This is a genomic window from Leptolyngbya sp. FACHB-60 (assembly GCF_014695775.1).
Taxonomy (GTDB): domain Bacteria; phylum Cyanobacteriota; class Cyanobacteriia; order Phormidesmidales; family Phormidesmidaceae; genus Nodosilinea.
The window spans coordinates 56983-168879 of the sequence record NZ_JACJOX010000049.1; the positions used below are offsets into that span (position 1 = coordinate 56983).

Genomic DNA, 111897 nt, shown 5'->3' on the forward strand with positions numbered 1-111897 from the left:
AGCTGGGTCATCTGGCCCGTTCTGGCAGCGCTCCTTTGCGTCACTTAAAGGAATATCGGGTTGATGCTGCCGATGGTTTTGAGTTGGGGCAGGCTGTAACCGCTGAAACCTTTAGCGAAGGCCAGCTGGTGGATGTCACCGGCAAGAGCATGGGTCGTGGCTTTGCGGGCTATCAAAAGCGCCACAACTTCCGTCGTGGCCCCATGGCCCACGGTTCTAAGAACCACCGCGCTCCGGGCTCTACCGGTGCTGGTACGACACCTGGACGAGTTTACCCTGGTAAGCGCATGGCTGGTCAGATGGGCAACACCCGAGTGACTATTCGCAAGCTAGAAGTGGTGCGGGTAGATAACGACCGCAACCTTCTATTGATCAAGGGTGCTATTCCTGGTAAGCCCGGTGGGTTGCTAAGTATTGCTCCAGCCCAATGGGTTAAGGCTTAGTTTTTCAGGGTTACAGTGAGCGGTTTAAATCTTTGACTTTCGGGCATCCAAAGCTTTTTAAGAGATAGGTTCAGACAATGGTTGAGTGCGTCGTAAAAAACTGGGAGGGCCAAGAGGCGGGTACAGCATCCCTAGATCTTCAGGTTGCTAAAGAAGAATCTGCCTCTCACATTGTTCACCGCGCTCTAGTGCGTCAGATGAACAACGCCCGTCAAGGCACGGTTTCTACTAAGACCCGTGCTGAAGTCAGAGGTGGTGGCCGCAAGCCCTGGCGTCAAAAAGGTACCGGCCGAGCCCGAGCTGGTTCTAATCGTTCTCCTCTCTGGCGTGGCGGTGGTGTCATCTTTGGCCCCAAGCCTCGCGACTACAGCGTCAAGATGAACCGCAAAGAGCGGCGTCTGGCCCTGCGCACTGCCCTCCAGGGTCGAATTGATGATTTGGTTGTGGTTGAAGGGTTTGAGGATAAGTTTTCTCGGCCCAAAACCCGTGAGCTGCTCGATGCGATCGCTCGATGGGGCATTGATCCTAACGCCAAGATCCTGTTAGTCATTCCCGAGCGGCAAGAGTTGGTCTATCTCTCAGCTCGTAATCTTGAGAACGTCAAGCTCATTACTGCAGTCAATCTCAACATCCACGATCTGTTAAATGCCGACCATCTTGTTATTACATCCCCTGCCCTAGAGGCTATTCAGGAGGTTTACAGTGATTAATGCCGCCAATACTCCGTCTTTGGCTGATCTCATCCGTCGGCCCCTGATCACCGAGAAGGCTACCCTTCTGCTGGAAAACAATCAATACGTCTTCGAAGTTGACCCTCGCGCCAGCAAGCTGCAGATCAAGGCCGCGATCGAAGAATTGTTTGAAGTCAGGGTTGTATCGGTCAATACCTACAACCCTCCTAAGAAAAAGCGCCGAATGGGGCGTTTTGCTGGGCATCGACCCCACTACAAGCGTTCGGTGGTCACCCTGGCTCCTGGAAACTCCATTCCTCTCTTCCCTGACCTCTAGAATTCAGGGTTTCACTGTTCCAACCTTTAGCCGTGTAGCCAGCAAGTACTCCCATGGGCATCCGTTCCTATCGACCTTATACCCCTGGTACTCGTGAGCGAACCGTTTCCGAGTTTGCCGAGATTACCCGCAGCGAGCCTGAAAAGTCCTTAACTCGCTCCACCCACCGTCCCAAGGGACGTAACAACCGGGGGGTAATTACCTGTCGCCACCGGGGCGGCGGCCACAAGCGTTTATATCGCGTGATCGACTTTCACCGCAACAAACTCGGCATAACTGCCAAGGTCGCATCCATCGAATACGACCCTAACCGCAATGCGCGTATTTCCCTGCTTCATTACGAAGATGGAGAAAAGCGGTATATTCTCTGTCCTGCAGGGTTAGCGGTAGGTTCAACAGTAGTTGCTGGCCCCGATGCGCCTCTTGAAGTTGGTAATGCTTTACCGCTGTACAAGATTCCGCTTGGTACAACGGTGCACAACGTCGAAATGCAGGTCGGAAAGGGCGGGCAAATGGTGCGCTCTGCCGGTACTGGTGCCCAGGTTGTGGCCAAGGAAGGTGACTATGTCACCCTAAAACTGCCTTCTACGGAAGTTCGTATGGTGCGCCGCGAGTGCTACGCCACCATTGGCCAAGTCGGCAATGCTGACATCCGTAACGTTAGCCTTGGTAAAGCTGGCCGTAAACGCTGGCTGGGCCGTCGTCCTGAGGTGCGCGGTAGCGTGATGAACCCGGTCGATCACCCCCATGGTGGTGGTGAGGGGCGGGCTCCCATTGGCCGCTCTGGTCCGGTAACTCCCTGGGGTAAGCCGGCTTTAGGTTACAAAACTCGCAAGAAGAACAAGGATAGCGACAAGTACGTTGTGCGTCGTCGCCGTCGCGTATCGAAGCGGGGTCGTGGCGGTCGTAACGCTTAGTTAGTAATTCGTCGGCTGTTTCTTGATTGTTGTTAGGGCTGAAGCATCATGTCTCGCTCATTAAAAAAAGGGCCGTTTGTGGCCGACCACCTTCTCTCTAAAATCGAAGCCCTGAACACCAAGGGTGACAAGCAGGTCATTAAAACCTGGTCACGGGCATCGACGATCTTGCCTCAGATGATCGGTCACACAATTGCGGTGCACAATGGCCGCCAGCACGTGCCGGTCTACGTTACTGAGCAGATGGTGGGCCATAAGCTGGGTGAATTTGCCCCCACGCGAACCTTTCGCGGCCACGCTAAGACCGATAAAAAAGCTCGTCGTTAGGTATTAGGTAGAGGAACTGGAGAAATGGCTGTGGATACCTCAGAGCAGGTTAAGGCGGTAGCCCGCTATGTACGCATGTCACCCCGTAAGGTGCGTCGAGTGCTTGACCAAATTCGTGGTAAGAGTTACCGGGATGCGCTAATCATCCTAGAGTTCATGCCTTACAAAGCGTGCGAACCCATTATCAAAGTGTTGCGTTCTGCTGTAGCTAACGCTGAGCACAACAACGGTCTTGACCCGGCGGGTTTGATGGTAAGCGAGGCGTTTGCTGATGCGGGGCCAGCTCTGAAGCGATTTCGCCCTCGAGCCCAGGGTCGGGCTTACCAAATTCGCAAGCCGACTTGTCACATTACTATTGCCGTGGCTCCGGCTGCCGAGTAGCTTTCGTACTGCTTCCATCGTCCAAACACCAGTTGTTCAAAAACCATTTTCCAGAGGGTTAGTTCGTGGGACACAAGATTCATCCAACCGGGTTTCGCCTTGGCATAGTTCAAGAGCACCGCTCTCGCTGGTTTGCGGAGGGCACTCGCTACCCTGATTTGCTTCAGGAAGACTATCGCATTCGCGAGTACGTTCAAAAGACTTTGAACAATGCCGGCATTGCCGATATTCGTATTGAGCGCAAGGCTGACCAAATTGATCTTGAGTTGCGAACGGCTCGCCCTGGCGTTGTTGTCGGTCGTGGTGGAGCGGGTATTGAGTCCCTGAGAATGGGTGTGCAAAAGCTACTTAAGGACTCCAACCGTCAAATTCGCGTCAACGTGGTGGAAGTGAACCGCGTGGATGCGGATGCTGCCCTGGTGGCTGAATACATTATTCAGCAGCTAGAGCGTCGGGTCTCTTTCCGTCGGGTGGTGCGCCAGGCTATTCAACGTGCTCAGCGTGCTGGGGTGGAAGGTATCAAAATTCAGGTGAGCGGCCGTTTGAACGGTGCAGAAATTGCCCGGACTGAGTGGACTCGGGAAGGTCGGGTACCTCTCCACACTCTGCGAGCTGATGTTGACTACGCCTACACCACTGCGCAAACGACCTATGGCATTTTGGGTGTGAAGGTTTGGATCTTTAAGGGCGAGATTATTCCTGGCCAAGAGGAAGCTCCGACTGCTGCTCCCAATGCTCAACCCCGCCGTCGTCAGCCCCGTCGTCGCCAGCAGTTTGAAGACCGCTCTAACGAAGATTAGGCTATCCTCGTGTTTCTTTGATTGATTTTACCTGTGACTTCAAGAGTGCCGATCCATGCTAAGTCCAAAACGAACTAAATTTCGCAAGCAGCACCGCGGGCGTATGCGCGGCATGGCTCAGCGGGGCAGCGACATCAACTTTGGTGATTTTGCCCTTCAAGCAACCGAGCCCTGCTGGCTAACTGCTCGTCAGATTGAGGCAGCCCGTCGAGCCATGACCCGCTATGTACGGCGAGGCGGCAAAATCTGGATTCGCGTCTTTCCTGACAAGCCTGTGACTATGCGTCCCGCAGAAACCCGAATGGGTTCTGGTAAGGGTAATCCTGAGTTTTGGGTAGCTGTGGTGAAACCCGGTCGGATCGTTTTTGAGATTGCTGGGGTGCCTGAAGCCACTGCGCGGGAAGCAATGCGGCTAGCCGCTTTCAAGCTGCCGTTTAAGACTAAGTTCATCGCCCGCGAAAGCAAGGAGGCGTAGGCCAATGGCATTAACCAAGATTCAAGAGGCGCGCAGCCTGAGCGATGAAGAACTGCTAACTGCGATTGCTGAAACCAAGCGCGAGCTATTTCAACTGCGGTTTCAGAAAGCTACTCGCCAACTCGACAAGCAGGTGCATCAGTTTAAGCATCTCCGTCATCGTCTGTCTCAGCTTATGACGGTTCAGCGGGAGCGCCAGCTAATTGCCCTAGAGGCAGAGCCAGAGGCCCAAGCCACTGCCGTGGCAGCAGCCGCAACAGAATCGGTACCAGCATAGGGAATAGGTGAATTAGATGGCGGTTAAAGAACGAGTGGGAATGGTCGTTAGCAACAAGATGGATAAAACCGTCGTGGTTGCTGTGGAAAGTCGCACCTCCCATCCTAAGTACGGCAAGATTGTGGTGCGAACAAAGCGCTATAAGGCCCATGACGAAGAGAATACGTGCGAGGAAGGAGATCAGGTGCGAATTCTTGAAACTCGTCCCCTGAGCCGAACCAAGCGTTGGATGGTAGCTGACATTGTTAATCGTGCGGCAGACGCATAGGGGGGAATTGTGATTCAGCAGGAATCGTACTTAAATGTGGCCGATAACAGCGGTGCCCGGAAGCTCATGTGCATTCGTGTGCTGGGTGGTAATCGCCGCTATGCCGGAGTGGGCGATGTAATCATTGCTGTGGTCAAAGATGCGCTGCCAAACATGGCTGTGAAAAAGTCGGATGTAGTCCGGGCTGTAGTGGTTCGTACTAAGAAGGGCTTGCGTCGTAGCAGTGGTATGAGTATTCGTTTTGACGACAACGCTGCCGTGATTATCAACCAAGACGGCAATCCCAAAGGCACTCGCGTATTTGGGCCAGTAGCCCGTGAGCTGCGCGACAAAAACTTTACCAAGATTGTGTCGCTGGCACCGGAGGTTCTCTAATGGCAACAACAGCAAAGCAGGCCGTGCGCCATAAGGTGCATGTGCGGAAAGGCGATACTGTTCAGGTAATTGCTGGACGCGATCGTGGCAAGGTGGGTGAAGTGCTTACCGTTATTCCTAAAACCAGTCAGGTGTTGGTGCAGGGCGTAAATATCCGTACCAAACACGTTAAACCTCAGCAAGAGGGCGAATCGGGCCAGATCGTGACCCAGGAAGCCCCCATCCACAGCTCTAACGTCATGCTTTACTCCGAGAAAGAGAAGGTGGCCAGTCGAGTTGCTTACACCTTTACCGACGACGGTCGCAAGGTGCGGATGCTGAAAAAGACCGGTGAAATCATTGATTAAGGCTCTTAGTCTTACGCTCATCCTCTAGTCCTGACCAAGCCCAGGAAAGCGATAGAAACGACCCATGACCGACCAGTTAAAGACCATATATAAAGACACCGTTGTACCTAAACTGATGGAACAGTTTAAGTACGACAACATTCACCAAGTCCCCAAGGTGGTCAAGGTGACCGTCAACCGTGGCCTGGGTGAAGCGTCTCAGAATGCCAAAGCGCTGGAGTCCTCTCTGAGCGAACTGGCTTTAATCACCGGTCAGCGTCCGGTGGTAACCCGCGCCAAAAAGGCGATCGCAGGGTTCAAAATTCGTCAAGGCATGCCCGTAGGGATTATGGTCACCCTGCGCTCTGACCGCATGTACGCCTTTCTAAATCGCCTTATCAACCTGACCCTGCCCCGCATTCGCGACTTTCGCGGCATTAGCCCCAAGAGCTTCGATGGACGTGGCAACTACACTCTGGGTTTGCGAGAGCAGTTGATCTTTCCTGAAATTGACTACGACAGCATCGATCAAATTCGCGGTATGGATATCACCATTGTGACTACCGCCAGCACCGATGAAGAAGGCCGAGCGCTACTCAAGGAATTGGGTATGCCGTTCCGTGACAACTAACACAGGTTTATACGCGTACTAGAACTATGGCTGCTAACGACACAATTGCGGATATGTTGACTCGCATCAGAAATGCGAATCTGGCGCGGCACCAAACTGTAGGTATTCCTTCTACCCGGATGACCCGGAGTATTGCAAAGGTGCTCAAGGAAGAAGGGTTTATCACGGACTACTCGGAAACTACTGTCGAAGAGCGTCCTCAATTAGTGGTCGCCCTCAAGTACAAGGGCAAGACTCGTCAGCCCATCATTCGCAACCTTACTCGCGTTAGCAAGCCCGGTTTGCGCGTGTATTCCAACCGAAAAGAGCTACCTCGGGTGCTGGGGGGCATTGGCATTGCGATTGTTTCCACCTCTAGCGGAATCATGACTGACCGCGATGCCCGTCGCCAGGGTATTGGTGGCGAAGTGCTTTGTTATGTCTGGTAGGTAGCTAAATAGCGATGTTGTTAGCTGACGGCTAGTCATCAAGGGCGTTATCGAGTGCTAAGGATTTAGGAGTTTTGCATCATGTCACGTATTGGCAAACGGCCAATCCCAGTCCCGGCTAAAGTGTCAATTGTAATTGACGGTCAGGACATTCAGGTTAAAGGGCCTAAGGGCGAGTTGTCTCGTACCCTGCCCAGCGGAGTAATGGTGGTTCAGGATGGGGAAACCGTTCTGGTCAACCGCAAAGATGATTCTCGTCTGGCCCGCGAGCGCCACGGTCTCTGCCGCACCCTAGTGGCTAATATGGTTGAGGGAGTTTCGAACGGCTACCAAAAGCGCCTAGAAATCCAGGGTATTGGTTATCGGGCACAGGTGCAGGGTCGTAACTTGAACCTCAGCCTAGGGTACAGCCACCCTGTTATATTTGAACCCCCTGCCGGTATTGAGTTCGTAGTCGAAAACAACACCAATGTCATCATCAGCGGTATCGACAAAGAATTAGTTGGTAACATTGCCGCTAGCATTCGGGCGAGCCGACCCCCGGAACCCTACAAGGGTAAAGGTGTGCGCTATGCCGGTGAGCAGGTCAGACGTAAGGCCGGTAAGTCAGGGAAGAAATAAGTCATGAAAGCAAGTCGTAAAGAATTAACCCGTCGCCGTCACGTCCGCATTCGCCGCCGCGTGTTTGGCACCTCTGAACGGCCTCGGTTAGCCGTGTTTCGTTCAAACCAGCATATTTATGCCCAGATTATTGACGATACGGCTCACCATACCCTAGTGGCTGCATCAACAGTTGAGCCTGACGTTTTGAAGGATGAGTCAGGAGCTACTCAGGACTCAGCTGCTGTAGTCGGCAAATTGTTGGCTGAGCGCGCGCTAGAGGCTGGCATTACTCAAGTTGTCTTTGACCGAGGCGGTAAGTTATATCACGGGCGAGTAGCGGCTCTGGCTCAGGCCGCCCGTGAAGCAGGCTTGAGCCTTTAGGCCGAGCGTGATTGTCGGATGAAAAGCACCTAATTTTGCTTGATGTAAACAAGGCTGGGGAAAGGTATGGCAAACCGTCGCAAAGAAGCGCGTACTAAAGAAAAGAAGACCGATTGGCAGGAGCGCGTCGTTCAAATTCGTCGTGTGACTAAGGTGGTAAAGGGAGGTAAAAAACTTAGCTTCCGTGCCATTGTGGTTGTCGGCAATGAGAAAGGCCAGGTCGGCGTTGGCGTTGGTAAGGCCGGTGACGTCATTGGCGCTGTTAAGAAAGGCGTAGCCGATGGCAAAAAGCATTTGGTAGATGTGCCTCTAACTCGTTCTTATTCCATTCCCCATCCCTCTAACGGGATTGGCGGTGGTGCTAAGGTATTTATGCGCCCTGCTGCCCCTGGTACTGGGGTAATCGCTGGTGGTGCTGTACGCACGGTGCTCGAACTGGCTGGGGTGCGGAATGTCCTAGCTAAGCAGTTAGGTTCTAACAACCCCCTCAACAATGCTCGGGCTGCCGCAGATGCCCTAGCTTCACTGCGCACTTTTGCTGACGTAGCTGAAGAGCGGGATATCCCGGTTGAAAGCCTCTACATTTAATTCATTTCGGTATCGCTGTTTTTATTTTCCTCAGCCATGAGAATCAACGACGCACAACCACAAGTCGGCTCTAAGCGCCGCCGTCGCCGCGTCGGTCGCGGTATTTCTGCCGGCCAGGGCGCGAGCTGTGGCTTTGGCATGCGAGGTCAAAAGTCTCGTTCGGGTAGCGGTACTCGACCCGGCTTTGAGGGTGGCCAAATGCCCCTCTATCGGCGCATTCCTAAGCTCAAGCACTTTCCTCTGGTCAATCAGAAAGAGTACACCATTATCAACGTTAAAGGGCTAGCTGATCTGGCCGCAGGAACTGACGTATCGCTTGAGTCGCTGCTCGAAGCAGGCATATTGACCACCAATGACGGTCCTTTGAAGGTGCTGGGCCATGGTGAAGTCAGTGTGGCCCTGAATGTCAAAGCGGCGGCGTTTACTCAGTCTGCTAAAGAGAAAATTGAGCAAGCTGGCGGTACATGGGAAGTCGTCGCATAGCAAGATGACTCGCTCATCCCTTAGACTAGATCTAGGGACTGTAACCATAGATTCTGTGGTTATTTACTACCGTCAATGTATTGCTAAATGTAGGCCTGAGGTACTGTTGCATGGTCGTAAGTCGGGGTAAAAATCCAAGCGCGCAGGAAACATTTATGCAAATGGCTCAGGCTGCTGGCCTGCGCAGTCGTTTGCTGGTGACCCTAGGGCTGCTGGTACTAGTTAGATTAGGGATTTTTATTCCGGTACCGGGTATTGATCGCCAAGCTTTTGCTGCATCCATTCAATCGGGCAGTCTAGCTGGCTTTGTAGGCTTTTTAGATATCTTTGTGGGGGGCGGTCTGTCCGCCCTGGGTATCTTTGCCTTAGGGATTTTGCCCTTTATCAACGCTTCGATCATTATGCAGCTGCTGACGGCGGCTCTGCCTCAGTTAGAAGATCTGCAAAAGAATGAAGGGGAGGCTGGACGGCGCAAGATTTCCCAAATTACTCGCTATGTAGCCTTAGGCTGGGCAATTTTGCAGAGTACGTTGCTGTCGTCCTTCTTGCTGTATCAGTTTGCAGAAGTCCCCGGCCCTGCGTTTGTGGCCCAGACGGTGATTGCTCTGACGGCTGGCTCGATGTTTGTGATGTGGGTGGGTGAGTTAATCACCGAGCGTGGTATTGGTAACGGTGCTTCGCTGCTGATTTTCTTGAACATTGTGTCTACTCTCCCTCGATCTTTAGGGCAGACTATTGAGTTGGCACAGAGCGGCGATCGCGGCCTGGTGGGCGGCATTATTATTTTGATGCTTGCCTTTCTGGCGATGATTGTAGGAATTGTCTTTGTGCAGGAGGGAACTCGCCGCATTCCCATTATTTCTGCTCGTCGCCAAGTGGGCCGCAAGCTCTATTTAGAGCAAAGCAATTATCTGCCTCTGCGCCTCAACCAAGGCGGCGTTATGCCAATTATTTTTGCCTCTGCGGTGCTGGTGCTGCCGATTTCGTTGACCCAGTACATCACCAACCCTGGATTCAGTCAGTTTGTGAATAACTACCTGAATCCAACTTCTCTGTTCTATGTTTCGCTTTACCTGGTTCTGATTCTCTTCTTTAGCTATTTCTATTCGTCTTTGGTGATGAATCCAGACGATGTATCTCGCAACTTGAAGAAGATGGGGGCTAGCATTCCCGGCATTCGTCCGGGCAAAGCGACCACTGAGTACATTAGCCGTATTTTGAACCGGTTGACTTTCCTGGGCGCTGTTTTTCTGGGTATGGTTGCGGTTGTCCCCAGTGCTGTGGAGAGTTTGACTCGAGTGCAAACCTTTAGGGGCTTTGGAGCTACTTCTCTACTGATTCTGGTAGGTGTTGCAATTGACACTGCTAAGCAGATTCAGACCTACGTAATCTCCCAACGCTACGAAGGGATGGTGAAGCAGTAGTGACTCGACTTATTTTTCTGGGTCCGCCGGGGGCGGGCAAGGGCACCCAGGCTTTGCTGCTTGCTAAGGACTGCGAGGTTCCTCACATTTCTACTGGGGATATTCTACGGTCGGCGGTGGCGGTGGGTAGTGAGCTAGGCCAAAAAGCAGAGCAGTATATGAGTGCCGGTGAACTGGTGCCTGACGAGCTGATCTTGAACTTAATCCAGGAGCGGTTGGGGCAGGACGATACCCAAGCAGGTTGGCTGCTGGACGGTTTTCCTCGCAATGTGCCCCAGGCTGAATTTTTGCAGAAGCTGCTGGAGCAGATTGAACAGCCTGTTGACTTTGTGGTGAACCTGGATGTTGAGGACGACGTGATTGTTGCCCGCCTGCTGCAGCGGGGGCGTGACGACGATGAAGAGTCGGTGATTCTCAATCGGCTTCAGGTATACCGTGAGCAGACGGAACCGCTAATTGACTTTTATCGAAGCCGCCAGCAGTTGGTGTCGGTGGATGGTAATCAAACTATGGACGTAGTTCATGCTGACCTAAAGCGCCTAGTGATCGAGTAGTTACTGGGGTTATGCTAGAGTTCAGCCTGTTGATTGTGTACTGAGGGAGAGTTCAGCTTGTCTAAGCAAGACCTAATTGAAATGGAGGGTACCATTACTGAATCGTTGCCGAACGCGATGTTTCGGGTTGATTTGGATAATGGGTTTAACGTATTAGCCCACATTTCTGGGAAGATTCGTCGTAATTACATCAAGATTTTGCCAGGCGATCGCGTCAAGGTAGAGCTTACCCCCTACGACCTTACCAAGGGTCGCATTACCTATCGTCTCCGCAAGAAGTAGCCTGATCAAGCCAAGATGGGTGTCAATAGTTTGTTGGCCCCTGTGCGGAAGATGTCTGCACAGGGAAGTTTTGTTTGGGCTTCGACCGACTGAATGGCCTCCTCGGCAGCTGCTGCGGTTAGGTGACCAGTGTTGAGGGCGATCGCGACTACCTTCGCCGGGTAAAACGCCCCTGCTGCCGTCGTTACCTGTTCATACAGTGCTATTACGCTGGGCAGGTCGGGGATTTTGACGGTGGGGAAATTCTGAATATGGGTTTGCCCAGCTCGGTGTACTAGTACCAGATGGGTGGGTTGGGTACCCCGCAGCAGAGGCAGCGTAGCGGTCGAGGCCGGGTTAAGTAGCGATCCCTGACCTTCCACAAAGACGAAGTCGTGATAAGGGCCATGGTGCATGAGCTGCTGTTCGACGGCTCCTGACGCGTAATCAACCCGGATAGCATCTAGCGGCACGCCGTCATCCCCCAACATGAGGTTGGTTTGACCCGTGGCAATTACCTTAGATCGCAATCCTCGCTGGAGGCAGGCGCGGTGCAACTCTAAAGTTGCCGACATTTTGCCCACAGACATATCGGTACCTACGGTCAGAATGCGCTTGCAGTTTAGCTGACTGGCTTGCCCGCTCCCCACAGTCAGGCCTTCCGGTTCCTGGCGTACGTCCCAAATCCACTGGTAGTCTCTTATCCAGGGCTGGAGTGCCGGGTGTTTGGCCATTGGGGTATGGAGGCCGTTGACGATACTCAGCCCTGCCTTGACCGCCTGCTCAATTTCTTGAAACCAGGCATCGGGCAGCTTGCCACCGGAGGGAGCGATGCCGATCGCTAGCACATCTGGGGTGTAAGTCAGGGCCTTGGTGAGCGATTCAACCACGGGGATCGGCTTGTCGATACCAGTGAGGTCATGGAGCGATCGCCCCGCCGCCTGGTAATCAATTACTGCCACAATCCGCGATTGGCTAAAGCGCAGCAGGGCCTGGCCCGTCTTACCCATGGTGCTCTGGGTGCCCTCGTGCATAAGTAGGGCAATGCGACTATCGGGCGTGAGGTGCATAGCTAAGTCCAAGTCCAGGATGGGTGGAGGGGAGTAGGTGTCCGTCAGCTAGGGTAAGGCCACTGAAGGGGTCGTCCAGTAGATTTAGGTGGCTATCGAGGTCGAGATAGTCGGCTAAGGGTGAGAGCTGAGCCATGGCCCCATTCGCCAGGCTGCTGTCTGAATAGCAGCCAAACATGACCTGAAGGCCGCAGGCCCGCGCAGTGTGAATTATCCGCAGGGCCTCGGTCAGTCCTCCGGCTTTCATCAACTTAATGTTAATGCCATCGACTAAATCTGCTAGGCGAGGAATATCCGAACTGTTGAAGCAGCTCTCATCTACAAAAATTGGCAGTGGCGAGTCCTGCTTGAGCTTGGCTAAATCGGCATCCTGGCTTACGGGTAGGGGTTGCTCTAGATGAGTGACGCGGCGATCGCTCAGCCAATCCGCCATTTGCCTGGCTTCCTCTAGTTTCCAGCCGCCGTTGGCATCGACGCTAAGGCTGACGGTGGTGGGGATATGGTCATAGATGGCTTGAAACATAGCTTGGTCAGCTTCAATTCCGTGGGGACTACCAAGCTTCACCTTAAGGGCGCGGGCGGAGGTTTGCTGTAGCCAATCCTGCGATCGCTGCTGCGCGGCCTCGGGTGATGAAATGCCAACGGTAACTGACGTCGGCTGAATGCGCCCTAAATCTAGTCCCAGCAGCCGCCAAATGGGCTGCCCGACTAACTTACCGCACCAGTCCCACAGCGCTACGTCGAGTGCGGCGCGGGTAGCCGAGTGGAGAGATAACGCAGCAATAACGGCCTCAATGGCCTGGCGTTCTAACGGATGGTAAGGCGATACGGCCGTCTGCAAGCGAACAATGTCTGCTTGCAAGGTGTCCAACGTTTGTCGGTGAGTGCCGATGGAAAAAGGAGCCGCTTCCCCCCAGCCTTCTATGCCCTCAGCGCTGAGCTTGAGCCAGAGATTGGTCGATTGGGCCGTGGTGCCGCGACTGATAGTGAGCGGTACACGTTTGTGAACAGTAAACGGCTGACAGGTAATTTCCATACAGGTGGTAGCTAGCTTGGGGGCGGTACTTGACAGCACCGTAGGTCAACGCTGAAGCAGCGCAATTGGCTTACGGAGCTGCCCTCAGTTCAGCAGTTATGCCGCTGATGGTTGGGCTGGCTGAGTTTTGATGCCATGCTACTGCATCCAACTTGCAGAGGGCTGCGTACCGGGTATGAGTCTTCACCAAAGAGACTTTTAGCCGTTTGTTAAATGGAATGAAGCGTTATGTTGAGAGAACGAAAGCATCTGCGCAATAGCTTAATTGCCCTAGCGACCTGTCTGTTTGTAACAGTACTGTACTCCCCTATGCTGGGCCGGGTGATGGCTCAGTCGCCGCTGGTAACCCCCGCGACTGTGGCAACAACTTCCTGGTCTGGCGCCCCCAGTGACACCTTTGCCCTAGGAGAACAGATTGATGCAAACCTCGCGGCGGCAACGGCTCCCCTGCTCGCTCAGGGCTTGAATGAGCCCATCGTTACCTATATAGCCATGCTCAGCGGTCAGAATGTTGTACCCAAAGCGGCTAAAACCGATTCTCGTGGAGTGGTTGGGGCTGCCTTATCTGGCAATCGCTTGGTGGTGCGCGGCAGCTTTCGGGAGCTGAGCAGTGTCCCGCGCGACTATGCCACCGATCCGCTCGATCCGCCCAACCCCAGCATTACCTCGGCATTTCACGTCCACCGAGGTAGCTCTAGCGAAAACGGGCCATTTCAGTACGCTCTAAATGTCACCATGAATGCCAACGGCCGCGGGGGCAGCGCCATGGGCGACTACACCCTCACGCCTGAACAGCTTCAGGCGCTGCAAAACGGCATGCTGTATATCGATTTCCACACTACTCGCTACCGGGCTGGCGAACTGCGGGGCATTTTAATGCCTGCCTAGGCAAACGTCAGGCGCTCTATTCCTGTTGAGTTGTGGCTGGGCATCAGCCACAACTCAACAGGACAGCAGCAGACCCAAATCATGGCATTGTAATAGAACAACGACTGCGGTACGATGCGCCCTCCAGCCGCGATGCCGGGTCTAGTTCTGAGCATCCTGTGGATATGGATTTTGATCGATTGACCTTGCCTGAAGCTGGAGTGCCCACGGATGCAGACCTTTGGTTAGCTTTAAAGTCGGGGCAAACTAACGCCCTTGGCCCTGTGTACGATCGCCACGGTGGATTGGTCTACGGCATTGCTCTCAAGGTGCTAGGCCACACCCAGGAAGCCGAAGACCTGACCCAAGATATTTTTGTCAAGCTACAGTCAACGGCCTATGATCCCCAGCGAGGCTCGTTGCGCACGTTCTTGGCCATACTGACGCGATCGCGCGCCATTGATCGCCTGCGATCGCGTCAAGTGGCTCGGGCTGCGGTGGAACGCCTTCAGTCTATCCAGACAATGCCCTTAGCCCATACACCAGATGAAGCTCTAGTCCGGACCGAGCGTGCCCAAGATATCCAGACTGCTCTGGCCGAACTCTCTGAGAGTCAGCAAAAGATTTTGCGCCTAGCCTACTACGAAGGGCTATCCCAGTCGACCATTGCCGAACAGCTCGATACCCCCTTGGGCACTGTCAAAACTCATTCTCGTCGAGGTCTGCTGAGGCTACGACAAATTCTCCAAGAGCGTTGGGGTAACTAGCACCATGACTGGGTCGATTTCATCAGAACAATTGCAGCATCTGCTGGCGGGCTATGTCCTCTACGACCTTAGCCCCGAAGAGTCAGCTACCCTGGCAGATCTGCTGGCAGCCAACCCCAATCTACAGCAGGATATCGACCAGCTTCAGCAGGCACTGGAGATAGCCTACGACGGTGATCCTGTCAGCCCGCCTGCCCATTTGAGGATGGCCCTGCTACAGACCGCTGCCCATCCGGTTGCGTCTGAGGCTGAAGCGGTGAGTGCTCCGGTTGTGCCTCTAGGGCTGCGCCCTCATCGCTGGGGGCAAATTTGGGTAGCAGCAGCAGCGGCGCTGATTGCAGGCCTTAGTCTGAGCAACCTAATGCTTTGGCGCACGCTACAGCTTGAGCGGGCCAGCCAGCCAGAGGACGAAATCTTGACCATTGCCCTGGGTTCTCCTGAGGATGGTGCGTCGTCGGGGCAGGCTCAGGTGGTGATTAACCCCAGTACCCTGGCGGGTTCCCTCACGGTGGAGAACCTACCTCCCCTAGAGCCCGGCGCTGTTTACGTGCTGTGGACGGTGGTAGACCCCAGTGCTACAACCACCGTGGATCAAAAAAACGCTATTCTCACCACCGTATTTACCGTAGATGAGCAGGGTCAGGTGTCGCAACCTATTGATCTGCCGCCCGTGTACCGCCGCGATCGCGATCTGGTGCGGGCCGTAGCCATTACTAAAGAGAGCGCCGCTGCCCCCCAAGAGCATCTCTCGCCCCCTCTGCTAATTCAGCCTCTGTAGAAACCCTCGGTTTCTCTGGCATGGGATAGAGCATTGGCGAGATAATTGAGCCATAGATCCCATGAGAGGTGTGTGTTGGCTCCATCGGTTTTGCCTGCTACCGCGTTTATTGATCCCCAGGGCCACAATCGAGCGGCCATCGCAGCGATTTTGCAGACGGTGGTCGAGCAAATTCTTGACTACTCCACAGGGGCAGGTAGCCACGACCCTCTGCCCTCAATCAAGGATATTGAGTTTAGCGGTATTCCAGTTCAGCCAACGGCGATCGCCCCCCTGCTGTCGTCCCTGGGCGACCTGATGGCCCAGTCGATGAACCCGGCCCACCCTGGCTATATGGGCCACATGGACCCCTTACCCAGCACTGCTTCTATCGTGGGCGACTGGGCGGCGGCAGCCCTGAACAACAACATGCTGAGCGTGGAGATGTCGCCGGTTTTGTCGCGACTAGAGCCGCTGCTGCTGGCCGAATTGGCCCAGATGTTTGGGCTGGGTGAGCGGGCGGGGGGGCTGCTGGCCAGCGGTGGCAGCCTGGCCAACTTGCAGGCGCTCACCGTAGCTCGCAACGTGAAACTGGACTGTTTGCGACAGGGATTGGCTGGGGGGCCGCCGCCGGTGATTTTGGCCTCGGAGATGGCCCACACCTCGATTCAAAAGGCGGCAATGGTACTGGGGCTAGGGCTGGAGGGGGTGGTGCTGGTGCCCGCAAACGCTAATGCTCAGATGGACGCGAATGCCCTAGAAGAGAAAATTCATGGTGCGATCGCCCAGGGGCAGCGGCCTTTTGCGGTGGTAGGCACGGCGGGCACCACTGTCACCGGCAACATTGACCCACTGCCCGAGATTGCCCGCATTGCCCAAACCCACGGGCTCTGGTTCCATGTCGATGCGGCCTACGGTGGGGCGATCGCCTTTTCGCCCCAGCACCGGCAGCGACTGACGGGTATTGAACAAGCTGATTCAGTGACCTTCAACCCCCAAAAATGGCTGTATGTCACTAAGACCTGTGCCTCGGTGTTATTTCGCGATCTGGGGTTGTTGCACAGTCACTTTCGAGTGTCGGCACCCTACATGAATACTGAGCCTGACTGGGTCAACCTGGGGGAATTGACGGTGCAGGGAACTCGCCATGCTGACGTGCTCAAGCTGTGGCTCACGCTCCAACATTTAGGCCAAGCGGGCTGCGCCGAACTGATTGAGGCCAGCTATGCCCTGAGCAATCACTTTGTCAGCCAGGTGCGCCAGCGGCCCTATCTGGAACTAGCCAGTGAGCCAGAGATGAACTTGATCTGCTTTCGCGGCTGCCCCCCCACGCTGCCCCCATCTCAGTGGGATGCCTGGAACGCTAGCTTGCAAGACTACTTGCTGAAGCAGCACCAGATTTTCTTGTCGGTGCCTAACTTTCGGGGGCAGCGATGGTTGAAGGCGGTGCTGCTCAACCCATTTACTACGGCGGCTGAAGTGAGCCAGCTATTTGAGGCTGTTGATCAGTATACTGGTAGCGCTGCCGGTTAAGGGGCGCGATCGCCCACTCATTGCATCCAAAACAAGTTATCCACAGACAGCTAAAAAACTGTGGATAACCTAAAACTTTTGCAATTTAATAATAACGAGTAATCTAAAAAGCCCTGACTGTGCAGGCTTTTTAGCGGATGCCTTAAAATCCAGGCTCACTATCGGCCTGTGGAAAACTATAGCTAAGTTGAGCTTCTAGAAACCGAGCTGCCTAGAAAAATTGCGCCAGCACAGACCTAAGTTTGAATTATGGGCCTTTCATTATAAAGAGGTGATCCCGTTAGCGCTGTAAACCACACTATATTAATACATTTCTTTGCAATTGACGGTTGACCTCGCCTACCACTTTCAGCCCAGGCCAAGCCCAGGGGAGTCTAGAATCGCTATGCTAGAGAAGCTCCAGCACAGCGGCAGGGCGCTGTTTGTGCACCAAACATGAATCGGGAGAATTTTTAATGGTTGGAACTCAGCTTGCAGCACGGGACTTGTTTCGCGCTGCCTACGAAAATCGCTACACCTGGGATGCAGCCTTCCCTGGTTATACCGCCGATGTGACGTTTACCCACAACGGCCAGGCCCACAGTGGCCAGGTCAAGGTCAGCGCCGACCTCAAACTTGAAGTTAGCGGCATTGCCGATGAGGCCGCCCAAAAAATGGTGCATGGTCAGCTGTTTGAGGTCTCGATTCACCGGGTGCGGCGCGAGTTTGAAGACAGCCACGGCAACAACACCTTTCGCTATGGTGATACCCTGGCCGACGGCTCAGTGGAGATTTTGATGGGTGGCAAGGCCGAGGGCGATCGCTACCAGCTCAAAGACAACGAAGTGTCGATGGTACACCGCTACATTCATGGCGTCGTGGTGACCATTCACACCTATAGCAGCCATGACACTGGGTTAGGCTACCTGTCGCACCGCTATGACTCGGTTTACCACGATCCCAAAACTGGCGATCAAAAGGGCGGCCTCAGCGATTTTGAAGACGAATACACCGAAGTTGGCGGCTACTACATTCTTTCTAGCCGCACCATCGAAACCGGTGTTGACGACGATACTGATAAGCAAGAGTTTGTATTTTCTAACATTGCTCTGATCTCGGCCTAAGGGCTGCACCCATCTAGTTAACGATGGCACCTCACCCGTCCTGCCTAAGCAGGACGGGTTTTCTATTTATCTTGTTATCTTGGCGCGATCGCATCGTCACTATGGCGAAAGAGCGAGAGAAGAGAACGCATGGTGCTGGTGTTAGGACGCGAGCTGAGCGGCATTCCCTCAGCGGTGGCGGCCGCCTGCAACCTACGGGGTAGTGCAGTCGCTCAATGTGCAGACGGCAGCGGCCTTAGCAATCTGCGCCTACATTGGCCAATGGGGAATGCCTCCCCCGCCTTTAGCACCCACACCTTTAGAATGAAGGGTGTAGCGTAATTGTGATGTTTGGCCTATGCCACCCCGTTGGCCCCGTAAACCCACCCGAGAAGACCCTGCCTACCGCAAGTTAGAAGACCGCATTAATTTTGCGGTGCATGTGGCGGCGTTTACTGCCGTTAACTCTGGGCTGTGGTTTTTTAATACCCTTAACCCTGAGTGGGTGCCTTGGGCGAATAGGGTAACCCTGACTTGGTTGCCGATTTTAGTAGCTAATGCTGTCTATATTTTTGCGATCGCAGACTACTCCTCTGTGCCCCTAGCGTCCAGTGCTGATTCTGACCCCAACACAGAGCCCTAGATGGAGAACCCAAGTTATGTCTGATGCCTCTACTGCCCGCGCCATTGAGTCTTTAGCCGCCACCATTGGCGACAAAGTGTATCTCGATGTGGCCAAGTGGCACCTATATCTGGGCGATGCCAAACTGCACACGCCCCTGGCCGAAAAGCTCTATCCCCTGGTCGCTGGCGATAAGGTGACCGAATCTGCCGTAGCGGATATTTTGACCAGCACGTCGGTAGCCATTGGCGGCGGGCAGAAAACCGTCACCCTGGCCGATTTAATCCCGGCAGCAGGCAAGGCCGATCTGCTAGAGGCGATCGCCGATTACCAGCGCGACCTATAGCTAACGCCTGTCGGGGCGATAGGCAGGGTGCTCTGGGGGAAGATCGTCCTCAGGCCATAGCTCCATGGCATCCACATCGATGGTGGGCACCTTGTCATCGCGCAGGTTGGGGCCGGAGGGTAGCCCAGCAGTAGCGTCGGTGACGGCCTCGCGCAGCTGGTTGCGCAAGCCACGCGTGCGCTTTTTAACGCTGCCCAGCAGGCCGCCCAGCTTGTCTTGGGCCTCGGCCTGGAGCTTTTGGCCGCGATCTTGGGCTTCGGCCCCCAGCTTGTGGCGACCTTCCTGAAACTGTTCATTCACCTGGTCGCGCATGGTTTGGGTGCCCTTAACGGCAGCATCCCAGCTGCGGCGGGGGTCGGGCATTTTGTCTAGGGAAATGCGATCGAAGGGCGACTGGGCTGGGGCTGGCTGCCGAGGCGGCTGCACTCCTGCCTGAACCAAAGTTGGAGCGCCCAGGGCGGTGTCTTCCGCCATCATGCGACGACGACCGGTGCTGATCACGGCCACTGGGGCCAGGGCGTAGAGGCTAGCTGGCAACGGGCTAGTTTCTGCCGGGACGAACAGGTATTGCAGGATGTTGCCGGTAGCGGGGTCAAAGCGGTAGTCGGTGAGCTGGCCAATGCGATCGCCGTGGTCTGACCACAGCTCGATCTCTCCCAGGGGTAGGCAGTCTTGCAGGTGCTCGTCAATCGCCTCGACCCGCGCGCCAGCTTTCACCACTACTCCATCGCGCCCGACAGAGCCAATCTGGGACCACAGAAACCGACGACTTTGGCGGTTCAATAGGCCGCCAGCGCTACAGCCGATGCCCTTGACCTGATGAGTCCGCCCGTTGACCCAAATTTCGGCAATGGGGCCAAACTCTTCGGCGGTGTCGAGGTTGATGGCTAGGCGGTTGAGCAACTCGCTCTTCAGCATGCCCTGGGGAAATGACCCGTCCATAATCAGCACTCCTATGATCGCTAGCCCAAGCCCAAACGCGTCTTTGACCTGGATGGGATCTTTACTCAATGGTAGTCGATCAAAATTTGCGCTTGGAAACTCCCCAGGGAGTTGAGAGCGATCTGGTACTGATTACTTCGTCTCTTGGGGAACTGTCTGTAGGGTTTGTCGAGAGGTCATAAAAACAGTCAGCAGGTACAGCAGCCCCAACGCGCCGCCGCCGTAGATCAATCCTTGGGAGAGAGCAGAGTCGAAGGTATAGAGAGAACTGTGCTCAAGCCGTTTGTGCAGCCCGGCATGGATGGCGAGAAAGAGCGCCACGACAATGCGCGACCAGTGGCGAACAGCAGGAGCTTCGTTATTGGTCAGCCACAGCAGCCCCGCCACCAGGGGAATGTGAACCAGCACAAAGGCCACCTCAGCGATCGCATCGGGCAAGCGGCTGAGAATAAACAGGAGTCGCCACTCGGCTTGGGCCATGGCGTCGAGTTCGTGGGCCATGAGTATGGCAAAGCTTAGGTGAAACAGCAGGTTTTTCATTTTGCGTTACCGTCTGGTTAGGTCAACGATTCAAGAAGTGGGCTCCCCGTCTCGGCTTTCTAGGGTCAGGCATTCTGCCTAGCCGCCAAGGAATCAGGATTTGATCAAATCCTGATTCCTTGGCGGCTCGTTGTCTTCTCGGGCGTGAACTGATTCTGCCCTGACAATTCCGAGTTAGAGTGAGCAGTGATAGGTCATCTGGGGCGATGTTATGTCTGAGCAAACCGGGAATATCTTACTGGTAGACGATGAGCCAGGTCTGCGCGAGGCGGTGCAAGCCTATTTAGAAGACAGCGGCTTCACGGTGCGACCGGCTAGCAATGCTAAGGAAGGCTGGGAGCTGCTGCAACAAGAGACGCCGGATGTCCTAATCTCGGACATTATGATGCCCCAGGTCGATGGCTACGCCTTTTTGGCCCAGGTGCGCGACGACATTCGCTTTAAGGGGCTACCGGTGCTGTTCTTGACGGCACGGGGCATGACTACCGATCGCATTCAAGGCTACAACGCAGGCTGCGACGCCTATCTCTCTAAGCCCTTCGACCCCGAAGAACTGGTAGCGGTAGTCAGCAACCTGATGGGCCGCCGCGCTGCCCAAACCCTTGACGCGGGCGACGTGCCCGATATCGCCGTCATGGCTCGCCAGATCGAAGAGATCAAGGCCATGCTGACCCAGAAGGGGGGGATTGCCAAGGTGACCTCCGACATTCGCATTGACCTCACCCCCCGCGAACAGAGCGTGCTCGATCTGGTGGCTGAGGGGCTGATGAACAAAGAAATTGCCAGCCGCCTAGAAACCAGTGTGCGCAACGTTGAGAAGTACGTCAGCCGCCTGTTTAGCAAAACCGGCACCAACAGCCGTACAGAGCTGGTGCGCTTTGCCCTAGAACACGGCATGGTGACAACCTAGGAGCGAGAGTAGGCGCTTTCCTTAAGTTAGAGCCCCTGCAATTAAGCCGATCAACGCCCCGGCGGGCACCAGTTGCCAGGTCGGGCGGCGGAAGCGCACCAGGGCTATCAGGGCAGCAAGGCCCACGGCGATCGCAACAACCGTTTTAGGCATGGTGTCTTGCAGCAGGGCAGCGGCGGCGAGAGGGATGGCGGCAGCGGCGATCGCCCCCAATACCGCTGGCATTACCCCCTTGAGAAAGCTTTTGGCCCAAGGGTTTTGCCGCAGCCGCACCAAAAACGGTGAGGCAAACATGATGAATAAAAACGACGGGGTAAATATTGCGATTGTGGCGACCAGCGCCCCCAGTGCCCCGGCAACTTTATAGCCCACAAAGGCAGCGGTGATCACCACTGGGCCGGGGGTGAGTTCTCCCAGGGCAACACCGTCAATGAACTGGTTGCGGGTCATCCAGCCAAAGTCATCTACCACTGCCGTCTCTAGCAGCGGAATAATCACCAGGCCACCGCCAAAGATAAAGGCCCCGGTCTTGAGAAAGAAGGTTGAGAGGGGGACAAAGTAGTCTTGGATGCGATCGAGGCCCCAGAAGCTGGAAACCGCGATGGGGTCGACGGGAAGGTTCCCTAGCAGGTTGGGAATGCCCTGGGTGATGGGCAGTAAGGGGGCAAACCATGCACTAGCGCTGGGGGATGGCCCAGCAGGCGGCGGAGTGGTAGGGCGATAGATTGCGAGTCCAGCCAAGCCCGCCAGTAGAAAGAGCAGCAGGATGTTGACGCGGAAGATGAGGGAGAGCAGAAGGACGGTGAGAGCGATCGCCACCCCCTGCCAGTCTTTAATTGCCTTTTTGCCCAGCTTCCAGCAGAAGCCAAAAATGATGGCGATCACCACCGGCGAAATGCCCAAAAACAAGTCCTCGATTTGGGGCACCCCCTGGAACTTGAAGTAGGCCCAAGACAGGGTCAACACAATCAAAAACGCCGGCAAAATAAAGCAAACGCCCGCCACCAGCGCCCCCAAATGCCCCGCTCGCAAATAGCCGGTGTAAATGCCTGTTTGGGTTGAGGCGGGACCAGGCAGCATTTCGCAGATCGCCACCCCTTCAAGAAACTGCTCTTCTTTGAGCCAGCCGCGCCGCACCACCGCCTCATCGTGAATCATGGCAATGTGGGCCTGGGGACCGCCAAAGCCAATAGCGCCTAGCTTTAGAAATAGTCGGGCTAGCTCGTTTAACCGAGCCGATAAGTTTGCCTGAACCGGTTCTATGGCTGGGGAATCCAATTCTGGCGGCTGGCTCATGGGGCAAAACAATAATGCTGAAGCCACTGTATCGAAATTCGATCGTGAAGCCCTATATCAGGCGCTACATTGGTCTGAGTCTGTGGGTACCGCCGAGGGATAGGGGGCGTAGTGGGGACGACATCCTTCGATGCTTTTAGGGTTGAGCACTAGCCTAGTGATGGCATTGACTATTCAAAAAATCCTCAAGCTGAGAAAAGCACCATGAAACCCTATCAGGCCATTCCGATCTGCGATCGCGGTGAACCGCTGGTGCCCATACCCCACGATCGCTTTGCCCTGGTAGAGCCCCATGCCTACCAAACGCTGGGGGCCCCCTACGGGAACCAGTCGCCCTATTCCCTAAGAGCAGGTGTGCTCGCCGCCCTGACCGAAGCTCAGGATCAGCTTCAGCAGCAGCGCCCTGGCTGGCACATACAAATTTTTGACGCCTTTCGCCCTGTGGCGGTGCAGCGGTTTATGGTAGAGCACACTCTCGCAGAACAAGCACGAGCGCGGGGCTGGGTTGCCGAAGCGCTCACCGCGGCACAGCGCGACGAGGTGATGGCAGAGGTCGTGCAGTTTTGGGCTATGCCCAGCGACGACCCAGCTACACCGCCGCCCCACAGCACTGGGGCCGCGCTCGATGTGACGCTGCTCGATGCTACCGGAAGTGTGGTCGATATGGGATCGCCCATCGATGAGGTGTCGCCGCGATCGCATCCCGACCATTTTGCCAACCGCACAACCCCTGCCGAACAAGCCTTCCATGCCCACCGCACCTTGCTTAACCAGGTGATGGTGGCAGCGGGGTTTCGCCGCCATCCCAGCGAGTGGTGGCACTTTTCGTTGGGCGATCAGCTCTGGGCCTGGCTGCGACGGCAAGAAACCGGCAGCGACAAGTTTTTGGCCCACTATGGGCGCGCCTCGGTAGACTTGTGGGTACAGTGAGACCAGCGGATTGGGCAGTACCTAGAGGAGTCAGCGGCGATGAGGGCGACAAAAGTTAGGTCTTGGTTATGCCGGTCAACGATTGTCTTGCTAGCGACATTTGCTGCCGCCCCAGCCCACGGCCAATCTACCGTCATTTTGCAGGATGCTTTGCGGCTAGCGGTCTGCTTGAACGACTGGGATAATGCGATCGCTTATGCCAGCCAGCTCGAACAAGTTTCTGACCTGCCCACCAAAACTCTCGCCCAGCTGGTGACATTTCGCCGCCAAATGCAGCTATTTCGCCAAAATCAAACGGTGGTGAGACCTATTGATGGTTGTGAACCCGTGCTCGCTGGGTTTGGCCTGCCGGGCTACACCGGTCGGCCCCTGGATTTTGACCGAGGAGTTTACTCCAGCGTGGGCCGTGGCACCCCCGTTGTTGCCGCCGACCAGACCCTGCGGCAGTACGAGGCGCTTTGGCAGGCCGGACTGGGCGTCACCGCCGACACTCCCCTTGGCCCCCTAGCCGAGGCCCAGCGCGTCAACACCCGCAGCGGCAGCGGCGTGACTACCGGAGCCGTGAGCCGTCGGGTTGACATTTACGCCTTTCTGGGTGCCCAGGGAGACAGTGCCAACCTTGATTTGACCGTTATTCAGCAGCGCCGTGGGCTGCTCTACACCGACGATGCCGCCCAGTTGTTTTTGTTTGACGCCGCAGGCCGACTGCTGTCTGCCGGTCGCACCACCGCTGGTCAGCAGCCTTACTTAGCTGTCACACCCCTGCCCGCTACTGGGGTTTACTATGCTGCCGTCACCACTCCTCAACATCATCCCGTTCTCGACGAGGGTGGATTTATCATTGGCTGGCAGGGCATTGGCACCAGCGCCATTACTTACACAATAACCATCGACGGCCTGACCCCTTCTCCAGCTCTGGGCTTGCGGTAGAGGTGGAGGTGGAGGAGATAGGGAAGATAAGGGAGATGGGACGGCTGGGAAGTGTTGTTCCTCTTCGTCTCCCCCACCTCCTCATCTTCCTCACTTCCTCATCCCCCGCCTTCTCCCCGCCCCCTACGGCTGCCGACAAATGCCAAACACCGATGTAAACCCGTGCAGAAACGTCGTCTGCCCAACGGGGCCGATCTCGCCGCCGCAGAAAAAGCCTCCTATAGGGAGCCCGGGCAAATATTGGGCAAACAGACCGGAGTCAAAGTTGGCCTGGTTATAGAGCCCCGCACCGCGTCCCATGCAGGCAAACATTAGCGCTCCGGCGGGGGCGATCGCGACAGGAGCCTGCTGCTGGTAGCGCTGCAATAGGGTTTCGAGATCGGTGGCGGAGGTGTGGGCATCGCGCAGATGAAACTGCACGCGTTGCCCAGGGCGCAGCCGATCGCCCACCGCGATCGCGCCCATTTTGGGGTCAACCCCCAGCAGCGTGCGAATCAAAAAGTCACCTGGGCTGAGGCTAAGCTTAAAGCTGTCCTGAGCCATACCGATGAAGAGGGAACTCTGGGCGAGCTGGCGATCGCCTTCGGGCAGAGTTTCAAACAGCTCTTGCAGCAGCTCTAGGGGCGGGCGCGCCGAGTCGCTGTCCTCTGGGTCACTCAAAGACAGCAAAATGTTGCGCTCGGCCTTATCAACCCGATAGACCGGGCCGATGGGGCGACAGCCCTGGGCCACAATGGTGTCGAGCACGATCGGCCCGGTTAGGGCTACCCCGACCGCGCCTTCGGTATGTAGGGTGCGATCGCAAAACAGCCCACTGTGGCGATTAAACCCATCGACGCTGGCCAAACCGCCAATCTTCACGCCGCTGGGGTAGGCAAAATCAAGCCCTTGGAGCAGGTCGGTCACCTTGGATGAAAACGGGTCAGCCATCAAAATAAACTGGGGGTTGGCCTCTGGTGCGACCCCCATCAGCTCAGACCAGGCGTCGGGTGGGCTATCTAAATCGGGGAGGTCATCGCTCGACAGATGAAAGCTCTGTACCGTGACCCCTGGTAGCCGAGCCAGCGTCAGACTAAGGGCTGGGGCGTCCTCTAGTTCTTGGGGGTGGCCCTGGTCATCCATGCCCACAATGCCGCCACCGCTGCACCCCACCAACGCCGGTATGGGCAAGAGGTCGTGGAGCAGGGGCAGCAGGCGAGCAAACTCGCTGGTAAACGACGACGAGATGAACACAATGCCCAGATCAGGGGCTCCCGTCAATCGATCCTTAAGCTGCTCTACCACGTCCTTCACCGCTCCCTCTAGAGAGGGACGGGTCGACACCGCATTAGCCCACTCCATGGGCAGGTGGTCGAGTTGGGGAATGTCGGTCATTGGGTAGCCCCCTCCTTGGGTGGTTCCAGTCTAGATCGGATTGCTCCTCCCCCTAAGTAAATTCACTTGGGGCCAGAATGTTCAGCGGTTACCCCGGCCATTGTGGAGATGTGTACAATGGGTGATGAGTACTTATACTGACCTCATCTAGGTCAACCGGGGGGTCTGTCAAGGGCGTAACCTTGCCTCTATGGGGTAGAGTTTTCACCGCCGAACCCTCTGAATCGGTGCAGTATACTGAGCCTGGAGTCGGGATCTGACAATCTAAATCAATAGTTTGCCCTGCCGCCTAGGCCACAGGCCCCCGCTAGTTGTTTACAAACGGTAAGAAAGGATATGAGCGAGAACATCAAAGAGCGCATTGAAAAAGAAATTGAAGGTGCTCGGGCCGCCTGTGATGCCACTGGTGGCAGCTCCCAGGAGTGTGCTGCCGCTTGGGATGCCGTAGAAGAGCTTCAGGCAGAAGCCTCTCACCAGCGCGACAAAGGCACCGATAAAACCTCTTTAGAAACCTACTGCGACAACAACCCCGAAGCTGACGAGTGCCGAGTGTACGACACCTAAGCTAATAGGCCACCTCACGAGAGGTTAAAGTGCTGCAAAAACGTCTCGATCGCCGGGGCGTTTTTGGCATTTTAATCCCCGTTCTTTGTGTGTTGTACTTGAACCTATTCATCAACCGATCGCCGCTATGACGCTAACAGTCTATGGCATTCCTACCTGTAGCACCTGCAAAAAAGCCCTGCAATGGTTAGATGGCCGCGCCCTTGCCTACGACTTTATCAATACCAGAGAACACCCTCCCAGCCGCGCCATGATCACGGCTTGGGTAGACAGCCTAGGCAGCAAGCCCATGCGCAATACCTCCGGGCAATCCTACCGGGCTTTGGGAGATGAGAAGCAGACTTGGGATGATCCTGAGTGGGTCAACGCTTTCACCAACGATGCCATGCTGCTGAAGCGCCCCCTGTTTGTCAAAGACGGCCAGGCTGTGCTGGTTGGGTTTCGGGCGACCGAGGCCGAGCTGAACAGCATTCTAGCTGGCTAGATGTATCGGGCTGCGATCGCCAGTCGGAAGCCAGTGCGTAGGACTGTGATGATACAAAACGCGCCATGGTGCCGCTAGCTAGCGCCGCTATCCTTAGCAATTAAAAGCTCCGACCCTCTTCAGATCGGAGCTTTTAAGATTAGACACCCTTGAGAGAGCTGCTTAAAGCATTAGTCAATGGCGCGCTTGACGTTATCTTTTGCGTCTTCTACACCGTGGCGCACATCGGACTCAGCTTGCTTGGCCTTGCCTTTGGCTTGAGCTTCGTCATCGCCTGTCAGCTTGCCAGCGCCTTCTTGAAGCTTGCCTTCAACATCTTTGGCAGCGGCCTTAGCTCTATCTTCAATAGACATAATGTAATCATCTCCTAAGAGGTTACCTCTATAGCTTAGAGCGAGATAAAGGCAGGCCCCTCTGTAGATAGATAGAAAGAAGGCTCTCTCAAAATGTAGGCATTGCTACGATTTGGGCCTGAATGTTTGCTGGGGTAACAGTACAGGTTTGCCTCTAGGGAGTATCCTGAATCATCATGGGTGGCTTGTCTCCCAAAACAGACTTTAAACTCAGGACTTAAACTGGGGCTTTGATTATGGAGTATTGGGAATTTCTGCTGCAAAAGGAGGGTGACCAGAGCTGGTTGCCCCTCGACACCTCCCAGGTAGAAATTTTAGAGGGCCGCTACCGTGTGATGGCCCACACGAGCCACACCAATACCCCGGTATATATTGAGATTGGCCAGCTCCTGCACGATTCGCAAAGCGATCCGTCCCGGAATCGCCAGCGCTCTGAGGGCGATTCCGGGACGGATACTCGTTCTGAGTCGGTTCCCGAACGCTTCACGAATCGCGTGCCGCCTCAACGCCGTACCCTGCGTCGCCAGGGCGAAATCAATGAAAACGGCCTGATGGTTGTCATGCCCTTTACCCGCTTAGGTGAGGGAACATGGGATATCCAATGCGCTAGTGCGATCGCCCCAGAGGCAAACCCAGAAGATGCCGATGCTCCCTCACCCTGGCGCTATGCGGTGCAACTGCAGGTGGTGGCCCAAGACTCCGCCGACGAGGGCGACTGGTTTGCCGATGACGGCAGTGCTGGTTTAGGCGCGATCGCCGCCTCTCGCCTACCCCTAGCTGCTGAAGCCGCCTCGGTTCCGATCATAGAGCTCCAGGCCGCAGCGGCTGCTATGGACGCGTTTCAGAGTCAGCTGGCCGCCTCAGCTCAGGCTCCCTGGGCCTACGGGCTGACCCTGCCCCATGCGGCGCTCTTGGGCAGCGCTGGTGAAAGCCTGGGGCTAACGGCGACGGTGACTGGCCCCTCTGACGGCGCTTGCCCGCCTCTGACCCTGGTGCTACGGCTATCGGACCCCCAAACAGCGGTTACTGTGGCGATGGCTCCGGTGCCGCTGGCGGTGGCGATGCTGCCTAGCACCATGACGCTGACCGTAACCGTGCCCACTCAGCTATCGACCCGGCTGCTACTAGGGGAAGTAGGGCTCTTTGTTGGGACTGAGATAGCAGCCCTACAGCGATTTACGGTCACGGTGGATGTGGCCTCGCTGTTTGATGCGATCGCCAACCAGGCTGAAACCGAATCAGGTCTAGACGTTGTCTTCCCAGCCGAAGACTTGGAGGAAGGCCCGGCCTCTCCCCTGCCCCCTGCCCCCGATCTCAAAACCTGGGACATTGTCGGTCGGTCGGCACCGCCTCGGCAGATGCCCATTCTTACTCTGCCCCGCAACAGTTCTGAGTTGCCGCCCAAAATTTACTATCCCTCTCCCCACGAGGCGGCCGCCCGTCAACCGTCGCTGCCCCTGGTAGGTCGCTCTCGCCCCGTTCCGCCGCCCTCCGGCGATCGCAGCCCTGACAGTCTGAGCGATCCCGCTACGCCCCGCCCAGAGCCAGTCCGGGGGCTTAGCTTGCCGCCGATTGCCTCGCCGCCCCAGGCCGATGATTCCATTGCCATCTTGACTGGGCAGGCATCTCCTAGTGCCATTTCTAAACCCCGTGATGCGGTACCCCAGCTGATGTCCCACGAGGCCATGGGGTTCAGAGACCTCAAGCTGCAAGACCGCTTTTGGAATCGACTCAACGATCTAGCCATCAACCTTCAGCAGGAGGCGATCGAGCAGCGCAGCGAGGTCGCCGCTGCCCCGCTGGAAACTCTGGTAGGAGCTCCGGTTGAGCCGCCGCCGTTTATCCCGTTTGTCGGCGAGGTGGTGATCTATGAAGACGAGGACCCCACCCTGCGCGACTTAGAAGCGGCGGCGGTGCCTGTCCCCCAGACCGACGAGCCACCTGAGATGGTGACCCCGCCCATGCCCCTCCTGGAGCTACCAGAGGGTGACCTGATTGCGGGTGAGCCAGTAGTCGTGACTCTGCGGGTGCCTTTTCACCCCAACCGCCTGTACCTCAAAGTGTGGATTACTGACCCCCAAACCCGCACCCTGGCCGACGAGCCTCGCCAGGTGCTCAACTTGCTTCCCAACGGCCAGGGGCAGCTTGAGGGCAATCTCCAGCTAACGGCTCCCTTTGGTTGTTTAGAGGCGTGGTTTGAGGCCATTGCTGTAGACATGGTCACCCAGCAGGAGAGCTATAAGGTCTCGGTCAGTCGTGCGATCGCCCCTGCCGGACTATCCCCAACGTCCTTAGACGAATTTCAAATTTAGAGATGCCCTTGAGGAAATCACAGGAAAACGCAAAGCCATGAGGATGAGGTTTTGCAACGAATCCTAAGTAATTCCCGCAAAAATTAGGGTTCTATAGTGGTGATACCCCTACAATGATGGCGGCTTTTCTAAACTAAATCGTGAGTTGGTTTGCTGACTTAATACGTTTGGATTGAGCTTAGAAGAGTTTGTTTGGTCGTGACCGTTGGCCGTGGCTGGCTTAGGTCTGGGCTTGGGGCCAGCGACCCAGGTTTTAGGTCTGGGTAACTGAGATTCAGCTGTTGATATTGGGTTGTCAGCTTGACTATCAGACGGTCTGATAAGTGGTTGAGCTCAAAGGTTTGCCCCCAATTACCAGGGCTAAGGTAAAGAAACTATTCCCCCTATCACAAATCGCTATCTACTAGGACGGGTGACCATGAATTTTATGTCAATTTTGAAAGCGGCTGCGCTGACTGCGGCTACCCTCGGGGTAGTGGGCGGAGCAGGGCATGCCGTTGCCCCCAACCCCACCTCAGTTCAGCCAGCAGTGCGCGAGACAGGCACGCTGCTGGCCCAGACCTTTGGCAATATCGCTATCAATGAGGCCAATTTTTTGGTGGTGGCGGTGCCGGGTAGCACCTCCCAACCCTACCGACTCTATATTGTGGAGCAGCTCCAGCCCAACCCTCCCTGCTGGACGATTGCCAACCCTGGCGGCGAACCCACTCAAGTAAACGCCCTGTGGAATACCTTTGACTTTACGGGGGTCTGTCGCCTCCAACGCGATACCAATGGCTATGCTATCCGGTTGGCGGGCCAAGACCTGTCGGGGGTTCGATTTGAGGTCAACCAGCGCGACGGTGACTTGCTGCTGCAATTTGCGCCTAGCACCGTCTCTCGCGAGCGCATCACCATCGGTCGCGCCAATGGCATTAGCCCCACGGGCTTTACGCAGCTTGATCTCAACCCTGGCTGGTCACTGACTAAGCGCACCTTTAATGGGGCGATCGTCAGCTCGCACCTGGTGTATTTCACCAACGAACTGACCCTGGCCCAGATTCAGGGAGGGCAAACCGGTGGCACGCCACCAGTGACGCCGCCCGTGACGCCGCCCGTGACGCCACCCGCCGTGGCCTTCAACGATATTCGGGGCAACCGCTATGCTGCCGAGATCACCCGTGCGTCTAGCCTAGGGGTAATTTCTGGCTTCCCTGAAGATGGCACCTTCCGGCCCACCGCGCCGCTCACCCGCGAGCAGGCAGTTTCCGTAATGATGGAAACTGCTAGGAAAGTTCTACCGACCTCGGCGTTGGCTAACCTGCCCCAGTCAGTCTTTAGTGCTCCCTTCTCTGATGTAGCCGCCAACCGCTGGAGCGCGGTCAAAATTCAGCAGGCTAAGCAGTTGGGCATCGTGGCGGGTGACGCTGGCAGCGGCAACTTCCGACCGACCGACAACGTCTCTCGGGCCGAACTGATGGCGATGACCTACAAGCTAGCCCTCGTTCGAGCTAATGCTGGCGCGGGCGATGCCACCAGCACCAGCCCGGTGCCGGGCATCGACCAGACCACTCGGGGAATTATTCCCAACATTAGCAACCCGCCTACCTTTACTGATATCAGCGGTCACTGGGGCGAGTCCACGATTAGGCAGATGGCGGCCTTCTGCGCGATCGCAACCCCCCTCAACGAAACCGGGACCAACTTTGCGCCCAACTCCAACGCGCTGCGCGACTATACCGCCGCCGCTGCCGTGCGGGCGATTGACTGCCCAGCTGCACGACCTCAGTAGGTCAGCCAAGGCACAACTAAGCACTAACTCCAGGGTGAGTTCCATACGGAACTCACCCTTTTTTGTCGAGTTACCTGGCTTAGCGCACCGCGCACAGCAGCCCGTAGCGAATTAGGCCGCTGTACAACCCCTGGCGCATTGGCCCCAGCGCCAGTGCGCCCTGGAGGGTGCCAGGCCCCGCCTTCAGCAACCCCGCCAGGCCTTCAAGGCTGAGGGCCGAGGCAATCACCTCATCCCAAAAAGGGGCCACCGCCAGCGACCAGTCGGCAGCTTTTAGCTGGCTAAAGCCACAGTTTTGGGCGATCGCCTCATAGTCAGGCAGAGAAATCACGTAGGGCAGGCCATAGACGCGATAGATCCAGTCGAGCTGCCGCTGCTCTAGCCAGGTTAATGCTCCTCCCAGCGAATTCGTAGGGCGGTGGCACCAGGTGGCCATCAGCAGTTTGCCCCCTGGCTTCAGCACCCGGTAGCACTCCTGCAAAAAGGCCACCTTGTCGGGCATGTGCTCCCCGCTCTCCATCGACCACACTAGGTCAAAGCTGTGGTCGGCAAAGGGGGTGTTTAAAGCATCTGCAACCTGAAACGTTGCGGAGGGCGCGGCATCGCCTGCTAGGTTTGCTGCTGTCGCCCGCTCTGTAGCTCGCTGGGCCTGCACTGGGCTGAGGGTAATGCCTGTCACTTTGGCCCCAAACCGGTTTGCTAATTCAAGGGCGCTGCCGCCAATACCGCAGCCGCAGTCGAGAATAGTCTCCGCTTGGGTAATGCCCCCCCAGGTCAAACACTCGTCAATCAGATCAATCTGGGCCTGGCGGCGATTTTTGCGCTGGCGGCCATCGGCACCGTAGTAGCCGTGGTGCATGTGCTCACCCCAGATTTGCTCCCACAGCCCAGAGGAGTCGTCATAGAAAGTTTGAATCTTTTTGTACAGGGCATTGGTCATGACAACTCGAAACCTAGAGAACAGCGTGGCTAGCCGGTTAAATCTTGCGGCATAGTGGTCGAGAGCGTCAACTCGTGGAAATATAGGGTTGCCTCTCTAATCCGTGTTTTGCGGAATGCCCAACTTATGCAGATGACGGTTCCGCGCACCATATGCCTTGGTTTTTTAGTGTTAAGTGCCGTTGGCACTCTTTTATTGGCGCTGCCCATGTCTAGCACTCAGCAAGGCTGGGGCGATCCCCGGGTAGCCCTGTTTACGGCTACCTCCGCTGTCTGCGTAACTGGGCTAATTGTCGTCGACACAGGTACCTACTTCTCTGGCTTTGGCGAAGCAATAATTCTCACTCTGATTCAGGTGGGCGGTTTAGGCTACATGACCGTCAACACCTTCCTGCTGCTGCTGGTGGGGCGACGGTTGGGGCTACGAGAACGACTCGCCATTCAACAGTCTATGGATAATTCAGTGCTAGCGGGTGGTAAGCCTTTAATCCTCTCTATCATTGCCATGACGCTGGTCATTGAGCTGACGGGCCTATTTTGCCTTTATCCGATCTTCAGTCGAGACTACGGGCCTAGCTATGGGCTATGGCTCTCTATGTTCCACAGTGTCAGCGCTTTCAACAATGCAGGTTTTAGCCTGTTTGAAGACAATATTATTGGCTATGCTCTTAACCCCTGGGTCAATGCGGTGATCACCACCCTAGTCATCCTCGGTGGCATTGGCTACCAAGTAATTATGGAGTTCCTGGCATGGCTCCGACATCGCTTTAGCGGCAACCGCTGCCGCAACCCGTTTTCTCTTCACTTTAAAGTTGTTACCAGCACTACCGCCGTGCTGTTAGTACTAGGCACCCTAGCATTCTTGCTAATTGAGTACCAAAACCCAGATACTTTAGGGCCGGTGGCTCCCCAGCACAAGCTGCTGCTAGCTTGGTTTCAGTCTGTTATCGCCCGCACCGCCGGATTTAACAGCATTGACATTGGCGCCATGGGCAACGCCTCACTGTTCATCATGATTGCCCTTATGTTTGTCGGGGCTAGCCCCGGCAGCACTGGCGGCGGCATTAAAACTACTACCCTCAGCATTCTGCTGGCCTGCACTCGCATGGCGCTTCAAGGCAAAGAGCAGGTTCTTGTGTTTCGGCGGCAGATTGCTACGATTCGGGTGCTGAAAGCAATCTCCGTAGTCGTAGGGTCAGGCCTTGCGGTTGTCATCGCCACGGCCTTAGTCTCTCTTACCAACCCAACGGTGAGCTTTATTGATATTTTTTTTGAGGCCGTGTCTGCATTTGCCACAGTAGGACTTTCCACGGGCATTAGCGCCGACCTCTCTGACGTTGGTAAGTACGTAATCGTTTTTACCATGTACCTAGGACGGGTGGGCGTACTGCTGTTTATGGCGGCCTTGCTGGGTGATCCTAAACCGTCTTCCATTCAGTATCCCGAAGAAGAACTGCTGATTGGCTAATCTCTCAGGTAGGACGAGGATAGATATCAAAAAGGGGGAGCCATTGACTCCCCCTTTTTGCTGTTGCCTGGCTCAGACGGCGATCGCCTCTCAAGGTGCTTACGCAAAGTTTGCTGTCGTTTTTGCAGCTGGCGTTGGCGGGCGGTGCCGCCTCGACCTTTGTCATTGCGGCCCAGCTTACGGGGCGTCTCCCACCGTTTCAGGTATTGCGCCATAACTAGCCTCTACTCAACTGGCTATCTAATCTTAACCTTGCAGACCAGGACTAGGTAGCCAGAGGTCCGCTGTCCAGAGTGGGGAAGACCAACCCAGCCATAGAAAAAGCTCCCCGTGAAACCACGGGGAGGTGTCAAACGTCATTGCCTTAACGGCAAAGCGTTAGGTTACTTGATAGAGACCTTGCCGCCAGCTTCTTCGATCTGCTTCTTGGCATCTTCGGCGTCGTCTTTGGTGGTGGCTTCCTTGACGGCCTTGGGAGCGGCTTCCACCAGATCCTTGGCTTCCTTCAGACCCAGACCGGTCAGGCTGCGCACAACCTTAAGAACGGCGATCTTCTTGTCGGCGGGCACTTCTTCGAGCACGACGTCAAATTCAGTCTTCTCTTCTTCGGGCTCGGCAGCAGCGGCGGCACCGCCACCCATCATGCCAGGGGCCATCATCATCATGCCGCCGCCAGCGGAGGCAGAGGCGTCAACACCAAAGGCTTCCTCAATTTGCTTGACCAGCTCGGAAGCTTCTAGCAGAGAAAGGGACTTTAGCTGTTCGAGAATTTCGTCAGTTTTAGCAGACATAGTTACCGGTTAACTCCTGGTTGAAAATAATTAAACACAGACAAAATCGTGCGAGATGAGCCTAAGCTGCATCTTTTTCGGAGACTGCCTTGAGAGCACGGGCCAGAGATGCAGGCACCTCTTTGACGCCCACCGCCAGTTTGGTCGGTACGGCGTTGACGCCCACGGCTACCCGAGTCGGCATCGCCTTGATCGCACCAGCCAGACGAGCCATAAGCTCTTCTTTGGTAGGCAGTTCGGTGATGGCCTTAATCTGATCTTCGTTCAGGGCCTGACCTTCCATGACACCGCCCCGCAGGGTGGTTTTTTTGGTGTCTTTTTGGAACGCCTGGTATTCCTTGATCGCTCCGCCAAAGTCTTCTTTAACCAGCACAAAAGCTGAAGAATCTTTGAGAAACTCGGTGATTGGTTGCCAGTTTTCGTTGCCGTCAACAGCGATCCGCATCAGCGTGTTCTTGGCAATCTTGCACTCAGCACCCTTAGGGCGCAGCCGGTTGCGTAGGTCGCTGATTTCCGATACCGTCAGACCTTTGTAATCAATCACAAAGGCTAGTTGGGTATCGTCTAGCAGTGCCTGAATTTCGGCTACCAGCTCTTTCTTATTCGCTAGGGTTCTCCCCATATCGATCTCACCTCCTTTAAGTTGGGGATTGGGAACTTAATTACCCGATCCAGGTTTGGACTCAGCCCTTAATAAAAACAAAACCCCGACAGCTCTGCCGGGGTAGACCAACAACCAGAAGTGCTCAGCTTGGGCAAGAGCACCGTAGTCATTTACGTCAACCTCGGCAGGGTTTATGCAGCGCTGGGCGGCTACCTGCTGTCTCCGGTCGTCTATGCAGTTGTGAGGGGTTGTGTCAGTTGGCGTAACTCCTGGTTGGCTGGGTAAAACTTGTTGGCCTAGGCCGCGTCGCCCATCTTGAAGTCGCGCAATGCGTTCACATCGAGGCGAATGGATGGACCCATTGTGGAGGCGATCGCTACGGTTCTCCAATAGCGGCCCTTGGCTCCAGACGGACGATTGCGATCGACAGTCTCTTGCAGCGCCTTGAGGTTGACTAGCAAATCCTCAGCGCTAAAGTCGGCCTTGCCAAACATAACATGGACGATGCCCGTTTTATCGGCGCGAAACTCTAACTTACCTGCTTTAAACTCATCAATTGCTTTGGCCAAGTCAAAGGTTACGGTGCCGCCCTTGGGGGAGGGCATCAAGCCACGGGGGCCGAGTTGACGACCGAGCTTGGCTACCTGAGGCATCACGTCGGGGGTAGCAATCAGAACGTCGAAGTCCATCATGCCTTTCTGAATTTCGTCGATGAGTTCTTCAGATCCCGCCAAATCAGCTCCAGCAGCGGTGGCCTCAGCCACTTTTTCGCCCTTAGCAATGACGGCAACTCGAATAGTTTGCCCCGTCCCCTTGGGCAAAATGACCGTGGTACGCAGCTGCTGGTCGGTGTACTTAGGGTCAATACCTAGGCGAATGTGGGCCTCAGCCGACTCAATAAACTTGGCAGTAGCGGTTTCCTTTAGCAGTTCTAGAGCCTCTAGGGGCTCATAGAGACGGTCTGCTTCTACTTTGGCCTGGGCTTCGCGCAGGCGCTTGGATAATTTAGGCATGGTGATCTCCTTGGGGTCAAACGAAGCAACTGCCTCTTCCCCGTAATGTGAATAAGTGAAACTTGGGTTACAGCCAATGGGCTAGGGCAATGACCTAGCCAGAAATGGTAACACCCATGTTGCGGGCGGTACCCTCAACAATGTTCATGGCTGCCTCAATGTCGTTGGCGTTGAGGTCAGGCATTTTGGTCTCGGCAATCTCTTTGAGCTGAGATCGAGTAATGGAACCCACTTTCTTGGTGCGGGGCTCGCCCGAACCACTCTCGATGCCTGCCGCTTTTTTAATCAGTACTGAGGCTGGCGGCGTCTTAAGAATAAAGGTAAAGCTGCGATCTTCAAAGACCGAGATCTCAACCGGTATCACCAGACCCACTTTCTCCTGGGTACGGGCGTTGTACTCTTTGCAGAACGCCATGATGTTTACCCCGTGCTGACCCAGGGCTGGGCCGACGGGGGGAGCTGGGTTAGCCTTGCCAGCAGGAAGTGCCAGCTTAATTAGCGCTACAACTTTCTTAGCCATTAATTAACTCTCTTTTTCCACTTGGTTAAATTCCAGCTCGACTGGCGTGTCGCGCCCAAAAATCGACAGCAAAGCCTTCAGCTTGCTGCGCTCGGGGCTTACTTCCACCACCTCGCCCTCAAAGTCTTTGAAGGGACCCGAGAGCACGGTAATTTTGTCTCCCGGAGCCATGTCGACCTTGATCACTGGCTTTTGCTCTTCGGTGCGCTTGAAAATGCGCTTCACCTCGCTCATGCCCAAGGGCATGGGTTTAACGTGGCCACGACCGCGACCGTAGGCCCGACGCTGCTCAGCCCCGACAAAATTGATCACGTGGGGGGTGTTCTTAACCACCGACCAAACTTCGTCATCCATATACATGCGCACCAGCACGTAGCCAGGAAAGACTTTCTCGTCAATACTTTGACGACTGCCATCTTTGCGGAGCTTAACCGCTGGCGTTTGAGGAATCTCAACCTGAAAAATGCGGTTGATTACATCTAGAGTGCCAATGCGCTGCTCAAGATTGAGCTTGACGCGCTTTTCACAGCCAGATGCTACCTGCACGGCATACCACCGAGCTTTGCGCTGGTAGAATCGGGCTGCTTCACCCTCGTTGCCTTCTTCTGTAGATGGCCCAGCCCCTTCATCAGAAGGCTCAGCTTCCAGATCGCTGTCTAAGGACTCGTCGAGGGGAGCGTCGTCGTAGTTAAAGTCTTCTTCAGTTACCGCCATTAGAATACTTGCCCCGAAATCCACCCAAACAGCCGGTCAACCAGATAGATCAGCGTTGCGGACAGGCTAACCATAAGAATGACGGCGGCAGACTCACTGATGAGCTGCTGTCGACTGGGCCAAACAACTTTTCCCAGTTCTTCCTTAGTGCCCTGCAAGAAGGTCATTACACTAAAGCCTTGCTCAGCAACCTGAGGGTCTGCGGTCTTACCCTTAGACTCTATTGCGGCGTCTTTTTTAACCACTGGCTTGGCTCCTGTTGGCGCTTATCCACACTGAAATAACGGGAAAACACAGACCGGAAAACCGGCTTAGCTAACCTGAGAAAACGTTAGGCCGAAGAGCTAATAACTCCTGGTTTAGTTACGAGTTGAAGGCAGTGACAAATCCCGTTGCTCTAGCTGACCCTAGGGCTATAGAGTTTGGGGAAATGTCGCTGCCGTTACTCAGCGCGCCCTGGAGGACTCGAACCCCCGACATCGGGTTTTGGAGACCCGCGTTCTACCAACTGAACTAAGGACGCATGAAACCAGGTGCTACTTTAGCACCACTACCCAACTTTACTCAATTCTAGTTGATTGGGCGATCAAAACGCTGCTTCAGACGGGTAGCTTTACCGACGCGATCGCGCAGGTAGTAAAGCTTGGCCCGGCGGGCTTTACCCCGACGCAGCACAGCAATGCTGGCCACCTTGGGAGCATGGACGAGAAAAACTCGCTCAACGCCGACCCCCTGAAAAATCTTTCGCACTGTGATGGAGCGATTGATGCCGCCATTGCGCATGGCGATAACGGTGCCCTCGTAGGGCTGAATCCGCTCTTTGCCACCCTCTTGAATGCGCACGCCAACACGGATAGTGTCGCCGACGTAGATGGTGGGAAGGTCGGTCTTTAGCTGCTCCGCCTCAATCGAGCGGATGATTTCCTCTGCGTTCATAGGGCCTGCAAATGTGCACGGTCTACGATTATAGACCATGGGTGGCGCTAAGCAAATAGCTTAGGGCAATGTTTTTCGGCAATGGGTTTTTGCAGGGTCGAGCTGGGTATTTTCAAGCGGCTCTGGGCATAGTGTTCATAGAGCATGCGCTCCTCTTTGCCAAGGTTGTTGTCACCTAAATTTTCCTGAACCCCCACGGATATGTCTACTCTGCCCCTCGACTCCTCATTTCAGGGAGAGTGGCCTCAACCTGAGGCCGCCGCCACCCTTGGAGAGGTGCTCAATGCGATCGCGACGCCACTTTGGATAACGGATGCTCGCGATCGCTGGCACTTTTGCAACCAAGCCTGTGCGACTCTGCTGGGGGGCGATCGCTGGGCTAGCGGTGAACCCCAATGGGGCGCGGACGTGCTGCCACCGGAGGTTGGTCAGCTATTACTGGCGGCGGGACAGCGGGCCTTGGCCAGTGGCGACGAGCAAACCGCTGTGGTGGAGATTGCTGAGGTAGCCGGGGAGCGGCGTCGACTGCTGGCGACAGTGCGACGATTTGGGGCTGCTAGCCGTGAACCTCAGCTGATGGTGAGTCTACAGGACATGACCCCCCTTCATGAGGTGGAGCAGACCCTACAGCGGCAGTCGGAGCGTGAGCGGCTGCTGGGGGCGATCGCCCAGCACTTACTGCAATCGCTCAATTCTGAAGACTTGCTGCAAACGACGGTGAACGAGGTGCGTCGCTTTTTGCGCATCGACCGGGTACTGTTTTACAGCTTTGACCCTGACTACAACGGGGTGGTGGCCGAGTCGGCCAGTGGCGCTATGGCCAACGCGGTCACAGCTCAGACCGACCTCAGCTTTACTCCTGCGGACTTGATGCGCTACCGCCAGGGCGAGATGGAGGTGATCGACGACATGGCCACGGCTCACCTGCCACCGGCCTATCTGGCTAAGTTTGCTCAGGCCCAGGTCAAGGCCTGCCTAGTGATGCCGATTGTGCAGGGGGACGCTCTCTACGGCTTGGTGTGTGCTCTCAACTGCAGCGGCCCCCGCCCCTGGGCCGCCTGGGAAATCGAGACCTTGCGGGAGGTGGCCACCCAAGTAGGCGGTGCCATCAAGCAGGCTCGCCTCTACAACCAAGTGCAGCGGTTGAATACTGACCTGGAGCAGCAGGTGGCCCAGCGAACCGAGGAGTTGCAGACTGCCCTTGAGTTTGAGGCGACCCTCAAACGGATTACCGACCGGGTACGCGACAGTCTCGATGTCAATCAGATTATGCTGACGGCGGTGAAGGAGCTGACCGAGGCCCTGGAGGTGAAGGGATCGAATACATCGCTCTATGATTTGGAACAGGGCACCTCGACCATCTATTACGAGTACAACAGCTCTAGCCCGTCGTACCAGGGCCGAGTCGCTCAGATGGAGGCCTTTCCGGAGGTGTACCACCAGCTGCTGGATGGTCAGTATTTTCAGTTCTGCTCGGTGGAGCCGAATCCGGTGCGGGGCTATGTCGCCATGCTGGCCTGCCCTGTGGTGGATGATCGGGGGGTGCTAGGCGATCTTTGGTTGATCAACGATCGCGACTACGGCTTTAACGATATTGAGATTCGCCTAGTGCAGCAGGTGGCTAACCAATGTGCGATCGCCATTCGCCAGGCGCGGCTGTACCAGGCGGCCCAGTCGCAGGTCGCCGAGCTAGAGCGGCTCAACACCCTCAAAGACGATTTCCTTAGCACTGTTTCCCACGAGCTGCGCACTCCGGTGACCAGCATGCGTGTGGCACTGCAACTGCTGGGTGTCACCCTTAATCAAGAATTTGACCTCACTGCCGATCTGCAAAAGCCCAAGACTGAGCGGACCCGCATTGGCCGCTACTACGGCATCCTGCAAGAGGAGTGCGAGCGTGAAATCAGCCTGATCAACGATCTGCTCGATCTCCAGCGACTGGACGTGGGCAATCATCCCATTCAGCCGGAACCCATTTTGCTAGAACCCTGGCTCGCAGGCTGGATTGACAGCTTTGTAACCCGCGCTAAAAGTCGCAATCAAACGCTGAAGTTAGTAGCAACTTCGACCCTGCCAGTGCTGCACACTGACGTGGCCAGCCTGGAGCGGGTGCTAGCTGAACTGTTAAACAATGCTTGCAAATACACTCCGCCGGGGGGAGACATCACCTTGGCGGTTTTGCCCAGCCCAGCTGCCCCTAGCGAACAAGTATGCCTCGCCCTCACCAACACTGGAGTGACAATTCCGGCAGAGGAGATGACCCGGATTTTTGACAAGTTTTATCGAGTGCCCAGCGCCGACCCTTGGAAGCAGGGGGGGACAGGGCTGGGGTTGGCTTTGGTGAAAAAGCTGATCGCCTACCTGGGGGGCGATATAACCGTTACTAGTGATACTCAGCAGACCTGTTTTGCCATCACCCTGCCTACACAACCGGCGCTCACTCGATAGGCCTTAACTCGATAAGATAGGGACACGGGTCAACCGTAGTCTCTACTGGACAAATGCCAATGGACAGCGCTATAAACGAAACCCCTTTGTCGGCTCCGGCAGTCTACACCGGGCAATTCGGCGACTACACCATTACCCAGGACGATCGCCGAGGGGTCGTGCTCTACCGCACGGGTCTGATGGTGGCGGCTCTAGCCTTTGGCCTGGGTACGGTTCTGGCCCTGGGATTCAACCAAAACTCTACCCTGGTGCAGTCTATCAGCCTGCTCTACACGCTATTTTGGCTGGGCTTGGGGTTGAGCTTAGCTACAATTCACATCTACTTGGTGCCGCTGCACCGAGTGCTCCAAGGAGTTTGGCTTTTGGGCGGACTGGCGTCGCTGGTGCTTTCCCACGGAATTGATGGCCCTTTAGCTCAAACGGTGGTAGAAACTCCTGCGGTACTTTGGGGTTTAGGTTTTACTTTCGTAGCGCTGGCCGGTATTTTCTTTAAGGAAGCCTTTTGCTTCGACCGTATAGAGACTAAGCTGCTAACGCCTTTGGTGCCGCTGCTGCTGCTGGGCCACTTGTTTGGTGTGCTGCCGCTGGAGGCTAAGCAAACCCTGCTAGCGGTCTGGGCAATGTTGTTTTTGGTATTTGCGCTGCGCAAGGCTGTACAGCCGATTGTGCCTGATATTGGCGATAAATCGGTTTTTGCCTACCTAAAGCAGCAGCGCTCCAATGCCTAAGCCTTAAAGCCTACAGCCCTGTTTGTAACGCTGGCTTAGGGGTAGAGTGATGACTTCGCCTCGGCATTTACACTGAAGGTATGCCTGTGCGGCCCAGTAGCTCTACGACCTGTTAAGGATATTGCGCCTCGGCTGCGAGTAGAGCCGCGTAAAGCATGCGGCATTTTAGAAACAGGAGCCGTCTTGAAATCGCGTCGTTGCCAGCTGGAGCCGACGGTTGATGAGACTACAGCGGCGCTCTATTCACTGGCAGACTTGGCTTCTCAATTGGCGAACCCGCTGGCTCCGCTTGGCGATCGCGATCGCCAAGCGCTGACAGAGATTTTTGATCATGAGCACATGGTCGCCGTTGAAGCCGACATTCTGACTCGCCTTAGCTACCTAGTGCCCGAACCGCCATGGGATATAGAACCTCACGAGTTCCTACGCGAGTTCTTATAACTTCGGTCTAAGTACTAATAGTCATTATGCTGTAGCAAAATGCTGATACAGTTGTACCGGTAAACGTGCGGTTTAAAGCATCTCATCTGTGCTGGTGAAACCTGGCGTATAGCGATACTGAGACCGCTACAGCACAAAAAAGTACGTAACCAACAAACTCGTTAGGGCCACGCTTCAAAATGGAATGTGACCTAATTAACAAAAACATTATAAATTTGCAATGGCTTCACATACCTGTGAACTAATTTGCTTTCTTTGCCTTTAAATACCTTTAAATAAGTTTATACTTTTGAAGTTTATCTAAAGCTTTCTTAGATCTCGCCTTCCTTTAAAACAGAAGCAGTTGGCTGTAGATAGACTATGTCTGTGAGTTAGTGTCTTCCGCCTAACTTACTGCGGTGGACAGCTAAGACTTAGCTTCTACCTTTGTGCTTTCTTAATCAGCTCAGAATTCCGATGCTCTGGCTTGCAAGGTTTTACCTCTGAATAAATGTCTAAAAAAACTAATAGCTGCAAGAAACGAATTCCAGTCTGCTAGCTTTGAAAGGGAACTATTGGATTTTTAAAAGGGAACTATTAGGTTTTTGACGCCGTCCTTATTCTTTGATTCAAGAGTTTAAGAGCTGGCTTAATATCTGCTTGCTGGAGGATGTACTCCTTCTGCACAGACTAGTTGGCTTGAGTAATTATCTGTTATTTCGAAGATTCTAAAATTGTACGCACAGCGTTTTGTGTGTCTGACCAATTAAAAGTATGGTTGTAACTCTAGCGGATTGAGTAATTATGTCTGTCCTAACCCAAGTCCGTTTAGTGATTCTTCAGTATGCTGGTGATTTTCGAGAGGCTTATCACCTACTTACTCAGTCAGGTAAACAGGAATATTTCAGCCATCGATACACTATAGAAAGCTCTATTGGAATAGGTAGCCAGATTGACGAGGTTATTCATGTCTGCTGTCAAACCAGTTCTGAATATAGCGAACTTTTAGCGCCTGGCCTTAGAGCTGTAGGTGGTAACCTTGATCCCTATAAAGAGCCAAAACGGCTGTTGGATTTGCTTCAACGGCAAAAACCTACCCATCTTGTGGTTCACTTCCCGTTGGCCGCTGCGTTTAAGTGGGCTAAGCAAAATAACGTAAGAGTAATGGGCTTGTTTGCCGATTCCTTTCAAGGCAGCGGGCTATCGACAAAGCTTCGCAACTTTCGCCTGTCAACCACGTTGAATAACGAAGCTGTTGACTTAGTGGCTAACCATGGTTTGAGCGCGTGTCATTCCCTAAAACATATCGGCGTTAAGCCCAGCAAAATTATTCCATGGGATTTTCCTTACGAAATTACTCCTAAAGATTTTGCGCCAAAAAAACTGGGGAAATCAACTATCGACAATAAAAATATTGTCTATGTCGGCCGCATCGCTCAGGTGAAGGGAGTGAGCGACGCTTTAAACGCCCTAGTGGAGTTAAAGCAGTCTGGTATTACTCCTAACCTGACCTTAATTGGTAAGGGAGAACTTGATTGGTTTAGAGCTGAAATTAGTCGTCTAGAGTTAGACGAGCAGGTGACGCTGGTAGGTGGCTTATCTCACGATCAGGTGTTGGCAAAAATGCGTTGGGCTGATGTTGTGCTGGTTCCTAGCCGCCATGCCTATCCTGAGGGTTTGCCGCTGACCATTTACGAAGCTTTAACCGTTAGAACGCCGCTGATTCTTTCTGACCACCCGATGTTTTTGGGTAAATTCGAACTGGGACGAGATGTGTTGATGTTCCCCGAAAAAGATGTTGCTGCGCTGGCCTACTGCATCAAAACTCTGCTGACCAATGCAGAGCTGTACCAGACGCTGTCTCTAAGCTCTGCTGCTGCTTGGTCTAGGTTGCAGCTGCCGGTTAAGTGGCATCAGCTGATCGAACAGTGGATCACCGATACGCCCGAGAGCCGCCGATGGTTGTTTCAGCACAGCCTGGAGCAGTGCTCGTATCAACAGCAGCAGCTTAGCTCTAGTCGTTTACAGCCCGCTCTGACTAGTTTTTAGCGAGAGCAAATCGACTCCTGTGATGGTGGGGCAGGTATGCCTTTGAGATGGTCTAGCATTGAAGTGGCTGAATGAATGCTTGCTGCTTCAATGCTCTGTACATCTTTTTAGCATGCCTACTCTTCCTGGCTCTAATACTCCCTTTTGGCAGCGCGCACCCAGGCTCATTCTGCGGCCGCTAGATTATTTTGAAGACAACTACCGGCGCTACGGGCCGGTGTTTCAGGTGGGGAAGGGACCGCCGCCGTCAGTCTATGTGGCTGACCCGGCGGTGATTCAGGGTATTTTTCAGGCCGATGCGGCTCAGTTTCACATTCCCTCCCAAAGCGCGGGGAGTGGGCTGACCTTTTTGCTGGGCGAGCAGTCGTTGCTGCTGCTGGATGGAGAGCGTCACCGCCGTCACCGTCGTTTGCTGATGCCACCATTCCACGGCGATCGCATGCGTGCCTACGGTGACGTCATCTGCACTCTGACAAAGCAGGCGATCGCCGCCTGGCAGCCGGGTACGGCCTTCAATGTGCGAGCCGCCATGCAGGACATTACCCTGAGGGTGATCTTAAAAGCCGTGTTTGGTCTGGGTGACGGCGATCGCTACGATCGCCTGCGACAGCTGCTCAGTACATTGCTAGAGGGGTTGGGCACTCCCTTTAGCGCTTTTTTTATTTTCTTTCCAAGGCTGCAGAAAGATTGGGGGCCAATGAGCCCCTGGGGAAAGTTTGTGCGAATCAAAGCTGAGATTGATGCCCTGATCTACGCCGAGATTAGCGATCGCCGCCAGCAGCCCTATTCCAACAGCACTGACATTCTCTCGCTGATGATCAGCGCTCGCGATGCCCAGGGCGAACCCCTCAGCGACGGCGAACTGCATGACGAGCTGATGACGCTGCTGGTGGCGGGCCATGAAACCACGGCTTCTGCTCTGGCCTGGGCTCTGTACTGGGTGCACTGGGTGCCCGAGGTGAATGAGCGTCTACACCAAGAGCTAGATGCTGTAGGTCCATCCCCCGACCCTCTGGCTGATGCCAGCCTGTCCTACCTTACCGCCGTCTGCCAGGAGACCCTGCGCATTTACCCTGTCGCGCCTACCACGGGCATTCGCATCGTCAGTCGGCCGATGACGGTGGCGGGTTACGAATTTCCGGCTGGGTCGGTGCTGTTTCTCAATGTTTACCTGGTGCACCATCGGGACGATCTTTACCCTGAACCCGATACCTTCAGGCCCGAGCGTTTCTTAGAACGGCAGTATTCGCCCGCCGAGTATCTTCCCTTTGGGGGCGGCCACCGCAGCTGCATTGGCTCGGCCTTTGCGCTGATGGAAATGAAGCTAGTGCTGGCAACAATTCTGCGCCACTGGCAGATGGAGTTACCCAAGGAGCTGCGGCGTCCGCTCAAACCCGTGCGCCGTGGCCTCACCCTGGCTCCGCCGGGAAATTTGCAGCTGGTGCCCGTGGCCCAGCGTGTGGCTCAGCGCCAGGCGCTACCGCTCGGCTAAGGCCGCATCGACTGGAGCTACCCCCCCCTGGTCGAGGATTTGGGGAATTAAATCTTCGCGGCGCACGGCCATGAGATGCACTCCCTGGCATATCTGGCGGGCGGCCTGCACCTGCTCGGCGGCAATCTGTACTCCTTCCTGTAGGGGGTCGGAGGCAGCAGCCAGGCGATCGACAATAGTCTGGGGAATGTTGACCCCAGGCACGTTGCGGTTGATGAAATTGGCGTTTTTGGCCGACTTAAGCAGGAAAATTCCGGCGAGCACGGGGCGATTATAGCCAGACGCCACCTGATCCATAAACTTGGCCAGGCGATCGAAATCCGTGATTAGCTGGCTTTGAAAGAACTGCGCCCCCGCCTTGACCTTCGTTTCAAAACGGCGCTGCAACCCCGACCAGCTGGTCGATTGCGGATCGATCGCAGCTCCGGCAAACAGATCTAGCGCGCCATCGGTGAGGGGCTTGTCGTGGCTGTCTACACCAAAGTTGAGTTTTGCCAGCAGTTTGAGCAGCCGCACTGACTCTAGGTCAAACACCGATCGCGCTTCGGGGTGGTCGCCGGCTTTGACCGGGTCGCCGGTGAGGGCAAGAACGTTGCGCAGCCCAAGGGCGTGGGCTCCCATCAGGTCGGCCTGGAGGGCAATGCGGTTGCGATCGCGGCAGGCCATTTGGCATACCGCTTCGATCCCCTGCTGCTGGAGCAGCAGCGCCGCGGCCCACGACGACATGCGCATTACCGCTCGGCTGCCGTCGGTGACATTGACGGCATGCACTCGACCCTTGAGCATTTGGCCCATGGCCAGCATGTGCTCTGGGTTGCCTCCCTTGGGCGGCATGACCTCTGCCGTCACCAAAAACTGGTCGGCTTGGGCCGCCGTGCGCAGTCGATAACCCAGGGGTGCAGAAGCCAAGCCATCCTCCTTTGGATCTGTACGAATAGGGGTGATTGAATTGATTAGTATATCTTGCCAGCTACAGCGGTTTAGAGTAGCCTAGGGCGTCTTTTACCCGAGCCAGGGTAGCGTTGGCGACGTCGCCCGCCTTTTCGCGCCCGGTTCTGAGAATGCTTTCCAGGTAGGGGCGATCGCCCATCAGCTCGTTAAACCGGGTCTGAATTGGCTCGAGGGCGGCCACCGCCGTGTCGGCTAGCAGTGGCTTGAACTGGCCCCAGCCCATCTCTTTGCACTCTGCCGCCACCGCCTCTTTGGTCTGGTTCGATAGCAGCATATACAGGGTCAGCAGGTTGTTGCACTCGGGCCGGGCTGGGTCATCGAACCACAGCCCCCGCTCGGGGTCGGTTTTAGCCCGCTTAATCTTTTTGACGATCGCATCGGTGGGGTCAGTCAGATCAATGCGGCTCTGGTCAGAGGGGTCTGACTTCGACATTTTTTTGCTGCCGTCGGTTAGGCTCATCACCCGCGCCCCCTCAGCGCGAATCATCGGTTCGGGCACCTTGAGCACCGGGTTTTCTTCGCTGCCAAACTGAAAATTGAGCCGGGCTGCAATGTCGCGGGTGAGTTCTAGGTGCTGCTTTTGGTCTTCGCCCACGGGCACTAAGTCAGGCTCGTAGAGCAAAATGTCGGCGGCTTGCAGCACCGGGTAATCGAGCAGGCCAATGCTGACGTTTTCCCCCTGCTTAATCGCCTTTTCTTTGAACTGAATCATGCGCTCTAGCCAGTTGAGCGGGGTGATGCAGTTAAATAACCAGGCTAGTTCTGAGTGGGCCGACAGGTGCGACTGCACAAAGATAGTGGCCTTGTTGGGGTCAATGCCGCAGGCAATGTAGGTGGCCGCCACTTTATAGGTATCTTCTGCCAACCGTTTGGGGTCGTGGGGCACCGTAATGGCGTGGAGGTCGGCCATAAACAAAAAGGCGTCGTATTCTTCTTGCAGGTCAACCCAGTTGCGAATTGCCCCTAGATAGTTGCCCAGGTGTAGGTTGCCCGTTGGCTGAATGCCCGAAAGAATGCGCTGTTTGGCCATAGGTCTAGGGAGTGTAGCTAACGTAAATGGAATTGGCGTAACGCCAGCGGGCGAACCCCCTATGAATCTACCCCAATCTCTGCCCGCCGCAGTAGCCAGAAATGAACCAATAGTCAGGCTTTCCTTGTCGAGAAAGGTCAGGTTGCTTAGATTTGTAACAGGCAATCATAAAACCATTACTCCTATGACTCTCCCCACCGACCTATCGGCTCGCCTGCAAACCGCCATTGGCCTGGCCAAAGAAGTGCAGCAGCATCCTGAAGCTCATCAGGCTTTTCAGGAGGTAGTCGGGGACCTCAAAACTGAAAGCCCAGTTGCCGCTGAATTGCTAGAGCAGCTTTGGCAAGAGTATATTGGCACCAAGCGCTCTTCGCTATTTTGGGAACAGCTGTCGGATGTAGAAAAGAATTTGTCCGATCGCCTCAGCCAGAGCCACATTCAGCTCAAGCAAAACTACCTGAGGCTAATTCAAGAGCAGTAGAGGCAGAGGGGATTTTTGGTGGAACTAACCGCTCTCGCCCCGGCTGATGCACTCCATGCAGAGGCGGAACAGGACAATTACCAAAGCTACCTCAACGACAGCTTGTAGTCCGTCGGGAGCTGCAATTAGACCGACCAGCACTAACCCTGAGCCAACCAGCATCGTCACGATGAGTATTACTTCATCGTCAAACAGCTTTAGCCCTGCCCAGAGGGTGCCAAAGCCAAGAATCCAAAAGATAAGGTAGGTGTTCATTCAAGCTGCATTGCCAACCGCAACATTGAGGCAGAGGAGCAACCCCCATCGTACGTCTTTCAAGGGCGATACCCTTGGTCACAGTATGGGTCAACTGCGATCGCAGCCCTCGTTTATAGCGTGAGCAGGCCCCAAACTTTTGGGCAACTTTAGGGTGGTAAACCATTAAGGAGCACTACCCAAATGTCGATAAACCGAATTAGCTCTAACCTGTCTGTGACCGACCAGCATGAGGTGATGGATTTGATCGCTCAGATCAACCAGAAGCTGTCGTTTTTGATTGATGTGGGGCCGCAGGAGCGGCGATCGATGACGAAGTTAGGAGACCGCAACCGGGCCTTTACGCGCAAGGCGCTGGAGATTGCGACACAGACGCCAGACTTTTTGCCGCGATCGTTTGATATTACTGAAATGCGCCGCGATTTGGAGCTGTTTGAGGCGCTACAGCCGATGCTGCTGGCGCTGACGCGACTGCGTGAGCTGGTGGATGATACGGCGGTGGCTGCGGGGGATGAGGCCTATCGGGCGGCGCTGGAGGTTTATCGCTATGCGAAGGCGAATGGCAGCGTGGCGGGGTTAGATGACTTGATTGATGAGATGGGGCGGCGATTTGCGCAGCAGGGTAGCCGGGCGAAAGCGCAGGCGACGGAGTCTGCGAAGGCGGGGTAGCGATCGAGCACTCTTGAGATGAAACTACTGCATAGGCTGGCTTCGTTAAAACCGAAGCCAGCCTATTTTTTTGATGCCAACCTACCGTTCTGAGTTCTTAGCCCTGTTTTGCCCCACCTTGCCCTGCGCGCACCCCTGTGAGGAGAGAATGAGGGCGTCTTAAAGTGAGGTTGGCTTTGACTCAGTTGCACCCGACCTACCTGGTGCAGGGAGCTGGGCAAAGTGGTCTAGCAACTCGCGGTGCAAGAAGCGATAGCGACCGCCGACCCGTTGCAGCAGCCGACGCTCAACACAGTAGTTGAGGAACCGGGCCAGGTTGCGCGGGGCAACGCTGCTCTGCCAGAGCACAAACCGTAGGCAAACATGGTCAACGCAGGCTATCCCTCCACCTGCCCCAAGTCCAAAGAACATCGCGCCAAAAATACCTAGCACTAAAGCTTGGGGAAACACTTCCCTAAGAGAATTGACTATCACTCCCATGCTTTCTCCCTTGCCAATGCCTTGAACCACAATGTTAGGCAGTTCTGTTATCCCAAATACCAAGATGACACCAAGGGGATAGCTTAAGAGAGTTGTCCACCCAAAGCTTTGAAGCGAGTTCCAGATGCCTTGGTTTGGGCGCGATCGCAGTTGTAGGTCTTGCTTTAGCCCAACAATCAGTCCGACAATCAGCCCACTAATCAGTCCGACAATCAGCCCACTAATCAGCCCACCAATCAGGCCACTAATCAGGCTACTAATCAGCCCGCTAATTAGGCCATTAACCAGCCCGCCAATTAGCCCGAAAGTTAGCCCGATAATCAGCCCACTGATCACCCACCCTCTCACCGTGTTTAAAATTTCTCGTCGCACATCGTGCGACATCGCAATTCTAAACGCTTCAACAGGTTTAATATCATCCAGCCCAACAATCAGTCCGATTATCGGCCCGCTAATTAGTCCGACAATCAGCCCACTAATCAGCCCGAAAGTTGGCCCAACAGCCAGCCCGCCAATCAGTCCGAAAGTTGGCCCAACAGTCAGCCCAACAATCAGCCCGCCAATCAGCCCACCAATCAGTTGATATCGTCGGCGTGATTGCTTTGTCTCTAACCACCTTGGCTGAATCTGCTCAATGAGAATTTCTACCGTATTGGTTTGCTGCAATTGTCGCGCTAGCCAAGCCAGTGTCCGTTCGGTTTGTCGCCAGTCTGGTTCTAGCTCTGGTGTTTTATAAGCCCAGCTTCGTTTTTCAACAGCATTTCGGCGATCGCTCTCTCGCACTTCTGGTAACAATTGGCGATCAATGTACTGATTCAGCAATTCTGCCTTGGTGCGAAACGAACGCTGAGAGTCGTATACGTTAGCCGCTAGGGTGACAAACAGCGGAATTCTCAGCAGCCCCGGCTCGCCCTCAGTCGTTGGTTCCAAAAGGGTTTGCAGCGTAGGGCTAGCCTCAATCACCGACCACAGCGGCGACTGTTGCATCTCCAAATAGGTTTGAATTTGCTCGTTTGACAGGGGTTCCAAACAGATGGCCCCATTCATCGTGTTGAGTTTAATGTTGGCTTGAGCAAATTCCTTCACCCGGCAACAAACCACCAGCTTTGGATACTGCCGCGCAAACTCGTTTAGCTTTTGTGTACATTTCTGCTGCCGGTCAAACCCTAGCTCATCCAAACCATCCAGCAGCGGCAGCAACACCTGCTGATCGAGCCACTGCTCATAGAGTTTAGCTTTGCGGTTGCCGCCGTGCTGCTCATATAGCTGCTCAATTAGCCAGTCGCGAATGCTCTGGTTATCTTTGCGCCAGGTCGAGAGTTCAAATAAAACGGGGATTACGGTTTTTGGCTTGGCCAGTGCGCCCAAGACCAGCTGCTCGGCCAAGCTCAGCAGGGCGGTAGTTTTGCCTGCCCCTGGCGTGCCTAAAATAAGCAGCTTGCCAGCAATGTCGTCGCGGCCAAAAGTTTCAATTAGCAGCTGGCACGGGTCAAGGCTACCCTGGTCTTTTCCTTGTACCTGTAAAGTCCGTTCAGTTTCTAGCGGAGATCGCCCCACCCAACCCAACTGCTCTTGCAGCCCAACTGCCATTAGCTGGCGCTCTCTGCCCAAGGTGTCGATCAACCGTTTGCGAATTTCTGGGAGCTGTTTTTGCTCCAGCAGCCGCGTTGCCCAATCCCAATCCGCTGTAGAGGAAATAGTCTGACCAGATAACCGCACGATTGTATTGTTGATCGTGACTTGGTTGTCGTGGCTATTTTGAAAGCTAACCGCATCCCGCTCAGCCTGAGTAAGTTGGACTTGGCTATCTTCGATTTGGCTGCCGTCAACGCGCTGCTCTTGCGATGTCATTATTCAGGTTCATCCGGCACACCATCCCTGTATTTAACCCAAATTTTTTGGTTAAACACCAAAAAATGCTGCTGCTACCCCAACCCAAGGCGCGACCGTTCTAAAGATTTCTGCGCCGGTTTGCCACAGGCTTTTGCCAGCTTCGGTGGTTTCTTCCAAGGTTTTAAGAGTTTCGCTCACCTGCTTCAGGTTTTGCCCCACCAGCTCTTTACTCGGTTTTTCCTTCGCGGCTTCCCGCTTTGCCGGACGCAGATAGTCGAGCAATTCTTCTTGCAAAGCCGGGTCAATTGCTGCCCCTTTAACCGCTGTTTCTAACTGCTCCACCAATGTCACCACTTCCGCACCAGTAATACCCTGCTGCTGGGTTTGCAGGTCGCCCGTTTGGTTTTGCTGTTGGTCGCGACCCGCCTGACCCATCTGCACCATGCCCCCATTTAGGGTCACGTTGCTGAGGCTTTGCGACTGGTCGGGCTTGCCAGACTTAGCGGGCTCAGGCGGAGGCTGCTTTCTAAACATGATGTTAATTGCGAATTTATTTCGTCCATCATATTCGACCACTCTGGCAGAGGCCAAAGAACACACGCAGCGCCCCCACAAAATAGAGACGTTCAGGTCAGCTCGCGGATGAGTCCGCTAGATCCTCAGTCAGCTGTCCTTTTTGTGAACCCAATTTCGTGAATGGCGAACCCAGCTTCGTCGTCGGTGAGGCCAGCTCCATAGGGGAGAGGCTAGCTTCATGGTGAGCGAAGCCAGTTTCGTGAATGATGAACCCAGTTTCGTGGGTGGTGAACCCAACCTCACCAGTCGTGGGGTTGGGTCCGCTGTCGAGGTACCCAGCCCTAGCGCGAGTTAGGCGTGGTTCGGTTGCAGCAGAGAGAGACATGCCTGGGCGATCGCCCATTCCTCCTGGGTATGCACCACTAGCACCCGCACCGCCGAATCTGCCGCTGCAATATCCTGATCTGCCTCATCTCGGCTCAGCTCATCCTTTAGCCGCAGCCCCAAAAACTCAAACGGCTCGCAGGCCTGCTGCCACACCAGCGGGCTGTTTTCGCCCACGCCAGCGGTAAACACCACCCCATCTAGCCCCCCCAGGCTGGCGATCATCCCCCCCATCTCGCGCCGCAGCCGGTGGATAAACACCTCAATGGCCAGCTTAGCCTTGGCATCGCCCTGCTCCATCGCCTCCGCCACGGCGCGCATGTCGTTAGAGCGGCCCGACAGCCCCGACAGCCCAGATTCTTTGTTCAGCAGCCTATCGAGCTGGTCGGCGGTGTAGCCCTCTTGCCGCATCAAATAGATCAAAATGCCAGGGTCAACACTGCCCGAGCGACTGCCCATCATCAGGCCATCCAGCGGCGTAAAGCCCATCGTCGTATCAACGCAGACACCGTTTTTGACCGCCGCCAGCGAGCAGCCGTTGCCCAGGTGGCAGGTGAGCAGCTTCAGGCTGGTGAGATCTTGCCCCATCATGGCCGCTGCCCGCTGGGCAACGTACTGGTGGCTGATGCCGTGGAACCCATAGCGACGAATGCCCTGCTCAACCCAGGCATAGGGGCCAGGGTAAGTAGCCGCCGCCTCGGGCATGTGGCTGTGAAAAGCCGTGTCAAACACCGCCACCTGGGGGATGGTGCCTAGACTCTGGGCGATCGCCTCAATGCCCTGCAAATTCGCCGGGTTGTGGGCTGGCGCTAGAGGAATCAGACTCTGAATCGTGGCCTTCACCTCGTCATCCACCACCACAGGCTGCTGATAGTGGCGACCGCCGTGGACAATTCGGTGCCCAACGGCGGCAATCTCTGCCAGCTCGCCCAACACCTGCGTTGGCCCATCCACCAGGGTCTTGACCATAGCCGCAATGCCCTCAGCTTCGTCGGTAATCGACAGCACCTGCTGAATAGATTCTCCCGCACCGCTGGCGGAGAGTTCTACCTTGCCCTGCTGGTGAGTCCAGTCGAGGGCAGCGCGCCAGAGGGGGTGAGGCGCTGCGCCCTCGGCACCCTGACTGAGGTCAAACAGGCAGCTTTTGTGGCTACTCGACCCGGCATTGAGAACCAGAATTTTCATGCCATCTCCCCCATCTTCCCCACCTCCCTCGTCTTCCCCATCCCCTAGGTGCCCGGTCGCGACTCTAGCTCCTCGGGCAAATGGGAGCGATCGCCGTGTTTGGCCAGCATCGGCCCATGTTGGTCGAACCGGATCAGACTAAGCGAAGCGACGGGCAGCTCAATGCGATCGCGGTACCGACCGCTATCGATACCCAAAAGATTACAGAGCACCAGTCGAATCGTGGTTTTGTGCGACACAATCAGCACATTGCCGGCACTGTGGTTGGCCTCAATCTCGGCCATCACTAGGGCGGCACGGCTGGCCACCTGTACGCCCGTTTCGCCTCCTGTGGGCGGGTTCCAGGCGGGTTCGGCGAGCCAGCGCATGTAGTCTTGGGTGTACTCTGCCTGCACCTCGTCGTGGGTCTTGCCCTCCCACTCGCCAAAGAACATCTCCTTCAGCCCGTCGCGCAGCTGCATGGTCTGGCCCGTGGCCTCACAAAAAGGCGTGGCAGTTGCCACCGTACGCCGCAGCGGGCTGGCATATACCGCCTGCCAGTCTAGGCGCTGGTATTTGTCAGCAAAGGCCTGGGCCATCGCGGCACCTGAGGCGGTCAGCTCTGGGTTAGATAAGCCGCAGTAGGTGTCGCTCTGGCTCGATTCGGTTTCGCCGTGGCGGAGCAAGTAGAGGTTGAGAGTCATGGGGGAACGTTCAAGAGATCGAAGGAACTAGCGTAGGAGAGCCTTTATAGGCGCGACTCTCCTATCGTCTTAGTCTGCTCGATCGCTGGCATCCCCCCTAGGTGCCTGGTCTGGTCTCCAGCTCGGGGGGCAGGTGGGCGCGATCGCCGTGCTTCATCAACATGGGGCCGTTGTTACTAAATTGCACGTGGGTAACGGAGGCGACCGGCAGACTGATGCGATTGCGATAACGCCCCACATCCATCCCCATCAAGTTGCACAAAATAATTCGAATAGTGGCCTTGTGAGACACCACCAGCACGTTACCTTCGGTAAAGTTTTCTTCAATTTCGGCCATTACTAGCGAGGCCCGGCTGGCGATTTGCACCGAGCTTTCGCCCCCAGTAGGCGGGTTCCAGGCCGGTTCGGTGAGCCAGTGCAGGTAGTCGTCGGCAAAGTGCTCGCGCACATACTCGGCGGTTAGCCCCTCCCACTGGCCGTAGTTAATTTCCTTTAGCCCATTGCGCAGCTGCACATTCACGCCCACGGCTTTGCTCAGGGGCATGGCCGTCGCGATCGTGCGCTTCATCGGGCTGGCAAAGATGGCCTGCCAGGGCATGGCCCGATACTGGGCCGCGAAGGCATCGGCCATGGCCATGCCTTCGGGGGTGAGCTCGGGGTCTAGCTCGCCACAGAAGCCGCCAGTTTGACTAAACTCGGTTTCGCCGTGGCGCAGGAGGTAGAGGTTGAGGGGCATGGGGGAGGTGGGGGGTGGATGGGTGGGCGAGTAAGCGGGTGGATGGGTGGGCGAGTGAGTTTAAGGCTTGGAGTCACCCATCTACCCATCTACCCCCTACCCATCCACCCATCTACACATTCAGTCCGGCCTGAGCCTGAACGTATTCCTTCAGCTCAATCTGCATGGGCTTGACGTGCCAAATCTGCTCACAGTATTCGCGGATGGAGCGATCGCTCGAAAATTTGCCCATGCGCACGGCGTTGATGATTGACCGGCGCGACCAGTCTTCCTGGTTTTGGTAGGCGGCGCTGGCTCGGTCTTGGGCATCGATATAGGATTGGTAGTCGGCCAGCAGTAGGTAAGGGTCGTGGTGGAGCAGGTCATCGATCAGGGGTTTGAACAGCTCGCTGTCGCCCTTAGCAAAGTAGCCGCAGTTGACGAGATCAATCACGGCCTTCAGCTGGGGGTTGCTGTGGTAATAGTCCCAAGGGTTGTAGCCGCTGGCTTTAAGGGCCATGACTTCTTGGGTAACCAGGCCAAAGAGAAAGAAGTTTTCGTCACCGACTAGCTCGCGGATCTCGACGTTGGCCCCATCCAGTGTTCCGATAGTGAGGGCACCGTTCATGGAAAACTTCATGTTGCCGGTACCGGAGGCTTCTTTGCCGGCGGTGGAAATTTGCTCAGATAAGTCTGCGGCGGGGTAGACCCGCTGGCCTAGGGTGACGTTGTAATCGGGCAAAAAGACGACCTTGAGGCGCTCGCCGATCGCGGCGTCATGGTTCACTACGTCGCCGACGGCGGTGATGAACTTGATCATTAGCTTGGCCATGCGGTAGCCGGGAGCTGCCTTGCCGCCAAAAATAAAGGTGCGGGGGGTGATATCCAAGTTTGGATTTTGCCGCAGCCGTTCGTAGAGGGTGATGATGTGCAGCACATTCAGGTGCTGGCGCTTGTACTCGTGGATGCGCTTCACCTGCACGTCGAACAGCGAATCAGGACTCACCGTAATGCCGGTGCGGGTCTGGATGTAGGCGGCCAGATCCTGCTTGATGTCGCGCTTGATCTGCCGCCAGTGCTGGCGAAAGCTGGGGTCGTCGGCGCAGCCTTCTAGCGATCGCAGCTTTTCCATATCCTGTAGCCAGCCGTCGCCCACTTTCTCGGTATAGAGGGCCGCCAGACGGGGATTGGCCAGGGCAAGCCAGCGGCGGGGGGTAACGCCGTTGGTGATGTTGCGAATCTTGCCCGGAAACAGCTCGTGAAAGTCTTTGAGAATAGTCTGCTTGACTAGCTGGCTGTGCAGCTCGGCCACGCCGTTGATGGCATGGCTGCCCAAGCTGGCCAGGTTGGCCATGCGCACGTAGCGCTCCCCCGACTCATCAATCAGCGACAGGCTAGAGAGTTTGGCCGAGTCGTTGAGGTATTGCACCCGCACCTGATTCATAAATCTGTGGTTGATTTCAAACACAATCTCCATGTGCCGGGGCAGCAGGCCACCAAAGAGAGACAGTGACCACCGCTCCAGGGCTTCGGGCAACAGGGTGTGGTTGGTGTAGGCAAAGGTGTTTTGGGTGATTTCCCAAGCCATTTCCCACTCGATGCCGTGCTCGTCAATTAGCAGGCGCATCAGCTCGGCGACGCCGACGGCGGGGTGGGTGTCGTTGAGCTGGGCGGCAAACTTCTTGTGGAAGCTGTCGAGCGGTTGGCCCGAGGTGAGATGGATGCGAATCATATCCTGCAGGGCGCAGGAGACAAAGAAAAACTGCTGCTCTAGGCGCAGCTGTTTGCCTTCGATTTGCTCGTCGTTGGGGTAGAGCACCTTAGAGATATTCTCGGAGGTGACTTTGCTGTTGACCGCGCCGTAGTAGTTGCCGACGTTGAACGACTGAAAATCGAAGGATTCTACCGCTTCGGCCTTCCACAGGCGCAGGGTGTTGACGGTGTTGACCCGATAGCCGGGAATCGGCGTGTCGTAGGGAATGCCCTTCACCTGCTTAGCCGGAATCCAGCGCTTGCGGAAGCGGCCATCGGAGTCGGTATAGCCCTCGGTGCGGCCGCCAAACCCCACGGTAACGGCCTCTTGGGGATGGGCAAGCTCCCAGGGGTTGCCGTGCTGAAGCCATTTGTCGGTGATTTCGACCTGCCAGCCATCGCGAATTTCTTGGTCAAAAATGCCGAACTCGTAGCGAATACCGTAGCCGATCGCCGGGATTTCCAGGCTGGAGAGGGATTCCATATAGCAGGCGGCGAGGCGACCCAGGCCGCCGTTGCCCAGGCCGGGCTCTTCTTCCTGGGCCATCAGCTCGTTGAGGTCAAGGCCCGATTCTTGCAGCGCCTGCCTGACGGGTGCTTCGAGGTTTAGGTTGAGCAGGTTGCGGCCCAGGTGCGGCCCGAGGAGAAATTCCGCTGACAGGTAGCTGACCAGCCGCACCTCAGAGCGCAGGTAGTTGCGGGTGGAGTTGAGCCAGCGCTGCATCATGCGATCGCGCACCATGTAGGCCAGTGCCAGGTAAAAGTCGTTCTTGCTGGCCACCTCGGGCCACTTGCCCTGAATGTAGAACAAGTGGTCGGCCAGGGCCCGGCGCAGGGTTTCAACGCTAATGCCAGTGCGATCGTCTTCGACATCGACTGTGGGGCAATTTATGAAGGCTGTCATCGCGGAGACTCCTTGAACAACAGAAAGGGGAAAGGTGCGGGAGGAGTTTTGAGTTCTTAGTTTTGAGTTTTGAATTTAGGCCGCAATTCAAAACTCAAAACTCAACATTCAAAACTCTCCAGTCTCCTAGGTGATCACCGTGGGCTGGTCGCGCCCAGTGAGGGTCTTGATCTGAGCGATCTCGTCGGCCAGGGTAATCAAGTCGGCCAAAGCCTCTTGAGTATCTTGGTTGTGCTTGGCGGCATCCGGTTCGTAGCGCTCCACATAGAGCCGCAGGGTAGCGCCCGAGGTGCCGGTGCCTGACAGCCGGTAAACAATCCGCGAGCCGTCGGTAAAGCCGATGCGCACGCCCTGGTTTTTGGCCACGCTGCCGTCGACTGGGTCGGTGTAGGCAAAGTCGTCGGCGTAGTCGACGGTGTAGGGGCCGAAGGTTTGGCCGGGCATGGTGCTTAAGGCCGATCGCAGGTTGCTAATCAGGGTGTTGGCGCGATCGCTCTCTACCCCCTCATAATCGTGGCGCGAGTAGTAGTTGCGGCCGTAGGTGCTCCAGTGCTCTTTGACAATGTCTTCAACCGACTGGCCCTTGACGGCGAGAATATTTAGCCAAAACAGCACCGCCCACAGCCCGTCTTTCTCGCGGATGTGGTTAGAGCCGGTGCCAAAGCTCTCTTCGCCGCAGAGGGTGGCCTTGCCGGCATCCAGCAAATTGCCAAAAAACTTCCAGCCGGTGGGGGTCTCAAAGCAGTCGATGCCCAGCTTTTCGGCGACGCGATCGGGAGCCTGGCTGGTGGGCATGGAGCGGGCAATCCCCGCTAGCCCGTTGCGGTAGCCCGGCACCAGCGTGGCGTTGGCAGCCAGAATGGCGAGGCTGTCGCTGGGGGTGACAAAGAAGTTGCTGCCGAGCACCATGTTGCGATCGCCGTCCCCATCCGACGCGGCCCCAAAGTCAGGAGCGTTGTTGCCAAACATCACCTCCACCAGGTCGTGGGCGTAGACCAGGTTGGGGTCGGGGTGGCCACCGCCAAAGTCCTCCAGCGGTTCGCCGTTGACTACGGTGCCCGCTGGGGCATTCAGCCGGAGCTCAAACAGGGCCTTGGCGTAGGGACCAGTCACCGCGTGCAGCGAATCCATGCAGAAGCGGAACTTGCCGCTAGAAAGCAGCTGCTTGATCTGGCCAAAGTCAAACAGGGTTTCCATCAGCGCGCCGTAGTCGCTGACGGAGTCGATCACTTCTACGGTGGTGTGGCCCAGGCTGTGGGTGGCGATGCGATCGAGGTCGATGTCGGCCGCGTCGAGAATCTTGTATTCGGTGATAGTCTGGCTGCGGGCATAGATCGCATCGGTCACGCCTTCGGGGGCAGGGCCGCCGTTGCCGGTGTTGTACTTAATGCCAAAGTCTTCGTCGGGGCCACCGGGGTTATGGCTGGCCGAGAGAATGATGCCGCCAAAGGCGTTGTTCTTGCGGATCACGCAGGAGGCTGCCGGGGTGGAGAGAATGCCGCCCTGCCCCACTAGTACGCGACCAAAGCCATTGGCCGCCGCCATTTTAAGAATGATTTGGATGGCCTGGCGGTTGTAGTAGCGTCCGTCGCCGCCCACCACCAGGGTTTGGTTTTGATAGCCCTCCAGGCTGTCAAAGATCGACTGAACAAAGTTTTCTAGATAGTTTGACTGCTGAAAAACCTTAACTTTTTTCCGCAAGCCCGAGGTACCGGGCTTTTGGTCGCTATAGGGCTGTGTGGATACGGTTTGAATACTCATAGGGTCAAAATTTGCTCCAAGGTCAACCAGGTGCAACCTCAGGATAAATCCCCGACTAACTCTGAAGGATAAATCCCTCTCTAACTTATGGCGTAAATCGTAAGCCTTGGTTAAGGGACGCCTGCATCAGGAATTGGCGGTTCGCCAGGTGTAGCCGTTCTAAAGCCCCAATCTCCTGCATCTATGACTCATCAACTGCTGAGTTCGACGCAATCGCGCCCCAGCATTGGCCACGCCGATTTACCTGCGATCGCCGCCTTTTATGAGATCTGCGAGCAAGTTGACCAGCTCAACAACACCCCTACCCTCGCCGATCTCCAGCGCCACCTCGACCACCCGCCCCCCGGCGGCACCCACCACCGCCAGCTGTGGGAAACCCCCGAGGGTGCCTTGGTGGGCCTGGTTGCCCTGTGGATCGACGACCCTACCGATGTGCCCACCGATGCGTTAGAGGGCTGGGTGGGCGTCTTTGTGCATCCTGACTGGCGCGGTGCTTACCTAGAAACCGAACTGCTGAGCTGGGCCGAGCAGCAGGTGCGGGAGCAGGCCACCGTCGCCCAGCGTCCCGCTCAGCTCTATGCCGGAGCCAGAGCCGATGCCACCTACTACCGAGCCATCTACGAGACTGCGAACTACGAGATGATTCGCCGGTTTCACACCATGGCGCGATCGCTGGCTGAACCCATCCCCCAACCGCAACTCCCGTCGGGTTTTACCAACCGTCCCACGCATGCCGATGAGGCCGCTGCCTGGGTAGAGCTGTTCAACGAAAGCTTTGTCGACCACTGGCACTTTACGCCGATGACCCTGGAGGACCGCCAGTTTCGCCTCACCTATCCCACCTACCGACCCGAATTGGACTGGGTCGCCGCGACCACTGACGGCACGCTAACCGGATTTTGCCGTGGCGACATTAACCACGAGGAGAATGTCCTAAAAAACCGCCAAGAAGGGTGGATCTCGCTATTAGGCACGCGGCGGGGCTATCGCCGTCAGGGATTGGCGCGGGCGATGCTGCTGCAAGGGCTGCATCAGCTCCGGGCAGCGGGTATAGAAACGGCTCTGCTAGGAGTAGATATCCAAAACCCTAACCAGGCCATGGGGCTATACGAATCTGTGGGATTCGCTATCAAAGAAACTCATCTAACTTACCAAAAGTCCCTCGCCGAAACCCCCGATTCCCGCCCTTAACCCCCACGGCTCAGGCTGTCCCTAAGCTCGGCCCTAGGCCAGGACTAACCCCAGGATAGATTTCAGTTGGCTTTGGCAGCCTCAACCTAAGGGTGGTACTGAACCCATTGACCTAGAGCCTCTAGCGCACTTGCTACAGCTTCAGACTCAGCGACTTACGGCCCTCCCATGGGCTGGTTAGGTGCTCTAGCCGGGTGATTTAGGGGGATTTAAACCGATGCGTATTTTCTTGATTTTGGCGTTGCTGTGCAGCCTGCTGCTGTCAAGCTGCGAGTTTTTTACCCCCGATACCAGTAGAGCCCTGTCTCAAACCCGGCAAATAGAAGAGATGCAAAAGCAAACCCAGCAATTAGAGCGCCAAGCTGACGCTCTAGAGCACCTAGTCGATCGATCGAGTGGAGCGGGTGGAGCAAGTGGAGCGGGTAGAGCGAGTGGAGCGGGGATAACAATTCCGATATCGCCCTAGCCCGAGGGCGTGCCCTAGGCGATCGCTACCGCTTCGACTAGGTGATCCGGACAGTGATGCACCGTAAATTTTGCCGTCAAATATGGCGAAACTTTTCAGGCCGGAAAACACTTGCCAAACGCTTGAAGAAGCTTGAGAGAGCCCTTAACACGAATCTTGCGGCGCAGCAGTGCCCAAATTATGTTTTGTTCCTTACTCAGAAAACCTAACCAGGTTTTGCTATCGGCTATGACAATAAGATCGGCCTTTCCAAGGTGCCCCTCTTGAATTTGTACAGCTTTATTTTGAATCGTTACGGTCGCTCGACGAGACTCAGAGCCGGTGAAGGTGAAGTGGTAAATCGCACTCAACCCCTCTGACTGATTCCGCTGAAATAGTATTGGCAATCCAAAGAGAAACCCTTGAATTGATTTGGGACGAATGCCGCTGCTCACTCGCTTAATAGTTTTACGGGGAAATCGCCGTTCGCCATAGGTTTCAGCATCTGAACCGGGCACCACATAGATCGTTTCAGCCTTGTCCTGTAAGGGCTTAACTACCTCGCTGACAAACGCTTTGCGATCGCTCAAAAAGGGTGCGATTACATCCTCACCGGCAGGGCAAACCGCCATACAGTAGGCCGCTTTATAGTTTGATTTAAACGCCAAACTTTGCCACATTGAGGCAGATTCAGAATCGCTGACTTTTTTGCGATAATCATGAGCATTTTTACTGTCTGCAATTGTTCCCGCCCAATCGGTAAATCCGCTCATGAATTCCCGGTAATTGTGGGTGTAGCAGGCTGAGAAACTAAAGTGTCCATCGGCCGCGATCGCCCCCACTGGGCAGGCCGCGACACATAATTTGCACTCCAAGCAGGGATTGTAGTCGATGGGATGGGTATAGTCGGTGACCGCTGAATCGATCAAAATCGTGCCTAACGAAATGAAATTGCCAAACTTTGGATGAATCACCAGTCGATGAATGCCCATGTGGCCTAGCCCAGCGGCAACCGCAACGGGCTTATGGGACACCACCCACACCTTGCCCGGAAACTGATCCATTTCCATTGGGAAACTTGCCCCTGGCATCATTGCGCGTACACCGCTTTGATCCAACGTTCTAACGATACTGCGTGCTACTTCATTGGCATGGTCATAGTTAGCGTGAAATTCAACATTTGCAGCAGAACGAACGGGGGTGCGAATATTCTCCCGATTCATGCGGCAGACAAAGCTTATGAGTGTTTGAGTAGGCGGAAATGCTCTAAGGATATCTGACCGCTGATCGGCGATCGCTGGCCGGCCAATTTCTACAAACCCCACATCATCTGCACCTGCCTCAATGCAAAGCGATCGCAGCGCCTCTGAGCTTAACAGAACAGAACTTGTTGGTGGGTTACTTGTAGCCTGCTCACGCCACCACTTAACAGTTGGATGACGATCAAATTTAGCCATAGAAGCCTCCAATGCTGCGCATTGCATGTATATACATGTTTTTGTGAAATTTTTTAGCTTAACTTAGCGTTTTCATCTCCGATAGCAGCGATAGCAGGGTTTGCCAGTTCTGTTGCCCTAGGTGCTCCTTCACGGTAGCTTGAGCTTGCTCCCACAGCGGGATTGCCTGGGTCAAGATAAGCTGGCCTTCAGCGGTTAGGGACACCAACTTAACCCGTCTATCTTCCCCAGAATTGATCGCGACCAATCCCCGTTTCTCTAGCAGCTTGAGATTTCGCGTTAAGGTCGTTTGGTCAGTAAACAGCTCCTGGGCCAAATGCGTTATTGCGACAGACTCCATCAGGTGAACTGCTGCTAATAGCATGAACTGATTCACCCCTAAACCCACAGGGCGCAGGGCCGAATCATATACCTGGGTCACAATTCGAGACGCTCGACGAACGTGCATGCCCATGCAGGTTGCAGGGACTTGACTCACCTCCGCGAGATTAGCTTTAGAAACGCGATCGCTCATACAATATGTATATACATATATTCTGAAGCTGTCAAGGATGCAGGGGCATGGCAATAGTCTTTGGACCTAGGTTTCTCCTACCGCTTTGACACGGCCTTGGACTCTGTAACGTACCAGCGCCAGGGCAGATCGGCTCCTTGAGTGAGGCCGATGCGGGTGGTTTGGGTAAATGCGACTTCCCCCGCTGCCACCCGCTGCTGCCAGTCAGCATCCCGATGCTCTAACCAGAGACCAGTGGCCGGAGTTAGGGGTAGGTCGGTGAGGGTGCGATTGATATCCACCAAGAGGCAGAGCTTGCCGGGGCCAGCCCCCCAGCGAGCGGGTTTCTCTGCCCGATACCCCGCCAACCAGGGAGGAATGGTGTCGAGTTCGACGGCGCGAATTAGGACAGCGCTGGGGATGCGATCGCGATCGGTCACCACGTTAAAACAGTGGTAAATGCCGTAGATCAGATACACGTAGCTGAACCCTGGCGGGCCAAACATTACCCGATTGCGAACCGTTTCGCGGCGGTAGGCATGGCAGGCCGGGTCGCCCTCGGTATAGGCCTCAGTTTCGACAATGGTGGCGCTGAGCTGGCGACCATCGGCCCAGCGGCGCACCAAGCGACAGCCCAGCAGATCTGGTGCTACTTCTAGAGACGAGCGCCCTAGCCAGACTGGGTCAATGGGCGCGGGCTGATTACAAAGCTTTATATTGTCCTCTGAGGCAGGCTTGTTAAGATGACTCAAAACCAAGGCTCCGATAACACCGACCTTTTTATCATCGCTACTGCTCCTATGGATATCAAACTTGTACTGGCTGTGCTCACCGGATTGTTTGTGGTGGCCACCCTCTTCTTTGGCACTAAAAACGGCTTTTACGATACCGACGACTACCACGGCAACGGTTCGGCCCACTAGGAGTACACCCTGTTCATCGGCTTTGCTGTACTGCTGCCGCTAGGGTGTTCGCCATTCCGTGAGTAATCTGGTCTGCTTTCCGTTCGGTGCGGGTCACGGCCAAGAAGGGCTGTGCCTAGAGCTGCGCATGGGGCCACGGCGCATTGTGCTTGACTGTGGCCTGCGCGATCTGACGTCACTAGAGGTGGCGCGCGATCACGGAACGGATACTCGTTCTGAGTCGGATCCTGAACGCTCTGCGAATCGCATCGCTACCGCTGACCTACTCTTTTGTAGCCACGCCCACAGCGACCACGCTCGCGGGGTGTGGGAGTTTAGTCAGCAATTTCCCCAGGTGCCCATCTACGGTAGTGAGGTCACGGCCCAACTGTTGCCGCTGAACTGGCTTGGGGAAGACGTGCCACCTCACCTGTGCCAGGCATTGCCCTGGCAAACCCCCATTAGCCTGGCCGACGATCTCACCGTGCAAATTTGGCCCGCCGGGCACTTGCCGGGAGCCGCCTGCGCTCTGTTTACCTACCACGCGCCCCAGCGCCCCTACACCGTGTTTTTCACGGGCGATTTTTTCATGTCCAATTCGCGGCTGGTGGATGGGTTGCCCCTAGAGGCGCTGCGGGGGCTCAAGCCAGACGTACTGATCATCGAAGGTAGCTCTGGGTCTGCCCGCCATCCCCACCGTCGCCAGCAGGAGAATCTGCTGGCCAGCACGCTCCATGGTCTAGTGCAGCAGGGGCGCTCGGTGCTGCTGCCCACGCCAACCCTGGGCATTGGTCAGGAGCTGGTGATGCTGTTGCGCAGCCATTACCAATTCACCGGCCAAGATATCACCGTCTGGGTCGATGAAACCGTGGCGGCAGGCTGCGACTTGTATCTGGAGCTGATGTCTGCATTTCCCAGTAGCGTGCAGAATTTTGCCCGTCACCAGCCGCTGTTTTGGGACGAGCGCATTTTGCCTCGCGTGCGCCGCTTAGGCATAGACGGGCATCCCCAGGGCGATTCTTCTTGTGCCCCCTGCATTGTGATTGCCCATCGTGAAGCCGATCTCAGCGACTACTGCCTCGCCTCGGCCCAGCCCTGGACTGTGCTGCTGCCCGATTCGTTTGCCACCGCCGTTGCCGATACAGTGCTGGGTACGCCCAGTACCGCTGGAGCCACTCTGGGCTGGCTGCAAACCCTGGCTGCCGAGCTAGAGTCGGAGCGGGTGCAGCTCGACACCTATCAGCTCACCACCCACAGCGATCGCGTCGGCACCACCCAGCTGATCCACAACCTCAGGCCCCAGCACGTTGCCTTTGTGCATGGCAACCCCACCCATCTAGCCGATCTGGCTGGGCTAGAAGAACTGCAAACCCGCTATCAGCTCCACCTGCCCTCCGCCGGTAAGGAAGTGGAGTTTCCCATTGGCGATCGCTTCATTCAGCCCGCCGCCCCCGATCCGGTCTTTGAGGGCGAAATTACCCAGGTCGACGACAGCGTACTGCTGCTGCTGCCGGAAGACCTCACCACCGACCCTCGCTGGACGGCCTTGGCTGATACCGGCCTAGTGCAGGCCCGCTGGCAGGGCAACGATTTGGTGATCAAAGGGCTAACCCAGCGTGACCTGCTGCGCACCGTAACGAGTGGAGATGCCCCCTGGCAACCGCCCAGCTGCCAAACCTGTCGCCACCAGCGAGAGGGGCGCTGCCTCGGTGGCGATTCTCCCCTGTACGGGCTGCAGGTCAGTCCTGATGGGGTGTGTCCTGCCTTTGAGGCCCGTCCAACTCGACCAGAGCGGGATGATGAGGCGACGGCTTAGAGTTGGAAAGGTGGGGAGGATAAAGGGATGAGGAGGATGGGGAAGAAGCGTACTAAATCCTCTTCCTTATCTCCTCACCCTCCTTATCCCCTCATCGTTATCGGCTTATGGAAACCTACTGCCTGCGCCTTACTCCAGGCCAAGATCTCAAGCAAGAACTGCAAACCTTTGCCCATAACCAAGGGCTGGAAGCTGGCATCATTCTGACAGCGTTGGGCAGCTTGACCCAGGCCTCTCTGCGGTTTGCGGCCGCCCCAGAGGCTACGGTAATCGACGGCCCGCTGGAGCTGCTTTCCCTCAGCGGGACGCTGTCGCGGCATGGAATGCATCTGCATGGGGCGATCGCCGATGCCCAGGGCCAAGCCTACGGCGGTCATATCATGCCGGGCTGCTTGATTCGTACGACGGCAGAAATTGCGATCGCCAACCTGCCTCACCTGCGCCTGCACCGCCAGCCCGACTCAGTTACGGGTTACTTAGAACTAGCTATTGATGTTCTCTCTTAGTTCTTTTCAAGACAGATCGCGATTATTGGCACTGCAATGTCCCTAGGACTAGAAAATCGTCGATAGAATGACAGCATTTCCTCTGTAAAGCGCTAACTCAGCATCTAAATTCCAAAGTAGCTGAAATCTTCACCAGCAACGGTAACCCCATGCAAAGTATCGAAATCCAGCTGCCGGATACAGTTTTCTCCGCGCTTCGCAAAGCGCCAAAGGAATTTGTCCAGGAAATGCGAGTGGCCGCAGCGGTCAAATGGTACGAACTCGGGGAGGTCTCCCAGGGCAAAGCGGCTGAAATTGCTGGGTTGTCTCGGGCGGGCTTCATTGATGCCCTAGCTCGTTACAAGGTATCAGTGTTTCAGTACACCGCTGAGGAACTAGCGCAGGAGCTAGGGGATGCTGATTGACAGAGTTGTGGTGAATGCTTCGCCCCTGATTGTGCTTTTTAAGAGCGGGCAAGCCGACCTGCTGCCGAACCTTTTTCGTAAAGTCTTAGTCCCCCAGGCTGTTTGGCAAGAAGTGACTATCCCGCAGGATGATGTAGCCAGCCGTCAACTGCCCGGTTCTGCTTGGGCTTTGCCAACCGAAGTTTTAATTAGCCCCGAAATCGCTGCTTGGGATTTGGGTGCAGGAGAATCTGCTGTACTTAGCTATGGATTTCAAAACCCTAGCTATCGAGCCATTGTTGACGATGCTGCCGCCCGACGCTGTGCTCGTTCGTTGGGAATTGCCGTTTTGGGAACTGGAGGCATAATCGTTTTGGCAAAACGACGTGGGCTGATCGACTCCGTAGACAATCGCCTAAAGCGCTTGCAAGATGCTGGACTTTGGCTGTCTGAGAGTGTTGTTGCCATGCTCAAACAGCAAGCTGGGGAGTAGCCTTAACTACTCCTCGACCCGGTAGCCAAAGTCTTCGAGGCGGCTGCGCGACTGACGCCATTTGGGCACCACTTTGACAAACAGCTCCAGGTAGACCTGACCCATCACCAGCTTTTGAATTTGCTGGCGGGCATCGGAGCCGATCACCTTCAGCATGCTGCCCTTTTTGCCGATCAAAATGCCCTTTTGCGACTCGCGCTCGACGTGGATAGTTGCGAGAATGCGGGTGATGTTGGTGTCTTCTTCGACCCGATCAACGGCGATCGCCACCGAGTGCGGCACCTCTTCCCGCGTGTTCAGCAAAATCTGCTCGCGAATCAGCTCGCCCATAATGAATCGCTCGGGCTGGTCGGTGACCAGATTGGGCGGGTAGTAGTAGGGGCCGAGATCAAGCTGGTTGATTAGCGTGGCCAGCAGGGTGTCAAGACTGGTTTCGTGCAGGGCCGAAAATTTGACCAGCGGCCAGCCGTGGGCGTCAGCCATCCGCTGGTAGCTAGCGTCGAGGGGGGCGATCGCCTCCATCTCCTCCGGCTGTTGGTCAACTTTGTTCATGCCTAAAATTACCGGACCGCTGGTGTGAGCCAGCAGTTCGGCCACAAACTGGTCGCCTCGCCCCGCGTCTACGCTGCCGTCGACCACAAACAGGGTGGTGTCCACCGAGTCGATGGCCATGCGGGCGTTTTTCACCAAAATTTTGCCCAGTTCATGGTGGGGCTTGTGAATGCCGGGGGTATCGACAAAAATAATCTGGGCCTGGTCGTTGGAGAGGATTCCCCGCAAGCGGTTGCGGGTGGTTTGGGCGGTGGGGGAGGTAATGGCTACTTTTTGCCCCACCAGAGCATTCATCAAAGTCGATTTGCCCACGTTGGGGCGGCCCACAATGCCCACAAATCCAGACTTAAACCCCTCCGGCGGGGTGGGGATAGCGCTGTAGCCGATCGGGTCAAAGGTGTCGACCATGCTAATAGCCTGTGACATGGACGATAACTTCGCGGTTTGATCCCCGCGCCCGGTGTTCCCACAGGTAAATTCCCTGCCAGGTGCCCAGGCCGAGCCGCCCCTGCACGACCGGAATGGTTTCGCTAGTGTGAGTTAGCACCGTACGAATGTGGGCCGGCATGTCGTCGGGCCCTTCGGTGCTGTGGATGTAGTGGTTGCCCTCAGGCACCAGCTTGGCTAAGAAATTCTCCAAATCTACCAGCACGTCGGGGTCGGCGTTTTCTTGAATGATCAAGCTGGCAGAGGTGTGGCGCAAAAACACCGTACACAGCCCGGTCTCGACCCCCGATGCCCGCACTACCTGCTCGACTTCAGCCGTAAACCGCTGGAGAGATTTGCCCTGCGATCGCAGGGTCAGCACCTGCTGGTGGTGGTGAGTGGTGGCGGTAGAGGGTGTCATTGGGCAAATCACTAGAATAGACCGTTCTCTATTCTGTCAGACTTAACCACCCTCGGGAAACTTTGTTCTTCCGCCCTGGGGCTCTCCAGCCGAGATCACTCCACACAGAGGGGCACGAGGCGGCCCTGGGCGGTCAGCCCCAGCCGCATGGGCTGGTTGGCGAGAATGGGATTGCCGGTCAGGGCACACACCTGCTCGCGCTCAGCCACTGCTCCAAAGCTGGCGCAAATGTCCTCAGGCTGTACCTGGGTCGTACATTCGCTCGGCCCTTGCTCCACGTACTGCCAAAGAATGTCACGAATCAACGCCTGATACCCCCGGTTACCGGCCAGGGCTTTGAGTTTTTCCTTCAGCGATCGCTCTAGGCGAATGCTGGTAACTTCCATATCAGTGGTCGATACGCGAGTTAGGGTTGGCATTAGCGGGCACACCTCCAAAGGGAACATAAAAGACTTTTTCTGGAACGCGTCACAACTCAGCTGTGGTTATCACTAATGAGTTGTCTCTAACTAACAGTTTAGACAGACTAGACACGTTTGTATTACACGTGTAGTATTAACGTTATTCGAGCGTATCCGTCAAGTCTCCTCGCTTAGCGAGCGGTCTTGAGCTAACGGATGCCCTCATGCCTTCCTGAGCCTTGCTGTTTTACGCTTGAGGAACTCCGCCATGGTACGGATCTTGTCTACTGGCACCGCAATGAATATCGCCATCACCACGGGCGACGCTGGCCAGCTGGGCATCGTGGCGGGATTTGATGGGTATCTTAGTGGCCTGATTAGCCGACTGCGCCCTATGCGTGGGTTAGCCCTAGGCGATTCTGATAGGAGTGATCTGTTTAAAGGAGATGCCCTAGGGGGCGATCGCCTTTGGGGAGTTCGCTTTCTCTGGTGCAGGCTATCCCTGGTGCTTATGGGGTGCCTCGCTAAGGGCGATCGCATGGGTTGGCCCTCTCCCCACTATTTCTCTCAGCATTCTGTGTTTCAGCATTAACCCGACCCCCGATCTGGCTTCGCGCCTAGGAATGGCTGTGCTCAGCTAATTCCGTTTCGATCGGGCTCCAAGTTTGGGTTTGCAGCAGTATTGCCGCCGTTGGCCTTTCAGAAAGCCAGGGGTTCGCATCGGTATTCACCCACGGTTCGGCCGCTCAAGGTCACCTGTGGTGCTCGTGATCCACCATGCGTCACCTTGGCTAGGCCACCGTTTTAGGGCCGCTGCGGCCTCGACACAACAAACTTAAGCAACGAAACTAGTTCACAAGTATTAAGGCATGAGGGATCATGTTGAAGCTAACTTATTCCGATGCAGATTTATTGATTGAGCATCTAGACCTCACCGTCGAAGCGATGGTGACCCAGCGCAGCCTGGTGGCTCTGCGGGCCGGACAGCCTCTAGTGGTGCAGCCGGGCTATGGGGCCTTTGCTCTACCTGCCGACCTGCCGGGAATTGCTGCACTTAAAGCTGGATGTCAGGGGGCGATCGACATCGCTCCCTGCGACATTAACTGGCTTGAAGTCACCCTGCGGGGCACCTGGCTGGCCGACAATGCCGCCAGCGCCGAAGGTATTTTGGTGGCCGAGCTTGGCCTCCAACTAGAGTCTCAGCTTGTAGCCCTGTGGCAGCGCAGCCTGAGCTGGGTGGCGGCCCCCTGCTCTCAGGGGCGCTAAAGCCGGGTAGTTATGACCCCATCGCCCGGGCTTTGCAGTACCGTAGAAAACAAGGGCTGGATAGTTTTTTGCACCCAAAAAATTCCAACGCAGACCCAAAACGACGCAGAGAAGGAGAGATTGAAATGGCTGACGATGCAACCTACCTCACCCTGACCGCCGACAACTTTGAAGCCGAGGTGATGCAAAGCGATATGCCGGTGCTGGTTGACTTTTGGGCTGCCTGGTGTGGCCCCTGCCGCATTATGAATCCGATTGTGGAAGAGCTGGCCGAAACCTTTGCCGGTCGAGCCAAGGTCGCCAAGCTCAACGTTGATGAAGAAGATGCCCTGGCCCTTCAATACCATGTGATGGCCATCCCCACCCTGATCTTTTTCCAGAATGGGGAGCGGGTTGACACCGTTGAAGGAGTCATCTCAAAGGATGACCTGGTGGCGAGACTAGAGGCGTTAGTAACAGCCGGCTCGGCAGTGTAGACGGCTTTAGTTTTGGGTGGCCCCGCGCAGCACGGCCTCGCCGTTAACAAATTCTAGGCCGTCGAGGGTGAGCCCGGCTTGGGGTAGGGCAAGGTTAATGCGCTCGGTGATTTGAGCCGGGTCAAGGCCGGTAAGGCGGGCTACATCCTCCGCCGACAGATTGACTCGGCCAATTTGAATGCGGGTGTCGTTGCCCAGCACTAGACGGCCGTTATCTACGCGAGGGCTGCCTTCAATGCCGATGTAGAGAGGGCGATCGCCCAGCATGGGCACGCTACTCAGGGCTGTATTCAACGCCTGCTGAGCCTGGGGCGGCAGCGATTCGGTAGGCAGATCGGCGGGGTTGACGACAATGCCGCCGGCTACGCGATCGCCGCGAATCGTGGCGTTTAGACTGTCCGTCACGGGCAAAAAATTTGCCACCTGGGGGGTCTGGGCTATGCCTTCGGCCAGCAGCTGGGTCAGCTCAGATTCCGTGAGGGAAATTTCAATTCGGTTATTGTCGCCGTAGCGCACTCCCTGGCCGCTGGCCAGCTTGCTCTCCAGCAGGTTGCCGCTGCCGGTATTGACATCGGCCATGGCCGTATCGGTACCGCTGGTGCTGTACCAGGTCGGCAGCGCCGTGGCCCGGTTCCAGTAAAAAGCGGTGGCAGCGGCGGCCCCTGCCGAAAGCCCGATCAATAGTGATAGCGCTAGTACAACAGCCTGCTTTGTCCGCATGTCTGACAACCCTCCCCCGGACGTTTAACAGATATCATCGAGCCAGTCTAGCTCAGCTCTCCTACGCTAGCAAAAAGCTGTGTGGCGATTGCTGTAAAGACCCTAAAGTGGCCTATGGTATTGGTTGTAAAGATGTAGAGAATAGCAGCATGGGCACGACACAAGGGTTCATCCGCAAGGTCATGGGACTAGGACGGCGGGTTGTAGCCCTCTGTGCGATCGCGCTGATCTTTATGGCCGGCTGCGCCAAACCTGTGGAGCCGACCGAACTGCTGTCAGAGCCTACTCCCCAGTTCAACCGTCTCACCGGGCAGATTGCTGAGGTGTCCCCCCCCGAAACCCTAGAGACTCTCAAGCAAATTATCGATGCCTACACGCCCCAGGTGCGCATTCTCAGCCCCCGCCCCGGCGAAGTGCTAGACGACACCAGCGTCTCGGTGCGATTCCAGGTGCGCGGTCTGCCGCTATTTAAAGATGATGCCTACGAACTCGGTCCCCACCTGCATCTATTCCTAGACAACGAACCCTACACAGCGGTCTACGACCTGTCAGAACCCATTACCTTTGACGGGCTTTCCCCCGGTACCCACACCCTGCGCGTGTTTGCCTCACGCCCCTGGCACGAAAGCTTCAAAAACCAGGGCGCCTTTGACCAGCGCACGTTTCACATCGTGGCCTCCACGCCCCAAAACGAACTCAACGCCAAGGCTCCCCTGCTCACCTACAGTCGTCCCCAGGCGACCTACGGGGCCGAGCCGATCATGCTCGACTTTTATCTCACCAATGCGCCCCTGCACATGAGTGCCCAAGCCGAGGCCAACGACGACCTGCACGACTGGCGCATTCGCTGCACCGTCAACGACCAAAGCTTTGTGTTTGACCAGTGGCAGCCTATCTGGCTGAAGGGCTTTAAGCCGGGTCGCAACTGGGTGCAGCTCGAACTCATTGACGAAAGCGGCAACCCCATCGACAACCGCTTTAACAACACTGTGCGCATCATCGACTATCAGCCCGGTGGCAGCGATACCCTCTCTCGCCTAGTGCGCGGTGAGCTGGGCCTAAACGACGTAGCGGGTATCATTGACCCAACTTACATACCCCCGGCCCCTGAGCCGACAGCCGAGACCCCAGAACTAGAACCTCAACCTCCCGCCGCTGACGTAGAAACGCCAGAGCAGAATGCTCCTGAGCCTGAGATTACTCAACCAGACGCTGCCCCAGAGCCATCCCAGCCCGAAACTACCCAGGAGCAACCCGAAATTGCTCCAGATGCCCAAGACATTTCCCCGGCTGAGCCCGAAGACGAGACCCCACCCACTCCATTTCTTTTGCCAGAGAAATCAATAGAGTCGGAGGCGGCTAAAGAGGATCAAGTCATGCCGGAAGACAATGGTGCTGGGGAAGATGCCGAAGAGGACGCCCTTAATCCCGATCGCCCTGCTGTGGAAGCTCCTGCTGCGATCGCACCTGAGTCAAAGGATGCCATGGAGGATATGGTGCCACTGGCAGATCCGGAGATTCCCCCTGTGTTGTCTCCTCCTCAAGCGGAGCCCGAGCCTATACCCGTGCGCCCGACCCTCCCTGCCACCCCAGAAGCTACTCCAGAACCTAGTTCTAAAGGGTTACTCAATCGTTTTAAGCAGTGGCGCAACCCGGTCAATCCGTCTCCCGCGCCCGCGCCCACTATCCCAAATACCATCCCAGAAGATACCTTTGGTGACCTGCCCCAGGTCACGCCTGTCCCAGATGCGTTGTCTAACCCAGAGGCTGATGTAGCGCCTGAGCTACCTAAGGTACAACCCAAGTTGGTCGAGCCCTATACTGATCCTTCTTTAGGTGAGGAACAAACGGAGCCCAGCTTGCCCAGCACCGAAAAAGCCCCTGAGGCAGATTCCCCAGAGGCCGAAACCGACGAGCCTGTGGAGTTGCCCCGCAGTGAGCAGCCTAATATTGCGCCGCGATCGCCCCTCGCTCCAGAAGCTCGTCCATTTATTTAGATGGCTAATTTATCAATCGCAGCGTCAAGGGATAGCGATAGGCCATCCCTTCGTTAGCCTTAACTGCCGCTAGAATGACCAAAACCAACCAAGCGATGCCCAAAACAATCATTAGAGGAATCCCAATCAGCACGAGAAATAGTACCCCTGCAACCACCATATAGATAGTCATAGAGATATTGAAGTTCAGCGCTTCCTTGGCCTGATCATTGACGAAAGACATTTCGTCGCGCTTGACCAGCCAGATGACGAGAGGCCCAATAATGTTGCCAAAGGGAATAACAAAGCCAGACAAAGCGCTAAGGTGAGCAAGCATAGCCCACATGCGCGATTCTGGGTTTGAGTCGAGCTGGTTCATGGTAGTGGCAGAATGGGATAATCTGCCGCCAAGCTAACTCAAAAAGCAGGATAGACGCCCTATCCTGCTTACAAAATGTAGTATTCAGTTGCTGAATACAGACGAGGCAAAGCGGCTAGGGCCAATGAACACCGCCCCAGCACTTTACTCTTCGTCGTCGGCCTCATCATCGGTGGGATATATAAAGCTAGTAGACCGCCCGGTGAGCACAGACTTACCCAGGGACATCGCTTTCTTAGCCTGAAGCGCTGCAGTGCGCTTCCAGGTGGCGCGACGCTGGTCACGCTTTTGTTTGGAGGTTTTCTTCTTGGGAACCGCCATGACAGCAATACTTTAAGACTTCACAACCTTTCAAGCATAGGGCAAGAGTGCCACTCTACGCAATTTTATTTTGTCAGCTTGGCGCTACTGCATGCCCGAAATGGTGTTACCCAATCTAGGGGGCAGCTGACTCAGCATTGTAGACTAAGGCTCTAGCCGCTTCAAAGTAGTTGGCCCACTGGGGTACATCGGGCTGGAGCCGCCACTCGCTGCGACTCACTGGCACCGTGAGAATGGGGACAGTGATACCCTGGTTGTCGCCAATGACGGTGACGATAACGTCGGTCATCAGCACATCGGCGTCGAAGCTGCGCTGAATGGCGGCTCGGGCAATGATTTCTGAGCGTTGCACCAGGGTCTCAAAGCTTTCGCCCTGTTCCCGCACCAGATAAAGGTTGACTCGCGAAGTGTAGGCCTGGGCCACGGGCGGAGTGACGAGGGACGGCAGGGTCACACCCCCAAAGCCCACCAGCGCGGCCAGGGCGAGGCGTGCCCAAAGCGATGCAGTATAGGGCTGCCCCTGGTAATTAGGCCCATTGCGCCGGGTTAAACGAGACATCAATTTCATGGCCTACTGCTCCACACATCCTTGCAGGATGCCCAAAAAGTGCTTTAACTCTAGCCATAGAGCCGCCAATCGTCAATTAAGAATTGTCGCCGTCGAGGTTGCCGGTCTGAGCTTCCGTTTGGCCACGCAGGCGCTACTATGGCAGGGGAATTTTTATCCCTCAATTCTACCGTACGAGAGGCATTCAAAAGGCATGGCAAGCCACTGGCCCGTGATCGTTGGCATCAATCAATATCAATCGCTTCAGCCCCTGATGTACGCCCAGTTTGACGCCCTCGAACTGCGGGACTTTTTGGTGGCCGAAGTGGGGTTGCCAGCCCAGTATTGCTCGCTGCTGACGGATATCTCTGCGGTGGTCTATGAGGGGGCAGCTGCGCCGACTCGCGAGGTACTGCTGCAACGGCTGGCCCAAAGCTGCGATCGCGCTGGTCCCGAAGACACCGTGTGGTTTTTCTTTAGCGGCTACGGTGTGCAGTGGCAGGGGAAGGATTACCTGCTGCCCATTGATGCCGACCCCAATCGCATTGAGCAGACCGGCATTTTGGTAGAAACTCTGCTCGATCGCTTAGCCCAGGGTAACCAGCGTCAATCCATCGTCATGCTTGACATGAACCGACCCCAGAGCGCCCTCAGCCCTGCCCCTGGAGGGGGCAACCTGGGCGATCAAACTTTGGCCTTGGCCCAAGAGCTAGAGATTTCCTTAGTGCTCTCCTGCCAACCCAACCAGTTTTCTCAGGAGACGCTGGCAGTGCGCCACGGGCTATTTACCGAAGCCTTGATCGAAGGGATGCGGTTCCACGGCTGTTTGACCCTAGCGCAACTGGTGGATTACCTGTGCGATCGCGTGCCTGAGCTGTGCCAACACCACTGGCGACCCGTGCAAAACCCTGTGGCGGTGGTGCCCTCTGGCCAGCAGTACGCCATGCTGGTGCCCCCCAGCCTAGTGGGCCAAATGCCCCTTGGCGTTGTGCCCCAGCCTGAGATTCTGCCAGAACCGCAGCCCGAGCCAGGCATCTCCCTGTCGGTGGAGCCGAGCCCAAGCTGGCCCGTTTACCCAGCCCTGGTGCCTGTCGATCCGCCTAACCAGGAGTTTGCTAAGCCTTGGCCACCAGCCAAACCGTTAGATCAGGAGCTGCCGCCGGGAGTTCTACCTGAGGTCACGAAGCCATCCGCTCCAAGTCAGCTTGCTGCCCCGAGTCTGGTGCCCTCGCAACGATGGGGAATTTTAGCGGCGGGGCTGCTGCTGCTCGGTGTGCTGTGGCTCAACCAAGACAGCTTTGTGGGGGGAGGTTCTGCCCCTGAGGCCACTGCACCGTCTGTGGCCCCACCGGAAGGTGGAACCGGGGGGGAAGTCGATCCTGCTGCTGAGACGGTTGGGGAATCCCTATTTCCAGGAGCGGCTGCAAGTGGTGCCGAGGCCCTAGCACGAGCTAGAACGGCCCTTGACCAGCGTCAGTTTGGCGAGGCACTGAGCTGGTTAACCCAAATTCCTGAGGGCGAGCGCCCTGAAGACTACGAAGCCCTGGTTAACCAAGCGGAAATGGGCTATGCCAACGCTGAGCTGTCGGGGGGGGCCGCCCTCAACCAGGCCCGCCGTCTAATTGAGCCGGTTTCGGCCTCCCTCTTTAACGATGCCATTGAGCAGGCGCGGCAGGTGCCTGTTGGGGATCCGGCCTATGATCAGGCCCAGACCGACATTGAGCGCTGGAGCTTAGTAATTTTAGACCTTGCCGAAGGCCGAGCTGCTGCGGGCGATTTGGATGCGGCCATTTCGGCCGCCCGCCTTGTGCCCGAAGATCAGGGCGAAACCTGGGGACAGGCCCAGGCTCGAATTCAAAAGTGGGAGCAGAGCCGGGTCAATCGGCAGCTGCTGCAAGAGGCCCAGAGCTTACTTCAGCCCGACCAGGCCACCTCGTTTCAGGCGGCGATCACGCTCGCCCAGCAAATTCCTCCCAACTACCCTGAGTCGGCGATTGCCCAGGAGCGCATCGACCAGTGGAGCCGAGATATTTTGGCGATCGCCCGCGCCCGCGCTGCCTCTGGCCAGATCCCTGGTGCTATCTCCGCCGCTGGCCTCGTGCCCCCTGGCACCAGCGCCTACGACCAGGCCCAGCAGGAGATTCAGCAGTGGCAGGGGCAGTGAGGGGTGGATGGGTAGGGAGTGGATGGGTCGGGGTTAGTGGAGTGGATTGATATGACGTTTAAGCTTGAGATGATTGGCTGCTAATAAACTAAATCCAAGGCCAGCTCTAATACCCCTTACCTTTACCCATCCACCCCTCTACCCATGTTCTCTCCCCCCAACCGCATTGCCCCCGGCCCCGGCCAAGAATCCGTCTGGGATTACCCGCGTCCGCCCCGGTTAGAAGACTCAACCCGTCACATTCGAGTGGTCTTCAACGGTGTGGTGATTGCCGATTCGCGGCGTACCAAGCGAGTGCTAGAGACTAGCCATCCGCCGACCTACTACATTCCTCCTGAGGATGTGCAGATGCAGTATTTTCAGCCGGTGCCCCGCTCAACATTCTGCGAATGGAAAGGGGCAGCGGTGTATTTTACGGTGGCGGTGGGCGATCGCATGGCTGAACAGGTTGCTTGGGCTTATCCTCAGCCTACGGAGGCGTTTGAGAGCATTGCCAACTACATCGCTGTCTACCCTAGCCGCATGGAAGCCTGCTACGTCGATGATGAGCTGGTGCAGTCTCAACCTGGCGACTTCTACGGCGGTTGGATTACGTCAGACATCGTTGGCCCCTTCAAAGGTGACCCCGGCACCTGGGGATGGTAACAGCTGGACGATTGCCGCCTGCACCTATCTAGCCGCCAACGTCCTACTCTTCCCCCATCTCCGAGCTACAGGTCGGCGCAATTCCTAGGGTGTCGCGGCTGGTGGTCATAGTATCCACCGTGCGCTTCAACTTGGCTTCTAAAAATTGCTTGTGGTCGAGTAACTGGCGCAGCTTTTGGTGGCGGGCGATCGCCAAACTAATCGAAGACAGCTGCTCAGGCGGGCAGGGGAAATGCTGCACTCGTCCGTCCGAGTCAAGGCTGCACAGACGATAGCCGGGACGACCCAGATTAGTTCCAGCAGGAGTGGACCCTGTAGGAGAATCTAATGATTGGCAGAGCTGCTCGACGTAGCCCGCGAGTGCCTGAGGGTCGCCGTGGCGCAGTAGGGCCGCGTCGAGGGCGTCGGCCTGGCCTGGTCGCTCATCTACGGTCTCGAGCCAGCCCTCGACAATGGGGCCTTCCATATAGAGCGCCTGAATGCGATGCACCGTCTGTTTGAGGTCTTGGTGCCAGGCCTCGACTGCCATTTGAATGTCTTGTAGCACCTTGACCGCCAGGGCTGGGTTGGCGTCGTGGCGATGGCGGCTAAAGGTCGGCAGCTTGCGACGCGGCAGCATGGGCAAATGCGAGAGCTGCGTCTGTACTGGAAAGGGCGCTAAGTGGGCCGGGGCACCCACGGTCTGGGGTACGGACTCGGGGCTAATCGCTGAGGGGTTGTCATCGCTAGCGGGCTTGCTAGCGCCGATGGTGAATGAAACGGGCCGTCGAGCAGAACGTCCTTCCCCAATACCCACGGTAGGGGAGGGCACTGCGGAAAATTCAGCAGAATCAGGCGAGGTATCCATAGGGCGTGAGAGAGACTGAGTCAGGCGGATGAAGGCAGATCAGGAACTGACTTGAGAATAATTGCCCTGGATCAAGTGGTTTGAAGGGCAGAGTTAGGCACCATCTGCCTCAGTTTATACCCGAATAGTTTAGGTTTAGACCAGCAAAAAGGTTTGTCGGTCATAAAGTTTCTCAACCTTTAAACTGCAAACCCTACAAACAATTGTTCCAACTTTGAACACTTTACCTAGCACAGTTTGATGTTTAAACCCCTAGGAAAATCGCTCTTGGCAGAGCTGGCGGAAGTGTTCGCCCCGCTGCTCAAAGTTGGGATATTGGTCAAAGCTGGCGCAGGCAGGGGAGAGCAGCACAACTGAGGCTCCTAGGGATGGAGCCACCTCAGCACCCCGCTCTACCGCTTGTTCCATCGTTTCGACAATGGTGTAATTGCGATACCCTGAGGTCTCTAATCGCTGGGCGAACTGGGGTGCGGCATCGCCAATCAGCAGCACGGTGGCGGCCCGCTCGTGAATGCGCTGCACCCAAGCGGTGTCGTCGCCTTCCTTGGCCTCGCCACCGGCGATCAGCACCGCTGGGGCCTCTACCGATCGCAGCCCTACCTCGGCCGCATCGTAGTTAGTTGCCTTTGAGTCATTGATGAAATCAATCCCCTGCCAGGTGCAGATGTGCTCTAGGCGATGGGGCACGCCGGGGAATGAGGCCACTCCTGCTGCGATCGCCTCCGCATCCAGCTCTGCCAGGCAGGCCGCCGTGACCGCCAGCAGCAGGTTTTGTTGGTTGTGGTCGCCCACCATGCGCAAGGCATCGGCTTCCACAATCGGGATGCCTTCGAATTTTACCCAGCCGTCTTGGATATAGGCACTGGGCCGTAGCGGAGCAATGGCCCGCTTCCCCCCGGCACTCGTCCAGTAGGCCGAAGGAAACTCCTCAGGCATGTGCTGGCGCAGGTAGGGGTCATCACCGTTAAACACTGCCAGCTCTGAGCGATGCATCAGGGTGGCTTTGATCTGGGCGTAGTTCTTAACCGTTCCGTGGCGCTGAAGGTGGTCGGGGGTGAGCGTAGTCCACAGGCCAATTTGCGGTGCCAGGGTGGCCGAGGCTTCGATCTGGTAGCTGCTTAGCTCAGCGATTACCCAGTCGGGCACCGTTGGCTCTAGGGCCAGTTCGCAGGCGGCATAGCCAATGTTGCCGCAGGCGGGCGCGTTGAGCCCAGCGGCCTGAAAGATGGCGGCGGTAAGGGCCGTGGTGGTGGTTTTGCCGTTGGTGCCGGTAATGCCGACCCAGGGGCGATCTTGCAAAAACCGCCAGGCTAGCTCGGTTTCACCAATGACCTCTAACCCGTTCTCGCGGGCAGCCACTAATGCGGGGCTATCCCAGGGAACGCCGGGGCTGACCACCAGCAGGTTAGTGCGGCTGTCGGGCACAAAACTATAGTCGAGCAGCACGGTGATGCCGTCCTGCCGTAGGTCCTCCTGCTGGGTGACTAGGGATGGGCTGGAGCCGCGATCGCTCAGCACCACCTGCCAGCCATCCCGTTGCAGCAGCCGCGCTGCCGCTACCCCTGACTTACCCAGACCAATCACATGGGCATTTTTCATGGCATCGCTATCCCTTAACGATGGCGCCAAAGTCGCCCAGCACCAGGGCGTGGTTGCGCAGTAGCCCCAGCAGGTTGAGGCGGTTTTGCCGCACCGCTGGCTCGTCGGCCATCACCAGCACGCTGTCGGGGCCGTCAAAGAAGCCGCTGACCACCGGGGCCACCTGCTCTAGGCCTGCCACCAGCTGGTCGTAGTCGTGGCTGGCTTGAGCGGCCTGGGTCTGGGGCAGCAGGGTTTTCAGCGCTGCAAAGAAGGCTTGTTCTGCCTTTGCCTCCAGCTTGGCTGCGACAATTACGCCCTCAGGGTTGAGCACATCGGTGTCGAGGGTGCCCTGGGCGGCCAGACGGGTGGCCCGGTTCACGGTTTCGTAGACCTTATCCATGCGACCGCTGCGACGCATGGCCTGCAAGAACAGGGCGCGATCTTTGACATCCAGCGGATCGCTGAGGGCTCGCTCGCTCAGTACTGCATTCACCAAGTCGTAGTCGATGCCCTGCTCGTCCTGGAGCAGGGTCTGCACCCGCTGTAAGAAAAAGTTGTGGAGCTGAGTGCGCAGCGCCTCGGGAGCATTGATCGCCAGGGTTGGATCTTGAGCAAAGTCCTGCACAACGGTATCCAGGAGCTTGGCCAAATTCAGGGGCAGCCCCGCCGCCCAAATAATGTTCAGCACCGCGTTGGCAGCCCGCCGCAAGGCAAAGGGGTCAGAGGAACCCGTGGGCAACTGGCCAGTACTAAAAATTCCGACTAGCGTATCGAGGCGATCGGCGATGCCCACCACCTGACCCGACAGGGTTTGGGGCAGGTTATCCTGTGCCCCTTTGGGCAGGTAGTGCTCGACGATGGCGGTGGCGACGGCCTCGGGTTCACCACTGTGGAGGGCGTACTTTTGCCCCATCACCCCCTGGAGTTCAGGAAACTCGCCCACCATTTGGGTGACCAGGTCGGCCTTGCACAGGTAGGCCGCGCGGCGAATGTGTTGGCGGGGCTGGGCCCCCAGGTTGAGCTGGTCGCAGAGGTGGTCGGCCACAGTGCCAATCCGCTTCACCTTGGCAGCCATCGATCCCAGCCGTTCTTCGAAAGTAACGGTTTCGAGCTTGGCGACAAAGGCGTCGAGGGGCTGGGCGCGATCGGCGTCGAAGAAAAATTTGCCATCCGACAGGCGGGCGCGAATCACCCGAGCGTTGCCCTCGGCGATAATTGCGTCTTTGCTGGGGTCGCCGTTGGAGATGGTGATAAAGACGGGCATCAGCGCCAAACCGTCAGCTTTCTGCTTTAGGGGAAAGTAGCGCTGGTGGCTCTCCATTTCGATAATGGCGACCTCCGGCGGCAAGTCGAGAAATTCGGTGTCGAACTTGCCCACTACGGCATTGGGCCACTCCACCAGGTTGGTGACTTCGTCAAGCAGGGCGGTAGAAATCATCGGCACCCCCCCCAGGGACTTTGCTGTCTCCTCGACCTGGCGCTGGATTAGCAGACGACGGGCAGCGGGGTCGATTTCGACGTAGGCATTGCGCAGCGCCTCCACATAGTCTTGGGCGCGGCGGAGGGGTACGGCCTCAGGGTGCAGCACGCGGTGGCCCTGGGAGATGCGATCGCTCGTGCAGACCAGCGAGCCATTCTCGAGGGTGATGGGTAGCACCTCACTATCCATCAGCGCCACCAGCCAGCGAATCGGGCGCGGAAACCGCAGGTCGCCGTCGCCCCAGCGCATAAACCGTTTGCCCTCTAACCCCAAAATCCATTGGGGAATCAGCTCGGTCAAAATGTCGGTGGCGGCCCGCCCTGGAATCTCCTGATTGACAAACACAAACGACCCCTTGTCGGTGTCGCACACTTCCAGGGCAGATACCTCTACGCCCCTAGATCTGGCAAACCCCTCGGCGGCTTTGGTCGGCTGACCATCCTTAAAAGCTGCCTGAGCCGGCGGGCCTTTGACCTCTTCCTGGCGATCGGGCTGCCGCAGAGGCAGCCCGTCGAGCATCACCGCCAGGCGGCGGGGGGTGCCGTAGAAGCGCACCGCTTCGGGGACCAAAGCTTGCTCTGCCAATTCGGCAGGAATCCGGGTCTGCCACTGGTGGAGGGCATCGCTAACGAAACTGGCGGGCAGTTCTTCGGTGCCAACTTCCAGTAAAAATGTCGCCATAGAGTAGAGGTATGAGTTAACCGTGTACTGACCCCTAGGGGCCGCCGTTGAGCATCGTGGCTGGGCTAGGTGGTTCTGTGTCTACAGAATAGCTAGCTCAGCTGCCCGAATTTTTAGCTTCCCCAGTCTATCAAGCTTTTTGCTCAGGGCCGATGTATTGATAGGTGGTCAAATAGCCGTGACCCTTGACCATCACCTGGCCGACCTCTTCAAAGGTGTAGCGGTGCTTAACACGCTGATAGGTCGCCTCCGTGATTTGAATTTTGCCCGGCGAACCCTGCGCCTCCATGCGGCTGGCAATATTGACCGCATCGCCCCAGAGGTCGTAGCTAAACTTTTTAATGCCGATTACCCCAGCCACTACAGGCCCGGTGTTGATGCCGATGCGGAGCTGAAACTTTTGGCCGTCAATGCGATAGATGCGCGTAGCGGCTTCCTGCATGGCTAGTGCCATTTCCATAATGGTTTCGGCGTGGTCGGGTCGGGGTAAGGGCAGCCCCCCCACCACCATGTAGGCATCGCCGATGGTCTTGATTTTCTCTAGCTGGTACTGCTCGGCCAGGCGATCGAAGGCTGAGAAAATCTGATTGAGCCAGTTGACCAACTCTAGGGGGCTAATCTGAGCGGCCAGGGGGGTGAAGTTAACAATGTCGGCAAACAGAATTGTGACGTCGTCGAAGCGCTCTGCCAGCGACCCTTCTAGCTGCTTGAGTTTGTCAACCACCGCCCTCGGCAGAATATTTAACAACAGCTGCTCAGACTTTTGCTGCTCTAGGCGCAGGGCCTGCTGCGCCTGTTCACGCTCCTGCATTTCTTGCTGAAGCTGTAGGTTTTGGGCCTGCAAAAGCTGGGCCTGGCGACGCAGCGCCTTTTGCAAATCGGCCAGCAGATTGGTGGCACTGCCCGCCGATACCGCCCGCTGAGCCTGCTGCCGTAGCCGTCGCTGCATACGGTGGGTAGACACCTGGGCTTTAATACGGGCAGCGGCCTCTTCTACCCAGAGGGCCTGGTCTATGTAATCGACCACGCCAAATTCAAAGGCCCGCAGCCGTCGGGCCAGGGCCTTATCTTGGCCGATGACGGCTATGGCTACCTGGCGGGTGAGCGGCCGTTTTTTGAGGCGATGACACAGTCGCATAGCAGCCGTGTCGAATTGCTCTAGCACTAGCAAGATCAGGTCGGGGGGGGTGGCTTCGGCCGCCGCAATGGTGTCGTCTTCGCCGCTGGCCTGGTGCACCTCATAGCCTGCGGCTCGTAGCACGTCTAATAACTCCACCAGAGGCCCCAGGTGGCTATCGGCCACTGGGGCCACTAAAATGATGCCGGGAATTACGCCGGAATCTGGCGAAGCGTTGGTCATGGGGCCCTGGAGCAAGAATGACAGCCCCCATAACTATAGGCGCTGACCCGGAGGCGCAGAACAGTCACCGTCAATAAGCACCCTGCAATGGGGCAAAGGCATGGAACCCTGGTTGGGGCTAAGCCCTGCCCAGCTGCCCTTGGTCAAGGGCACAGTGCCTCAGTTATAGCGCTCCCTAAGCAATTCATGGTTGAATCGAGGAAAACCGGATCAACTGCAACATTAGGTTAACTTGAGGGCTGATATCGCTGATTGGCGGTTTCTCGAACGGGCTTGGGTCTATGGCAGCGTGTGACAACAATCCGTTTCTGACCCTCAAAGCCCGGCTGGTTGTGGTGGCATTTTTTGCTATTTCCACGAGCTTGGCCCTGGTATTTGGCACCCTGGGTGCCCTAGAGCTGCTGCCCCTAGAGGGAGACGACCCAATTCTGGCACCTATTCTCTACAGCCTAATCTTCTTGGGTTTGTGTGGGTCTATTTTGCTGGCAGCTCGGCGATCGCCCCTGCACCTGCCCGCTCTACTCGGTTCCTGGCCCAGACGGCTGGCCTGGGTGCAGCTGCTGTGGCTGGTGGTAGGAGTATTTCTATTTTTGCGGGGGACATTTCAGGTGTCATACCTGGGTCTATCTGTGGTGGCCCCGGGGCTAGTGGAGGCCACGCTGCGGCAATCGCTGCTGCTGTCGGCTGAGCAAGCGACCGAGCCGAGTCTCTACAATGGGCTGATGCTGTTTTCGGTGCTGTTGGTGAGGCCCATTACCGAAGAATTTATCTTTCGCGGTGTGCTGCTGCATCGTTGGGGGGTGAAGTGGGGGGTGCGCCCGGCCATTGTGCTGACCTCGCTGCTGTTTGGGGTGCTGCACTCTGATTTGATTGGGCTGTTTGTGTTTGGGGTGGTGATGTCGCTGCTGTACCTGAGCACGCGATCGCTGCTGGTGCCCATGGTGGCCCACGCTATCAACAATGCGATCGCCTCAGGCATCAACATTTTGGCCAACCAACCTACCGCCAACGCCATTGACGCCTTGGCGGAGTTTCGCGCCAGCTGGTGGCTAGGGGTGCTCTGCCTGCTGGTGTCGGCCCCCTGGATCTTGCGCTACGTAGTCTATCACTGGCCAGAGCGGCGGGCGATGCTGCCCTACTTTGCCAACCAGGGCTGCCGCCGGCTTGGGTAATACTACCGACCCCGTCCTTCCTCGCCTGGGGAAAGTTGGCGATGTTACGTAATTCCCTGGACGCCGCCAGGGGCGAAACCGAAGAGAATAAATTTAATTCTGAAGAACGCAAGCAGCTCAGCTCAGTGGCTCACTTGGGGGCATTTGAACCTGAGAGCTGGTCTGTTTGAGAAGCGTCCTTACAGGTAATGTGTCTGGCTCCAGGGGGCTTTCAGGGGTCAGACACTTTTATTATTTGGGTGGTTCACGCAGGTGGATGCCCCGGTTGTGTGGTCCTGTAGCAGCGTCCTTCTCCTTTGGGAGGGGGACGCTGTTGTTTTGGAGCGGTTCTGCGATCGTCGAAGACTGGCCAAAGGCCAACGCAGGGGGGGGGATCTGCCCTACAGTGGGCTAGGGTAAAACCCGCCTACTGCTCCGGAGTCTGCCGTTGCCTCAGCTCAATCGTGCCCAGCCGCCCCTCGGCTTTATTCCTCCCCGCTACAAGCCCTGGGTCGTGCAGGGCTGCTACATCGTGCTGCCCCTGATGCTACGGCTGCGGCTGCGGCCCTGGCTGCCGGCGGGCATTTGGCCAGTCACCTGTCACAACCCTGAGGTGCTAGCGGAGTGCTTTCGCCAGTTTCAGACGGGCAAAATTCGGCTGATGATGGCTTTTCGCCATAGCCAGGTGGACGACCCGCTGTGCCTGTCATACCTATTTTCGCGTCTGGTGCCTCGGGCCGCCCGGCAAAAAGGCTTTAGCCTCAAGCGCCCGCTGCACAGCTTTTTTATGTATGACCGGGGCATGCCTTTATGGGCGGGGCGCTGGCTAGGCTGGTTTTTTGCCGCCATTGGGGGCATTCCGGTGCACCGGGGTCGGCGGCTCGATCTCAAGGCCCTCAAAGCCGTGCGCGAACGGATGATGAACGCGCCGCTGCCGGTAACGATTGCCCCCGAGGGTGCCACCAACGGCCACGGCGAAGTGATCAGCGATCTGGAACCCGGCACGGCTCAGCTAGCCTTTTGGGCGGTAGAAGATCTGCAAAAGGCCGGGCGATCGGAGCAGGTACTGCTGCTACCGGTGGGGTTGCGCTATATTTACCCTCACCCTGACTGGGCAGCTCTCAACCGGTTGCTGGCTCAGCTTGAGACTGACTGTGGTCTGCCGGTGCAGTCGTTTAGTGAGCCGACGGCCATGGGGCCAGAGGACTACTATCCTCGGCTGCTGACCCTAGGACAGCATCTGCTGGGCCGATTAGAGCAGTTCTACCAGCGGTTCTACGGCCTGCAACCCGCCACCGAGCCTGAAAATTCTGAACATCCCGCCTCGATCGCCCAGCGGTTGAGTCCCCTGTTAGATGGCTCCCTCAAGATCGGGGAGCGGTTCTTCGCCCTGCCCCATACGGGGACTCTGGTGACCCGCTGCCGCCGCCTAGAGGAGGCGGGGTGGGCCTACATCTACCGCGAAGACATTGCTGGCCTGGAGCAGCTCTCGGCCTTCGATCGCGGCTTGGCCAACTGGATGTCGGAGGAAGCTACCCTACACATGCGACATATGCGCTTGGTGGAGAGCTTTGTGGCGGTGACGGGCACCTACGTAAAAGACAAGCCTACCTTTGAGCGCTTCGCCGAAACTACGCTGATTCTCTTTGATCTGGTGGAACGGGTGAAGGGGACAAGAGTGCCTAAGCGTCCCCAGTTGGGTACCCGTCAGGCGGTAATTAGCCTGGGGGAGCCGATGAACATTAGCGATCGCTGGTCTGACTATGCCGAGTCGCGACGATCGGCCAAGGCGGCGGTGGAGACGTTGACGGCAGATATTCAATCCGCCCTAGAGGAGCTGATTTTGACGGCTGGTGCTGCCAGGGGAGAGACGTCATGATCCAGGGATTTAACACTGTGGAATGGGCGGGCCGCCATGACTGCTGAATTGTTCCAAAGCGATCGCCAAGTTGCTCTAGTGGTAGGCGCTAGCCAGGGCATTGGCCTGGGCTTTGTGCGGCAGCTGCTGGCCGATAGGCGCTTTGAGCGGGTGTACGGCACCTACCGTCGGTCCGAGACGGCCCAGGGGCTGTTAGCGCTGGTCGAACAGTCGCCCCAGCTCACGTGTCTGCCAGTGGATGTCACCGATGAGGGCACGATCGAGGGGGCGATCGCCCACATCCAAACCCTGACCCCTCGGCTGCATCGGGTGGTGTACTGCGTCGGAGTGCTCCACGACGGCGACTTTCAACCTGAAAAGAGCTTGCGGCAACTCACCAGCGAAAATTTGATGCGATCTTATCAGGTCAATGCCGTAGGGGCAGCACTCTTGGCCAAGCATCTGCTGCCGGTGCTCAAGCACGACCAGGCTAGCCTGTTTGCCGCTATTTCAGCCAAGGTGGGCAGCATCGGCGACAACCGTCTGGGGGGCTGGTATGGGTACCGGGCTTCTAAGGCAGCGTTGAATATGTTCATAAAAACTGCCTCTTTGGAGTACGCTCGCCGCAGCCCCAACACCACCCTGGCTCTGCTGCACCCCGGCACTACCGATACCCGCCTGTCGGAGCCCTTTCAGCGAGGGGTGCCGCCAGAAAAGCTGTTTTCAGTAGAGCGCACGGTAGCGCAGCTCATGGCGGTGATGGACGGCCTCACCCCCGCCGACAGCGGCGAATTTTTTAGCTGGGATGGCAGCCGTCTGCCGTGGTAGGGCCAGGCTTCCACAGACTTCTGGGGTTGTTGCAGGCTAGAGCGGAGGCTATTCTTAGGCCATTGACCGGCATTTGGGAATCATCGGTGAGGGACGCGCAATGGATCTAAGCCTTATGAATCTACAACTGTTGGAGAGCATTGGCCTGGGCCTGGGTCTGGGGGTGGCTGCCGGGTTTCGGGTGGTGGTGCCCTTTTGGGTGCTGAGTGCTGCCGCTCTGTTTGGCCACCTGACGCTGGCCAGTGGCATAACTTGGTTGGGGAGTACTACGGCCTTTGTGAGTCTTTCTATTGCCTTGGTGGTCGAAATTTTGGCCTACAGCGTGCCCTGGCTCGACAACGTGATTGACACGGTGGCGCTGCCGGTGGCGGCGGTGGCGGGCACACTGCTGATGGCGATCGCGGCTAACCAACTCGATCCTTTTGCCCAGTGGAGCGTTGCGATCGTGGCTGGGGGTGGGGCCGCCGCTACGGTGAAGGGGTTAAATGGCCTGACCCGCCTGGTTTCCACTGCCACCACGGGCGGCGCGACGAACCTGATTATTGCTGGGGTGGAGCTAGTGGGGGCGATCGTGATCTCGCTGCTGGCTCTGGTGGCCCCCATTGTCATGTTTGTGCTGGTGCTGGCCTGCTTTATTCTGCTGGTGCGGTTTGTGATCAAAGCTTTTTATCGCTCGAAAAAAACAGCTCCAGACGCTGAATAACGAGCATTCAACCAGCGTTACGTCTGATGCCAAGCCCAGATTATTTGGCTAGCGGCCGAGCTTTGCCTCCACGTGAATAGCTAGGGCGGTCATTTCGGGTAGGGTGGCGGTAAATTGCCCAGCGCGGTTGACTAGCACGACTTTGGCATTGTTGGCACAGGCGGTGCCGTCGGCGCTTAACCCACCCTGAACCACGTTGCAGTAGCGGCCCTGGGGCAGCTGGGTTTGAAAGGTGTGGGTCAGCGGTTGGGCCTCGCGGTTGATGACTACAAAGCCGCGATCGCCCCGACCAAAGGCGATCTGATTGGCCTGGTTGCTCCACCAGTCGGTGACTTTGGCTACAGGCTGGGTGGCGTTGCGAAAGCCGACCATGCCAGCGATAGCAGGCCAGCGGTGCTCGCAGACCCATGCACCAAAGCAGTTGGCCTGGCCATTTTGGTAGACGGGGCGAGTGGTGCCGTCGGCGTCAGCGGGTGGCCCCTGTTCGGAGTCGTCAAAGGCAAAGCTCGACATCACCTGGGGTTTGCCGTAGGGAAAGGCCAGCATAAACACGTTGGCCAAGGCGTAGAGGTCGCCGTTTTTGTAGGTAAGGTAATCGCCGCCGCCGCCGTGGCCCCGCTGTTTGTCGTGGTTGTCGGTAAAAATTACCGCCTGGTTAGAGGGGGCCAGGCCCCAGCCCTCGCCCAGGGTTTGCAAGTTGGCCAGGGTTTGGCCCTCCAGCCCTAGAAAGGCCTCGCCCATAAAGCGGCCATACTTAAAATCGAGCACATTGCCGCTGTCGTAGTAGTCCTGTTTGCGGATAGCCTCGGTGCCGGGGTCGATCACTTCTTGGTAAATATAGAGATCGGTTTCTGGATGGCGATCGCGCAGTTGCCCTAAAATCTGTCCCAGCTCTTCGTTGCGGATGTGCTTGGCGGCATCGATGCGAAAGCCTGCTACGCCCATATCGACCAGTTCGCTCATGTAGTTGACGATGGTGGTCTGCACCGGCTCAGAGCTGGTATTGAGGTCGGCCAAGCCCACTAGCTCGCACTGGGTGACATTTTCGGCGTTGTAGTAGTTGATCACGGGCTGACGGCAGTCGTTGAAGTCTTCGGGGGCGTAAAGGTCGGGATAGTCGTACTTGCTAAACCGGGTACCGGCGCTGCCCACCCCACTCTCAAACCCAGTCATGTGGTTGATGACGGCATCGGCATAGATGGCGACCCCGGCCTTCCCGCAGCGATCGATCATGGCTTGCAGATCGGTGCGGCTGCCGCTGCGGCTTTCGAGCTGATAGCTGACTACCTGGTATCGTTGCCACCAGGGATAGTCATAGTCGGCCAAGACAATATGCTCGTGGGGCGGCGAAATTTGCACCGCCCGATAGCCGTTGGGGCCGAGGTAGGTTTCGCACTCAGTAGCAATGTCGTTCCAGGTCCATTCAAATAGGTGCACCAGGGTAGTCGGTGGGGCCGCTTCAATCGGAGCCTGGGTCGCTGAGATTTCAGAAGACAGTGCCGGCACTAAAGCACTGGGGGAAAGTAGCATCACTAGTCCCAACAGGCTACTGGCTGAGACTGCACCCAAGACGATTTTCCACATAGAGGTATTTTGGTCTAAAACCGTATAAAATCCACGTTTTCGAGCAATAGCCTTGACTATTGTCACCGCTATCATGCACTTCCAACCCGCAAAAGTAACCCTTCCCCGCTTAGGCCCCTTTTGGCTAAAGAGAGTTCGGCTAGGGCTACCATCCAGGCGAGGGAGGAGTACGTATCACTAGCAGTCATTATGGTGCCAGAGAGTGGCCGAGGAGGGAGACTGTGGACCAGCGAACGAAGGGGCGATCGCCTGAAAAATCAATATTTGCGGCTATAGGGCGCTGGTCTTACCGCTACCGGGGGCTGGTTTTGGCCCTGTGGGTGGGGCTGCTGGTGCTGGGCGGTGTGTTTGCCCCCCGCCTCGACAGCGTGCTGCACGGCACCGGCACCACCTATGAAGCGGGTGCCGCCGCCACCGATCGCATTCTCGAAGATCGCTTGGGCATAGACCCCAACGCCCTCACCCTGGTGTTTGAGTACGACGGCAGTCGCCCTGCGAATGTACAACCCTTAACGAACGAAATTGGCGCGCTCCCAGCGGTTGAGTCGGTTGGCCCAGTGGCCGCTGCACCCGGCACCACCACCGATGGAAACTTAGTGGACTACCGCTCCCTCAGCCTTGACGGTGAGGGGAGCAGCACAAATGCGGCGATCGCCGATGTTCTGACCCTGCTCGATGCCGAAACCCCCGCTGGGGTGACCAGCTACCTGGCTGGCAAATCCGTGGTTGACTATGAGGCCCAGGTAATCAGCAAAAAAGACCTGGTGCGAGCCGAGGCGCTGTCGCTACCCCTGACTTTGGTGGCGCTGGTGTTTATCTTTGGCTCGGTGGTGGCGGCGCTGCTGCCGGTGGCCATGGCGATCGCCACGGTGACAGTGACCATGGGCTTGATCTACGCCATCGCCCAGTTTTCTGACGTCTCCATTTTTGCCGTCACCCTGACCACCATGCTGGGGCTGGGGGTTGGCATCGACTTTACCCTGGTGATGGTCAGCCGCTTTCGGGAAGAGCTGGCCCATCGCACTGTCCCTGAGGCGGTGGCAGAGACCATGGCCACCGCTGGGGAGGCGGTGTTTTACTCAGGGCTGACCACTTGCATTGGACTGTTAAGTTTGCTGCTGTTTCCGGTGGTGCTACTGCGATCGCTGGGGATAGCTGGGTCACTGGTGATTTTGATATCGGTGCTGGCGGCGCTTACCCTGGTGCCGGCGCTGCTGGGGGTGCTGGGCCTGCAAATCAACCGCTGGCGACTGTTTACCCCGCGAGAAAACAGCGGCTTTTGGAGCTGGTTTCCCCGCTGGGTGATTCGCTACCGGCTGCTGGCGGTAGCTGCTGTGGTCGCGATCGTGGTAACGCTCACCTCGCCCTTTTGGTCAGCCCAGTGGGGGGTGGGGGATGTGCGCGTGTTGCCCGCTACGGCCCAGGCCCGCCAGGGTGTTGAAGTGCTGGAGGACGCCTTTGGCGTAGGGCGCACGACTCCCATTTTGCTGGCGGTTACCACCGAAACTGGCAGCAGTGTCCTAGTGCCTGACGCGGTAGAGGTGCTTTACAACTGGGTCGCTTCCCTCGAAGGCGACGATCGCGTCGCTAGCGTACAGAGCCTCTTCAACCTCGACCCTAGCCTGGATCTGGCGGCCTACCAGCAGCTCTATCGGGCTCCCGATCGCATTCCCCTGCCCCCGGTGGCCGCGTCGGTGGCCCAGCTCAGCAACGGCGACACCACCTTAATTTCTGTCACCAGCGCCACCGACAGCAACGATCCGCAGTCGCGGGAGCTGGTGCGCGAGCTGCGGCGGCAGCGACTGCCAGGGTTGTCTGTGAGTGTCGGTGGCGAAACTGCCAAGAGTCTCGACACCATCGATGTGATTGGGCAGCTGGCTCCCTGGGCGATCGCCGCGATTTTTCTCGTCACCTTCATCTCGCTCACCCTGCTGTTTGGCTCGGTGGTGATGCCGCTCAAGGCCATTTTCCTCAACATCATGTCGATTGGGGCGTCGTTTGGGGCGCTAGTGTTTATCTTTCAGCAGGGGCACTTTCAAAACTTGCTGGGCTTTACCCCCGTGGGCTATCTGGATATTCTGCTGCCGATTGTGCTGTTTTGCGTGCTGTTTGGGCTCTCGATGGACTACGAGGTATTTTTGCTGGCCCGCATTAAAGAGGCCTACGACAGCACGGGCAACAATACCGACTCCATTATTGAAGGGCTGGAATGTACCGGCAGCATCATCACCAGTTCGGCCCTGCTGACCATCATCGTCACGGCCTCCTTTGCGTTTACCAGCATTATTTTTGTTAAGGCGTTGGGGCTGGGCATTGCGATCGCCGTATTCATCGATTCAACGCTGATTCGGGCTGTGCTGGTGCCCGCCAGCATGCGCCTCATGGGCCACTGGAACTGGTGGTCCCCCACTTGGAAGAAGCGATCTTTTTCTAGCTGAGCTAAATTCAGAGTAGGCCTAATGCAACTGTTCTATCAGCGGCTGGGGTTCCTTGGGATGAGCTGTTGTGAGCACCTCTGGGCAGTCAGCGAACCTACTACAAAACCTACAGAACGGTCCTGAGCAGAGTCGTTGCTTGGTCTCTTTCCAGAAGCAAGGGTGCGTCTTTCACTATCCATCTAACCCCCAGATTCCCCATGTTTTTCCCACTTTGTGCCCCCCCTTCCGCCGAATCTCGCCGCCAGTACCAGCGCTATAAGTTAGAGATGATGAAATCCTGGCGCGATTCCCTAGAAGCCCGTCTAGCCGCCCTCAATGCTGCAATCAGTACCGTGGAGCAGCAGATTAGCCAGGAAGGCGAATAGGGGGATGAGGGAGGTAAGGGAGGTGGGGGAGATGAGGCGGGGATGACGGAAACTCTCTCGTTTTCCTCACTTCCCTATCTCCCCCGCTTCCTTATCTTCCCTATCTCTCTCATCCCTCCAATCGAAGGGATTGGCTACAGTTTTCTTCGATGGGCTAGGGAAACTACACTTTTTGCCGTCCCAGTCCCCTAGGATATGACCTGGGCGGATACGGTCGCGGCTCCGCTAGCCATCTTCGTTTTGGGTTGCTCCGCTGGTTATGCCTGATCCTTCTATGTCCCCGGCCCTGCCCCTGGTGGGTGCTTCACTGCTTCAGCCGATTGGAGTTAAGGCGCTCTATGGCCTGACCCTACAGGGCGACCACCTGCTGGCGGTAGACCCTGTTCGCGGCTACCTGCTGCGCCTCGACCCCAAAACCGAGCAGGTGGAAGTTCTCAATATTTCTCAGGCTGAAGCCTTTTATGGGGCGACGGGAATTGCCTGCTGGCAAGATCAGGTGTGGTTTAGCTGCGACCACACCGTCTACACCACTACCCTCAGCGCCATGCAGCCCGAGCCTTTGCTGACGCTGCCCTACCCCGCCGATGGCATAGCCGTGTGGGAAAACACCCTCTACATTAGCTGCAAAAAGGGGGGCTGTATTTTTGTCTGCGATCGCGCCACGGGCCAGCGCATTACCCAGTTTCCGGCTCCCGGCATTGGGGTGGAAAATCTCTCGGTGTGGGGCGACTACCTGTGGGTCTGCGACCAGACCGAGCAAACGGTCTACTGCCTCGATCGCGCCACGGGCGAGCTGATAGTCAAAATGCTCACCCCCTTCGACAACCCCACTGGGATCGCGGTGCCGCCCCACACCACCCCCGACAGCGGCACCGTTTGGGTGGCCTACGCTGACGAAGAGCCTTACGTGCGCGAGGACCCCAACGGCGAAGAGCCCTATGTGCTAACTTTTCGCGATCGCACCCTCATCCATCCCCTCAGCTATCGCTGGTATAAAGAGGCCAACTACTGTCGCACCACCGGCTACCTGGTCGAAATGACCTATGTCGAAGAAATCGACACCCTCGAAGACGCCCTGCCCCTAGAAAACGTTGAGTGGCGCATCGCCTTCCCGACCACTACCGATCGCCAGCGGGTTAAGTCGGTAGAGCCTGTGGGGTTGCCCTTTACCGAAGTGCAGCAGGCAGGCGATCGCATTGCCTGCTTCCGGTTTGACCGCATCGACCCCAACCAGCGCCACCTCTTTGGCTGGAAGGCGCTAGTCGAGGTCTACGGCATTAAGTATCAGCTTGCCCCCCGCCAGGTCGAGTTGGCCCCACCCCTGCCCCAGGACTATGGCCCCCGCTACCTGATCGACGACGATGAACTGTCTATGGATCGGCCCGCGATTCAGGAGGCTGCCCGCGAGAGCGTGGGCACCGAAACTAATCTGCTGCGCCAGGTGCTTAGCATTCGCAACTACGTCTACGACAAGTTGTCCTATGCGGTGACGCCGGCGATCGAAACCCCCGAAGTCGTGCTCCAGCGGGGGCGCGGCTCCTGCGGCGAATACGTTGGTCTGCTGCTGGCCCTGATGCGTCTCAACGGCATTGCCTGCCGCACCGTGGGCCGCTACAAATGCCCCGCCCACGCCGACCAGCCCGGCATTTACCTAGAGCCCGACTTCAACCACGTGTGGATAGAGTTCTACGTGCCCGGTTTTGGCTGGGTGCCCATGGAGTCAAACCCCGACGATGTGCAGGAAGGCGGCCCCTACCCCACCCGCTTTTTTATGGGCCTGCCCTGGTGGCATGTTGAAATGGGCAAAGAGGTTTCCTTTGAGAAGCTGGTGCTACCGGCGGGTAGCCCAGACACTCGCTTGGGTGATATAGCAGTTAACCACATGCGATTTAGAATTATGGGCGAACTTGCCCCTTAAGATTTTGAGCAACAACCAGGCTATAGCGATCCCACAATTATGGCTAAGATGGGCCAGGTCAGTTACTTCTCTTTAACCTCATGTCCATTTCTAAAGACGAAGCCAAGCAGCTGCTTGAGCGCATGATTTTTGACGTCACCGATCCCCAAGACTGGGTACAAGACGTGTGGGGTCTCAGCCCGCTGATGGGCGATAGTGCCGCCAAGCTACTAGAGGCTTTCTACATTCTCATCGACTGTTGCCCAGACGAGCAACTCGACAACCTACTTAAGAGCCTTTATCGAGATCAGCTAGAATTCTAGCTGTTTATCTCTTTTGGCCCAAAAATGGGCTTTGAGTCAGCGCTCAACCGAGGGCGTTGAGTTGCTTTTTGTCCATATTTACTGAAATCTGAGTTGTTTCTACAAAACTTCCGAACAACATCTTCTACGTGGGCTTCCCAGCTGTTTGAATAGGTAAAAAATTGATCTCTTAAGGCTATAGCGTTTCTCTGCTTTTGCTGATAAAAATTTCTGTCTGTTGCTAGCTTGAAAATAGCATTGAAATAATCGTCTACGTTGTCAGGAGCAACTTCCACCGCTGCGTCTTTAACTATAGACAAGGCTGGACAAACAGGAGAGGTGACGATTGGTTTGCCCATGATCACGCCCTCAGCAACGACCTTGTTAAATCCTTCAACAAAATCTTTGGTTGTTGGAACCACAATAACCTGAGACATTTCATACATCTCGCGAAGTTTATCGCGATCGCAGTGCCCGTAGAGAACAAACTGTTTTTCGATGCCGGCCTCCAATGCAGCAGCTTTGAGGCCTTCTACCTGACTACCAGTACCGCAAATGTTAAAAACGCAGTTGGGTTTAATAGATATAATTTTCTTCGCGACTTCTAGAAGCAGGTAAATCCCTTTACTCGATTCCACTCTGCCAGCAAATAAAACCTGGAATGTTTCAGATTCAGTATTGCGGCTCTGGCTCTTGATATCGTCAAGAAACTCTCTTCTGTAGGCAGGAATAAACGTTCGGATGGGACGGCTGCGACCATTAGTAATCTTGACAATCTGATCTTTGATGTCTTCAGAGACGACACAGATTTCTACACAGCCGTACCGGAAGAACCAGCTATTCAACTTTTGAATAATTCTCTGTACAGTACTAGGCCGTTTATATTTAGGCCACAAGGTGCAGTGAATTGTAGGAATAACCTTAATGCCACATAGAGGAAGAATGCCTAGCAAGAACCAAAACGTTCTATCTTCGGTAACGATTAAAATGTTAGCTTTGAAAAGAATTGTTGAAGAAATCAGTCTTAAGCCTGACCAAATCTGACCAGCAAAGTACGCAATGCTACTTCTGGACTGATATTTTAGGGATCTAAATTCAACCCTGAAGTCATTATCCTGTATAAAGCCTTTTTTATCTCTTGACGAAATAAGCCAGGACTTTGCGTTAAATTTTTTGGCTAATTCATAAAAATGTTGAGCGTAGGTGATCGCAAAGTGAGAAGGATCATCTTGCCCCAAAACCCAATGCATGTAAACACTCGTAGCATCTACAGGAGCTGAAGAATATACTATTTTCAACTGTTTGGCAGGGTTCATAGGGGCGACGGAGCGCAGTTTTTATGGATGCTTTTGTACTAATCGCTGCTCAGTATTTTGTATGTCATTTAATTGACATCGAGAGCTACTCTAGTCGCTTACGATTAGCGATATTGGTATGCTGACCTTTTCTAGAGCTTTGCTTATCTATCTGAGTTTCTATTAATAGGACGAGCGCCAAACTACATTTAGTTTGGAATCATTGTCAGTCAAACTCAATATTATATAAATCCACTAAGCGAACCCTATGCCTTTGGATAGGCTTTAGTGTCTGGATTTGATGTGGCTATTCCTGATTTTGTTAAGCTCAGATAAAGATAGTAGTTCTAGCTGGCGATCTGAGCCAGAGTGTTCTAGTTCTGGGTTTTTCCAAAGTGGTGCACTGCAACACTCTGGAAAGTCTTTGATGGTTGACGTCAGAAGGCGGCCTTTAAACTTCTGTCGTCGTGGCTTAGCTAAGGAACAACCATCAGTTTCAGCGTTTCCCCAAAAAACGGTTGGACTCTTCGTATTCAACACATACTCTCAATAGGTTAGGGCAAATACTATTTGCCCTAACCTATTGAAATTAGCAACGTGAATTTGGTTTTAGCCCATCACATAATTCGCTTCCAGGATTCAACCCAGTATGCACGTCTACACCAAAATCAAGGTTTTTAGGCGTCATACTAATCAGCTCGGAGTAACACCGAATCCATAACTCCGATTCCAGATCGGTCAAACTGTGGGGGCGCTAAGAGGTGTCTTAGGCGAACCGCCCAGCCTATCCATATCTTCTTGCGCTCACTGCGGTGCTGAGCTGTCAGGCTGACCCTGCGCCACCGTCTGCCGAATTAATTCAAACACCGCCCGCATACCCATCGCCTCGCCGCCTTCGGGCCGACCTGGCAGGCTGCGCACATTCCATGCCATCAGATCGAGGTGTATCCAGGGAATCTCAGGCCGGGTAAACTCCTGCAAAAATAGAGCAGCGGTAATTGACCCGCCAAAAGAGCTATTCGAGATATTGGAGAGGTCGGCTACGGAACTGTCGATCATGCTGCGGTAGGGTTGGTGCAGGGGCAGTTGCCAGAGGGGGTCATCGACGGCTAGACCACAGGTCAGCAGCGTGTTGGCCAGCTCGGGTTGGTTGCTAAAGCAGGCAGGTAGCTCGGTGCCCAGAGCAATGCGAGCCGCCCCAGTGAGGGTGGCAAAATCGACTACCAGCTGGGGGGTGGATTCTTCGCAGACCGCTTCCCAAAGGGCATCGGCCAGCACCAGGCGGCCCTCAGCGTCGGTGTTGCCAACTTCCACTGTCAGCCCCCGACGGGAGGACACCACATCTAGCGGGTGCAGGGCATTGCCAGCAATGCTGTTTTCGACCGCTGGAATGAGCACCCGCAGGCGCACGGGTAGCTGAAGACCCATGATCATCTCGGCGAGACCGAGGGCGTTGGCAGCACCGCCCATGTCTTTTTTCATCAGCTTCATGCCAGTGGCGGGTTTGATATCGAGGCCGCCCGTGTCAAAGCAGACGCCTTTGCCCACTAGGGTGACTTTGGGGGCATCGGGGTCACCCCAGGTGATGTCGAGCAGGCGGGGAGCCTGGGTGTAGGCGCGCCCCACAGCGTGAATCATGGGATAGTTTTGCTCAATCAGCTCATCACCGACCAGGGTGGTGAGGCTGGCAACGTGGCGATCGCACAATTTTTGCGCCGCCGCCTGAAGCTGCTCTGGCCCCATATCGCCTGCGGGGGTAGTAACCAGATCGCGCACTAGGGTCGTGGCCGCTACGGCGGTGGTGACATAATCGGTGTCAGCCCCAGCCGGGGGCACAAGCTCAGCCGCTGGGGGGGGAGACTGACGTTTGTAAGATGCAAAGCTGTAGCAGCCCAGGCACCAGCCCAGCCAGAGCTTAGTGGCCGTGGCGGCTGGCCACTCGTCGGCCAGGGCGTAGGTGTGAGGGGGCAGGGTTTTGGCTAGGTTGCCCAGAGTCCAGGTGTCGACCGGATCGGGTTTGCCCACCAGAACTTTAGCCAGGGTGCCTTCGGGGCCGGGCACCAGGCAGACGGTACTAGAGTCGGCCTTAAACCCAGTGGCTTGGGCCCAGGCTTGGCTGTCGGCGTGGTCTTTGGCGAGGTCGGTCTGATTTACCAGGTAGATGGGAATCGGCGTTGACAACGTTCATCCTCCAGGGGTGCACCCAAATCAATCAGTCTATCGAAGTTTTGTCCTTGGGGTAAGGCCCAGCTTGCGCGGGCCTGGGGTTGGGCTATCGCCAGTGGTGAGTGAGCCTAAACCGGGTTTCTAATTAGCAAGAACCTGGGGCGGTAGCTGCCAGTAGCGATAGCTAGCGTAGGCCATAGTGAGCACGCCAGCGGCGATCGCCGACTCATCCACTTCAAACTTGGGATGGTGAAGCGGATAGTTGATGGCGCGATCGGTAAAGCCCACCCCCAGGCGAAACATCGTGCCTGGGGCGTGCTCCAAATACAGCGAAAAGTCTTCAGCCCCTAGGGATGGCTCGTGGATTATTTGCAGATACTCGCTGCCCAAAGCCTCGCTGACACAGCGCGCGGTGAGTTCGGTCAGGGTGGGGTCATTGAGCACCGAGGGCACTCCCCGGCGATAGTTGATCTCGTACTTGGCTCCGTAGGGTTGGCACACACCGGCTACGATCCCCTCAATCCACTGAGGTAGGTGGTTGCGGGTGTCGGGATGAAGCGATCGCACCGTGCCCAGCAGCTTCACCGTGTCGGCAATTACGTTGGGCGCGCGCCCGCCCTGAATCTGCCCAATCGTCAGCACAATTGGGTGCAGTGGGTTTTGGGTGCGGCTGATGGCTTGCTGTAGGGTCGTAATCACCTGCGACGCGATCCAGATAGCATCGATCGCCTCGTGGGGCCGCGCCCCGTGGCCCGACTCCCCCACAATAATAATTTCCAGATCATCGGCAGCGGCGGTGAGCGCCCCATAACGAATGCCCACGGTTCGCGCTGGCACCGTAGGGTAGGCGTGCAGCCCTAAAATAGCTGCGACCCCGGCCATGACCCCGTCCTCAATCATCCAGCGGGCACCCTGGGCGGTTTCTTCAGCGGGCTGAAACAAAAATCGCGTGGTGCCCGGCAGCGGCAGGCCCAACTGAGCCAGCACCATAGCTGTACCCAAGCCCACTGTTGTATGGACATCGTGGCCGCAGGCATGCATAATGCCCGACTGATTTGAAACAAAGGGCAAATCGACCCGCTCAGCAATGGGCAGGGCATCCATATCGGCCCGAATTGCCAAAATTCTAGAGTCACCATCGCCTGGCAGCTCAGCCACGACTCCCGTTTTGCCGACCAGCTCCTGCACCCGCAGTCCGCAGGATGAAAGCACCCCGGCTACATAGGCTGCGGTTTTGTACTCCTGGCCGCTGAGCTCTGGGTGGCTATGCAGGTGGCGGCGAATTTCAATCAGGCGAGGTGAAATCGCCTCAACAATCGATTTAATCTGGCTCAGCATGGGTTAGCACTGTCGGTAATGGCAACGTTTAGCCTAAAACAGGCCAGCCTTGATGTAACACACCGTACCAACCCGCTAGCCAAATTGCCCCCTGACAGCCAATATAGCCCTGCGCGAGCCAAGTTCTACTTGACGGGAGGAACAAACGTGCCATCAGGTTGGACGGTTCCACCCCCGCCGTTGCCAACGCCGTTGCCGTTGCCGTTTCCACCCGCGTTGTTGTTGCCGGGGTCGCCACCGACCCCGACACCCACGCCATTATTGCCGCCCGGGCCGGCACCATTGTTACCCCCGCCGTTGCCAACGCCGTTGCCGTTGCCGTTTCCACCCGCGTTGTTGTTGCCGGGGTCGCCACCGACCCCGACACCCACGCCATTATTGCCGCCACCAGGATTAGTTCCAGGAGCAGCACCCCCGGTCGTGGGAATTGGGGCAGGCGATACTGGTGTCGCCCCTGGACTGTTTCCTCCACTAGGGTTGGGGACACTACCGTTACCTAACCCAGGGAATGGAGAAGGGGTGGCGGTTAAGATCGAATTGCCAGGGGTGAGGCTATTGCTGAGGGTTGAAAGCGGAGAAACCCCAGCCTCAGATGGGGACAGTAGCCAATTTTGGTCGCTGGCGACTTGGCCAGTGCTATCTACACTGATAAAGGCTGGGTTCAGAGTGATGCTTTCCGAGAAAGGCTCCTGCTCTGTCAGCGCTTCTAGAGTTTCCTGGCGCACGGCCTCCAGAGCAGGCCCTAAGGGCGACTCAGCGTTGGGGTTGTCAAGCTCTAGGCCCTCAACTAAGGGGCTGGTCTGATAAAACGTGGGCAGATCAAACTCAACCACCTGTACCTGATTGTTTTGGATCAGGGCCATTTGGCCCCCGTAGAGGGAATATTCGGTGGAGCCGCAGTCGGCTACGTCTTCGCCACAGCTGCTGGCGGTAATGGTCATAGGCCCGGCAGGGTTGTTGGTGAGAGCCATCACCAGGGTCAGGTCGCTTTCTGGCACGTAGCGCACAACCACGGCTGAACCCTGAATGCCGGTAACAGCGCTGGGGGTTTGAATATTGGTGCGGCCCCGCCCCGGCGGAATCAGCAGCAGCACAGTGCCGTTGGTGAGCCGAAAGTTGCGGGTGTTAGGCACAAACCGAAAGGTAGCTCGCTCGCCGACCCGTGCCAGTGAACCATCGTTGAAGCGCAAGTCAGCCTGGGAGGAGGCAGCGGTACGCAGGGCATCCCCAACGGCCAGGAAGTCTGACATTCTTGCCGCCCGAGCCTGCCGCCCCCGAGGAATAAATTCAACTCGATTGCGCAAGGCTTCGACTTCAGCTCGGTTGAGCGTCACACTGGCCTGAGCTGGCAAACCTGCCAGCACTATCGCTACCAGGGAGGCTAACCCAGTGATTTGAGTGGCTAAATGTCGGTGGCTCCGACGATAAAATTTGCCGACGTTCAGCATGGCATAACCGCAGTAACAGCTTCTTTGGGTCTGAATGCTCTGAGCCAGGCACCAACGCACTGGGAGGAGCGCTATCGACAACGCTAGGAATACGACCAATTCAACTAACGATAAATCGGGATTCTACGTATTTCTACTAACACCACGTACTTCTACTGGTCTTGTGATAACAGATCCGTAAGAAAGCCATAAAGTGCCTGGCTGATATTTTACTTCATCTTCACATACACATTATTTGGTAATTGTACAAAATGCTTTACAAGGTGATAGGTGCTAGGGGCTCTATTGTCGGGTCGTGGCCTCCTACCTGGTTAGTGCGCAATACCCACAGGCTGGCTCCGTGGCTCAGGCAGAGCTGGGTTATGGTATCGCTGGCTTTGCGAGGCAGCATGGTGCGCCAGCTCAACAACCCCCGTCCGACGGTCTGAAGCGGAAAATCTGAGAGGTTGCTGCCCAAAGATTCCCGCTCGTCGGCCCAGTCGGCTCGGGCGCTACCAAAGGGCAGGAGTTTTTGCTGAAGGTGGCGGCGCAGGTTAAGCAGCTGCTGAAACTGCTGGGCCTGGTCGGGGTTGTTGGCCTCCCAGGCTTTGAGGGTAGCTCGATGGGCGATGACTGCGGCCTCTAAGTGGGCGGCGCTGGCATACATGGCCTGGTTGGAGTCTTGGGCGCAGTTGTTGGCGGGGCCGACGTAGGTGACGCCAGTGCCGTCGCCCGTGCGGTAGCGGGCCGTCATCAGTTCTAGCTCGATGCGCAGGTCATCAAGGGCGGCCCAGGCGGTGCCGTTGAAGTCGAAGGGCTCGGTGTAGGCAGGCAGTTTGATCAAAATATCGGAGACGGGGCGGGTGCCCAAAAATCCCCACTGGCGATCGCCCATGTACTTTGACCAATCGAGGGTGCCCGCTACCAGCCCCCGCCGGTTGTGGGTATAGACCTGGTGATAGTGGATATCGAACTGTAGCTCCTGGGTGAGCGGCTCGCGCGCCACGGTGGCAATGCCATAGGCAAAGTGACCAAAGTAAACCGGACCTCGGGCGGCAGGCTCGCGGTTTTGACCGCCGATGCCGCCGTAGACATGCACCAGCAGGGCCTGGTCACCCTCTTGCCACTCGGCGATTGCCGCCTGCTCAGAGAGGGTTTTAGGATCGATGAGCACCGACTCGGTGGTGCCTTTTTTCTGCTCCAGGTTTTCCCACGATTCTCGGTGCAGGTGCTGTCGTCCCCGGCGGGCGCTGGCGATGGTGCGATCGGGGCGCAGCTGAAAGGGCTGGCGGGGTCGCAGCGCCTGCACCACAAACTCGCCATCGTGGGCCTGGGTGCCGTGGATATACCAGCCGGTGGCGTTGAGGGGCGATCGCTCCAGATCGCGACTGGTCGATGGCTCAATGCCATCCCCATCGGGCACAACCTCAGGCAATCGCACGGTTTCTTTCAGCCCGTCAAAGCTCTCAGTGTCAGGGTTGTAGTGGACTACATGGTAGCGATCGCTCGCTCCTGCCACCGGGCTTAGAAACTGCACCAGGGCGTAGTAAAGACCAGCGATTTGAATCGGCTCATGGCCAATGGTGATGGAGATGGCTGTATTGGACAGCGAGCCATCCAATTCTTCTGTAGGCTCTTCAATTCTCACTGGTTCAGGCAGCTTGACGATAATGTCGTCGACGGGGTGAGCCCCGGCCAAGGATTCTAGTGGGTTGACTAATCGCCAGTGATTGAGGCGGGTGGGCAAAATCATGCCATCTCGGTGCGAGGCTTCGGCCTCGGCGCTGAAGTGAATGTCACGGGTCACGGCTTGGAAGCGTTTTTTTAACCCCGGATTGCACCGCCAGCGCAGGTGTACCCGCTGCCCCAAGTAGCGCTGGTAGGCCGGGGGGGTGTGCAGTAGCTCGAACCAGATGCCCTCCAGCTGGAGGCGATCGCTGGCGTTGGGCAAAATCAGCCGCCCCAGCCAGTCGCCCACCGGGCGGTATTGGGGGGCGGGCAAGGTTTGCTGCACCGGGTAGTAGCTGGGGTGGTTAAAGGGCGCGCTCTGAAACCGGTAATAGCCGCCGGGATTGACCACCTGAATCTTTTTAATATCTAGGTGCTGGCGCAGGTCGCCCGCCACAATGTCGAGGGTGAGATCGAGGGTTTGCTGGAGGTGGCTACGGCCATCGGGCAAAAAGGCCTGGTCGTCGAGCACGCCGCCAGGCACCTGATGGCCCACTGGTCCCAGGCCAATGAAGCTGATTTTGCCTTTGCGTTTGGCCCGATTCCAATAGCTTAAGGGGGCGATCGCCCAGCGACGCGGAAACATAATTGGCCCCAGCCGCTCGACTGGGTCGCGGCTGCCCACCAGGTGATAGAGCTGCTCCGCCTCCATCACCCGTCCGTTGCCGCCAATCACCCCAGCCAGGGAAATCACCTCAATCGGGGCTCCCAGGGCCTGCTTGAGAAAGGGCACGATGCCCACGGCAATCTGCCCACCCCCGCTGTAGCCAATCAGCGTGAGGGGAATGCCCCCCTGGGCTGGGTAGCCGTTTTCTAGCAGGCTTTCGTAGACCTGCTGGGCCACTCCCTGGTTGTAGATCGGGCCAAAGCGCTGGTCGGCCGACACCGCCACAATTAAAATATTGCGAATGTTAATGATCATCCCCACCCAGGGGCCGAGCCGCCGAGTCAGGGTTTCGACTCCGCGCCAAAAGAAGGCTAGGGGACGGTTTTCGGTTAGCGAACGGTTGAGGACCGAGTAGGGAATTAGCCCTTTGACCAAGGTGATGTCAGCGGGGAGACTATCGTCTAGCTCGTCGAGGTAGCGAGCCACGGTGGGCTGGTAGTCGGCGGTGGATTGGTTGATGCCGTCGAGGTAGACGATGTAGCGACGGGGCAGCTTGGCGGTCTTTGGTGTCTGGGGAGGATGGGTCGAAGCACTGTCGCTGTACCAGCCAGCCCACCAGCCTAGGGCCTCTAGAGGGGCCAGCATGGCACCCACCACTAGGGCGATCGCACCAATCCAGATCAAATCAGCGAACCAGCGGGCCGGACGGCTCTGACCATACCACTGGGTCATCAACCCCCTCAGGGGTTCCAAGCTAAGGGCGACCACCAGGGCCAGCAGACCCAGACCGCCATATATCCACAGCAGGGCCAACCGCCGCGATCGCCGCTTGAGCAGGGCCCCCGGCAGGGGCTTGGCACCAGTAAGGGCGGGCGGCGCTAGGGCTAGGCCACCGGGGGCGATCGCCGTATATGGCTCTGGCCCCAGAGGATGAGCCGCAATTAACAGTTTGAGCTGGCCGCGATCGACTACTAGCTGCACCCCCGCTGCCCAATTGGCCAGCCAGCGCCCCAGTTTGATAATGGGCTGCCCCACGGTGGTTTGCTGCACCACCACCAGCCCCAACCAGCCGAGCGCCACATGCCCTGCTGCCTGCCCCACCGAAATCTGGCCCAACACCGCCAGAGCAAACACCACCGCCAGCAGACTGAGCAGCGCTAGCAGCCGCAGCAGCGGCACGCCCAGATAGGGCATGGCCCCCAAAAAGCTAAACACCAAAGGCAGATAGCTCAAGGCCAAACTACCCTGCACCACCCGCCAGGGAATCGGTTGATCGAGCAGCCAGCGACTCACCATCCAAATGCTGAGCACCCAAAACAGGTAGCCCGCCACAAATAGCAGGGCCGACAGCACCAGGCTCAGCACAAACCGCAGCGGCTTGACTCGGTTGACGAAGAGCACAATGCCTTGACCCACCGCCTGGGAAAAGCCCGCGACAAACACCAGCCCCAGGACAATGCTGTCGGGCATCTGGTGAAAGACTTGAAAGGCCTCTGGGTCTAGTCTCAGCACCCCTCCCACCAGCTGCCAAAGGGTGTTAAAGGCAGGGTCAGCCATGGTTAGAGCCCGGCAGGCGATTCTCCGCTGGAGAGGCTGCGCCAACGCCCAGAGTTGCCGCGGCTCGCTTGAGCGGGGGCAGCAAGTCTAAAGGCAAGTGGAGCTGATTCAGCCCGGCCGCCTCCTTGGGTTGATGCTTGGCTCTAGGGTTAGGAGCACTGGCTTTCGCTTCTGAGGGGCCGTGGAAGTCACTGCCACCGGTCATCACTAGGTCGTGATCACGGCAGTAGGTTTCTAAGCGTCGAATATCGCTGGGGCTGTGGTGGGGGTGGTAAACCTCGACCCCCATCAGCCCGGCCTCCACCAGCTGAGGCAGGAGCGCGTCAACAGTAGAGCCCTTAAACAGATAGGGATGCGCCCATACCGGCACGGCCCCGCAGTCCCGTAGCAGCTGAATGCCCTCAGCGGCAGAAAATTTGTCGTACTGCACAAAGACAGGGCCATTGTCCCCCAGCCAGCGATCGAAGGCCTCCCGCTTCGACTCGACGTGGCCCGCTTTGACCAGGGCTGCCGCCAAGTGAGGACGACCGGGAGCCATGTTGCCCGCCATGGCCGGCAGCTCGATGGGATAACCTAGTTCAGCTAACTTTTCGACCATCTGCTGAGCGCGGCGGCGGCGGCCCTCAATGCGTGACCGGAGAGGTGGTTCTAACGCTTCTCGGTTGGGATAAAAGCCTAGAATATGCAGCGATCGCCCGTTTTCCACGGTGCTCAGCTCTACCCCCGGCACCACCTCTAGATCGTCTCCAGCGGCGGCGATCGCGTCATCCCACCCGGCCACAGTGTCGTGGTCGGTAATCGCCAATGCCTTCACCCCCGCGGCAATCGCTGCTGCTACGAGTTCAGCGGGGGATAGAGTGCCGTCAGAAAAGGTGGTGTGGCTGTGCAGATCGAGCATTGCAGAGAGGCTATTTTCTTTCCATTGTGCCGTATCTGCCCGCTACGCCGCTGCCGTGGCCTGGTCAATAGCCTTTTCTACCAGGGCTTTTGCCTTCTCATCGAGGGCTAACCAGTTGATTTCACCATCCTCGCTGAGCAAAGCTGGATCCACCGAAACTGGCTGCTGAGGCTGGTAGTCGTCGAAGCACACTTCAAAGCACAGCTCCCAAACGTCTAGTGTGGCCGTGCGAGGCTCCTCGGCTGAGACTTCACCAGCGCTTTGGGTCAGCTTCAGCTCATAACCGGGGGCTGGAGTAGGTAGCTGACTGAGCTGCTGGCGAATAGCTGTTTCTTCATCTGGGGAAGCTTCAGAGAGCTGGGCGGCCAAATCACGCACCTGCTGACGCTGTTCAGGGGTGGCATGGCCGGGCCAGCGCAGCTGCTCTAGATAGTCGGTGCGCCAGTCGAGGGTTTCAGTGTGCTTGCGAATATTGTCGACTACGCGAATCAGACAAGGCTGCATCAGCTCAGCCGCTTGGGTTTCATCGGTGGGAGAGGCAAAGGTCAGCATGGCGAAACCTCGGACAGCATTGGTGCGTCAATCTGGGTTGGCCCAGCTGAGATCAATCTTGCCAGTGCAACCGCGTAACAACATTTTAGCTGACCCCTGCACCCCCCAAAGTTGTCTGCCCCTGCTTCAATAGAAGGCGAGAGGGCGGCCCCGCCCCGCCACCCCGAGGACCTATGCCCCAGCGGCCTTTCCATAAACCCGGTGCCGGGCTTGAATATCGCCTGCTGATGGCCTTGATTATGGCCAGTGCTGCCTTGGTCACAGTGCTGCTGATTCAGCTATTGCTGCCCTGGCTAGTGGTTGGAGGATTAATTGCGGGTGGCCTATGGTTCTGGCAGCGGCAAAGAGCCCGAGAGCGAGCGCTGCACCAGATTTTTTATGCCCAGGTTGCGGCCCACCAGGGGCGTATCAGCGTGCTCGACTTTGCGATCGCCGCCCAGCTCACCGGCAGCGAAGCCCGCCGATTTCTCGACCAGCGCGCCCAAGACTTTTGGGGCGACTTTGAACCTACCCCGTCTGGAGATGTGCTCTACACTTTTCGTCCCATTACCCTGGCCGCTGAGGTCGCAACGCTCCAGGTCCTCTCGCTCACCGCTGCCGATCTGGCTCAGCGTCTGGGCTGTACCGAAGCCGAGCTAACCCAGCCAGCGGTGGCGGTGAATCTGCTGGCCTGGAGCCGCGATCGCGACCCCGACGGCTGTGGCTGGCGATACGATGCTGGGGGCGATCGCTACTGGCCTGTTCCTAAACCATAAAACTTTGACCAAATCCTTTACAAAATGACCACCGTTTCTGAGCATGGTAAAGGTCTTTCACCACGCACTAGGAACAGGTATCTATGGAACGTACTTTTTTGATGATCAAGCCCGACGGCGTTCAGCGCGGGCTGATCAGCAACATCATTGGCCGGTTTGAAACCAAAGGCTTCACCCTGGTGGGCATGAAATTCATGGCCGTCTCCCGCGAGCTAGCCGAAAAGCACTACGATGTGCACCGCGAGCGCCCCTTCTTCGCCGGCCTGGTAGACTTCATTACCTCTGGCCCCGTAGTGGCCATGGTGTGGGAAGGCGAAGGCGTAATTGCCTCGGCCCGTAAGATCATTGGTGCGACCAAGCCCCTCGAAGCTGAACCCGGCACCATTCGCGGCGACCTGGGTGTGACCGTGGGCCGCAATATCATCCACGGCTCCGACGCACCCGAAACCGCCCAGGCTGAGATAGCCCTGTGGTTCACTGACAGCGAACTCGTTGGCTGGGAACCCGCCGCCAAGGGCTGGCTCTACGAGTAAAAGACCTATTTAGGGCTCTTATGCTAATAGCAGTAAACACCGCAGCGTTCATTTCAAGGGTGCTGCGATGTTTATTGCTAAATAGTGAGTAAATCAAGCATTGTCGAAATGAATTTGCAATTCCCCAAAGTGGCGGATCGTCGGCAGGTCTGGGGTAAAGTCTGGGGTGCCAGGGCGCTGGACTGCATATACTTGCCAACCTGCCTGCTGGGCGGCAGCCAGCTCTCCTGGATGATCGGACAGAAACAGCAATTCCTCGGAGGCAATTCCTAGCGTGTTGGCAATTTTATCGTAGGAAGTTGCATCGACCTTGGCTCCAGTGGTGGTGTCAAAATAACCTTGAAAACAAGGGGTGAGGTCGCCCACGATAGTGTGGGCAAACAGTAGTTTCTGCGCTGCGATCGAGCCAGAGGAATAGATATAGAGCGGCACCCCTCGCCGATGCCACTCCTGAATGTGGGCAGCGGCATCGTCATAGACGTGGCTGTAGTAGGCCTTGGTGCGGTAGCCCTCGTCCCAAATCATGCCCTGCAATGCTTTGAGGGGAGTGATCTTCTGGTCGGCCTTGGCCCAGGCCAACAGTTGGGCGATGCAGTCTTCTACAGACAGGTCAGCATTGCCTGTCTCAGCGCGCACCTGGGCCAAAATGGCCTGCCCCTCGGCGGTGGGAGCAATCTCAGCCATAAAGGTCTCCAGCCGCTCCGTTGCGTAGGGAAACAGGGTGTTTTTAACAAAGGCAATGTCGGTGGTGGTGCCCTCAATATCGAGCACGATCGCCCCTAGAGGTCGCTCTTCAAGCAAAAGCATGGTATTCAGGATATCCCTTAGCGATGGGGCTGTCGGTAAAATGGGCGACCCAGCCCTCGGAGTTGTTAAACAGGCGAATGGCGGCGAACTGAGGTTCCTCGCCCATGTCGAACCAGTGAGGGGTATTGGCGGGTACGCCAATTAGGTCGCCAGCGGTGCAGAGGGTGGCGTAGATTTTGTCGCCCAGGTGTAGGTAAAATACCGCCTGCCCCTCCACGAAGAAGCGCACCTCGTCTTCTTTGTGAATGTGCTCATCCAAAAACTTCTGCCGCAGCTCAGTCTTTTGGGGATGCTCTGGGTGCATGCGAATCACATCGGCGGTAACGTAGCCGCTCTCGGCTTTGAGGCGCTCGATATCTTTGGCGTAGGCAGTCAGAATGGCTTCGGGATCGGTCGCTGGGGGTAGCGGTGCCTGGGTCTGCCACTGCTCAAAGCGGACGCCAGCGCTGGCTAGGACGGCGGCGATCGCGTCCGCATCCCGGTACTCATTCAGCAGGGTCGCGCCATCTTGATCGCTAAAAACACGAAGTAGGGTCATGGGATTACTCCTTGAGTTGAGGGTGTCCTGAGGGGATAAGCAAAAGGGGCTAAGCAAATTTTTGATCGAGCAGTATGGCTTGCAAGGCGCAGCTCACCAGCACCTCCAACGCCTCAGTGGCCATGCGCGCCTGGGGCACTGTAGCTCCCCAGCTATATAATCCGTGGCCCGCGATGATGTAGCCCACTGGTGCTGGCACTGCCTGTAGCTGGGTCAGTACGGTCTTGCTCAGAGCTACCATATCTTGACTGTTGGCTACGATCGGGATGGCAACCTCTCCATCATGGGTGGTAATACCCGGCAGTGCTTTGAGCAATTCATAGTTTGTTAACACCAGGGTGTCTTGCCCCCTGCCCAGCAGCCAGCGAGAGAGACTGACGCAGTCTATGGAGTGGGTGTGCAGCACTGCTCCTACCTCTGGGTAGGCCAGGTAGAGACTGGTGTGCAGCAACGTCTCGGCCGACGCCCGCTTCCCTGGGCTGCGGGGTTGCCCCCGGTCGTCTACCACCATAATGTCGGCAGGAGTGAGCTGCCCCTTGTCGCGGCCCGATACGGTAATGGCGACCTGCCCCTCGGCCAGCCGAGCCGAGTAATTGCCGCTGGTGGCCGGGGCCCAGCCTTTGCTGGCCAAGAAACCGCCTGCCTCTGCTAACGACTGCGCGATCGCCTCAAACTCCATTTCCCAAGCCAGCCCTTACCGATAATTTTGACTCATTACTCTAACACCATTGGCCCCATCACCGATGTCGCCTGCCACGGCTGACTAGGAGGGTTAACTACGAGGCTGGTACAGTGATGCTTCAAGCACACTGAGACTGGATATGGTTCAGTATCGCTGGCAACGGAATTTTTGCCGATATTTGAGTCCCAACACGGCGGAGTTTGGGTGATTATCAGGCCATTGCGTATAAGTACGTTATGAAAAAGATTAATTTTTGGGCATAACTATAGCAAGCGCCCACATAATTTCGAGAGGTTGTTCGCATATGTCCACCTGCGCCGTCACCAAACAAACCGTCCTATCGGTGGATGACAGCTTAATTAGCCAGCAAATGATTAAGCGGGCGTTGGACAACAGCTACCGGGTGCTGCTGGCTGACAATGCGGTGGATGCGCTGACTGTAATTTCTCAAGAGGTGATCGAAGCCCTGCTGCTCGATATCTCAATGCCCGGCATCGATGGATTTGAACTCTGTCGCACGGTGCGCAGTCTGCCCCGGTTCAAGAACCTACCAATTGTCATGGTCACGTCTCGCGATACCGAGGCCGACCGTCAAGAAGCCCGCATGGCGGGGGCTTCCGGCTATTTGACCAAACCCTGCGAACCTGAGCGGCTCAAAGCCGTCATGGGTAGGTTGCTGCCCAACAGCTTAGCCGCAAATTAACCTCAGTATCTTAATTCGCTGAACTGCTGCGAAGACGTGTTTGGGCCTTTTCCCCAACTCAAATTTTGAGAACCTTTGCGGTCCAAATAGAGACTGGAAAAACTAGATTTTCCGGTCTTTTGTTTTAGATCCTTTGACTACTTTGAGAGGGCCAGCCAGCTCTATCGAGGTAATTTGAAGGCTGCTAAATCAATCGGTTGAGAGCTTCAAACAGCACATCCTGGGTAAAGCCGCCCTTGGTGATGTAGGCGTTGGCTCCAGCCTCAGCCCCTCTGCGGCGATCGTCTTCACTGGCCAGGGTGGTCACCAGCACTACGGGGAGTTCGCTGTATTCGCGCTGCTGCCGAATGCGCTGGGTGAGGCCCAGGCCATCTAAATTCGGCATTTGCACATCAGATACGACGGCGTCAAAATGTCTTGTCTGCAGCTTATTAAAGCCGTCTAAGCCATCCACTGCGGTTACCACTTCGTAGCCTGCCGATTCTAGAATGCGTTTTTCCTGGGTGCGGGTCGCGATCGAGTCTTCCACGAGCAGAATGCACCGAGGACGAGCTTCAGGCGGGGCCGCAGTGTCGGCCGGGCTAACCTCCGGCCGCGCTAGGGAACTGCCTCGATGGCGTACTGCCGCGATCAAATCTTGGGGGTTGAGCACCATGCAAACATCACCAGTGCCTAAAATAGTGGCCCCAGAGATATACCGCACCCGCTTGAGCAGCTGGCTTTGGGGTTTGAGCACCACCTCCTGCTCGTCCAGCAGTGCTTCGACAAAAATGCCCAGGCGATCTGGGCCAGACTGCAAAATCATGCAGGCATGCCGCTGCTGCGGTCGTCCTCCTTGGTCGGAGGTTTGCCACCGCCCGCGCTGCTTAGGCTCAACCCTCGGCAGCCCCAGTAGATCGGACAGCCACACCACTGAGAGCGGGCGATCGTTGTGCCTGATTGCGTTGTGGCCCTCCAAAGTAAAGATCTCGTTGGCCTGCACTAGGCAGGCCGTCTCTACAAACTCCGCGGGCAGGGCAAAGGTTTGACCTCCTGCCGCCACTAGCAGGACGTGGGCAGTGGCCAGGGTCGTGCCCAGCTGAATGCGAAGGGTGCAGCCCTCGCCCGGTATCGACTGGACGTCGATACTGCCCCTGAGGCGATCGACGTTGGTGCGGAGTACATCCAGCCCGACTCCGCGACCGGAAATCTCGGTTACTAGCGTGCGGCTCGAAAACCCAGGACTGAGAATTAGCCCTTGAATTTGTGCGGCAGTCAGTAGCTCTAATTCTTCTGGGCGATGCAACCCCCGGCGCACGGCCGCTTGTTTGATCGGCTCTACGTCGAGCCCACGGCCATCGTCGCTCACTTCAATGCTGATGCCAGCCGATGTGCGATAACCGCGTAGGGTTATGGTTGCAATTTCAGATTTGCCCTGCCTCCGGCGCTCTGCGGGAGATTCAACGCCATGGTCAATGGCGTTGTGAATCATATGCAGCAGCGGGTCTTTCATCTCTTCAAGAATGCGCTTGTCGGCGCGAGTGTCACCCCCTTCAATTAGCAACTGCACTTCTTTGCCTTCCTGGCGGGCCAAATCGCGCACCAGTCGGGGAAACAAGTTAAAGAGAGTAGACAGCGGCAGCAGGCGCAGGGTTCGAATGCCCTCTTCCAGGCTGTCGGTGATGGTCTCTAGGCGAGTGGTGTCGGCGTGGAGGGCGCTACTGAGCTGGCGCACTAGAATCCCAAACCGCTCTAGGTGCTGCTCGGTACGATTTTGAAAGCTGTCGAGCTGTTGCCAGACGGGCTTGCCCTGCTGGGCATCGTGAAGCAAGAAGCGACTCATCAAAAAATCGCGACTCCACTCTTCCCACAGGTCATTGATGGCGTCGATCTCAGCTAACCGGTGGGCGACGCGAATTTTGGTAACAGTGAGCTCACCGCTCTGGGTCATCAAAGCGTCGAGGCTCTGGGTAGGGACGCGGATGGTTTCGATGCGGTAGTTGGTGGTGCTGGTGAGGTCGGGGTCTGAGGAATTGTGGGTGGGTAAGGGGGTGGTTGAGTGAGGGGGTGCAGGAGTAGGGGGCGCGGGTGGGGTAGGAGAGGGGATGGGGACAGGGGAT

Annotated in this window: 120 protein-coding genes, 1 tRNA gene and 1 other annotated feature (2 of these 122 cut by a window edge); of the genes, 68 read left to right on the top strand and 53 right to left on the bottom strand. The window is 56.6% G+C overall.

Annotated features, from left to right (window positions below):
* The 21 genes from rplC to infA all read left to right on the top strand — a co-directional run.
* A protein-coding gene (gene rplC / locus H6F57_RS17985) for a 50S ribosomal protein L3 (protein ID WP_190626121.1) crosses the window boundary here: on the top strand, positions 1-443 show its 3' portion. The gene continues 193 nt to the left of window position 1, outside the view; 443 of the gene's 636 nt are visible here — the last part of the coding sequence; its start codon lies beyond the left edge, outside the window; its stop codon occupies positions 441-443.
* A 77-nt stretch (positions 444-520) separates the two neighbouring features.
* On the top strand, positions 521-1153 hold the full coding sequence (gene rplD, locus H6F57_RS17990) for a 50S ribosomal protein L4 (protein WP_190626122.1): 633 nt from the start codon (positions 521-523) through the stop codon (positions 1151-1153).
* On the top strand, positions 1149-1451 hold the full coding sequence (locus H6F57_RS17995) for a 50S ribosomal protein L23 (RefSeq protein ID WP_190626313.1): 303 nt from the start codon (positions 1149-1151) through the stop codon (positions 1449-1451). Before rplD ends, H6F57_RS17995 begins: the two co-directional genes overlap by 5 nt.
* Positions 1452-1504: 53 nt before the next feature.
* On the top strand, positions 1505-2368 hold the full coding sequence (rplB, locus tag H6F57_RS18000; RefSeq protein WP_190626123.1) for a 50S ribosomal protein L2: 864 nt from the start codon (positions 1505-1507) through the stop codon (positions 2366-2368).
* A gap of 48 nt (positions 2369-2416) precedes the next feature.
* A complete protein-coding gene (rpsS, locus tag H6F57_RS18005) occupies positions 2417-2695 on the top strand; it encodes a 30S ribosomal protein S19 (protein WP_035991915.1) in 279 nt (92 codons plus the stop codon).
* A 24-nt stretch (positions 2696-2719) separates the two neighbouring features.
* Positions 2720-3076: a 50S ribosomal protein L22 gene (gene rplV, locus H6F57_RS18010; RefSeq protein ID WP_190626124.1), complete on the top strand. Its 357-nt coding sequence runs from the start codon at positions 2720-2722 to the stop codon at positions 3074-3076.
* Positions 3077-3141: 65 nt separating this feature from the next.
* Positions 3142-3876, top strand: a complete 735-nt coding sequence (gene rpsC, locus H6F57_RS18015; protein WP_190626125.1) for a 30S ribosomal protein S3 — start codon at positions 3142-3144, stop codon at positions 3874-3876.
* A 55-nt stretch (positions 3877-3931) separates the two neighbouring features.
* Complete coding sequence (gene rplP, locus H6F57_RS18020; RefSeq protein WP_073609628.1) at positions 3932-4351, top strand: 50S ribosomal protein L16; 420 nt, start codon at positions 3932-3934, stop codon at positions 4349-4351.
* Between the two features lie 4 nt (positions 4352-4355).
* Entirely contained in the window at positions 4356-4628 is a 273-nt protein-coding gene (gene rpmC / locus H6F57_RS18025; protein ID WP_190626126.1) for a 50S ribosomal protein L29, read from the top strand.
* A gap of 16 nt (positions 4629-4644) precedes the next feature.
* Positions 4645-4896: a 30S ribosomal protein S17 gene (rpsQ, locus tag H6F57_RS18030; protein WP_190626127.1), complete on the top strand. Its 252-nt coding sequence runs from the start codon at positions 4645-4647 to the stop codon at positions 4894-4896.
* Positions 4897-4905: 9 nt separating this feature from the next.
* Entirely contained in the window at positions 4906-5271 is a 366-nt protein-coding gene (gene rplN / locus H6F57_RS18035) for a 50S ribosomal protein L14 (protein WP_073609625.1), read from the top strand.
* Positions 5271-5618 (top strand): 50S ribosomal protein L24, encoded by a 348-nt coding sequence (gene rplX, locus H6F57_RS18040; RefSeq protein WP_199289637.1) that lies wholly within the window; start codon positions 5271-5273, stop codon positions 5616-5618. Before rplN ends, rplX begins: the two co-directional genes overlap by 1 nt.
* 64 nt (positions 5619-5682) lie before the next feature.
* Positions 5683-6228: a 50S ribosomal protein L5 gene (rplE, locus tag H6F57_RS18045; RefSeq protein ID WP_190626128.1), complete on the top strand. Its 546-nt coding sequence runs from the start codon at positions 5683-5685 to the stop codon at positions 6226-6228.
* 26 nt (positions 6229-6254) lie between these two features.
* Positions 6255-6656, top strand: a complete 402-nt coding sequence (gene rpsH / locus H6F57_RS18050) for a 30S ribosomal protein S8 (protein WP_035991897.1) — start codon at positions 6255-6257, stop codon at positions 6654-6656.
* Between the two features lie 81 nt (positions 6657-6737).
* Entirely contained in the window at positions 6738-7277 is a 540-nt protein-coding gene (gene rplF / locus H6F57_RS18055) for a 50S ribosomal protein L6 (protein WP_190626129.1), read from the top strand.
* Positions 7278-7280: 3 nt separating this feature from the next.
* Positions 7281-7640 (top strand): 50S ribosomal protein L18, encoded by a 360-nt coding sequence (rplR, locus tag H6F57_RS18060; RefSeq protein WP_190626130.1) that lies wholly within the window; start codon positions 7281-7283, stop codon positions 7638-7640.
* 66 nt (positions 7641-7706) lie between these two features.
* Positions 7707-8228, top strand: a complete 522-nt coding sequence (gene rpsE, locus H6F57_RS18065; RefSeq protein ID WP_073609619.1) for a 30S ribosomal protein S5 — start codon at positions 7707-7709, stop codon at positions 8226-8228.
* Positions 8229-8264: 36 nt separating this feature from the next.
* On the top strand, positions 8265-8711 hold the full coding sequence (rplO, locus tag H6F57_RS18070) for a 50S ribosomal protein L15 (protein WP_190626131.1): 447 nt from the start codon (positions 8265-8267) through the stop codon (positions 8709-8711).
* Between the two features lie 110 nt (positions 8712-8821).
* On the top strand, positions 8822-10135 hold the full coding sequence (gene secY / locus H6F57_RS18075; RefSeq protein WP_190626132.1) for a preprotein translocase subunit SecY: 1314 nt from the start codon (positions 8822-8824) through the stop codon (positions 10133-10135).
* Complete coding sequence (locus H6F57_RS18080) at positions 10135-10689, top strand: adenylate kinase (protein WP_190626133.1); 555 nt, start codon at positions 10135-10137, stop codon at positions 10687-10689. The genes secY and H6F57_RS18080 overlap by 1 nt, the downstream gene beginning before the upstream one ends.
* Before the next feature lie 57 nt (positions 10690-10746).
* Positions 10747-10971 (top strand): translation initiation factor IF-1, encoded by a 225-nt coding sequence (gene infA / locus H6F57_RS18085; protein ID WP_017297627.1) that lies wholly within the window; start codon positions 10747-10749, stop codon positions 10969-10971.
* Positions 10972-10976: 5 nt separating this feature from the next.
* Here the strand turns inward: infA and H6F57_RS18090 are convergent, their stop codons facing one another.
* Both H6F57_RS18090 and H6F57_RS18095 read right to left on the bottom strand, forming a co-directional pair.
* A complete protein-coding gene (locus H6F57_RS18090) occupies positions 10977-12020 on the bottom strand; it encodes a DUF1611 domain-containing protein (RefSeq protein ID WP_190626134.1) in 1044 nt (347 codons plus the stop codon).
* A complete protein-coding gene (locus H6F57_RS18095) occupies positions 12001-13056 on the bottom strand; it encodes a dipeptide epimerase (protein ID WP_190626315.1) in 1056 nt (351 codons plus the stop codon). Before H6F57_RS18095 ends, H6F57_RS18090 begins: the two co-directional genes overlap by 20 nt.
* Positions 13057-13284: 228 nt before the next feature.
* Here H6F57_RS18095 and H6F57_RS18100 point away from each other — a divergent pair, with 228 nt between their 5' ends.
* The 8 genes from H6F57_RS18100 to H6F57_RS18135 all read left to right on the top strand — a co-directional run bounded on the left by H6F57_RS18100 (position 13285) and on the right by H6F57_RS18135 (position 19030).
* On the top strand, positions 13285-13944 hold the full coding sequence (locus H6F57_RS18100; protein WP_190626135.1) for a CHRD domain-containing protein: 660 nt from the start codon (positions 13285-13287) through the stop codon (positions 13942-13944).
* 164 nt (positions 13945-14108) lie between these two features.
* Positions 14109-14690 carry a sigma-70 family RNA polymerase sigma factor gene (locus H6F57_RS18105; protein ID WP_190626136.1) on the top strand — a complete coding sequence of 194 codons (582 nt, stop codon included), beginning with the start codon at positions 14109-14111 and terminating at the stop codon, positions 14688-14690.
* Between the two features lie 4 nt (positions 14691-14694).
* Positions 14695-15468: an anti-sigma factor gene (locus tag H6F57_RS18110; RefSeq protein ID WP_190626137.1), complete on the top strand. Its 774-nt coding sequence runs from the start codon at positions 14695-14697 to the stop codon at positions 15466-15468.
* A gap of 75 nt (positions 15469-15543) precedes the next feature.
* The gene (locus H6F57_RS18115; protein WP_190626138.1) at positions 15544-16980 is read left to right on the top strand and encodes an aspartate aminotransferase family protein; all 1437 of its coding nucleotides are present in this window, start codon (positions 15544-15546) and stop codon (positions 16978-16980) included.
* A 455-nt stretch (positions 16981-17435) separates the two neighbouring features.
* On the top strand, positions 17436-18083 hold the full coding sequence (locus H6F57_RS18120) for a DUF3386 domain-containing protein (RefSeq protein ID WP_190626139.1): 648 nt from the start codon (positions 17436-17438) through the stop codon (positions 18081-18083).
* 129 nt (positions 18084-18212) lie between these two features.
* Positions 18213-18404 carry a hypothetical protein gene (locus tag H6F57_RS18125; RefSeq protein ID WP_190626140.1) on the top strand — a complete coding sequence of 64 codons (192 nt, stop codon included), beginning with the start codon at positions 18213-18215 and terminating at the stop codon, positions 18402-18404.
* A 16-nt stretch (positions 18405-18420) separates the two neighbouring features.
* Complete coding sequence (locus H6F57_RS18130; protein WP_190626141.1) at positions 18421-18705, top strand: 2TM domain-containing protein; 285 nt, start codon at positions 18421-18423, stop codon at positions 18703-18705.
* Positions 18706-18721: 16 nt separating this feature from the next.
* Complete coding sequence (locus tag H6F57_RS18135) at positions 18722-19030, top strand: DUF3181 family protein (RefSeq protein ID WP_073609609.1); 309 nt, start codon at positions 18722-18724, stop codon at positions 19028-19030.
* Here H6F57_RS18135 and H6F57_RS18140 read toward each other — a convergent pair whose 3' ends face one another.
* Together H6F57_RS18140 and H6F57_RS18145 are read right to left on the bottom strand one after the other, a co-directional pair.
* Complete coding sequence (locus H6F57_RS18140; protein WP_190626142.1) at positions 19031-20041, bottom strand: hypothetical protein; 1011 nt, start codon at positions 20039-20041, stop codon at positions 19031-19033. It lies immediately after the preceding gene.
* Between the two features lie 63 nt (positions 20042-20104).
* Complete coding sequence (locus H6F57_RS18145) at positions 20105-20512, bottom strand: DUF6713 family protein (protein ID WP_190626143.1); 408 nt, start codon at positions 20510-20512, stop codon at positions 20105-20107.
* 211 nt (positions 20513-20723) lie between these two features.
* On the opposite strand from H6F57_RS18145, the gene H6F57_RS18150 reads away from it, so the two are divergent.
* Entirely contained in the window at positions 20724-21422 is a 699-nt protein-coding gene (locus tag H6F57_RS18150) for a response regulator transcription factor (RefSeq protein ID WP_190626144.1), read from the top strand.
* A gap of 21 nt (positions 21423-21443) precedes the next feature.
* Here the strand turns inward: H6F57_RS18150 and chrA are convergent, their stop codons facing one another.
* A complete protein-coding gene (gene chrA / locus H6F57_RS18155) occupies positions 21444-22718 on the bottom strand; it encodes a chromate efflux transporter (protein ID WP_190626145.1) in 1275 nt (424 codons plus the stop codon).
* A 204-nt stretch (positions 22719-22922) separates the two neighbouring features.
* Between chrA and H6F57_RS18160 the strand changes: the two genes are divergently transcribed.
* Positions 22923-23648, top strand: coding sequence for a M15 family metallopeptidase (locus H6F57_RS18160; RefSeq protein ID WP_190626146.1), 726 nt, complete (start codon positions 22923-22925; stop codon positions 23646-23648).
* Positions 23649-23735: 87 nt separating this feature from the next.
* Positions 23736-24578 carry a pre-peptidase C-terminal domain-containing protein gene (locus H6F57_RS18165; protein WP_190626147.1) on the top strand — a complete coding sequence of 281 codons (843 nt, stop codon included), beginning with the start codon at positions 23736-23738 and terminating at the stop codon, positions 24576-24578.
* A 123-nt stretch (positions 24579-24701) separates the two neighbouring features.
* Here the strand turns inward: H6F57_RS18165 and H6F57_RS18170 are convergent, their stop codons facing one another.
* A complete protein-coding gene (locus H6F57_RS18170; protein ID WP_242024831.1) occupies positions 24702-25952 on the bottom strand; it encodes an FIST N-terminal domain-containing protein in 1251 nt (416 codons plus the stop codon).
* A 336-nt stretch (positions 25953-26288) separates the two neighbouring features.
* On the opposite strand from H6F57_RS18170, the gene H6F57_RS18175 reads away from it, so the two are divergent.
* Positions 26289-26516, top strand: coding sequence for a Calvin cycle protein CP12 (locus H6F57_RS18175; RefSeq protein ID WP_190626148.1), 228 nt, complete (start codon positions 26289-26291; stop codon positions 26514-26516).
* A 127-nt stretch (positions 26517-26643) separates the two neighbouring features.
* Positions 26644-27000, top strand: a complete 357-nt coding sequence (locus H6F57_RS18180) for a Spx/MgsR family RNA polymerase-binding regulatory protein (RefSeq protein WP_190626149.1) — start codon at positions 26644-26646, stop codon at positions 26998-27000.
* A 170-nt stretch (positions 27001-27170) separates the two neighbouring features.
* Here H6F57_RS18180 and H6F57_RS18185 read toward each other — a convergent pair whose 3' ends face one another.
* Positions 27171-27353, bottom strand: coding sequence for a CsbD family protein (locus H6F57_RS18185; protein ID WP_190626150.1), 183 nt, complete (start codon positions 27351-27353; stop codon positions 27171-27173).
* Positions 27354-27589: 236 nt separating this feature from the next.
* Between H6F57_RS18185 and H6F57_RS18190 the strand changes: the two genes are divergently transcribed.
* On the top strand, positions 27590-29665 hold the full coding sequence (locus H6F57_RS18190) for a hypothetical protein (RefSeq protein ID WP_190626151.1): 2076 nt from the start codon (positions 27590-27592) through the stop codon (positions 29663-29665).
* A 418-nt stretch (positions 29666-30083) separates the two neighbouring features.
* Positions 30084-31436, top strand: coding sequence for a DUF3747 domain-containing protein (locus tag H6F57_RS18195; RefSeq protein WP_190626152.1), 1353 nt, complete (start codon positions 30084-30086; stop codon positions 31434-31436).
* Positions 31437-31515: 79 nt separating this feature from the next.
* Here H6F57_RS18195 and H6F57_RS18200 read toward each other — a convergent pair whose 3' ends face one another.
* Entirely contained in the window at positions 31516-32376 is an 861-nt protein-coding gene (locus tag H6F57_RS18200) for a methyltransferase domain-containing protein (protein ID WP_190626153.1), read from the bottom strand.
* A gap of 132 nt (positions 32377-32508) precedes the next feature.
* Between H6F57_RS18200 and H6F57_RS18205 the strand changes: the two genes are divergently transcribed.
* The gene (locus tag H6F57_RS18205) at positions 32509-33843 is read left to right on the top strand and encodes a TrkH family potassium uptake protein (RefSeq protein WP_190626154.1); all 1335 of its coding nucleotides are present in this window, start codon (positions 32509-32511) and stop codon (positions 33841-33843) included.
* A 26-nt stretch (positions 33844-33869) separates the two neighbouring features.
* Here the strand turns inward: H6F57_RS18205 and H6F57_RS18210 are convergent, their stop codons facing one another.
* From H6F57_RS18210 to rplS, 9 genes are all read right to left on the bottom strand, one after another.
* Positions 33870-34058 (bottom strand): hypothetical protein, encoded by a 189-nt coding sequence (locus tag H6F57_RS18210; RefSeq protein ID WP_190626155.1) that lies wholly within the window; start codon positions 34056-34058, stop codon positions 33870-33872.
* 168 nt (positions 34059-34226) lie between these two features.
* Complete coding sequence (rplL, locus tag H6F57_RS18215; RefSeq protein ID WP_190626156.1) at positions 34227-34634, bottom strand: 50S ribosomal protein L7/L12; 408 nt, start codon at positions 34632-34634, stop codon at positions 34227-34229.
* Positions 34635-34695: 61 nt separating this feature from the next.
* A complete protein-coding gene (gene rplJ / locus H6F57_RS18220) occupies positions 34696-35256 on the bottom strand; it encodes a 50S ribosomal protein L10 (RefSeq protein ID WP_190626157.1) in 561 nt (186 codons plus the stop codon).
* Positions 35257-35324: 68 nt separating this feature from the next.
* Positions 35325-35482 (bottom strand) — a sequence feature (ribosomal protein L10 leader region).
* Positions 35483-35534: 52 nt separating this feature from the next.
* The gene (gene rplA / locus H6F57_RS18225; RefSeq protein ID WP_190626158.1) at positions 35535-36251 is read right to left on the bottom strand and encodes a 50S ribosomal protein L1; all 717 of its coding nucleotides are present in this window, start codon (positions 36249-36251) and stop codon (positions 35535-35537) included.
* Positions 36252-36345: 94 nt separating this feature from the next.
* A complete protein-coding gene (gene rplK, locus H6F57_RS18230) occupies positions 36346-36771 on the bottom strand; it encodes a 50S ribosomal protein L11 (protein ID WP_190626159.1) in 426 nt (141 codons plus the stop codon).
* A gap of 3 nt (positions 36772-36774) precedes the next feature.
* Positions 36775-37485, bottom strand: coding sequence for a transcription termination/antitermination protein NusG (gene nusG, locus H6F57_RS18235; protein ID WP_190626160.1), 711 nt, complete (start codon positions 37483-37485; stop codon positions 36775-36777).
* A complete protein-coding gene (secE, locus tag H6F57_RS18240; RefSeq protein ID WP_347279975.1) occupies positions 37485-37730 on the bottom strand; it encodes a preprotein translocase subunit SecE in 246 nt (81 codons plus the stop codon). Before secE ends, nusG begins: the two co-directional genes overlap by 1 nt.
* Before the next feature lie 205 nt (positions 37731-37935).
* Positions 37936-38008, bottom strand: a tRNA-Trp gene (locus tag H6F57_RS18245).
* 47 nt (positions 38009-38055) lie between these two features.
* Positions 38056-38421, bottom strand: a complete 366-nt coding sequence (gene rplS, locus H6F57_RS18250; protein WP_073609590.1) for a 50S ribosomal protein L19 — start codon at positions 38419-38421, stop codon at positions 38056-38058.
* Between the two features lie 201 nt (positions 38422-38622).
* Between rplS and H6F57_RS27655 the strand changes: the two genes are divergently transcribed.
* From H6F57_RS27655 to H6F57_RS18275, 5 genes are all read left to right on the top strand, one after another.
* A complete protein-coding gene (locus H6F57_RS27655) occupies positions 38623-40869 on the top strand; it encodes a GAF domain-containing protein (protein ID WP_199289638.1) in 2247 nt (748 codons plus the stop codon).
* Between the two features lie 59 nt (positions 40870-40928).
* Positions 40929-41597, top strand: coding sequence for a DUF2301 domain-containing membrane protein (locus H6F57_RS18260; RefSeq protein WP_190626161.1), 669 nt, complete (start codon positions 40929-40931; stop codon positions 41595-41597).
* Between the two features lie 183 nt (positions 41598-41780).
* Positions 41781-42038 carry a hypothetical protein gene (locus H6F57_RS18265; RefSeq protein WP_199289639.1) on the top strand — a complete coding sequence of 86 codons (258 nt, stop codon included), beginning with the start codon at positions 41781-41783 and terminating at the stop codon, positions 42036-42038.
* Between the two features lie 783 nt (positions 42039-42821).
* Entirely contained in the window at positions 42822-44066 is a 1245-nt protein-coding gene (locus H6F57_RS18270; RefSeq protein WP_190626162.1) for a glycosyltransferase family 4 protein, read from the top strand.
* A gap of 112 nt (positions 44067-44178) precedes the next feature.
* Positions 44179-45558 carry a cytochrome P450 gene (locus tag H6F57_RS18275; protein ID WP_190626163.1) on the top strand — a complete coding sequence of 460 codons (1380 nt, stop codon included), beginning with the start codon at positions 44179-44181 and terminating at the stop codon, positions 45556-45558.
* On the opposite strand, the gene H6F57_RS18280 is transcribed toward H6F57_RS18275, so the two are convergent.
* Positions 45544-46467: a methylenetetrahydrofolate reductase gene (locus tag H6F57_RS18280; RefSeq protein ID WP_277873719.1), complete on the bottom strand. Its 924-nt coding sequence runs from the start codon at positions 46465-46467 to the stop codon at positions 45544-45546. The two genes, H6F57_RS18275 and H6F57_RS18280, sit on opposite strands and share 15 nt — an antisense overlap.
* Before the next feature lie 61 nt (positions 46468-46528).
* Positions 46529-47539, bottom strand: coding sequence for a tryptophan--tRNA ligase (gene trpS / locus H6F57_RS18285; RefSeq protein WP_190626164.1), 1011 nt, complete (start codon positions 47537-47539; stop codon positions 46529-46531).
* Between the two features lie 184 nt (positions 47540-47723).
* Here trpS and H6F57_RS18290 point away from each other — a divergent pair, with 184 nt between their 5' ends.
* On the top strand, positions 47724-48020 hold the full coding sequence (locus H6F57_RS18290) for a hypothetical protein (RefSeq protein ID WP_190626165.1): 297 nt from the start codon (positions 47724-47726) through the stop codon (positions 48018-48020).
* A gap of 24 nt (positions 48021-48044) precedes the next feature.
* Here the strand turns inward: H6F57_RS18290 and H6F57_RS18295 are convergent, their stop codons facing one another.
* Positions 48045-48275 (bottom strand): hypothetical protein, encoded by a 231-nt coding sequence (locus H6F57_RS18295; protein WP_190626166.1) that lies wholly within the window; start codon positions 48273-48275, stop codon positions 48045-48047.
* Between the two features lie 183 nt (positions 48276-48458).
* On the opposite strand from H6F57_RS18295, the gene H6F57_RS18300 reads away from it, so the two are divergent.
* Positions 48459-48944, top strand: a complete 486-nt coding sequence (locus H6F57_RS18300) for a hypothetical protein (RefSeq protein WP_190626167.1) — start codon at positions 48459-48461, stop codon at positions 48942-48944.
* Positions 48945-49103: 159 nt separating this feature from the next.
* Here H6F57_RS18300 and H6F57_RS18305 read toward each other — a convergent pair whose 3' ends face one another.
* The 7 genes from H6F57_RS18305 to H6F57_RS18335 all read right to left on the bottom strand — a co-directional run bounded on the left by H6F57_RS18305 (position 49104) and on the right by H6F57_RS18335 (position 59157).
* Positions 49104-51275, bottom strand: a complete 2172-nt coding sequence (locus H6F57_RS18305) for an NACHT domain-containing protein (protein WP_190626168.1) — start codon at positions 51273-51275, stop codon at positions 49104-49106.
* 51 nt (positions 51276-51326) lie between these two features.
* Complete coding sequence (locus H6F57_RS18310) at positions 51327-51791, bottom strand: hypothetical protein (RefSeq protein ID WP_190626169.1); 465 nt, start codon at positions 51789-51791, stop codon at positions 51327-51329.
* Between the two features lie 333 nt (positions 51792-52124).
* Entirely contained in the window at positions 52125-53342 is a 1218-nt protein-coding gene (locus tag H6F57_RS18315; protein WP_190626170.1) for an acetate kinase, read from the bottom strand.
* Positions 53343-53386: 44 nt separating this feature from the next.
* Positions 53387-54025, bottom strand: a complete 639-nt coding sequence (locus H6F57_RS18320) for a histidine phosphatase family protein (protein WP_190626171.1) — start codon at positions 54023-54025, stop codon at positions 53387-53389.
* Positions 54026-54122: 97 nt separating this feature from the next.
* On the bottom strand, positions 54123-54761 hold the full coding sequence (locus H6F57_RS18325; protein WP_190626172.1) for a histidine phosphatase family protein: 639 nt from the start codon (positions 54759-54761) through the stop codon (positions 54123-54125).
* 112 nt (positions 54762-54873) lie between these two features.
* A complete protein-coding gene (locus H6F57_RS18330; RefSeq protein WP_190626173.1) occupies positions 54874-57396 on the bottom strand; it encodes a glycogen/starch/alpha-glucan phosphorylase in 2523 nt (840 codons plus the stop codon).
* Between the two features lie 126 nt (positions 57397-57522).
* Positions 57523-59157, bottom strand: a complete 1635-nt coding sequence (locus tag H6F57_RS18335) for an alpha-D-glucose phosphate-specific phosphoglucomutase (protein ID WP_190626174.1) — start codon at positions 59155-59157, stop codon at positions 57523-57525.
* Between the two features lie 183 nt (positions 59158-59340).
* Here H6F57_RS18335 and H6F57_RS18340 point away from each other — a divergent pair, with 183 nt between their 5' ends.
* Complete coding sequence (locus H6F57_RS18340; RefSeq protein ID WP_190626175.1) at positions 59341-60348, top strand: GNAT family N-acetyltransferase; 1008 nt, start codon at positions 59341-59343, stop codon at positions 60346-60348.
* Between the two features lie 217 nt (positions 60349-60565).
* Positions 60566-60814 carry a hypothetical protein gene (locus H6F57_RS18345; protein WP_190626176.1) on the top strand — a complete coding sequence of 83 codons (249 nt, stop codon included), beginning with the start codon at positions 60566-60568 and terminating at the stop codon, positions 60812-60814.
* 95 nt (positions 60815-60909) lie between these two features.
* On the opposite strand, the gene H6F57_RS18350 is transcribed toward H6F57_RS18345, so the two are convergent.
* From H6F57_RS18350 to H6F57_RS18360, 3 genes are all read right to left on the bottom strand, one after another.
* The gene (locus H6F57_RS18350; RefSeq protein ID WP_190626177.1) at positions 60910-62250 is read right to left on the bottom strand and encodes an SCP2 sterol-binding domain-containing protein; all 1341 of its coding nucleotides are present in this window, start codon (positions 62248-62250) and stop codon (positions 60910-60912) included.
* 58 nt (positions 62251-62308) lie between these two features.
* Complete coding sequence (locus H6F57_RS18355; protein ID WP_190626178.1) at positions 62309-62764, bottom strand: MarR family winged helix-turn-helix transcriptional regulator; 456 nt, start codon at positions 62762-62764, stop codon at positions 62309-62311.
* Between the two features lie 77 nt (positions 62765-62841).
* Positions 62842-63432 carry a DNA-3-methyladenine glycosylase gene (locus H6F57_RS18360; protein WP_347279977.1) on the bottom strand — a complete coding sequence of 197 codons (591 nt, stop codon included), beginning with the start codon at positions 63430-63432 and terminating at the stop codon, positions 62842-62844.
* Positions 63433-63486: 54 nt separating this feature from the next.
* Between H6F57_RS18360 and H6F57_RS18365 the strand changes: the two genes are divergently transcribed.
* The 5 genes from H6F57_RS18365 (at position 63487) to H6F57_RS18385 (ending at position 66843) form a co-directional block, all read left to right on the top strand.
* On the top strand, positions 63487-63666 hold the full coding sequence (locus H6F57_RS18365; RefSeq protein ID WP_190626330.1) for a hypothetical protein: 180 nt from the start codon (positions 63487-63489) through the stop codon (positions 63664-63666).
* Positions 63667-63793: 127 nt separating this feature from the next.
* Entirely contained in the window at positions 63794-65461 is a 1668-nt protein-coding gene (locus H6F57_RS18370) for an MBL fold metallo-hydrolase (RefSeq protein ID WP_199289654.1), read from the top strand.
* Positions 65462-65568: 107 nt separating this feature from the next.
* On the top strand, positions 65569-65967 hold the full coding sequence (locus tag H6F57_RS18375) for a PPC domain-containing DNA-binding protein (protein WP_190626180.1): 399 nt from the start codon (positions 65569-65571) through the stop codon (positions 65965-65967).
* 149 nt (positions 65968-66116) lie between these two features.
* Entirely contained in the window at positions 66117-66371 is a 255-nt protein-coding gene (locus H6F57_RS18380) for a UPF0175 family protein (RefSeq protein ID WP_190626181.1), read from the top strand.
* Entirely contained in the window at positions 66361-66843 is a 483-nt protein-coding gene (locus H6F57_RS18385; RefSeq protein WP_190626182.1) for a DUF3368 domain-containing protein, read from the top strand. The genes H6F57_RS18380 and H6F57_RS18385 overlap by 11 nt, the downstream gene beginning before the upstream one ends.
* A 6-nt stretch (positions 66844-66849) precedes the next feature.
* On the opposite strand, the gene era is transcribed toward H6F57_RS18385, so the two are convergent.
* From era to H6F57_RS18400, 3 genes are all read right to left on the bottom strand, one after another.
* The gene (gene era, locus H6F57_RS18390) at positions 66850-67803 is read right to left on the bottom strand and encodes a GTPase Era (protein ID WP_190626322.1); all 954 of its coding nucleotides are present in this window, start codon (positions 67801-67803) and stop codon (positions 66850-66852) included.
* 1 nt (position 67804) lies between these two features.
* The gene (locus H6F57_RS18395) at positions 67805-68242 is read right to left on the bottom strand and encodes a secondary thiamine-phosphate synthase enzyme YjbQ (RefSeq protein ID WP_190626183.1); all 438 of its coding nucleotides are present in this window, start codon (positions 68240-68242) and stop codon (positions 67805-67807) included.
* Between the two features lie 95 nt (positions 68243-68337).
* Positions 68338-68661 (bottom strand): ribbon-helix-helix domain-containing protein, encoded by a 324-nt coding sequence (locus H6F57_RS18400; RefSeq protein ID WP_190626184.1) that lies wholly within the window; start codon positions 68659-68661, stop codon positions 68338-68340.
* A gap of 250 nt (positions 68662-68911) precedes the next feature.
* On the opposite strand from H6F57_RS18400, the gene H6F57_RS18405 reads away from it, so the two are divergent.
* From H6F57_RS18405 to trxA, 3 genes are all read left to right on the top strand, one after another.
* Positions 68912-69235 carry a hypothetical protein gene (locus tag H6F57_RS18405; protein WP_190626185.1) on the top strand — a complete coding sequence of 108 codons (324 nt, stop codon included), beginning with the start codon at positions 68912-68914 and terminating at the stop codon, positions 69233-69235.
* Between the two features lie 287 nt (positions 69236-69522).
* Complete coding sequence (locus H6F57_RS18410; protein WP_190626186.1) at positions 69523-69909, top strand: alr0857 family protein; 387 nt, start codon at positions 69523-69525, stop codon at positions 69907-69909.
* A gap of 125 nt (positions 69910-70034) precedes the next feature.
* On the top strand, positions 70035-70385 hold the full coding sequence (gene trxA, locus H6F57_RS18415; protein ID WP_190626187.1) for a thioredoxin: 351 nt from the start codon (positions 70035-70037) through the stop codon (positions 70383-70385).
* A 6-nt stretch (positions 70386-70391) separates the two neighbouring features.
* Here trxA and H6F57_RS18420 read toward each other — a convergent pair whose 3' ends face one another.
* Complete coding sequence (locus tag H6F57_RS18420) at positions 70392-71105, bottom strand: hypothetical protein (protein WP_190626188.1); 714 nt, start codon at positions 71103-71105, stop codon at positions 70392-70394.
* Positions 71106-71254: 149 nt separating this feature from the next.
* Between H6F57_RS18420 and H6F57_RS18425 the strand changes: the two genes are divergently transcribed.
* On the top strand, positions 71255-73102 hold the full coding sequence (locus tag H6F57_RS18425) for a hypothetical protein (protein WP_190626189.1): 1848 nt from the start codon (positions 71255-71257) through the stop codon (positions 73100-73102).
* 4 nt (positions 73103-73106) lie between these two features.
* Here the strand turns inward: H6F57_RS18425 and H6F57_RS18430 are convergent, their stop codons facing one another.
* The 3 genes from H6F57_RS18430 to H6F57_RS18440 all read right to left on the bottom strand — a co-directional run bounded on the left by H6F57_RS18430 (position 73107) and on the right by H6F57_RS18440 (position 74349).
* A complete protein-coding gene (locus H6F57_RS18430) occupies positions 73107-73460 on the bottom strand; it encodes a DUF4870 domain-containing protein (protein WP_190626190.1) in 354 nt (117 codons plus the stop codon).
* Positions 73461-73604: 144 nt separating this feature from the next.
* Positions 73605-73781: a 50S ribosomal protein L32 gene (gene rpmF, locus H6F57_RS18435; RefSeq protein WP_190626191.1), complete on the bottom strand. Its 177-nt coding sequence runs from the start codon at positions 73779-73781 to the stop codon at positions 73605-73607.
* Positions 73782-73896: 115 nt separating this feature from the next.
* A complete protein-coding gene (locus H6F57_RS18440; RefSeq protein WP_190626192.1) occupies positions 73897-74349 on the bottom strand; it encodes a hypothetical protein in 453 nt (150 codons plus the stop codon).
* Positions 74350-74542: 193 nt separating this feature from the next.
* On the opposite strand from H6F57_RS18440, the gene H6F57_RS18445 reads away from it, so the two are divergent.
* Entirely contained in the window at positions 74543-76492 is a 1950-nt protein-coding gene (locus tag H6F57_RS18445; protein WP_190626193.1) for a caspase family protein, read from the top strand.
* A 144-nt stretch (positions 76493-76636) separates the two neighbouring features.
* Positions 76637-77137 carry a DUF427 domain-containing protein gene (locus H6F57_RS18450; protein ID WP_190626194.1) on the top strand — a complete coding sequence of 167 codons (501 nt, stop codon included), beginning with the start codon at positions 76637-76639 and terminating at the stop codon, positions 77135-77137.
* 43 nt (positions 77138-77180) lie between these two features.
* Here the strand turns inward: H6F57_RS18450 and H6F57_RS18455 are convergent, their stop codons facing one another.
* From H6F57_RS18455 to H6F57_RS18470, 4 genes are all read right to left on the bottom strand, one after another.
* Positions 77181-77984 carry a hypothetical protein gene (locus tag H6F57_RS18455; protein ID WP_190626195.1) on the bottom strand — a complete coding sequence of 268 codons (804 nt, stop codon included), beginning with the start codon at positions 77982-77984 and terminating at the stop codon, positions 77181-77183.
* A 252-nt stretch (positions 77985-78236) separates the two neighbouring features.
* Positions 78237-79583, bottom strand: a complete 1347-nt coding sequence (gene murD / locus H6F57_RS18460) for a UDP-N-acetylmuramoyl-L-alanine--D-glutamate ligase (RefSeq protein ID WP_190626196.1) — start codon at positions 79581-79583, stop codon at positions 78237-78239.
* 7 nt (positions 79584-79590) lie between these two features.
* A complete protein-coding gene (gene glyS, locus H6F57_RS18465; RefSeq protein ID WP_190626197.1) occupies positions 79591-81726 on the bottom strand; it encodes a glycine--tRNA ligase subunit beta in 2136 nt (711 codons plus the stop codon).
* A gap of 130 nt (positions 81727-81856) precedes the next feature.
* Entirely contained in the window at positions 81857-83086 is a 1230-nt protein-coding gene (locus H6F57_RS18470; RefSeq protein ID WP_190626198.1) for an adenylate/guanylate cyclase domain-containing protein, read from the bottom strand.
* Positions 83087-83367: 281 nt separating this feature from the next.
* On the opposite strand from H6F57_RS18470, the gene H6F57_RS18475 reads away from it, so the two are divergent.
* The 4 genes from H6F57_RS18475 to H6F57_RS18490 all read left to right on the top strand — a co-directional run bounded on the left by H6F57_RS18475 (position 83368) and on the right by H6F57_RS18490 (position 87626).
* Positions 83368-84258, top strand: a complete 891-nt coding sequence (locus tag H6F57_RS18475; protein WP_190626199.1) for a type II CAAX endopeptidase family protein — start codon at positions 83368-83370, stop codon at positions 84256-84258.
* Between the two features lie 427 nt (positions 84259-84685).
* Positions 84686-86116: a 1-acyl-sn-glycerol-3-phosphate acyltransferase gene (locus H6F57_RS18480; RefSeq protein ID WP_190626200.1), complete on the top strand. Its 1431-nt coding sequence runs from the start codon at positions 84686-84688 to the stop codon at positions 86114-86116.
* A 36-nt stretch (positions 86117-86152) separates the two neighbouring features.
* The gene (locus H6F57_RS18485; protein WP_190626201.1) at positions 86153-86923 is read left to right on the top strand and encodes an SDR family NAD(P)-dependent oxidoreductase; all 771 of its coding nucleotides are present in this window, start codon (positions 86153-86155) and stop codon (positions 86921-86923) included.
* A gap of 100 nt (positions 86924-87023) precedes the next feature.
* Positions 87024-87626 (top strand): DUF4126 domain-containing protein, encoded by a 603-nt coding sequence (locus H6F57_RS18490; protein WP_190626202.1) that lies wholly within the window; start codon positions 87024-87026, stop codon positions 87624-87626.
* Positions 87627-87674: 48 nt separating this feature from the next.
* Here H6F57_RS18490 and H6F57_RS18495 read toward each other — a convergent pair whose 3' ends face one another.
* A complete protein-coding gene (locus tag H6F57_RS18495) occupies positions 87675-89156 on the bottom strand; it encodes an alpha-amylase family protein (protein WP_199289641.1) in 1482 nt (493 codons plus the stop codon).
* 275 nt (positions 89157-89431) lie between these two features.
* Between H6F57_RS18495 and H6F57_RS18500 the strand changes: the two genes are divergently transcribed.
* The 4 genes from H6F57_RS18500 to H6F57_RS18515 all read left to right on the top strand — a co-directional run bounded on the left by H6F57_RS18500 (position 89432) and on the right by H6F57_RS18515 (position 94233).
* Positions 89432-91648, top strand: a complete 2217-nt coding sequence (locus H6F57_RS18500) for an MMPL family transporter (protein WP_190626204.1) — start codon at positions 89432-89434, stop codon at positions 91646-91648.
* A 197-nt stretch (positions 91649-91845) separates the two neighbouring features.
* Positions 91846-92013: a hypothetical protein gene (locus tag H6F57_RS18505; RefSeq protein ID WP_190626205.1), complete on the top strand. Its 168-nt coding sequence runs from the start codon at positions 91846-91848 to the stop codon at positions 92011-92013.
* Positions 92014-92272: 259 nt separating this feature from the next.
* On the top strand, positions 92273-93931 hold the full coding sequence (locus tag H6F57_RS18510; RefSeq protein WP_199289642.1) for a transglutaminase domain-containing protein: 1659 nt from the start codon (positions 92273-92275) through the stop codon (positions 93929-93931).
* 80 nt (positions 93932-94011) lie between these two features.
* A complete protein-coding gene (locus tag H6F57_RS18515) occupies positions 94012-94233 on the top strand; it encodes a hypothetical protein (RefSeq protein WP_190626206.1) in 222 nt (73 codons plus the stop codon).
* Here H6F57_RS18515 and H6F57_RS18520 read toward each other — a convergent pair.
* The 7 genes from H6F57_RS18520 to H6F57_RS18550 form a co-directional block, all read right to left on the bottom strand.
* Complete coding sequence (locus H6F57_RS18520) at positions 94230-95528, bottom strand: glycosyltransferase family 4 protein (RefSeq protein ID WP_190626207.1); 1299 nt, start codon at positions 95526-95528, stop codon at positions 94230-94232. The genes H6F57_RS18515 and H6F57_RS18520 overlap by 4 nt on opposite strands.
* 783 nt (positions 95529-96311) lie before the next feature.
* On the bottom strand, positions 96312-97688 hold the full coding sequence (locus tag H6F57_RS18525) for a leucyl aminopeptidase family protein (RefSeq protein ID WP_190626208.1): 1377 nt from the start codon (positions 97686-97688) through the stop codon (positions 96312-96314).
* Between the two features lie 126 nt (positions 97689-97814).
* Positions 97815-99011, bottom strand: a complete 1197-nt coding sequence (locus H6F57_RS18530) for a M20 family metallopeptidase (RefSeq protein ID WP_190626209.1) — start codon at positions 99009-99011, stop codon at positions 97815-97817.
* 125 nt (positions 99012-99136) lie between these two features.
* Entirely contained in the window at positions 99137-100459 is a 1323-nt protein-coding gene (locus H6F57_RS18535) for a FecR family protein (RefSeq protein ID WP_190626210.1), read from the bottom strand.
* 256 nt (positions 100460-100715) lie between these two features.
* Positions 100716-104330 (bottom strand): CAAX protease, encoded by a 3615-nt coding sequence (locus H6F57_RS18540; protein WP_190626211.1) that lies wholly within the window; start codon positions 104328-104330, stop codon positions 100716-100718.
* On the bottom strand, positions 104323-105228 hold the full coding sequence (locus H6F57_RS18545) for a PHP domain-containing protein (protein WP_190626212.1): 906 nt from the start codon (positions 105226-105228) through the stop codon (positions 104323-104325). Before H6F57_RS18545 ends, H6F57_RS18540 begins: the two co-directional genes overlap by 8 nt.
* A gap of 42 nt (positions 105229-105270) precedes the next feature.
* Positions 105271-105780, bottom strand: a complete 510-nt coding sequence (locus H6F57_RS18550; protein WP_190626213.1) for a hypothetical protein — start codon at positions 105778-105780, stop codon at positions 105271-105273.
* Positions 105781-105953: 173 nt separating this feature from the next.
* Here H6F57_RS18550 and H6F57_RS18555 point away from each other — a divergent pair, with 173 nt between their 5' ends.
* Positions 105954-106535 (top strand): hypothetical protein, encoded by a 582-nt coding sequence (locus H6F57_RS18555; RefSeq protein WP_190626214.1) that lies wholly within the window; start codon positions 105954-105956, stop codon positions 106533-106535.
* Between the two features lie 83 nt (positions 106536-106618).
* A complete protein-coding gene (gene ndk, locus H6F57_RS18560) occupies positions 106619-107068 on the top strand; it encodes a nucleoside-diphosphate kinase (protein WP_190626215.1) in 450 nt (149 codons plus the stop codon).
* A gap of 93 nt (positions 107069-107161) precedes the next feature.
* Here ndk and mtnC read toward each other — a convergent pair whose 3' ends face one another.
* Genes mtnC through H6F57_RS18575 form a run of 3 tightly spaced genes read right to left on the bottom strand, consistent with a single transcriptional unit; the run spans position 107162 to position 109092 of the window.
* Positions 107162-107875, bottom strand: a complete 714-nt coding sequence (gene mtnC, locus H6F57_RS18565; RefSeq protein WP_190626216.1) for an acireductone synthase — start codon at positions 107873-107875, stop codon at positions 107162-107164.
* On the bottom strand, positions 107862-108413 hold the full coding sequence (locus H6F57_RS18570; protein WP_190626217.1) for a cupin domain-containing protein: 552 nt from the start codon (positions 108411-108413) through the stop codon (positions 107862-107864). The genes mtnC and H6F57_RS18570 overlap by 14 nt, the downstream gene beginning before the upstream one ends.
* A 49-nt stretch (positions 108414-108462) precedes the next feature.
* Positions 108463-109092: a methylthioribulose 1-phosphate dehydratase gene (locus tag H6F57_RS18575; protein WP_190626218.1), complete on the bottom strand. Its 630-nt coding sequence runs from the start codon at positions 109090-109092 to the stop codon at positions 108463-108465.
* A 307-nt stretch (positions 109093-109399) separates the two neighbouring features.
* On the opposite strand from H6F57_RS18575, the gene H6F57_RS18580 reads away from it, so the two are divergent.
* Positions 109400-109798: a response regulator gene (locus tag H6F57_RS18580; protein WP_190626219.1), complete on the top strand. Its 399-nt coding sequence runs from the start codon at positions 109400-109402 to the stop codon at positions 109796-109798.
* Between the two features lie 184 nt (positions 109799-109982).
* Here the strand turns inward: H6F57_RS18580 and H6F57_RS18585 are convergent, their stop codons facing one another.
* Positions 109983-111897, bottom strand: the 3' portion of a protein-coding gene (locus H6F57_RS18585; RefSeq protein WP_190626220.1) for a hybrid sensor histidine kinase/response regulator. Its footprint extends 1064 nt past the window's final position; 1915 of the gene's 2979 nt are visible here — the last part of the coding sequence; its start codon lies beyond the right edge, outside the window; its stop codon occupies positions 109983-109985.

Coding starts and splice junctions, on each gene's coding strand:
- rplD (WP_190626122.1), top strand. CDS start 521: ATGGTTGAGTGCGTCGTAAAAAACTGGGAGGGCCAAGAGGCGGGTACA.
- rplB (WP_190626123.1), top strand. CDS start 1,505: ATGGGCATCCGTTCCTATCGACCTTATACCCCTGGTACTCGTGAGCGA.
- rpsS (WP_035991915.1), top strand. CDS start 2,417: ATGTCTCGCTCATTAAAAAAAGGGCCGTTTGTGGCCGACCACCTTCTC.
- rplV (WP_190626124.1), top strand. CDS start 2,720: ATGGCTGTGGATACCTCAGAGCAGGTTAAGGCGGTAGCCCGCTATGTA.
- rplP (WP_073609628.1), top strand. CDS start 3,932: ATGCTAAGTCCAAAACGAACTAAATTTCGCAAGCAGCACCGCGGGCGT.
- rpmC (WP_190626126.1), top strand. CDS start 4,356: ATGGCATTAACCAAGATTCAAGAGGCGCGCAGCCTGAGCGATGAAGAA.
- rpsQ (WP_190626127.1), top strand. CDS start 4,645: ATGGCGGTTAAAGAACGAGTGGGAATGGTCGTTAGCAACAAGATGGAT.
- rplX (WP_199289637.1), top strand. CDS start 5,271: ATGGCAACAACAGCAAAGCAGGCCGTGCGCCATAAGGTGCATGTGCGG.
- rplE (WP_190626128.1), top strand. CDS start 5,683: ATGACCGACCAGTTAAAGACCATATATAAAGACACCGTTGTACCTAAA.
- rpsH (WP_035991897.1), top strand. CDS start 6,255: ATGGCTGCTAACGACACAATTGCGGATATGTTGACTCGCATCAGAAAT.
- rplF (WP_190626129.1), top strand. CDS start 6,738: ATGTCACGTATTGGCAAACGGCCAATCCCAGTCCCGGCTAAAGTGTCA.
- rplR (WP_190626130.1), top strand. CDS start 7,281: ATGAAAGCAAGTCGTAAAGAATTAACCCGTCGCCGTCACGTCCGCATT.
- rpsE (WP_073609619.1), top strand. CDS start 7,707: ATGGCAAACCGTCGCAAAGAAGCGCGTACTAAAGAAAAGAAGACCGAT.
- rplO (WP_190626131.1), top strand. CDS start 8,265: ATGAGAATCAACGACGCACAACCACAAGTCGGCTCTAAGCGCCGCCGT.
- secY (WP_190626132.1), top strand. CDS start 8,822: ATGGTCGTAAGTCGGGGTAAAAATCCAAGCGCGCAGGAAACATTTATG.
- H6F57_RS18090 (WP_190626134.1), bottom strand. CDS start 12,020: ATGCACCTCACGCCCGATAGTCGCATTGCCCTACTTATGCACGAGGGC.
- H6F57_RS18095 (WP_190626315.1), bottom strand. CDS start 13,056: ATGGAAATTACCTGTCAGCCGTTTACTGTTCACAAACGTGTACCGCTC.
- H6F57_RS18100 (WP_190626135.1), top strand. CDS start 13,285: ATGTTGAGAGAACGAAAGCATCTGCGCAATAGCTTAATTGCCCTAGCG.
- H6F57_RS18105 (WP_190626136.1), top strand. CDS start 14,109: ATGGATTTTGATCGATTGACCTTGCCTGAAGCTGGAGTGCCCACGGAT.
- H6F57_RS18110 (WP_190626137.1), top strand. CDS start 14,695: ATGACTGGGTCGATTTCATCAGAACAATTGCAGCATCTGCTGGCGGGC.
- H6F57_RS18120 (WP_190626139.1), top strand. CDS start 17,436: ATGGTTGGAACTCAGCTTGCAGCACGGGACTTGTTTCGCGCTGCCTAC.
- H6F57_RS18125 (WP_190626140.1), top strand. CDS start 18,213: ATGGTGCTGGTGTTAGGACGCGAGCTGAGCGGCATTCCCTCAGCGGTG.
- H6F57_RS18130 (WP_190626141.1), top strand. CDS start 18,421: ATGCCACCCCGTTGGCCCCGTAAACCCACCCGAGAAGACCCTGCCTAC.
- H6F57_RS18135 (WP_073609609.1), top strand. CDS start 18,722: ATGTCTGATGCCTCTACTGCCCGCGCCATTGAGTCTTTAGCCGCCACC.
- H6F57_RS18145 (WP_190626143.1), bottom strand. CDS start 20,512: ATGAAAAACCTGCTGTTTCACCTAAGCTTTGCCATACTCATGGCCCAC.
- H6F57_RS18150 (WP_190626144.1), top strand. CDS start 20,724: ATGTCTGAGCAAACCGGGAATATCTTACTGGTAGACGATGAGCCAGGT.
- chrA (WP_190626145.1), bottom strand. CDS start 22,718: ATGAGCCAGCCGCCAGAATTGGATTCCCCAGCCATAGAACCGGTTCAG.
- H6F57_RS18160 (WP_190626146.1), top strand. CDS start 22,923: ATGAAACCCTATCAGGCCATTCCGATCTGCGATCGCGGTGAACCGCTG.
- H6F57_RS18170 (WP_242024831.1), bottom strand. CDS start 25,952: ATGACCGACATTCCCCAACTCGACCACCTGCCCATGGAGTGGGCTAAT.
- H6F57_RS18175 (WP_190626148.1), top strand. CDS start 26,289: ATGAGCGAGAACATCAAAGAGCGCATTGAAAAAGAAATTGAAGGTGCT.
- H6F57_RS18180 (WP_190626149.1), top strand. CDS start 26,644: ATGACGCTAACAGTCTATGGCATTCCTACCTGTAGCACCTGCAAAAAA.
- H6F57_RS18185 (WP_190626150.1), bottom strand. CDS start 27,353: ATGTCTATTGAAGATAGAGCTAAGGCCGCTGCCAAAGATGTTGAAGGC.
- H6F57_RS18190 (WP_190626151.1), top strand. CDS start 27,590: ATGGAGTATTGGGAATTTCTGCTGCAAAAGGAGGGTGACCAGAGCTGG.
- H6F57_RS18195 (WP_190626152.1), top strand. CDS start 30,084: ATGAATTTTATGTCAATTTTGAAAGCGGCTGCGCTGACTGCGGCTACC.
- H6F57_RS18200 (WP_190626153.1), bottom strand. CDS start 32,376: ATGACCAATGCCCTGTACAAAAAGATTCAAACTTTCTATGACGACTCC.
- H6F57_RS18205 (WP_190626154.1), top strand. CDS start 32,509: ATGACGGTTCCGCGCACCATATGCCTTGGTTTTTTAGTGTTAAGTGCC.
- H6F57_RS18210 (WP_190626155.1), bottom strand. CDS start 34,058: ATGGCGCAATACCTGAAACGGTGGGAGACGCCCCGTAAGCTGGGCCGC.
- rplL (WP_190626156.1), bottom strand. CDS start 34,634: ATGTCTGCTAAAACTGACGAAATTCTCGAACAGCTAAAGTCCCTTTCT.
- rplJ (WP_190626157.1), bottom strand. CDS start 35,256: ATGGGGAGAACCCTAGCGAATAAGAAAGAGCTGGTAGCCGAAATTCAG.
- rplA (WP_190626158.1), bottom strand. CDS start 36,251: ATGCCTAAATTATCCAAGCGCCTGCGCGAAGCCCAGGCCAAAGTAGAA.
- rplK (WP_190626159.1), bottom strand. CDS start 36,771: ATGGCTAAGAAAGTTGTAGCGCTAATTAAGCTGGCACTTCCTGCTGGC.
- nusG (WP_190626160.1), bottom strand. CDS start 37,485: ATGGCGGTAACTGAAGAAGACTTTAACTACGACGACGCTCCCCTCGAC.
- rplS (WP_073609590.1), bottom strand. CDS start 38,421: ATGAACGCAGAGGAAATCATCCGCTCGATTGAGGCGGAGCAGCTAAAG.
- H6F57_RS27655 (WP_199289638.1), top strand. CDS start 38,623: ATGTCTACTCTGCCCCTCGACTCCTCATTTCAGGGAGAGTGGCCTCAA.
- H6F57_RS18260 (WP_190626161.1), top strand. CDS start 40,929: ATGGACAGCGCTATAAACGAAACCCCTTTGTCGGCTCCGGCAGTCTAC.
- H6F57_RS18270 (WP_190626162.1), top strand. CDS start 42,822: ATGTCTGTCCTAACCCAAGTCCGTTTAGTGATTCTTCAGTATGCTGGT.
- H6F57_RS18275 (WP_190626163.1), top strand. CDS start 44,179: ATGCCTACTCTTCCTGGCTCTAATACTCCCTTTTGGCAGCGCGCACCC.
- trpS (WP_190626164.1), bottom strand. CDS start 47,539: ATGGCCAAACAGCGCATTCTTTCGGGCATTCAGCCAACGGGCAACCTA.
- H6F57_RS18290 (WP_190626165.1), top strand. CDS start 47,724: ATGACTCTCCCCACCGACCTATCGGCTCGCCTGCAAACCGCCATTGGC.
- H6F57_RS18295 (WP_190626166.1), bottom strand. CDS start 48,275: ATGAACACCTACCTTATCTTTTGGATTCTTGGCTTTGGCACCCTCTGG.
- H6F57_RS18300 (WP_190626167.1), top strand. CDS start 48,459: ATGTCGATAAACCGAATTAGCTCTAACCTGTCTGTGACCGACCAGCAT.
- H6F57_RS18305 (WP_190626168.1), bottom strand. CDS start 51,275: ATGACATCGCAAGAGCAGCGCGTTGACGGCAGCCAAATCGAAGATAGC.
- H6F57_RS18310 (WP_190626169.1), bottom strand. CDS start 51,791: ATGTTTAGAAAGCAGCCTCCGCCTGAGCCCGCTAAGTCTGGCAAGCCC.
- H6F57_RS18315 (WP_190626170.1), bottom strand. CDS start 53,342: ATGAAAATTCTGGTTCTCAATGCCGGGTCGAGTAGCCACAAAAGCTGC.
- H6F57_RS18320 (WP_190626171.1), bottom strand. CDS start 54,025: ATGACTCTCAACCTCTACTTGCTCCGCCACGGCGAAACCGAATCGAGC.
- H6F57_RS18325 (WP_190626172.1), bottom strand. CDS start 54,761: ATGCCCCTCAACCTCTACCTCCTGCGCCACGGCGAAACCGAGTTTAGT.
- H6F57_RS18330 (WP_190626173.1), bottom strand. CDS start 57,396: ATGACAGCCTTCATAAATTGCCCCACAGTCGATGTCGAAGACGATCGC.
- H6F57_RS18335 (WP_190626174.1), bottom strand. CDS start 59,157: ATGAGTATTCAAACCGTATCCACACAGCCCTATAGCGACCAAAAGCCC.
- H6F57_RS18340 (WP_190626175.1), top strand. CDS start 59,341: ATGACTCATCAACTGCTGAGTTCGACGCAATCGCGCCCCAGCATTGGC.
- H6F57_RS18345 (WP_190626176.1), top strand. CDS start 60,566: ATGCGTATTTTCTTGATTTTGGCGTTGCTGTGCAGCCTGCTGCTGTCA.
- H6F57_RS18350 (WP_190626177.1), bottom strand. CDS start 62,250: ATGGCTAAATTTGATCGTCATCCAACTGTTAAGTGGTGGCGTGAGCAG.
- H6F57_RS18355 (WP_190626178.1), bottom strand. CDS start 62,764: ATGAGCGATCGCGTTTCTAAAGCTAATCTCGCGGAGGTGAGTCAAGTC.
- H6F57_RS18365 (WP_190626330.1), top strand. CDS start 63,487: ATGACTCAAAACCAAGGCTCCGATAACACCGACCTTTTTATCATCGCT.
- H6F57_RS18370 (WP_199289654.1), top strand. CDS start 63,794: ATGGGGCCACGGCGCATTGTGCTTGACTGTGGCCTGCGCGATCTGACG.
- H6F57_RS18375 (WP_190626180.1), top strand. CDS start 65,569: ATGGAAACCTACTGCCTGCGCCTTACTCCAGGCCAAGATCTCAAGCAA.
- H6F57_RS18380 (WP_190626181.1), top strand. CDS start 66,117: ATGCAAAGTATCGAAATCCAGCTGCCGGATACAGTTTTCTCCGCGCTT.
- H6F57_RS18385 (WP_190626182.1), top strand. CDS start 66,361: ATGCTGATTGACAGAGTTGTGGTGAATGCTTCGCCCCTGATTGTGCTT.
- era (WP_190626322.1), bottom strand. CDS start 67,803: ATGGTCGACACCTTTGACCCGATCGGCTACAGCGCTATCCCCACCCCG.
- H6F57_RS18395 (WP_190626183.1), bottom strand. CDS start 68,242: ATGACACCCTCTACCGCCACCACTCACCACCACCAGCAGGTGCTGACC.
- H6F57_RS18400 (WP_190626184.1), bottom strand. CDS start 68,661: ATGCCAACCCTAACTCGCGTATCGACCACTGATATGGAAGTTACCAGC.
- H6F57_RS18405 (WP_190626185.1), top strand. CDS start 68,912: ATGGTACGGATCTTGTCTACTGGCACCGCAATGAATATCGCCATCACC.
- H6F57_RS18410 (WP_190626186.1), top strand. CDS start 69,523: ATGTTGAAGCTAACTTATTCCGATGCAGATTTATTGATTGAGCATCTA.
- trxA (WP_190626187.1), top strand. CDS start 70,035: ATGGCTGACGATGCAACCTACCTCACCCTGACCGCCGACAACTTTGAA.
- H6F57_RS18420 (WP_190626188.1), bottom strand. CDS start 71,105: ATGCGGACAAAGCAGGCTGTTGTACTAGCGCTATCACTATTGATCGGG.
- H6F57_RS18425 (WP_190626189.1), top strand. CDS start 71,255: ATGGGCACGACACAAGGGTTCATCCGCAAGGTCATGGGACTAGGACGG.
- H6F57_RS18430 (WP_190626190.1), bottom strand. CDS start 73,460: ATGAACCAGCTCGACTCAAACCCAGAATCGCGCATGTGGGCTATGCTT.
- rpmF (WP_190626191.1), bottom strand. CDS start 73,781: ATGGCGGTTCCCAAGAAGAAAACCTCCAAACAAAAGCGTGACCAGCGT.
- H6F57_RS18440 (WP_190626192.1), bottom strand. CDS start 74,349: ATGAAATTGATGTCTCGTTTAACCCGGCGCAATGGGCCTAATTACCAG.
- H6F57_RS18445 (WP_190626193.1), top strand. CDS start 74,543: ATGGCAAGCCACTGGCCCGTGATCGTTGGCATCAATCAATATCAATCG.
- H6F57_RS18450 (WP_190626194.1), top strand. CDS start 76,637: ATGTTCTCTCCCCCCAACCGCATTGCCCCCGGCCCCGGCCAAGAATCC.
- H6F57_RS18455 (WP_190626195.1), bottom strand. CDS start 77,984: ATGGATACCTCGCCTGATTCTGCTGAATTTTCCGCAGTGCCCTCCCCT.
- murD (WP_190626196.1), bottom strand. CDS start 79,583: ATGAAAAATGCCCATGTGATTGGTCTGGGTAAGTCAGGGGTAGCGGCA.
- glyS (WP_190626197.1), bottom strand. CDS start 81,726: ATGGCGACATTTTTACTGGAAGTTGGCACCGAAGAACTGCCCGCCAGT.
- H6F57_RS18470 (WP_190626198.1), bottom strand. CDS start 83,086: ATGACCAACGCTTCGCCAGATTCCGGCGTAATTCCCGGCATCATTTTA.
- H6F57_RS18475 (WP_190626199.1), top strand. CDS start 83,368: ATGGCAGCGTGTGACAACAATCCGTTTCTGACCCTCAAAGCCCGGCTG.
- H6F57_RS18485 (WP_190626201.1), top strand. CDS start 86,153: ATGACTGCTGAATTGTTCCAAAGCGATCGCCAAGTTGCTCTAGTGGTA.
- H6F57_RS18490 (WP_190626202.1), top strand. CDS start 87,024: ATGGATCTAAGCCTTATGAATCTACAACTGTTGGAGAGCATTGGCCTG.
- H6F57_RS18495 (WP_199289641.1), bottom strand. CDS start 89,156: ATGCTACTTTCCCCCAGTGCTTTAGTGCCGGCACTGTCTTCTGAAATC.
- H6F57_RS18505 (WP_190626205.1), top strand. CDS start 91,846: ATGTTTTTCCCACTTTGTGCCCCCCCTTCCGCCGAATCTCGCCGCCAG.
- H6F57_RS18510 (WP_199289642.1), top strand. CDS start 92,273: ATGCCTGATCCTTCTATGTCCCCGGCCCTGCCCCTGGTGGGTGCTTCA.
- H6F57_RS18515 (WP_190626206.1), top strand. CDS start 94,012: ATGTCCATTTCTAAAGACGAAGCCAAGCAGCTGCTTGAGCGCATGATT.
- H6F57_RS18520 (WP_190626207.1), bottom strand. CDS start 95,528: ATGAACCCTGCCAAACAGTTGAAAATAGTATATTCTTCAGCTCCTGTA.
- H6F57_RS18530 (WP_190626209.1), bottom strand. CDS start 99,011: ATGCTGAGCCAGATTAAATCGATTGTTGAGGCGATTTCACCTCGCCTG.
- H6F57_RS18535 (WP_190626210.1), bottom strand. CDS start 100,459: ATGCTGAACGTCGGCAAATTTTATCGTCGGAGCCACCGACATTTAGCC.
- H6F57_RS18540 (WP_190626211.1), bottom strand. CDS start 104,330: ATGGCTGACCCTGCCTTTAACACCCTTTGGCAGCTGGTGGGAGGGGTG.
- H6F57_RS18545 (WP_190626212.1), bottom strand. CDS start 105,228: ATGCTCGATCTGCACAGCCACACCACCTTTTCTGACGGCACTCTATCC.
- H6F57_RS18550 (WP_190626213.1), bottom strand. CDS start 105,780: ATGCTGACCTTTGCCTCTCCCACCGATGAAACCCAAGCGGCTGAGCTG.
- H6F57_RS18555 (WP_190626214.1), top strand. CDS start 105,954: ATGCCCCAGCGGCCTTTCCATAAACCCGGTGCCGGGCTTGAATATCGC.
- ndk (WP_190626215.1), top strand. CDS start 106,619: ATGGAACGTACTTTTTTGATGATCAAGCCCGACGGCGTTCAGCGCGGG.
- mtnC (WP_190626216.1), bottom strand. CDS start 107,875: ATGCTTTTGCTTGAAGAGCGACCTCTAGGGGCGATCGTGCTCGATATT.
- H6F57_RS18570 (WP_190626217.1), bottom strand. CDS start 108,413: ATGACCCTACTTCGTGTTTTTAGCGATCAAGATGGCGCGACCCTGCTG.
- H6F57_RS18575 (WP_190626218.1), bottom strand. CDS start 109,092: ATGGAGTTTGAGGCGATCGCGCAGTCGTTAGCAGAGGCAGGCGGTTTC.
- H6F57_RS18580 (WP_190626219.1), top strand. CDS start 109,400: ATGTCCACCTGCGCCGTCACCAAACAAACCGTCCTATCGGTGGATGAC.